Source organism: Curtobacterium sp. Csp1, assembly GCF_013347185.1.
This window is the reverse complement of the sequence record NZ_CP054594.1, coordinates 3,305,103-3,410,927: the sequence shown is the minus strand read 5'-3', so window position 1 is coordinate 3,410,927 and position 105,825 is coordinate 3,305,103. Positions and strand designations below refer to the sequence as shown.

The 105,825-nt window shown below is 72.8% G+C and carries 104 protein-coding genes, 3 tRNA genes and 1 other RNA gene (1 of these 108 cut by a window edge); 39 read left to right on the top strand and 69 right to left on the bottom strand.

Annotation, left to right across the window (positions count from 1 at the left end; all coding sequences use genetic code 11):
- Positions 1-331, bottom strand: a 331-nt coding sequence (locus tag HUN58_RS20625) for a helix-turn-helix domain-containing protein (protein ID WP_254631526.1), incomplete at its 3' end; no start/stop codon positions are given.
- A 143-nt stretch (positions 332-474) separates the two neighbouring features.
- The gene (locus HUN58_RS16385) at positions 475-945 is read right to left on the bottom strand and encodes an RDD family protein (RefSeq protein ID WP_058741322.1); all 471 of its coding nucleotides are present in this window, start codon (positions 943-945) and stop codon (positions 475-477) included.
- A 144-nt stretch (positions 946-1,089) separates the two neighbouring features.
- On the opposite strand from HUN58_RS16385, the gene glnA reads away from it, so the two are divergent.
- The gene (glnA, locus tag HUN58_RS16380) at positions 1,090-2,514 is read left to right on the top strand and encodes a type I glutamate--ammonia ligase (protein ID WP_180225208.1); all 1,425 of its coding nucleotides are present in this window, start codon (positions 1,090-1,092) and stop codon (positions 2,512-2,514) included.
- Positions 2,515-2,895: 381 nt separating this feature from the next.
- On the opposite strand, the gene HUN58_RS16375 is transcribed toward glnA, so the two are convergent.
- The 6 genes from HUN58_RS16375 to HUN58_RS16350 form a co-directional block, all read right to left on the bottom strand.
- Positions 2,896-4,326 carry a UDP-glucose/GDP-mannose dehydrogenase family protein gene (locus HUN58_RS16375; RefSeq protein WP_058741324.1) on the bottom strand — a complete coding sequence of 477 codons (1,431 nt, stop codon included), beginning with the start codon at positions 4,324-4,326 and terminating at the stop codon, positions 2,896-2,898.
- A complete protein-coding gene (locus HUN58_RS16370; RefSeq protein ID WP_180225207.1) occupies positions 4,323-5,834 on the bottom strand; it encodes a glycoside hydrolase family 26 protein in 1,512 nt (503 codons plus the stop codon). The genes HUN58_RS16375 and HUN58_RS16370 overlap by 4 nt, the downstream gene beginning before the upstream one ends.
- Positions 5,827-7,446 carry a glycosyltransferase family 2 protein gene (locus HUN58_RS16365; protein WP_180225206.1) on the bottom strand — a complete coding sequence of 540 codons (1,620 nt, stop codon included), beginning with the start codon at positions 7,444-7,446 and terminating at the stop codon, positions 5,827-5,829. Before HUN58_RS16365 ends, HUN58_RS16370 begins: the two co-directional genes overlap by 8 nt.
- 515 nt (positions 7,447-7,961) lie before the next feature.
- Positions 7,962-10,934: a bifunctional [glutamine synthetase] adenylyltransferase/[glutamine synthetase]-adenylyl-L-tyrosine phosphorylase gene (locus HUN58_RS16360; protein WP_180225205.1), complete on the bottom strand. Its 2,973-nt coding sequence runs from the start codon at positions 10,932-10,934 to the stop codon at positions 7,962-7,964.
- A gap of 21 nt (positions 10,935-10,955) precedes the next feature.
- Positions 10,956-12,293 (bottom strand): glutamine synthetase family protein, encoded by a 1,338-nt coding sequence (locus tag HUN58_RS16355; protein WP_058741328.1) that lies wholly within the window; start codon positions 12,291-12,293, stop codon positions 10,956-10,958.
- Between the two features lie 36 nt (positions 12,294-12,329).
- Positions 12,330-12,509 (bottom strand): SPOR domain-containing protein, encoded by a 180-nt coding sequence (locus HUN58_RS16350; RefSeq protein WP_114850897.1) that lies wholly within the window; start codon positions 12,507-12,509, stop codon positions 12,330-12,332.
- 458 nt (positions 12,510-12,967) lie between these two features.
- On the opposite strand from HUN58_RS16350, the gene map reads away from it, so the two are divergent.
- The 3 genes from map (at position 12,968) to rnpB (ending at position 15,125) form a co-directional block, all read left to right on the top strand.
- Positions 12,968-13,831, top strand: a complete 864-nt coding sequence (gene map / locus HUN58_RS16345) for a type I methionyl aminopeptidase (RefSeq protein WP_180225204.1) — start codon at positions 12,968-12,970, stop codon at positions 13,829-13,831.
- 14 nt (positions 13,832-13,845) lie between these two features.
- Positions 13,846-14,601 (top strand): polyphosphate--glucose phosphotransferase, encoded by a 756-nt coding sequence (gene ppgK, locus HUN58_RS16340; protein WP_114850898.1) that lies wholly within the window; start codon positions 13,846-13,848, stop codon positions 14,599-14,601.
- A 167-nt stretch (positions 14,602-14,768) separates the two neighbouring features.
- An RNA gene (gene rnpB / locus HUN58_RS16335) (RNase P RNA component class A) lies at positions 14,769-15,125 on the top strand.
- Positions 15,126-15,225: 100 nt separating this feature from the next.
- Here rnpB and HUN58_RS16330 read toward each other — a convergent pair.
- The 10 genes from HUN58_RS16330 to HUN58_RS16285 all read right to left on the bottom strand — a co-directional run bounded on the left by HUN58_RS16330 (position 15,226) and on the right by HUN58_RS16285 (position 25,351).
- Positions 15,226-15,960: a zinc ribbon domain-containing protein gene (locus HUN58_RS16330; RefSeq protein ID WP_180225203.1), complete on the bottom strand. Its 735-nt coding sequence runs from the start codon at positions 15,958-15,960 to the stop codon at positions 15,226-15,228.
- Positions 15,957-16,820: a Nif3-like dinuclear metal center hexameric protein gene (locus HUN58_RS16325; RefSeq protein WP_180225202.1), complete on the bottom strand. Its 864-nt coding sequence runs from the start codon at positions 16,818-16,820 to the stop codon at positions 15,957-15,959. The genes HUN58_RS16330 and HUN58_RS16325 overlap by 4 nt, the downstream gene beginning before the upstream one ends.
- Before the next feature lie 65 nt (positions 16,821-16,885).
- Entirely contained in the window at positions 16,886-17,920 is a 1,035-nt protein-coding gene (locus HUN58_RS16320) for a hypothetical protein (protein WP_180225201.1), read from the bottom strand.
- Between the two features lie 115 nt (positions 17,921-18,035).
- Positions 18,036-18,617, bottom strand: coding sequence for an alpha/beta hydrolase (locus tag HUN58_RS16315; protein ID WP_217488545.1), 582 nt, complete (start codon positions 18,615-18,617; stop codon positions 18,036-18,038).
- A 27-nt stretch (positions 18,618-18,644) separates the two neighbouring features.
- Entirely contained in the window at positions 18,645-19,610 is a 966-nt protein-coding gene (locus tag HUN58_RS16310; RefSeq protein ID WP_141861326.1) for an AraC family transcriptional regulator, read from the bottom strand.
- Between the two features lie 157 nt (positions 19,611-19,767).
- Complete coding sequence (locus HUN58_RS16305; RefSeq protein ID WP_229666715.1) at positions 19,768-20,181, bottom strand: ATP-binding protein; 414 nt, start codon at positions 20,179-20,181, stop codon at positions 19,768-19,770.
- The gene (locus HUN58_RS16300; protein ID WP_114850903.1) at positions 20,178-20,516 is read right to left on the bottom strand and encodes an STAS domain-containing protein; all 339 of its coding nucleotides are present in this window, start codon (positions 20,514-20,516) and stop codon (positions 20,178-20,180) included. The genes HUN58_RS16305 and HUN58_RS16300 overlap by 4 nt, the downstream gene beginning before the upstream one ends.
- 57 nt (positions 20,517-20,573) lie before the next feature.
- Complete coding sequence (locus HUN58_RS16295) at positions 20,574-21,785, bottom strand: multidrug effflux MFS transporter (RefSeq protein WP_254631525.1); 1,212 nt, start codon at positions 21,783-21,785, stop codon at positions 20,574-20,576.
- 142 nt (positions 21,786-21,927) lie between these two features.
- A complete protein-coding gene (locus HUN58_RS16290; protein WP_114850904.1) occupies positions 21,928-24,585 on the bottom strand; it encodes a phosphoenolpyruvate carboxylase in 2,658 nt (885 codons plus the stop codon).
- Positions 24,586-24,688: 103 nt separating this feature from the next.
- On the bottom strand, positions 24,689-25,351 hold the full coding sequence (locus HUN58_RS16285) for a heme oxygenase (biliverdin-producing) (RefSeq protein ID WP_180225200.1): 663 nt from the start codon (positions 25,349-25,351) through the stop codon (positions 24,689-24,691).
- Between the two features lie 60 nt (positions 25,352-25,411).
- Here HUN58_RS16285 and HUN58_RS16280 point away from each other — a divergent pair, with 60 nt between their 5' ends.
- Both HUN58_RS16280 and HUN58_RS16275 read left to right on the top strand, forming a co-directional pair.
- Complete coding sequence (locus HUN58_RS16280) at positions 25,412-26,254, top strand: siderophore-interacting protein (RefSeq protein WP_180225199.1); 843 nt, start codon at positions 25,412-25,414, stop codon at positions 26,252-26,254.
- A gap of 165 nt (positions 26,255-26,419) precedes the next feature.
- Positions 26,420-26,926 (top strand): GIY-YIG nuclease family protein, encoded by a 507-nt coding sequence (locus tag HUN58_RS16275; protein WP_254631700.1) that lies wholly within the window; start codon positions 26,420-26,422, stop codon positions 26,924-26,926.
- A 36-nt stretch (positions 26,927-26,962) separates the two neighbouring features.
- Here the strand turns inward: HUN58_RS16275 and HUN58_RS16270 are convergent, their stop codons facing one another.
- The 5 genes from HUN58_RS16270 to HUN58_RS16250 all read right to left on the bottom strand — a co-directional run bounded on the left by HUN58_RS16270 (position 26,963) and on the right by HUN58_RS16250 (position 31,107).
- On the bottom strand, positions 26,963-28,552 hold the full coding sequence (locus tag HUN58_RS16270) for a GMC family oxidoreductase (RefSeq protein ID WP_180225198.1): 1,590 nt from the start codon (positions 28,550-28,552) through the stop codon (positions 26,963-26,965).
- Entirely contained in the window at positions 28,549-29,889 is a 1,341-nt protein-coding gene (locus HUN58_RS16265; RefSeq protein ID WP_141861319.1) for an alpha/beta fold hydrolase, read from the bottom strand. The genes HUN58_RS16270 and HUN58_RS16265 overlap by 4 nt, the downstream gene beginning before the upstream one ends.
- A gap of 148 nt (positions 29,890-30,037) precedes the next feature.
- Entirely contained in the window at positions 30,038-30,640 is a 603-nt protein-coding gene (locus tag HUN58_RS16260; RefSeq protein ID WP_058743146.1) for a TetR/AcrR family transcriptional regulator, read from the bottom strand.
- Positions 30,641-30,703: 63 nt separating this feature from the next.
- Positions 30,704-30,907, bottom strand: a complete 204-nt coding sequence (locus HUN58_RS16255) for a hypothetical protein (RefSeq protein WP_114850909.1) — start codon at positions 30,905-30,907, stop codon at positions 30,704-30,706.
- Positions 30,904-31,107 (bottom strand): hypothetical protein, encoded by a 204-nt coding sequence (locus HUN58_RS16250; RefSeq protein WP_114850910.1) that lies wholly within the window; start codon positions 31,105-31,107, stop codon positions 30,904-30,906. The genes HUN58_RS16255 and HUN58_RS16250 overlap by 4 nt, the downstream gene beginning before the upstream one ends.
- A gap of 237 nt (positions 31,108-31,344) precedes the next feature.
- Here HUN58_RS16250 and HUN58_RS16245 point away from each other — a divergent pair, with 237 nt between their 5' ends.
- Complete coding sequence (locus tag HUN58_RS16245; protein ID WP_114850911.1) at positions 31,345-32,301, top strand: helix-turn-helix transcriptional regulator; 957 nt, start codon at positions 31,345-31,347, stop codon at positions 32,299-32,301.
- A 29-nt stretch (positions 32,302-32,330) separates the two neighbouring features.
- Here the strand turns inward: HUN58_RS16245 and HUN58_RS16240 are convergent, their stop codons facing one another.
- From HUN58_RS16240 to HUN58_RS16225, 4 genes are all read right to left on the bottom strand, one after another.
- Positions 32,331-33,374 (bottom strand): hypothetical protein, encoded by a 1,044-nt coding sequence (locus HUN58_RS16240; protein WP_114850912.1) that lies wholly within the window; start codon positions 33,372-33,374, stop codon positions 32,331-32,333.
- A 100-nt stretch (positions 33,375-33,474) separates the two neighbouring features.
- Positions 33,475-34,143, bottom strand: coding sequence for an RES family NAD+ phosphorylase (locus HUN58_RS16235; RefSeq protein ID WP_058743151.1), 669 nt, complete (start codon positions 34,141-34,143; stop codon positions 33,475-33,477).
- Entirely contained in the window at positions 34,140-34,694 is a 555-nt protein-coding gene (locus HUN58_RS16230; RefSeq protein ID WP_114850913.1) for a hypothetical protein, read from the bottom strand. The genes HUN58_RS16235 and HUN58_RS16230 overlap by 4 nt, the downstream gene beginning before the upstream one ends.
- 88 nt (positions 34,695-34,782) lie before the next feature.
- Positions 34,783-35,034, bottom strand: coding sequence for a DUF4287 domain-containing protein (locus HUN58_RS16225; protein WP_114850914.1), 252 nt, complete (start codon positions 35,032-35,034; stop codon positions 34,783-34,785).
- A 176-nt stretch (positions 35,035-35,210) separates the two neighbouring features.
- Here HUN58_RS16225 and HUN58_RS16220 point away from each other — a divergent pair, with 176 nt between their 5' ends.
- The 3 genes from HUN58_RS16220 to HUN58_RS16210 all read left to right on the top strand — a co-directional run bounded on the left by HUN58_RS16220 (position 35,211) and on the right by HUN58_RS16210 (position 38,208).
- Entirely contained in the window at positions 35,211-36,344 is a 1,134-nt protein-coding gene (locus tag HUN58_RS16220) for an amino acid ABC transporter permease (protein WP_114850915.1), read from the top strand.
- Positions 36,341-37,114 (top strand): amino acid ABC transporter ATP-binding protein, encoded by a 774-nt coding sequence (locus HUN58_RS16215; RefSeq protein ID WP_114850916.1) that lies wholly within the window; start codon positions 36,341-36,343, stop codon positions 37,112-37,114. The genes HUN58_RS16220 and HUN58_RS16215 overlap by 4 nt, the downstream gene beginning before the upstream one ends.
- A 62-nt stretch (positions 37,115-37,176) precedes the next feature.
- Positions 37,177-38,208: an ABC transporter substrate-binding protein gene (locus tag HUN58_RS16210; RefSeq protein ID WP_114850917.1), complete on the top strand. Its 1,032-nt coding sequence runs from the start codon at positions 37,177-37,179 to the stop codon at positions 38,206-38,208.
- A gap of 396 nt (positions 38,209-38,604) precedes the next feature.
- On the opposite strand, the gene HUN58_RS16205 is transcribed toward HUN58_RS16210, so the two are convergent.
- Genes HUN58_RS16205 through HUN58_RS16195 form a run of 3 tightly spaced genes read right to left on the bottom strand, consistent with a single transcriptional unit; the run spans position 38,605 to position 42,301 of the window.
- On the bottom strand, positions 38,605-39,732 hold the full coding sequence (locus tag HUN58_RS16205; RefSeq protein ID WP_180225197.1) for an LLM class flavin-dependent oxidoreductase: 1,128 nt from the start codon (positions 39,730-39,732) through the stop codon (positions 38,605-38,607).
- Positions 39,729-41,093: an NtaA/DmoA family FMN-dependent monooxygenase gene (locus HUN58_RS16200; RefSeq protein WP_141861304.1), complete on the bottom strand. Its 1,365-nt coding sequence runs from the start codon at positions 41,091-41,093 to the stop codon at positions 39,729-39,731. The genes HUN58_RS16205 and HUN58_RS16200 overlap by 4 nt, the downstream gene beginning before the upstream one ends.
- Positions 41,090-42,301 (bottom strand): LLM class flavin-dependent oxidoreductase, encoded by a 1,212-nt coding sequence (locus tag HUN58_RS16195; RefSeq protein ID WP_180225196.1) that lies wholly within the window; start codon positions 42,299-42,301, stop codon positions 41,090-41,092. The genes HUN58_RS16200 and HUN58_RS16195 overlap by 4 nt, the downstream gene beginning before the upstream one ends.
- 94 nt (positions 42,302-42,395) lie before the next feature.
- Here HUN58_RS16195 and HUN58_RS16190 point away from each other — a divergent pair, with 94 nt between their 5' ends.
- Complete coding sequence (locus HUN58_RS16190; protein WP_141861300.1) at positions 42,396-42,956, top strand: histidine phosphatase family protein; 561 nt, start codon at positions 42,396-42,398, stop codon at positions 42,954-42,956.
- Between the two features lie 199 nt (positions 42,957-43,155).
- Here the strand turns inward: HUN58_RS16190 and HUN58_RS16185 are convergent, their stop codons facing one another.
- Positions 43,156-43,971, bottom strand: a complete 816-nt coding sequence (locus HUN58_RS16185) for a DUF1684 domain-containing protein (RefSeq protein ID WP_180225195.1) — start codon at positions 43,969-43,971, stop codon at positions 43,156-43,158.
- A 423-nt stretch (positions 43,972-44,394) separates the two neighbouring features.
- Complete coding sequence (locus HUN58_RS16180; protein WP_141861296.1) at positions 44,395-45,351, bottom strand: SDR family NAD(P)-dependent oxidoreductase; 957 nt, start codon at positions 45,349-45,351, stop codon at positions 44,395-44,397.
- A gap of 125 nt (positions 45,352-45,476) precedes the next feature.
- On the opposite strand from HUN58_RS16180, the gene HUN58_RS16175 reads away from it, so the two are divergent.
- From HUN58_RS16175 to HUN58_RS16165, 3 genes are all read left to right on the top strand, one after another.
- Positions 45,477-45,740 (top strand): hypothetical protein, encoded by a 264-nt coding sequence (locus HUN58_RS16175; RefSeq protein WP_141861294.1) that lies wholly within the window; start codon positions 45,477-45,479, stop codon positions 45,738-45,740.
- A gap of 127 nt (positions 45,741-45,867) precedes the next feature.
- A complete protein-coding gene (locus tag HUN58_RS16170) occupies positions 45,868-47,175 on the top strand; it encodes a PP2C family protein-serine/threonine phosphatase (RefSeq protein ID WP_141861292.1) in 1,308 nt (435 codons plus the stop codon).
- A gap of 169 nt (positions 47,176-47,344) precedes the next feature.
- Complete coding sequence (locus HUN58_RS16165) at positions 47,345-48,238, top strand: family 16 glycosylhydrolase (protein ID WP_180225194.1); 894 nt, start codon at positions 47,345-47,347, stop codon at positions 48,236-48,238.
- A 61-nt stretch (positions 48,239-48,299) separates the two neighbouring features.
- Here HUN58_RS16165 and HUN58_RS16160 read toward each other — a convergent pair whose 3' ends face one another.
- Positions 48,300-48,509 (bottom strand): hypothetical protein, encoded by a 210-nt coding sequence (locus tag HUN58_RS16160; protein ID WP_114850926.1) that lies wholly within the window; start codon positions 48,507-48,509, stop codon positions 48,300-48,302.
- A gap of 23 nt (positions 48,510-48,532) precedes the next feature.
- Positions 48,533-48,874: a DUF3140 domain-containing protein gene (locus tag HUN58_RS16155; protein WP_058743218.1), complete on the bottom strand. Its 342-nt coding sequence runs from the start codon at positions 48,872-48,874 to the stop codon at positions 48,533-48,535.
- Positions 48,875-49,025: 151 nt separating this feature from the next.
- Here HUN58_RS16155 and HUN58_RS16150 point away from each other — a divergent pair, with 151 nt between their 5' ends.
- From HUN58_RS16150 to HUN58_RS16140, 3 genes are all read left to right on the top strand, one after another.
- Entirely contained in the window at positions 49,026-50,249 is a 1,224-nt protein-coding gene (locus tag HUN58_RS16150) for a zinc-dependent alcohol dehydrogenase (RefSeq protein WP_058743217.1), read from the top strand.
- Positions 50,246-51,151 carry an SDR family oxidoreductase gene (locus tag HUN58_RS16145; RefSeq protein ID WP_254631524.1) on the top strand — a complete coding sequence of 302 codons (906 nt, stop codon included), beginning with the start codon at positions 50,246-50,248 and terminating at the stop codon, positions 51,149-51,151. The genes HUN58_RS16150 and HUN58_RS16145 overlap by 4 nt, the downstream gene beginning before the upstream one ends.
- A gap of 61 nt (positions 51,152-51,212) precedes the next feature.
- Complete coding sequence (locus HUN58_RS16140) at positions 51,213-51,353, top strand: hypothetical protein (RefSeq protein WP_167510052.1); 141 nt, start codon at positions 51,213-51,215, stop codon at positions 51,351-51,353.
- A 130-nt stretch (positions 51,354-51,483) separates the two neighbouring features.
- Here HUN58_RS16140 and HUN58_RS16135 read toward each other — a convergent pair whose 3' ends face one another.
- The 7 genes from HUN58_RS16135 to HUN58_RS16105 all read right to left on the bottom strand — a co-directional run bounded on the left by HUN58_RS16135 (position 51,484) and on the right by HUN58_RS16105 (position 57,797).
- Positions 51,484-51,897 carry a VOC family protein gene (locus HUN58_RS16135; protein WP_208745586.1) on the bottom strand — a complete coding sequence of 138 codons (414 nt, stop codon included), beginning with the start codon at positions 51,895-51,897 and terminating at the stop codon, positions 51,484-51,486.
- Positions 51,898-51,995: 98 nt separating this feature from the next.
- Positions 51,996-52,769, bottom strand: coding sequence for an FAD:protein FMN transferase (locus tag HUN58_RS16130; protein ID WP_254631523.1), 774 nt, complete (start codon positions 52,767-52,769; stop codon positions 51,996-51,998).
- Complete coding sequence (locus HUN58_RS16125) at positions 52,766-53,326, bottom strand: FMN-binding protein (protein ID WP_368075749.1); 561 nt, start codon at positions 53,324-53,326, stop codon at positions 52,766-52,768. Before HUN58_RS16125 ends, HUN58_RS16130 begins: the two co-directional genes overlap by 4 nt.
- The gene (locus tag HUN58_RS16120) at positions 53,323-54,762 is read right to left on the bottom strand and encodes a ferric reductase-like transmembrane domain-containing protein (RefSeq protein ID WP_208745585.1); all 1,440 of its coding nucleotides are present in this window, start codon (positions 54,760-54,762) and stop codon (positions 53,323-53,325) included. Before HUN58_RS16120 ends, HUN58_RS16125 begins: the two co-directional genes overlap by 4 nt.
- A 136-nt stretch (positions 54,763-54,898) precedes the next feature.
- Entirely contained in the window at positions 54,899-56,341 is a 1,443-nt protein-coding gene (locus tag HUN58_RS16115) for an ATP-binding protein (RefSeq protein WP_208745584.1), read from the bottom strand.
- On the bottom strand, positions 56,338-57,018 hold the full coding sequence (locus HUN58_RS16110) for a response regulator transcription factor (protein WP_208745583.1): 681 nt from the start codon (positions 57,016-57,018) through the stop codon (positions 56,338-56,340). Before HUN58_RS16110 ends, HUN58_RS16115 begins: the two co-directional genes overlap by 4 nt.
- A gap of 29 nt (positions 57,019-57,047) precedes the next feature.
- Positions 57,048-57,797 (bottom strand): VIT1/CCC1 transporter family protein, encoded by a 750-nt coding sequence (locus tag HUN58_RS16105; RefSeq protein WP_208745582.1) that lies wholly within the window; start codon positions 57,795-57,797, stop codon positions 57,048-57,050.
- Positions 57,798-57,957: 160 nt separating this feature from the next.
- Here HUN58_RS16105 and HUN58_RS16100 point away from each other — a divergent pair, with 160 nt between their 5' ends.
- The 3 genes from HUN58_RS16100 to HUN58_RS16090 all read left to right on the top strand — a co-directional run bounded on the left by HUN58_RS16100 (position 57,958) and on the right by HUN58_RS16090 (position 62,079).
- Complete coding sequence (locus HUN58_RS16100) at positions 57,958-58,422, top strand: DUF2231 domain-containing protein (RefSeq protein WP_058741366.1); 465 nt, start codon at positions 57,958-57,960, stop codon at positions 58,420-58,422.
- Positions 58,423-58,560: 138 nt separating this feature from the next.
- A complete protein-coding gene (katG, locus tag HUN58_RS16095; RefSeq protein WP_254631522.1) occupies positions 58,561-60,939 on the top strand; it encodes a catalase/peroxidase HPI in 2,379 nt (792 codons plus the stop codon).
- A 174-nt stretch (positions 60,940-61,113) separates the two neighbouring features.
- The gene (locus HUN58_RS16090; protein ID WP_180225193.1) at positions 61,114-62,079 is read left to right on the top strand and encodes a helix-turn-helix domain-containing protein; all 966 of its coding nucleotides are present in this window, start codon (positions 61,114-61,116) and stop codon (positions 62,077-62,079) included.
- Here HUN58_RS16090 and HUN58_RS16085 read toward each other — a convergent pair.
- From HUN58_RS16085 to HUN58_RS16065, 5 genes are all read right to left on the bottom strand, one after another.
- Entirely contained in the window at positions 62,064-62,201 is a 138-nt protein-coding gene (locus HUN58_RS16085) for a hypothetical protein (protein ID WP_167510051.1), read from the bottom strand. The genes HUN58_RS16090 and HUN58_RS16085 overlap by 16 nt on opposite strands.
- Positions 62,202-62,303: 102 nt before the next feature.
- The gene (locus HUN58_RS16080) at positions 62,304-62,465 is read right to left on the bottom strand and encodes a hypothetical protein (protein WP_167510050.1); all 162 of its coding nucleotides are present in this window, start codon (positions 62,463-62,465) and stop codon (positions 62,304-62,306) included.
- Positions 62,462-62,608 carry a hypothetical protein gene (locus tag HUN58_RS16075; protein ID WP_167510049.1) on the bottom strand — a complete coding sequence of 49 codons (147 nt, stop codon included), beginning with the start codon at positions 62,606-62,608 and terminating at the stop codon, positions 62,462-62,464. Before HUN58_RS16075 ends, HUN58_RS16080 begins: the two co-directional genes overlap by 4 nt.
- A 257-nt stretch (positions 62,609-62,865) precedes the next feature.
- Positions 62,866-62,938, bottom strand: a tRNA-Val gene (locus tag HUN58_RS16070).
- A 42-nt stretch (positions 62,939-62,980) separates the two neighbouring features.
- Positions 62,981-64,576 (bottom strand): long-chain fatty acid--CoA ligase, encoded by a 1,596-nt coding sequence (locus tag HUN58_RS16065; protein ID WP_141861267.1) that lies wholly within the window; start codon positions 64,574-64,576, stop codon positions 62,981-62,983.
- Between the two features lie 196 nt (positions 64,577-64,772).
- Here HUN58_RS16065 and HUN58_RS16060 point away from each other — a divergent pair, with 196 nt between their 5' ends.
- From HUN58_RS16060 to HUN58_RS16050, 3 genes are all read left to right on the top strand, one after another.
- On the top strand, positions 64,773-65,315 hold the full coding sequence (locus HUN58_RS16060; RefSeq protein WP_141861265.1) for a MarR family winged helix-turn-helix transcriptional regulator: 543 nt from the start codon (positions 64,773-64,775) through the stop codon (positions 65,313-65,315).
- A gap of 79 nt (positions 65,316-65,394) precedes the next feature.
- The gene (locus HUN58_RS16055) at positions 65,395-65,544 is read left to right on the top strand and encodes a hypothetical protein (RefSeq protein ID WP_167510048.1); all 150 of its coding nucleotides are present in this window, start codon (positions 65,395-65,397) and stop codon (positions 65,542-65,544) included.
- A gap of 5 nt (positions 65,545-65,549) precedes the next feature.
- Positions 65,550-65,711: a hypothetical protein gene (locus HUN58_RS16050; RefSeq protein ID WP_167510047.1), complete on the top strand. Its 162-nt coding sequence runs from the start codon at positions 65,550-65,552 to the stop codon at positions 65,709-65,711.
- Positions 65,712-65,783: 72 nt separating this feature from the next.
- Here HUN58_RS16050 and HUN58_RS16045 read toward each other — a convergent pair whose 3' ends face one another.
- On the bottom strand, positions 65,784-67,541 hold the full coding sequence (locus HUN58_RS16045; protein WP_180225192.1) for an AMP-binding protein: 1,758 nt from the start codon (positions 67,539-67,541) through the stop codon (positions 65,784-65,786).
- Positions 67,542-67,611: 70 nt separating this feature from the next.
- Between HUN58_RS16045 and HUN58_RS16040 the strand changes: the two genes are divergently transcribed.
- The 8 genes from HUN58_RS16040 (at position 67,612) to HUN58_RS16005 (ending at position 74,480) form a co-directional block, all read left to right on the top strand.
- Positions 67,612-68,139 (top strand): hypothetical protein, encoded by a 528-nt coding sequence (locus HUN58_RS16040; protein ID WP_180225191.1) that lies wholly within the window; start codon positions 67,612-67,614, stop codon positions 68,137-68,139.
- 111 nt (positions 68,140-68,250) lie between these two features.
- Positions 68,251-69,231, top strand: a complete 981-nt coding sequence (locus HUN58_RS16035; protein WP_180225190.1) for an aldo/keto reductase — start codon at positions 68,251-68,253, stop codon at positions 69,229-69,231.
- Positions 69,228-69,842: a hypothetical protein gene (locus HUN58_RS16030; RefSeq protein ID WP_180225189.1), complete on the top strand. Its 615-nt coding sequence runs from the start codon at positions 69,228-69,230 to the stop codon at positions 69,840-69,842. The genes HUN58_RS16035 and HUN58_RS16030 overlap by 4 nt, the downstream gene beginning before the upstream one ends.
- A 50-nt stretch (positions 69,843-69,892) precedes the next feature.
- Positions 69,893-70,267, top strand: a complete 375-nt coding sequence (locus HUN58_RS16025) for a holo-ACP synthase (RefSeq protein WP_180225188.1) — start codon at positions 69,893-69,895, stop codon at positions 70,265-70,267.
- Between the two features lie 103 nt (positions 70,268-70,370).
- Positions 70,371-70,691, top strand: a complete 321-nt coding sequence (locus tag HUN58_RS16020; protein WP_180225187.1) for an acyl carrier protein — start codon at positions 70,371-70,373, stop codon at positions 70,689-70,691.
- Positions 70,688-71,944, top strand: coding sequence for an acyl-CoA dehydrogenase family protein (locus HUN58_RS16015; protein ID WP_217488544.1), 1,257 nt, complete (start codon positions 70,688-70,690; stop codon positions 71,942-71,944). Before HUN58_RS16020 ends, HUN58_RS16015 begins: the two co-directional genes overlap by 4 nt.
- Positions 71,941-72,903, top strand: coding sequence for an amino acid--[acyl-carrier-protein] ligase (locus tag HUN58_RS16010; protein ID WP_217488543.1), 963 nt, complete (start codon positions 71,941-71,943; stop codon positions 72,901-72,903). The genes HUN58_RS16015 and HUN58_RS16010 overlap by 4 nt, the downstream gene beginning before the upstream one ends.
- Complete coding sequence (locus tag HUN58_RS16005; protein WP_180225186.1) at positions 72,900-74,480, top strand: alpha/beta fold hydrolase; 1,581 nt, start codon at positions 72,900-72,902, stop codon at positions 74,478-74,480. Before HUN58_RS16010 ends, HUN58_RS16005 begins: the two co-directional genes overlap by 4 nt.
- Positions 74,481-74,497: 17 nt before the next feature.
- On the opposite strand, the gene HUN58_RS16000 is transcribed toward HUN58_RS16005, so the two are convergent.
- Positions 74,498-75,367 (bottom strand): alpha/beta fold hydrolase, encoded by an 870-nt coding sequence (locus HUN58_RS16000; RefSeq protein ID WP_180225185.1) that lies wholly within the window; start codon positions 75,365-75,367, stop codon positions 74,498-74,500.
- A 43-nt stretch (positions 75,368-75,410) separates the two neighbouring features.
- Positions 75,411-75,899, bottom strand: coding sequence for a peroxiredoxin (locus tag HUN58_RS15995; protein WP_058741353.1), 489 nt, complete (start codon positions 75,897-75,899; stop codon positions 75,411-75,413).
- A 245-nt stretch (positions 75,900-76,144) separates the two neighbouring features.
- On the opposite strand from HUN58_RS15995, the gene aceE reads away from it, so the two are divergent.
- From aceE to HUN58_RS15965, 6 genes are all read left to right on the top strand, one after another.
- Entirely contained in the window at positions 76,145-78,889 is a 2,745-nt protein-coding gene (gene aceE / locus HUN58_RS15990; RefSeq protein ID WP_180225184.1) for a pyruvate dehydrogenase (acetyl-transferring), homodimeric type, read from the top strand.
- 7 nt (positions 78,890-78,896) lie between these two features.
- On the top strand, positions 78,897-80,126 hold the full coding sequence (locus HUN58_RS15985; RefSeq protein WP_141861245.1) for a CdaR family transcriptional regulator: 1,230 nt from the start codon (positions 78,897-78,899) through the stop codon (positions 80,124-80,126).
- Positions 80,127-80,204: 78 nt separating this feature from the next.
- Positions 80,205-81,161 carry an ACP S-malonyltransferase gene (locus tag HUN58_RS15980; RefSeq protein ID WP_180225183.1) on the top strand — a complete coding sequence of 319 codons (957 nt, stop codon included), beginning with the start codon at positions 80,205-80,207 and terminating at the stop codon, positions 81,159-81,161.
- Complete coding sequence (locus HUN58_RS15975) at positions 81,158-82,213, top strand: beta-ketoacyl-ACP synthase III (RefSeq protein ID WP_254631521.1); 1,056 nt, start codon at positions 81,158-81,160, stop codon at positions 82,211-82,213. The genes HUN58_RS15980 and HUN58_RS15975 overlap by 4 nt, the downstream gene beginning before the upstream one ends.
- A gap of 83 nt (positions 82,214-82,296) precedes the next feature.
- Positions 82,297-82,545: an acyl carrier protein gene (locus HUN58_RS15970; RefSeq protein ID WP_058741348.1), complete on the top strand. Its 249-nt coding sequence runs from the start codon at positions 82,297-82,299 to the stop codon at positions 82,543-82,545.
- Positions 82,546-82,662: 117 nt separating this feature from the next.
- Positions 82,663-83,907, top strand: a complete 1,245-nt coding sequence (locus HUN58_RS15965) for a beta-ketoacyl synthase (protein ID WP_114850950.1) — start codon at positions 82,663-82,665, stop codon at positions 83,905-83,907.
- 172 nt (positions 83,908-84,079) lie between these two features.
- On the opposite strand, the gene HUN58_RS15960 is transcribed toward HUN58_RS15965, so the two are convergent.
- The 6 genes from HUN58_RS15960 to HUN58_RS15935 form a co-directional block, all read right to left on the bottom strand.
- Entirely contained in the window at positions 84,080-84,583 is a 504-nt protein-coding gene (locus tag HUN58_RS15960) for a DUF3145 domain-containing protein (protein WP_231050759.1), read from the bottom strand.
- A 156-nt stretch (positions 84,584-84,739) separates the two neighbouring features.
- The gene (locus HUN58_RS15955) at positions 84,740-85,573 is read right to left on the bottom strand and encodes a DUF1684 domain-containing protein (protein WP_180225182.1); all 834 of its coding nucleotides are present in this window, start codon (positions 85,571-85,573) and stop codon (positions 84,740-84,742) included.
- Positions 85,570-86,697, bottom strand: coding sequence for an AI-2E family transporter (locus HUN58_RS15950; RefSeq protein ID WP_180225181.1), 1,128 nt, complete (start codon positions 86,695-86,697; stop codon positions 85,570-85,572). Before HUN58_RS15950 ends, HUN58_RS15955 begins: the two co-directional genes overlap by 4 nt.
- Before the next feature lie 34 nt (positions 86,698-86,731).
- Positions 86,732-86,806 (bottom strand) — tRNA-Ile (locus HUN58_RS15945).
- Between the two features lie 11 nt (positions 86,807-86,817).
- Positions 86,818-88,029 (bottom strand): glycosyltransferase, encoded by a 1,212-nt coding sequence (locus HUN58_RS15940; RefSeq protein WP_141861234.1) that lies wholly within the window; start codon positions 88,027-88,029, stop codon positions 86,818-86,820.
- Positions 88,030-88,238: 209 nt separating this feature from the next.
- Positions 88,239-89,150 (bottom strand): multidrug DMT transporter permease, encoded by a 912-nt coding sequence (locus HUN58_RS15935; RefSeq protein WP_180225180.1) that lies wholly within the window; start codon positions 89,148-89,150, stop codon positions 88,239-88,241.
- Between the two features lie 39 nt (positions 89,151-89,189).
- Here HUN58_RS15935 and def point away from each other — a divergent pair, with 39 nt between their 5' ends.
- Positions 89,190-89,765 (top strand): peptide deformylase, encoded by a 576-nt coding sequence (gene def, locus HUN58_RS15930; protein ID WP_180225179.1) that lies wholly within the window; start codon positions 89,190-89,192, stop codon positions 89,763-89,765.
- A gap of 66 nt (positions 89,766-89,831) precedes the next feature.
- On the opposite strand, the gene HUN58_RS15925 is transcribed toward def, so the two are convergent.
- The 11 genes from HUN58_RS15925 to dusB all read right to left on the bottom strand — a co-directional run bounded on the left by HUN58_RS15925 (position 89,832) and on the right by dusB (position 103,524).
- A complete protein-coding gene (locus tag HUN58_RS15925; RefSeq protein ID WP_180225178.1) occupies positions 89,832-90,320 on the bottom strand; it encodes a hypothetical protein in 489 nt (162 codons plus the stop codon).
- Between the two features lie 257 nt (positions 90,321-90,577).
- Positions 90,578-90,650: transfer RNA gene (locus tag HUN58_RS15920), tRNA-Asn, on the bottom strand.
- Between the two features lie 128 nt (positions 90,651-90,778).
- Positions 90,779-91,792, bottom strand: coding sequence for a D-isomer specific 2-hydroxyacid dehydrogenase family protein (locus HUN58_RS15915; protein ID WP_180225177.1), 1,014 nt, complete (start codon positions 91,790-91,792; stop codon positions 90,779-90,781).
- A complete protein-coding gene (locus HUN58_RS15910; RefSeq protein WP_141861226.1) occupies positions 91,789-92,721 on the bottom strand; it encodes an ATP-binding cassette domain-containing protein in 933 nt (310 codons plus the stop codon). The genes HUN58_RS15915 and HUN58_RS15910 overlap by 4 nt, the downstream gene beginning before the upstream one ends.
- 146 nt (positions 92,722-92,867) lie before the next feature.
- Positions 92,868-94,553 carry an ABC transporter ATP-binding protein gene (locus HUN58_RS15905; protein ID WP_180225176.1) on the bottom strand — a complete coding sequence of 562 codons (1,686 nt, stop codon included), beginning with the start codon at positions 94,551-94,553 and terminating at the stop codon, positions 92,868-92,870.
- Positions 94,550-95,545 (bottom strand): ABC transporter permease, encoded by a 996-nt coding sequence (locus HUN58_RS15900; protein ID WP_058742427.1) that lies wholly within the window; start codon positions 95,543-95,545, stop codon positions 94,550-94,552. The genes HUN58_RS15905 and HUN58_RS15900 overlap by 4 nt, the downstream gene beginning before the upstream one ends.
- Positions 95,546-95,547: 2 nt before the next feature.
- Entirely contained in the window at positions 95,548-96,621 is a 1,074-nt protein-coding gene (locus tag HUN58_RS15895) for an ABC transporter permease (RefSeq protein WP_141863297.1), read from the bottom strand.
- 117 nt (positions 96,622-96,738) lie between these two features.
- Positions 96,739-98,355: an ABC transporter substrate-binding protein gene (locus HUN58_RS15890; RefSeq protein ID WP_058742429.1), complete on the bottom strand. Its 1,617-nt coding sequence runs from the start codon at positions 98,353-98,355 to the stop codon at positions 96,739-96,741.
- 435 nt (positions 98,356-98,790) lie between these two features.
- Positions 98,791-100,710, bottom strand: coding sequence for a DNA primase (dnaG, locus tag HUN58_RS15885; protein ID WP_180225175.1), 1,920 nt, complete (start codon positions 100,708-100,710; stop codon positions 98,791-98,793).
- A 355-nt stretch (positions 100,711-101,065) separates the two neighbouring features.
- Positions 101,066-102,355: a deoxyguanosinetriphosphate triphosphohydrolase gene (locus HUN58_RS15880; protein ID WP_141861219.1), complete on the bottom strand. Its 1,290-nt coding sequence runs from the start codon at positions 102,353-102,355 to the stop codon at positions 101,066-101,068.
- Entirely contained in the window at positions 102,352-103,524 is a 1,173-nt protein-coding gene (gene dusB, locus HUN58_RS15875) for a tRNA dihydrouridine synthase DusB (protein WP_114850962.1), read from the bottom strand. The genes HUN58_RS15880 and dusB overlap by 4 nt, the downstream gene beginning before the upstream one ends.
- Positions 103,525-103,572: 48 nt before the next feature.
- On the opposite strand from dusB, the gene HUN58_RS15870 reads away from it, so the two are divergent.
- Positions 103,573-104,058, top strand: a complete 486-nt coding sequence (locus HUN58_RS15870; RefSeq protein WP_058742433.1) for an aminoacyl-tRNA deacylase — start codon at positions 103,573-103,575, stop codon at positions 104,056-104,058.
- A 16-nt stretch (positions 104,059-104,074) separates the two neighbouring features.
- On the opposite strand, the gene HUN58_RS15865 is transcribed toward HUN58_RS15870, so the two are convergent.
- From HUN58_RS15865 to HUN58_RS15855, 3 genes are all read right to left on the bottom strand, one after another.
- On the bottom strand, positions 104,075-104,239 hold the full coding sequence (locus tag HUN58_RS15865; protein ID WP_180225174.1) for a hypothetical protein: 165 nt from the start codon (positions 104,237-104,239) through the stop codon (positions 104,075-104,077).
- A gap of 5 nt (positions 104,240-104,244) precedes the next feature.
- Entirely contained in the window at positions 104,245-104,979 is a 735-nt protein-coding gene (locus HUN58_RS15860; protein ID WP_058742434.1) for a DsbA family protein, read from the bottom strand.
- Between the two features lie 79 nt (positions 104,980-105,058).
- Positions 105,059-105,825: the 3' portion of a glycine--tRNA ligase gene (locus tag HUN58_RS15855; protein ID WP_180225173.1), read on the bottom strand. It continues 619 nt past the right edge of the window; 767 of the gene's 1,386 nt are visible here — the last part of the coding sequence; its start codon lies beyond the right edge, outside the window; it ends in the stop codon at positions 105,059-105,061.

The following is a 105,825-nucleotide window of genomic DNA, read 5'->3' as shown; positions in this document are numbered from 1 at the left end:
GTTGCGCGATACGAGCGTCGTAGGGACGGCCACCGGAACGGCCCCGCTGGATCTCACGCGAGATCGTCGACGGAGCCCGCCCCAGCATCTTCGCGATTGCACGAATCGACGTTCCCTGCCGCAATGCGGCAGTGATCATCATCCGTTCCCACGGCGACAAGAACCGTGAGGAAACATCCCGCAGCAAATACGCCGGCACCATGCCCCCACGCTGCCGCATCCACGTCCGCCCCTGCGACTGACCGGCCCCGATCAACTCTGCAGCGATCACCGTCGACGCACCCGACCGGATCGCCGACCAGAACACCTGCTGCTGCTCGCGAAGAAACACCCCACGCCACCACCTCGAACTCAAGGTGTTGCAACCACCCCCTGACGCCAAGCCGGGGAATGCGACGTCTTCTGCTCCATCGTCGCTTCGGAACCGTGCCCGTCCCGGAGCCGCGCCCGTGCCGGAACCGCGCCTGCCGCGTGTCAGCGCCGGACGAGCACCGTCCCCGCGATGCGGTCGTGCGCACCCCGGCTGTCCCGGTCGATGATGAGCGCCGGCACCACGATGCACAGCAGCAGCGTCCGGACCACCGGGCGCCACACACCCACGTACCCGCCGCGGATCGGCACGACCCGCAGCCCGACGCACAGGTGCCCGAACGACCCCGAGAACGTGCAGATGAACAGCACCTGCAGGACCGCGAAGATGGCGAGCTGGATCCAGGTGTGCGTGATGTCCCCGGACCCTGCGACCGGCGACCAGACACCGGTCACGAACGCCACGAGGTCCGCGAGCACACCGTCGATGAGCAGCGCGACGATGCGTCGGCCGATGCGACCGACGCTCCGCGGGCCCTCCTCCGGGAGACCGAGGTCCTTCCCGGGCCACCCGTCCGGGTGCGCGCCACCGGGGTTCGCGGCGGCGGCGGAGGGCGGAGTGGTGCTGGGAGCCATGCCTCCAGCGTAGGCGACCCCCGGGACGTAACACGCGCGAAACAATGCAGTCATGTCCGGGAAACTCGGTGTCAATAGCCTCGTCGGAGGGTGCACCCGGTGGCACTCGAAGACATCCCCCATACCCCCAGGAGATCGACACACATGTTCAGCGATTCCTCCGAGGTGCTCGCCTTCATCAAGGACACGGACGTCAAGTTCCTCGACATCCGGTTCACGGACCTGCCCGGTGTCCAGCAGCACTTCAACATCCCGGCGTCGACGGTCGACGAGGACTTCTTCTCCGTCGGCCAGCTCTTCGATGGTTCGTCGATCCGCGGCTTCGCGTCGATCCACGAGTCGGACATGCAGCTCATCCCGGACGTGACGACGGCGTACATCGACCAGTTCCGCGCCGAGCGCACGCTGATCATGATCTTCGACATCTACAACCCGCGGAACGGCGAGATCTACGGCCGTGACCCGCGCCAGGTCGCCAAGAAGGCCGAGAAGTACCTCGCCTCGACCGGCATCGCGGACACCGCGTTCTTCGCCCCCGAGGCCGAGTTCTACATCTTCGACGACGTCCGCTACTCGGTCACCCAGAACAAGTCGTTCTACTCGGTGGACTCCGAGGAAGGCGCCTGGAACACCGGCCGCGAGGAAGAGGGCGGCAACCTCGCCAACAAGACCCCGTACAAGGGCGGCTACTTCCCGGTCTCCCCGGTCGACAAGACCGCTGACCTGCGCGACGACATCACGCTCAAGCTGATCGAGGCGGGCTTCGAGCTCGAGCGCTCGCACCACGAGGTGGGCACCGGCGGTCAGCAGGAGATCAACTACAAGTTCGACACGATGGTCCACGCCGCGGACGACATCCTGAAGTTCAAGTACATCGTCAAGAACACGGCCGACCAGTGGGGCAAGGTCGCCACGTTCATGCCGAAGCCGCTCTTCGGCGACAACGGTTCGGGCATGCACACCCACCAGTCGCTCTGGAACGACGGCAAGCCGCTGTTCTACGACGAGAACGGCTACGGCGGCCTCTCCGACCTCGCGCGCTGGTACATCGGTGGCATCCTCAAGCACGCCCCGGCGCTGCTCGCGTTCACCAACCCCTCGATCAACTCGTACCACCGCCTGGTGAAGGGCTTCGAGGCCCCGGTCAACCTGGTCTTCTCGGCCGGCAACCGCTCCGCCGCGATCCGCATCCCGATCACGGGCACGAACCCGAAGGCCAAGCGCATCGAGTTCCGCGCGCCGGACGCCTCGGGCAACCCGTACCTCGCCTTCGCCGCGCAGCTGATGGCGGGCCTCGACGGCATCCAGAACCGCATCGAGCCGCACGAGCCGGTCGACAAGGACCTCTACGAGCTCCCCCCGGAGGAGGCCAAGGGCATCCCGCAGGTGCCGGGCTCCCTCGACGAGGCGCTCGAGGCGCTCGAGGCGGACCACGAGTTCCTCACGAAGGGCAACGTCTTCACCGAGGACCTCATCCAGACGTGGATCGACTACAAGCGCGAGAACGAGATCCTCCCGCTCGCGCAGCGTCCGCACCCGTTCGAGTACGAGCTGTACTTCGGCGTCTGATCCGCAGGTCCAAGGGCCCCGCACCGAGACTCGGTGCGGGGCCCTTCTGTGTGCCGGCGCTTACCGTCCGGCAGGTGGTACACGGAGGCGACCCAGCCTGGAGGCGCGGGGCGGCCTGGCGGACGCACGCCGCGCCTCCAGGCCGGTCGCCATGTGCGTTCCTGCCCATAGCACCCGTTATGGGATGCCGAATCGCGCATTGCAGGCCGGGAGGAACGACCCACCTTGCGCGGATCGGCCTCCCACGCGCGGAACGGCACCCGACGCGCGGGACGGCACCGCGCGCACCCCGCTCACCCCGCGCACCCCACGCAGACCAGCGCGCACGAAGACGGGGCCCGCGCCGGCCCGGCACGGGCCCCGTCTCGGGGCGGTGGACGCCTAGCGCGCCGTCGCCAGCACGTCGGCGGCACCCGCCGCGGGGCTCACGGGTGCACCCGTGACCGGCGTGGGACGTCCCAGGGAACGGACGGACCACCCCGCCTGGACCCAGTCGGCGACCGGGAGGCAGTTGCGGGCGTCGATGACCGCGCGACGGCCGACGAGCGCGCCGAGGGCGACCGGGTCGGCGCCGGTGATGTCGTCCCACTCCGTCAGGACGAGGACGACGTCGGCACCCTCGACCGCGGCCTCCTTCGACCCGGCGTACGTCAGGGTCGGGAAGGAGCGGCGGGCAGTCTCGTTCGCCTCCGGGTCCCAGAGCGTGACCTGGGCGCCCCGCAGGTGCAGGGCGGCCGCCACGTTGAGTGCCGGCGAGTCGCGGACGTCGTCGGTGAGGGGCTTGAACGCCGCGCCGATGACCGCCACGCGACGGTTGAGGACGGACCCGCCGAGGGAGTCGATCGTCATGTCGATGACCCGCTCGCGCTGGCCCATGTTGATCTCGTCGACCTGCTGCATGAGGCCGACGACCCGGCCGGCACCGAGCTCGTTCGCGCGGTGCATGAGCGCGCGGATGTCCTTCGGCAGGCAGCCGCCACCGAAGCCGAGCCCGGCGTTCAGGAACTTCCGGCCGATGCGGGCGTCGTGGCCGAGGGCGTCCGCGAGCGTCGTCACGTCGGCGCCGGTGATGGCGCACATCTCGGAGATCGCGTTGATGAACGAGATCTTCGTCGCGAGGAACGCGTTGGCGCTGACCTTGACGAGCTCGGCGGTCGCGAGGTCGGTCGTGATGACCGGGGTGCCCTCGGCGATCGGTGCGGCGTAGACCTCGCGGATCACGGCGTCGGCCGCGGCGGAGGCACCACCCCAGACCAGGCGGTCCGGGTGCAGGGTGTCGTCGACGGCCTTGCCCTCGCGGAGGAACTCGGGGTTCCAGATGAGCTCGGCGTCGATCCCGCTGGGTGTGAACTCGCGGACGATGCCGCGCAGACGTTCGGCGGTGCCGACCGGGACGGTCGACTTTCCGACGATGAGCCCCGGGTGGGTGAGGTGCTCGGCGACGCCGCGGGTGGCGCTCTCGACGTAGGACAGGTTGGCGGCGTGCGAGCCGGCCTTCTGCGGGGTGCCGACGCAGACGAAGTGGACGTCGGCGGCGGCTACGGCCTCGGCGATCGAGGCGGTGAAGCGGAGCTTGCCGGTGGCGACGTGCTTCGTGATGAGCTCGGGCAGGCCGGGCTCGTAGAACGGGACCTCGCCGGCGGACAGGGCCGCGAGCTTCGCGGGGTCGACGTCCACGCCGATGGTCTCGAAGCCCATCTCGGCCATGGCGGCCGCGTGGGTCGCGCCGAGGTACCCGGTGCCGATGACGCTGATCACCGGTGCGGGACGGGTGTCGGCGGACGGGGTGCTCGCCTTCTTCGGAGCGGTCACTTGGAGACCTCCTGCAGGTCGTAGTCGATGTCGTTGCGTGCGATGCCCTTGACGAACGTCGCGAGGCTGTCGGCGCGGGAGTCGAGGCGCCAGTCGTTGGTGGTCCTGGTGCCGTCGACGATGGTCGTGGCGACCTGGCTGAAGTACGCGAAGCCGATGATGTCCCGGTTCGCGGGGTCCGCCAGTGCGTCGAACAGCGAGGTGATCCACTGGGACTTCTGGCTGTCGGTCACGGTGCCGCCGGTCTCGGTCGCGCCGATCTCGTTGAGGACGATGCCCTTGCCGGGGGCGATCTTCCGGATCTGCGCGAGCGTGGCACCGAAGGTCGTCTGGAACGTCGGCTGTTCGGTGGCGGTGCGGTAGTAGCCGGACATCCCGACCCAGTCGACGTACTGCGCGCCCGGGTAGTACTGCCGCATGTAGTCGAGCGTCTGGTACTTCGGGTTGCCGAGCTTGTCGATGCGCGAGGGTGACCAGTCCCAGATGACGTAGTCGTTCGCCCCGTTCGCCTGGAAGACGTTCCAGACGTGCTGCCACATCGCGACGTAGGAGCCGGCGGCGTTCTGCTGCTTCGTCCCCTCGGACCAGTTGTACCAGGAGCCGTTCATCTCGTGGTCGAGCCGGATGACGAGCGGCATCCCGTTCGCCTTGAGGTCCTGCGCGTACTTCGTCAGGTAGGCGTCGAACTTGCCGGAGACGATGTCCTGGTTCGTGTAGCCCGGCACGAAGGCCTGGTCGTTGCCGGTCTTCGCGGGGACGGTCTCCCACGTCATCATGGGCAGGCGGCCGTTCGCCCACGAGCGCTGGACCGCGGTCTGGTTGAAGTCCTGGTCGAAGCCCTGGAAGAACCCGACCATGTTCGTGGCCTTGCCGACCTCCTGCGAGACGCGGTCGTACTCGGACCAGTTGAACGGCGCCTGCGTCGTGTACAGCCCGTACCACCGGGACTGCTGCGCGAGCACCTGCGCCTTGGACGGGGTGCTGATCGGCTCGGTCGTCACCGGGTCCTTCGAGGGACCGGTGTTCGGTGCGGCGGCGTTCCCGCCGTGTGCGCCGTCAGAGCCGGAGCCGGAGCCACCGGACCCGGAGCCGGACCCGCCCTTCTCGGCCGCAGCGGCAGCTGCAGCGGACCCGGCAGCGGCGCTCTTCGCAGCACCGAGCTCGGACTGCAGCGAGGCGATCTGCTGCTTGAGCTTCGCGATCTCCTCGGCGCGGGAGCCGGCCTGGGCGCTGGACGAGTCGAGCTTGCCCTGGAGCGCCCAGACCTGCTTCTGCGCTGCCGTGAGCTTCGTCTGCAGCTCGGTCGCGGAGACCTTCTTCGCGGCGGGCGGCGTGACACCGAGCGCCTCGCTGACGGCGGTGGAGACCGGACCGGAGGGCGACACCCACACGGTCCAGGTGATGAGACCGAGGACGAGGACGATCGCGGTCGTCCCGATCGCGGTGCGACGGGCGTGCTTGCTGGACTGGGCCCACCACGTGCTGGTGGATCGGATGAGGTCAGACAATGAGGAACGCCTCCAGGGCGAAGATCGCGAACCCGATGCAGTACGGGATCGCCGCGTAGGGGTTGTAGCGACGGGTCTTCGTCGGGGTGGGTCGGGCGGCGGACGACGCAGCACCGGCCGGGGCAGCGGCGGCGGCAGCCAAGCGCCGGGTCGTCAGGACGGTCGCGGTCGACCCGGTGGCGGTGCCCGGGAGTGTTCCGGACCCCGTGGCACCGGACGCCGTCTCCGTGCCGAAGATCTCGTCGAAGGCTCGGTCGGCCGCGGCCTGGTCGGGGTCGACGGCCGCCGGCAGGGCCGCGTCCACGGGGCTCACCGGAGCAGAGCCGAGCGCGCCCTGGGGCTGCGCCGGGTCCTCCTCCATCGGCCCGCCGGCGTAGGCACCGGCCCGGGTCCCCCAGCCGGACGCGTGCGCCAGGCGGAAGAAGCCGATGAGCCGGATCGGCATGAGGAAGAACGTCGACACGATGATGAACATCGGCAGGCGGAAGAAGTCACTCGGCTTCTCGGCGAGGTGGCGCATCTGCCGGATCGCCATGCTCAACACGCTCGACACGACCATCAGGCCGGCGACGTAGAGGAAGCCCGTCGAGAAGCCGTACTGCTGCAGGATGCCCTGGTACAGGTTCTCGCCCTGCCCGGTCAGCCCGCGGTAGATCCAGCCGGCGATGACGCCGAACAGCATGAACGGCAGGATGATGTCGGTCAGGAAGAAGACCGCAAGGATCGGCGCGTGGCCGAGCATCCACGGCAGCATCCGCAGCGTGTTGTACTGCGAGCCGCGGGCCCAGCGGAGCTGCTGCTTGAAGAGCTTCTTCACCTGCAGCGGGGCGTCCGTGTACACGAGCGACGTGTACTGGTAGACGGTCCGGAAGCCCTCCTTGAGCGTCAGGTTCGTCAGCGTCCGGTCGTCGGACACCTCGAGGAACACGCCCATGAACTTCTCGTGCATGAACCGGTCCATGACCCGGACGAGGATGCTCCGGCGGAACGCGATGGTCCGTCCGGGCAGGCAGCCGATCTGGCCGAGGACGCTCTGCGCGGGCATCGAGTACAGCGCGCGGGAGTTCTCGAGCCAGTCCGCCCAGCGGGTGATCCACGAGCGCGTCGGTTCGAGGATGCGCTGGCGGGTGGTCACGCCACCGACCGAGTCGTCGGCGAAGGGCTTGAGGAGCTCCTCGAGCGTGCCGTCGGTCCAGACGGTGTCGGAGTCGACGAGCACGGTGATGTCGCCGGTGGACATCTCGGTGCCGACCTTGACCGCGTTGCGCTTGCCCGGGATGGGCGTGTGGGTCCAGCGGACGAGTGGGGCGAACTCGTCGCAGACCGCCTCGAGCGCGGCGTTCCGGGCGCCGTTGATCACGACGATGATCTCGCCGGGGCGCTGCTCGACCATGCGGCCGATCACGTCACGGAACAGGTCGATCGGCTCGTCCACCACGGGGACGACCACGCTGGTCGTGCCGGTGAAGGTGCCGGTGTAGGGGCGGTAGCGGGCGGACAGGACGACCTTGAGCAACCAGAGCAACCAGATCACCGCGGAGTACACGGCGAACAGGTAGAACTCGGGATGCCCTTCGACCATCTGCCGGATCTGCAGAATGAAGGTGAACATCGATCCCTGCTTCAACGTTCGAGGTGGGGATTCCGCTCCATCGAGGAACCTTGGGCCGGTTCGGGTGACCTCATTGAGACAGAACCTGGACGTCCTCGCAACGCGTCCCCCGTCCGGGGGCATTTCCGGCAGGTTACGGGGTACATGAATGTCCTCCTCTTGAGGTCGCACCCGTGTCCGCACTGCTGCTGACAGCAACAGGGTGGACCGGTCCACGCGGGCGGCACGTCACGACGTGGTCGCCAGACGACCGGGAGGCACGGTGCACCTCGACGAAGAACCCCCGGTCAGCAGGTGGTCACCCCTGTTCGGGGGTATCCGCGGGAACGTTCCCCGACACGGTCCGGACGACCCTGGTCACGGTGCGGTCACGATCCCCCCTGCGGGAGCTGACGGGGTACACCGCGGGCAACGACGGGGGACGTCGCGCGACATCGCGAATTCACTTTCGACGACACGTCACCTTGCGCCGAAACGTGTCGGCCCGGGCGTGTCGCGGTCGGTGCGACGCCGTGTCAGGCGCCGTAGAACTCGCGCTCGAAGACCTGGCGGGCCCGCCGGGTGACCCCGAGGTAGTCGTCCTCGAGCTGCGACGCCGAACCCGGCGGGTACTCCATGAGCCGCGCGACGCCCTCGAGCTGCACCCGGTCGACGGGCAGCACGTCGGTCGTCTTCCCCGACCAGAGCACCAGCGCGCTGCGGGTCCGCGACGCGAAGCGCCAGGCGGCCCCGAGGCGCTCGGCGTCCTCCGGCCCGATGAACCCGGCGTCCGTCGCGGCGGCCAGGGCCTCGAGCGTCGAGGTCGTCCGGAGCCCCGGGACGTCGGTCGCGTGCTGCAGCTGGAGGAGCTGCACGAACCACTCGACGTCACTGAGCGACCCGCGTCCGAGCTTGAGGTGGCGGGCCGGGTCCGCGCCCCGGGGCAGCCGCTCCGACTCCACGCGGGCCTTGATGCGGCGGACCTCGCGGACCTCGCGCTCGTCGATGCGCTGCGGGTAGCGAGTGCGGTCCGCGAGGTGCTCGAAGTCGCGGAGGAGCGCCGTGTCCCCCACGGATCCCCGGGCGCGGAGGAGCGCCTGGGCCTCCCACGTGAGCGACCAGCGGGCGTAGTAGGCGCCGTACGAGTCGAGCGTCCGGACGACCGGCCCGTTCTTGCCCTCCGGGCGCAGGTCGATGTCCAGGTCGAACGGGTGGATCGCGTCGTCGGTGAGTCGTGCGACCTCGCGCACGATCGCCTGCGCCGCGCGCGATGCCTGCTCGCTCGGCAGCGACTCGGGTGCCCGGTGGACGTAGAGCACGTCGGCGTCCGAGCCGAAGCCGAGCTCCCGGCCGCCGAAGCGACCCATCGCGATGATCCCGAACTCGAGCCCGTCGGGGGCGTCCCGGCGCGCCAGGGTCAGGGCGCCGGCGAGCGTGGCCTCGGTGACGTCGGTCAGCGCGGGTCCGAGGGCGTCGACGTCGAGGTGCCCGAGCACGGCGGCCATGCCGAGGCGCAGGGTCTCACGGCGGCGGGCGGAGCGGACGAGCGCCGCGGCACCGTCCACGTCGTCCCCGTGCCGGGCGGTCGTCGCGGTGACCTCGGCGAGCAGCGACTCGAGCGGCCGCGGGCGCAGGAGCGCCTCGGGTTCGTCGAGCCAGGCCACGGCCTCCGGGAAGCGTTCGAGCAGCCCGGCCAGGAACGCCGACTCGGACAGCACGGTCGTCAGGGAGTGTGCGGCGCCGGACGAGTCCCGGAGCATCCGGAGGAACCAGCTCGACTCCCCCAGGGTGTCGCTGAGCCGGCGGAAGGCCAGCAGCGCCCGGTCCGGTGCCGGACCCTCGGCCATCCAACGGAGGAGCACCGGGAGCAGGTTGCGCTGGATCGTGGCGCGCCGGCTCGTGCCCTGGGTGAGCGCGCGGATGTGCCCGAGCGCGCCGGCGGGGTCCGCGAACCCGATCGCCCCGAGCCGGTCGGCCGCCTGGTCGCTCGTCAGCACGATCTCGCCGTCGGTCGCGGCCACGGCGGACAGCAGCGGTCGGTAGAACAACCGCTCGTGCAGCCCGCGCACCTCGAGCTTGACGCCGCGCCAGCGCTGCTCGAGCGCGGCGGCCGAGGTCGCGAGGCCCGTCGACCGGGCGAGGACACGCAACTCCTCCTCGTCGCTCGGCATGAGGTGCGTGCGCTGGAGCCGCCGGAGCTGGATGCGGTGCTCGAGGAGCCGCAGCAGGGCGTAGTCGGGACCGAAGCGCGCGGCCTCGGGACGACCGACGTACCCGGAGGCCGTCAGGGCGTCCATCGCCTCGAGCGTCGAGCGCACCCGCACGCTCTCGTCGTCCCGCCCGTGCACGAGCTGCAGCAGCTGCACGGTGAACTCGACGTCGCGCAGGCCGCCGGGCCCGAGCTTCAGCTGCCGGTCGACCTCGGCGTCCGGGATGTGCTCGGTGACCCGCTCACGCATCCGCTGCACGGACTCGACGAACCCCGGTCGGCCGGCCGAGCTCCAGACGAACGGGGCGACGGCGGCGGCGTACCGCGCACCGAGGTCCCGGCTGCCCGCGATCGGCCGGGCCTTGAGGAGCGCCTGGAACTCCCACCCCTTCGCCCAGCGCTCGTAGTACGCCACGTGCGAGTCGAGCGTCCGGACGAGCGCGCCGTCCTTGCCCTCCGGGCGCAGGTTGGCGTCGACCTCCCACAGGGCCGGCTCGGCCGCGAGGTCGGTGATCGCGTGCGTCGCCGCGATCGCCAGCCGAGTCGCGATGAGCACCGCGCGGTCTGTCCCGACGCCGGTGTCCGCGTCGTCGTCGCGCGTGGGTTCGGTGACGAAGATGACGTCGACGTCGCTGACGTAGTTGAGCTCGCGCGCACCGGCCTTGCCCATCGCGATGACGGCGAGCGGGGTCGCGGCGACGTCGGCCGCGGGGAACGGGACCTCGCGCCGGGCGACGTCGACCGCCGTATGCAGTGCGGCACCGGCCAGGTCCGCGAGTCCCGCCGCGACCGCCGGGAACGCCTCGGTCGGTGCAGGGTGCAGCACGTCGAAGAGCGCGATCTGGGCCAGGTGTCGGCGGTACCGGACGCGCAGCCGGAGTCGGGCGTCCTCCCCGATCGTGCCGTCGACGGCCTCGGCGAGGGACGCCTCGTACGCCTCCTGCGTCCACGGCGCCGTCACCGGGTCGAGCAGCAGCGCGGTCTCGGCCGGACGACGGAGCAGGAACTCCCCCAAGCCGACCGAGGCACCGAGGAGCCGGACCAGGCGCTCGGTCGCGGCCTCGTCGGCCAGGACCGGCCGGACCTGGTCCGGGGCACGCTCGAGCAGCCGCTCGAGCGCGCGCAGCGCGCCGTCCGGGTCGGCCGTCGACTCCCACAGGGCCGGGGCGTCGCTGACCGGCACCCGCACGTCAGGGCCGAACCGTGCCTCCAGGCCGGCGATCCGTTCCAGGCTCTCCGACAGCTCCGCGAAGCCCAACCGGGCCATCTCGGAACGGGACGTCCTCGTCCGACCGGTCATGTGGTGCTCCGGGTCGGGCTGCTAGAGCGCGCCGAGGTTGGTGTCGAGCTCGAAGGGCGTGACCTGGTCGCGGTACGCCTTCCACTCCTGGCGCTTGTTGAGCAGGACGTAGTTGAAGACCTGCTCGCCGAGCGTCTCCGCCACGAGCTCGGAGTCCTCCATGAGGCCGAGGGCGTGGTCGAGGCTCGCCGGGAGCTGCTTGTAGCCCAGGGCGCGGCGCTCGGCGTCGGACAGGCTCCAGACGTTGTCCTCGGCCTCCGGCGGGAGTTCGTAGCCCTCGTCGATGCCCTTGAGCCCGGCCGCGAGGAGCAGCGAGTACGCCAGGTACGGGTTCGCGGCGGAGTCGATGCCGCGGTACTCGACCCGGGCGGACTGGCCCTTGTTCGGCTTGTAGAGCGGCACGCGGAGCAGCGCCGACCGGTTGTTGTGGCCCCAGGTGACGAACGAGGGGGCCTCGTCGCCGCCCCAGAGGCGCTTGTACGAGTTCACGAACTGGTTCGTGACCGCGGTGATCTCCGGCGCGTGGCGGAGGACGCCCGCGATGAAGTGCTTCGCGGTCTGCGAGAGCTGGTACTCGCCGCCCGCTTCGTAGAACGCGTTCTGGTCGCCCTCGAACAGCGACACGTGCGTGTGCATGCCGGAGCCGGGCTGCCCGGAGATCGGCTTCGGCATGAACGTCGCGTAGACGCCCTGCTCGATCGCCACCTCCTTCACGACGGTGCGGAACGTCATGATGTTGTCCGCCATCGTCAGGGCGTCGGCGTACCGGAGGTCGATCTCGTTCTGACCGGGGCCGGCCTCGTGGTGGCTGAACTCGACCGAGATGCCGAGGTCCTCGAGCATCCGGACGGACCGGCGGCGGAAGTCGTGCGCGCTGCCGCCGGGGACGTTGTCGAAGTAGCCGGCGCGGTCGACGGGCTGCGGGCCGCCGTCCTTCCAGTCACGGCTCTTCAGCAGGTAGAACTCGATCTCGGGGTGCGTGTAGAACGTGAAGCCGCGGTCGCTCGCCTTCGCCAGCGTGCGCTTGAGCACGTTGCGGGGGTCGGCGACGGCGGGCTGCCCGTCGGGCGTCGTGATGTCGCAGAACATCCGCGCGGTCGGGTCGATCTCTCCTCGCCACGGCAGGATCTGGAACGTCGAGGGGTCCGGGTGCGCGAGCACGTCGGCCTCGTACGAGCGGGTCAGGCCCTCGATCGCGGAGCCGTCGAACCCGATGCCCTCGGCGAAGGCGCCCTCGACCTCGGCCGGGGCGATCGCCACCGACTTCAGCGTCCCGATGACGTCCGTGAACCAGAGTCGGATGAACTTGATGCCGCGCTCCTCGATGGTGCGGAGCACGAAGTCCGTCTGCTTGTCCATTGACGCCCTTTCCGTGGAGCAGTTGGGATGCTCAGCCTATTGGTCTTCGTCGTCCCAACGCTCGTTGTTCGCCTCGATGCGGTCGAGGGCGTGTTGCGCCTCCTCGCGCGTCTCGAACGGGCCGATGCGGTCGCGCTGCGGGGACTGCGGGCCCTGCTCGACCGCGTGCGTCTTCTCGTTGAACCACCACTGGGACTCGATGCGTTCGTCGCTCATGGCGCCACCGTACCCACGCGCGGCCCGGGTGGGCCGGGCGCGGCGGCGCGCGGCTGCGCGGCCGCGCGGCGCGGCTGCGCATGGCCTGGGGGGTTTCGGGCTGAGCGACACCTCACGCCGTCTGCGCGACGTGAGGTGTCGCTGCGCCCGTGAGGTCGGTGCCGCTCCGGCAGATCGGAGCGGCACCGCCGCGCCCCGCACCCATGGCGACCACCTGGAGGCCCGGTGCCGGCCGGCCGGACCGGCACCGGGCCTCCAGGCGGTCGCTTCCCGACCACGCCGGTCGGGACGGCCCCGCGCGCTCGGGTGCGCGTCCCGAGACGCGCGCTGGCGGACGGGACTCGCCTCCTGGAGCGCGAGTCCCGTCCCCCAGCGCGAGTCTCACCCGGTCGCGCGGCAGGCGCGACGGGCGCGACGGGCGCGACGGGGGCGCGCCACGCGCGGATAGAGTGGTCGGCATGCCCCGGGACGCACACGGACACCTGACCCCCGGCCGGATCTCCCCGCAGCGGGCGGTGCCCCGGGAGATCGAGCGCCCCGAGTACGTCGGACGGGCCGAGCCGCACGAGCACGGCCTCGGCGACACGTACACCCCGGACGAGGTCGAGCGCATCCGGGTCGCCGGGCGGATCGCCTCGCAGGCGATCGACGCCGTCGGTGCAGCGATCCGCCCCGGCATCACCACCGACGAACTCGACCGGATCGGCCACGAGTACGTCGTCTCGCACGGTGCGTACCCGTCGACGCTCGGGTACCGCGGGTACCCGAAGTCGCTCTGCTCGAGCCTCAACGAGGTCATCTGCCACGGCATCCCGGACGACACCATGCTGCAGGAGGGCGACCTCGTCAACATCGACGTCACCGCCTACAAGGACGGCATGCACGGCGACACGAACCGCACGTTCATCGTCGGCGAGGGCTCGCAGGAGGTCCGTGACCTCGTCGACCGCACGCGGACCGCGCTCGAACGCGGCATCAAGGCCGTCGCCCCCGGCCGCCGGGTGAACGTGATCGGGCGGGCCATCGAGGCCTACGCGAAGCGCTTCGGCTACGGGGTCGTCCGCGACTACACGGGCCACGGGGTCGGACGCGCGTTCCACTCCGGCCTGATCATCCCGCACTACGACGCGCCCCACTACGACACGGTCATCGAGCCGGGCATGGTCTTCACGATCGAACCGATGCTCACGCTCGGCGGGATCGAGGCGGACATCTGGTCGGACGACTGGACCGTCTCGACGCGCGACAAGTCCTGGACCGCACAGTTCGAACACACCCTCGTCGTCACCGAGCGCGGCGCGGAACTCCTCACCGTCTCCTGAAAGGCACCATCCCCATGACCTCTCTCGCAGTCGGCGTCGACATCGGCGGTACGGGCATCAAGGGCGCGATCGTCGACGTGACGACCGGTGATCTCCAGACCGACCGGATCAAGAAGGCGACCCCTGAGGGCGGCAAGCCCCACGACATCGTCGCCGTGGCCAAGTCCATCCTCGACGAGCTCGCCCCCGGTGCGGACGTGCCGGTGGGGGTCTGCTTCCCGGCGATCGTCCGCGACGGCAAGACCATGTCGGCCGCCAACGTGTCGAAGAAGTGGATCGGGTTCGAGGCCGAGGCCCTCTTCGAGAAGGAGCTCGGCCGCTCCATCCACTTCGTCAACGACGCCGACGCCGCCGGGTTCGCCGAGCAGCAGTTCGGTGCCGCGAAGGGCAAGGAGGGCCTGGTGGTCGTCACGACGCTCGGCACCGGGATCGGCACGGCGCTCATCAACGACGGGGTGCTCATCGTCAACTCCGAGCTCGGGCACCTGGAGATCGACGGGCACGACGCCGAGTCGCGGGCCTCGTTCGCCGCGAAGGAGCGGGACGAGCTGAGCTGGAAGCACTGGGCGAAGCGGCTGCAGAAGTACTACTCGACGCTCGAGGCGCTGCTCTCCCCCGAGCTCTTCGTCGTCGGGGGCGGGGTGTCGAAGCACCACGAGGAGTTCCTCCCCCTGCTCGACCTGCAGGCCGGGATCATCCCCGCGACCCTGCGCAACAACGCGGGCATCATCGGCGCCGCGACCCTGGCCGCACGGTCGCAGCAGCGCTGAGCGCGGGCGCGGACGCGGGTCGCGCGCCGAACGCGCAGGACACGCCGCGCGCGGTGCGCCGAACGGGCGGTACCGGTCGGGGACGGGCGTCGAGCGCGACAGAAGTGGCACGCTCGGCGACCCGGTGCAGGCACCGGCGCGCACGGCCGGTAGACTCGGAGGGCGAACGGGTCGGTGAGACGGTCGCGTCACTCCCCCGGGAGTGCCGAGGAACGTCCGGGCTCCACAGAGCAGGGCGGTGGGTAACACCCACCCGGAGCAATCCGCGAGACAGTGCCACAGAAAGCAGACCGCCGGCGGCGACGTCGGTAAGGGTGAAACGGTGGTGTAAGAGACCACCAGGGGTCCGGGTGACCGGATCCGCTCGGTAAACCTCGCCCGGAGCAAGGTCAGACAGAGGACGACGAGGCTGCTCGCTGAGTCCTCGGGTGGACCGCTGGAGGCCGACGGCAACGTCGGTCCGAGAGAGATGGCCGTCACCTCCGCGAGGAGGGACAGAACCCGGCGTACGGCCGGCCCGTTCGCACACAGACCACACAGGACGTGCGCATGCGCGCACATGACGGACGGGAGGCACGGTGCCAGCTGGCACCGTGCCTCCCGTCCGTCGCGTGGTCGCGCTGGCTACAGGCCGGACTCGGCGGTCCGCACCAGGATCGCGTCGCTGTCCGGGCAGAGCACGACGTCGTCGGGCGCGGCCTGACGGATGGTCTGCAGGTCCGAGTTGGTGAGCGTCACGCCGGACGCCGTGGACACGCCGCCCTGCAGCAGGGAGGCGCCGAAGCCGTAGCGTGCCCGCTGCCGGTCGTACAGGGCGAGCAGGTCGGCGGGGACCTTCGCAGCGACCGCGGCACGGCTCTGCACCGCGGCGTCGCGGTCGGCCTCGACGCGGGCGATCTCGGTGTCGCGCTCGGCGACAAGGGTGGCGCGCGAGGCCTCGACGTCGGCGAGCTGTGCCTCGATGTCGCCGACCCGGGCGCGGTGCACGTCGAGCTGCTCCATCACCTCGAGCTCGGCCGTCTCGAGGTCGCCGATGCGGCGCTGCAGCGACTCCATCTCGCTCTGCAGACCGGCGGCGTCCTTCGCGTTCGAGACGTTCTGCAGCATGGTGGTGTCGCGCGTGATCCGGGCCTGCGCGGTCGCGGTGTCCGACTCGAGCCGGGCGAGGTCGCGCTCGGCGTCCTCGACCCGGCCGGTCGCGGCGGCGAGCTCGGCGCGGAGTCCGGCGGCGGTGGTGCCGAGCTCGGTCAGCCGGTCACCCTTCTGCAGGGCGGTGATGCGGTGCGTCAGGCGCGTGACGTCGTTGTCCAGGCGCTGGAGGTCGAGGAGGACGACCTGGTCCTCGGGTGCTGCCTTCACGGTCGGTCTCCTTCGGGGGCGGGGGTGGTGGGGGCGACCGGGTCGGCCGCGGGCAGGACGGCGAAGTCCCACGGGTCGGTGCGGAGCTCGCTGACGGTGACGCGGACCCCGGCGGCGCGCCGGAGCTGCTCGGCGGCGACGTCGAGCCAGAGCCACTCGGTGGCCCAGTGCGAGGTGTCGACCAGGGCCGGACCGTCGCCGAGCAGTGCCTGTTCGCGGAACTCGGACGCGGGGTGGTGCCGGAGGTCGCTCGTGACGTAGACGTCGGCGGTCCGGACTGCCGGGTTGCCGAGCAGTGAGTCCCCCGCGCCGGCGCAGAGCGCGACGGTGCGCACCGGCCGGTCGAAGTCGCCGGAGACCCGGACACCGGTGGCGGTCGGCGGCAGCAGGTCGACGAGGGCGCGGGCGAGCGCACCGAGGGTCGTCGGCACGGGCAGGGTCCCGACGCGGCCGAGGCCCGTCGCGGGGTCGGCACCGGGTTCGAGCGGACGCTGGTCGACCAGTCCGAGTCGGTCGGCGAGCACCGCCGAGGTGCCGGTCGTCACGACGTCGGCGTTGGTGTGTGCCGCGAGCAGGGCCGTGCCGCCGCGGACGACGGTCGCGAGGACGTTCCCCTTGACGGTCGACTCGTCGATGGTCGTCACGCCGCGCAGGAGCAGGGGGTGGTGCGTGAGGAGCAGGTCGGCGCCGGCCTCGACCGCCTCATGCGCGGTCGCGGGCACGGCGTCGACGGCGAGGTGCACGTGCTCGATCGTCTGGTCGGCGCGGCCGGAGACGAGTCCGACGCTGTCCCAGGACTCCGCTCCCGCGGCGGGCCACAGGTCCTCGATCACGGCCTGGAGTTCGCGGAGCGTCGGCATCCCGTCAGTCTACCGAGCGCGCTGGCGGCCGAGCGCCGGGACCCGGGCAGGCACGGGCGCCTGGGTCATCGGCGGCCGAACAGCCCGAGGAGCCGGGCGACGAACCGGGACCACCAGCCCGGGCGGGCGTCGGACGCCTGCTCGTCGACCGTGGCGTCGGACGCTTCCGGTGCGGCCGGCAGCGCGACCGCCTCGGGCAGGACGACGGGTGTGCTCGCCGTCATGCCGGCGTGGGCCGTGAGCGCGGCAGCGAAGGCGGCGCGGTCGATCACGGTGGGACCGGTCGCGGGCTGGACGAGCGGGGTCGGGCGGGTGTTCGCGGACACCGGGCTGACCACGGGCAGCGACAGCACCGGGCGCACGGGCTCGGCTGCCGCGGCGACCGACCGGCCGGTCGAGACGTGCGCGGACACGGTCGGCGCGACGACGGCTCGCGCGTCCGGACGGGCCGGGGCGTCGCGGAGGGGCGTCGGGACGGGCGCGGTCGCGGCGCGACGGGCGGCGGCGCGGTCACGGCGGTCTGCCTCGGCAGCGGCGTCGGCGAGCAGGTCGGCGAAGACGGTGTGCGCGAAGGCGCGGGCGGCCTCGACCTCGGCGTCGTCCAGGTGGGCGACGGTGGCCTCCCAGGCGGCGAGGCGGGCGAGGTCCTCGTCACGACGGCGGACCTCGTCCTCGAGCAGCACGATGCGCTCGACCGTGGTGCGTCCGGTGGCTGCGGAGAGCTCGACGGCCAGGTCCTCGATGCGCAGGGCGAGACGCTCCGGCGGCTCGGGGAACGACGGCGCGCAGGCGGCGACGTGGCGGGCACGGTCGCGGCGGCGGAAGGAGGTGGCTTCGGGTGCGACGGCAGCCTCGGCGGCGACGGTGGCCGGCGCCTCGTGGACCGGCTCCTCGTCGATCGGGTCGGGCTGGGTCGCCTCCGCGTCCGCCGGAGCCGTGTCGACCTCGATGTCCGGACGCTGCACGGGCCCGGTGACCGGCGGCACCACGAGGTCCGCGAGGTAGGGCGTGCGCGTCGCCGGCGCGTCCCGGAGCCACTCCTCGACCTCGCGACCGAAGGGGTCCACGAGGGGGGTGCGTGCGCCGGGCTGCGTCTCCATGTGACGAAGGATAGATATCACGCGGCCGTGAACGGCGGACATCCGCGGTGTGTCGCGGTTCACGGGCCTGCGGACGTGGTGTGCCAGCCCGGACGTGAGCGGCGTGTCGGAGCGCTCAGCAGCGCTCCTCGAACGCTGCCAGCAGCCGCCGGCCCTCGTCCCACCGATCGACGCCGCTCACGACGTTCACGTGCTGCCGGGCGCCCACCCGCAGCACCTCGGCACCGATGGCCGCCCCGAAGCCCGTCGCACGGTGCAGCGAGCAGTACGGGTCGTCGTCGCTCACGACGAGCGCGGTCGGCGTCGACACCCGGGCGGTCGGCGCACGGAAGCCCGCGGCGGCCGCGGGGAAGGACGGTGCGTCGGGGTCCGGCGGCGCCACGAGGAAGGCCCCGGCCACGCGGTCGCCGTGCGTCACGAGCCAGTCGGCGACCGCGAGCACGCCGAGGCTGTGGGCGACGAGGACCGGCGGCCGACTCGTGGACGCCACGGCGCGCGACAGTGCCTGCGACCAGTCGGCCGGGTCCGGGTCCGACCACGACGTCGGCGCCGTGCGGACCGCCTCGACCCCGGGCTCGGCCTGCCATCGCGACTGCCAGTGTTCGGGGCCCGAGTCCCAGATGCCCGGGACGATCACCCACGGGTGCCGCTGCGGGCTGCCCTCGCTCCGGGCCGACGGCCGTGGTGCTGCGTTCACCCGGGCAGCGTAGCGAGACCCTGGGTCTCAGCGCTGGAGTGTGTCGCGCGGGTACTCACCGAAGCGCTGGTGGTACGCGGCGGAGAACCGACCGAGGTGCGCGAAGCCCCAGCGCACGGCGACCTCGGCGACCGTCAGCTGCCCCGGGGCCCCGCGCAGCAGTTCCTCGCGGACGCGGTCCATCCGGACGCCGCGGAGCATCGCGTTCGGCGCCGTGCCGACCTGCCGCTGGAAGGCCTGCTGCAGGCCGCGGACGCTCAGCCCGACGTGCTCGGCGACGTCCGTGGTCGAGATCGGGGTGTGGGCGAACGCGTGCATGTACTCGATCGCCGTCCGGACACGGCTCGTCGCCCCCTGCGGCACGGGGACCTGCGGGGCCAGCTGCCGGTGCGGGAACGTGTGCAGCATGGCGAGTGCGGTCGCGCGGGCGGTCTCGGCCATCGCGATCGGCGACACCGGGCCGCTGCCGAGGATCGTCGATGCGGCGCGCTGCACCTGCGCGTTCCAGGTCTGCAGGTCCTCCCGCCGCGGACGCGCTGCCTGGTCGAAGACGAGCGGTCCGGCAGAACCGCCGTGGACCTCGGAGGCGACGCCCTCGAGGAACCGCTTGTCGAAGTGCACCAGGCTCTGCCGGACGTCCTGCAGGTCGAAGGCGAAGGGGCCGTCCGTCGGGAACACCACGGGCGTCCCGGGGCCGTAGCGGACCTCGTCCTGGCCGGAGCCGATGACGCCCCCACCCTCCGACGTCCAGACGACCACGTACTCGTCCCCGGACGATGCCTGCCCCGCCGCACGGGCGTCGAACACCGTCGAGCGGAAGGACATGACGTCGTCGCCCACGACCCGGAAGCGGTACGAGAACGGCCGGTCGGTGTGCCCGCCGACGAAACCGGCCCCCTCGTACGCCTGCCCGAACATGTCGAGTGCGGCACCGAGATCGGTGCCGGCGGTCTCGAACCGGGTGCGCGGGTCGATCGGGGTGTCGATGCTCATCGCATCCACCGTCCCACCGGCACCGTCCGACGGCCCGCGTGGCGGCGACGGGTGCGCATGGCGGCTCCGCCGGTGCGCAAACCGGATGACCGGGTGCCGTCCGGACAGTCGGTCGAGGGTCGGGGCCGTCCGGGATCCGACAGTCAGGACCCCGTCGTCAGTGCCGGTCGCGCCGCGCGGTCCACCGGTTCTCGTCGCCGACCCGCTCGTAGCGCAGGTCCTCGACGACCATCTGGACGAGCGCGAGCCCGCGGCCGCTCTCGGCGAGCCCCTCGGGCAGGTGCGCCTTCGCCGGGTCGACCGGCACGGGGACCCCGTCGTCGGTCAGGTGGACACGGACCTCGGAGGGTTCCACGTCGAGCCGCAGGGAGCAGGTCACGGAGCGGCCCGCGGCACCGTGCTCGACGACGTTCGAGGCGAGCTCCACGAGCGCGAGCTCGAGCGCCATGCGGTCCTCCGCCGACACGTCGGGTTCGCTCGCCCAGACGTCGGCGAGGAAGGTGTGCACCGCCGTGACGTCGTCCGGCGGACACGCGAGGTCGAGGACGTGCCCGCGCATGGCCAGGGTCATGCCCAGTTCGTCACCGCGGCGTCCCCGTCCGGGTACGTCCGCAGGATCTTGTCGATGTTCGAGAGCTTCAGCACCATCTGGACCTGTTCCGACGGAGCCGCCAGCCGCAGGTCACCCCCGGCCTGCCGCGCGGTCTTCAGGCAGCCGACCAGGGCGCCGAGGCCGGACGAGTCCATGAACTCGACGCCGGACAGCTCGACGACCAGACGCGAACGCCCGCCCTCGACCACCTTGGCCACCGTCTCACGGAACGCACCGGCGCTCACCATGTTGAGCCGGCCGCTGCATTCGAGCACGGCGGTGTCCGCCGTTGCCTCGTGTACGACGATGTCCATGCAGGTGTCCCTCCTGATCACTGCGGGTGCAGCTTGCAACCTACCGGGTACCGTCCGTCAGGTGTTCCGGCCTCGCCGGGTGGCGACGACCTGGACGACGAGCGCGGCGGCGATGAGGACCGCCATCACCCCGCCCATCGCGAGCGCGGTCCCGCCGAGCACGCCGGCCAGCGGGGTCCCGAGCCCGCCGAGACCGAACGTCAGGCCGCCCTGCAGCGCCGCGGCCGTCCCGGGGTGCGCCGCACCGACGTGCTGCGTCCGCGTCATCGCCGCGGGCAGGACGAAGCCCCAGGCGCCGGTCACGACCGCGAGCCCGCACCACACCGGCACCGGCCCGGCACCGGTGAGCGCCGCGACGAGCACGACCGTGCTGCCGACGGTGCCGACGAGCAGCCCGACGGTCAGCAGGGTGTCCTCGGAGACACGGCCGACGACCCGGCGGAACACGAGCGTCGTGACGACCATCATCGTGGCGTTGGTCGCGAACACGAGGGTGTACAGCTGCTCGGAGAAGCCGTACTGCCGCTGGAAGACGAACGAGCTCGTCGCGATGTAGGCGAAGAACCCGATCGTCGAGAGCACCCCGGTCAGGACGTACGCGCGGAACCGCCCGATCGCGAGCAGGTCCCGGATCCGCCGGCCGTTGTCGCGGAAGCCGGTGCCCCCGCGGGACGCCGGGGGCAGCGTCTCGCCGAAGCGCAGCACGACGGCCGCCGCGAACCCCACCCCGAGCACCGCGAGCACGACGAACATGAGCCGCCACGACCCGACGGTGAGCACGGCTCCCCCGGCCAGCGGCGCGACGACCGGTCCGAGGGCGTTGATCGCCGCGAGGGTCCCGAACACCTTCGCCGTGCGGGCCCCGGTGGTGGTGTCCGACACCATCGCGCGTCCGGCCACCGCCGCCGCGGCCCCGGCGAGGCCCTGCAGGACCCGGGCAGCGACGAGCGTGCCGACGTCCGGCGCGACCGCGCAGCCGACCGACGCCAGGGCGAACGCCGTCGTCCCGACGAGCAGGAGCGGTCGCCGTCCGATCCCGTCACTGACCGGTCCGGCCAGGAGCTGCCCCACCGCGAACGCGACGAGGAACGCGGTGAGCGAGAGCTGCACGACACCGGGCGTCGTCCCGAGCTCGCGGGCGATCGCGGGGAGCGCCGGGATGTACATGTCCGTCGCGAACGGTGAGACGCCGACGATCAGCGCGAGCGGCACGATCGGCGGCAGCACCGCTCCGGTGGTCGGTCGGGTCCCCCTGCGCTCCGTCGTCACCCGCGCAACGCTACGCGCCCCGGATCGATTCGACAGTGCGACCGCGGCGGGTGGGTGGTGACCCCACGACGGACGGGAGGCACGTGGCGGGTCCGCCACGTGCCTCCCGTCCGTCAGGGGGTCGCGATCGCGACCCGCGGGGTCACCCGGTGTTCTGCAGGCCGGCGGCCACGCCGTTCACGGTGAGCAGGAGCAGCCGGTGGTCGGCGTCCGTCGGGTCGGTGCTGCCGGAGGTGCGGATCGCCCGCAGCGCGCGGAGCTGCAGGTGCGACAGGGCGTCGACGTACGGGCTGCGCAGGCGGACGGCGCGGGCGAGCACGGGCCGGTCCTCGAGGACGTCGCTCCCGCCCGAGACCCGGAGCACCCAGTCGCGGGTGCGGAGCATCTCGTCGAGGACCTTCGCGGCGAGGTCGTCACGGTCGGCGAGCTCGAGGTACCGTCGGGCGATCTGCTCGTCGGTCTTCGCGAGCGACATCTCGACGTTCTTGATCATCGCGCCGAACAGCGGCCACTCGGCGTACGCCGTCCGGAGCAGCTCGACGTCGCCGACCGCTTCGAGCGCGGAGCCGAGGCCGTACCAACCGGCGAGGTTGATCCGGGCCTGCGTCCACGAGAACACCCACGGGATGGCGCGGAGGTCCTCGAGCGACTCGACGCTCAGGCCACGGCGGGCCGGGCGGGAGCCGAGGGGCAGGAGGCCGATCTCCTCCATCGGGGTGACCCGGGCGAACCAGGGCGCGAAGCCGTCGGCCTTGACGAGGTCGTGGAACGCGGTCCGCGACACGTCGTCGAGCTGCTGCGCGAGGTCGGCGAACCGGGTCGCCGCGGCGGCGGTGCGGTCCTCGTTCGAGGGCGACGACGCGAACAGCGTGGCCGAGGCCATCTGCTCGAGGTGCCGCGCGGCGATGTCCTGGTCGCCGTACTGGGCGAAGATGACCTCGCCCTGCTCGGTGAGCTTGAGTCGACCGTCGATCGACCCCGGCGGCTGGGCGAGGACGGCTTCGTTCGCCGGTCCGCCGCCACGGCCGAGCGAGCCACCGCGGCCGTGGAACAGCGTCAGCTCGACGTCGTGGTCGCGTGCCCAGTCGGCGATGCGGGCCTGCGCGTCGTACAGCGCGAGGTTCGCCGAGACCGGGCCGACGTCCTTCGACGAGTCGGAGTAGCCGAGCATGACCTCGAGCTTCCTGCCCGTCGCGGCGAGCCGGCGCTCGAACGCCTCGGTGTGCACGGCCTCGTCGAGGATGTCGACGCTCGCGTGCAGGTCGGCGAACGTCTCGAAGAGCGGGATGACGTCGAGCACGGGTGCTGCCTCGACCGATCCGAGGGCCGCGACCGCGAGCTCGTGGACGTTCGCCAGGTCCTGGGCGGACTGCGTGAACGAGACGATGTAGCGGTGCGCCGAGCGGACGCCGTAGCGGCGCTGCAGGTCGGCGATCGTGCGGAAGACCGCGAGGACCTCTTCCGTGGTCTCGCTCAGCTCGCCGCCGGCGCGGATCTCGGCGAGGGCCGTGCGGTGCACCTGCGAGTGCTGGCGGACCTCGAGCTCGGCGAGGTGGAACCCGAAGGTCTCGACCTGCCAGACGAGGTTCTGCAGTTCGCCGTTCGCGGTGCGGGCGGCACCGGCGGCGACGAGCGAGGCCTGGATGACGCGCAGGTCCGCGAGCAGTTCCTCGGGTCCGGCGTAGGCCATGCCGTCCTGCCCACGGCGCGTGGCGCGGATGCGGGCGGCGACGAAGAGCAGCGCTCGACGGTGGGTCTCGTTCGGGGCGCGCACCCCGATGCGCTCGGCGACGGCGGGGTCGAGCGACTCCTGCGCGGCGACGAGGGCCTGGAGCCCGGCGTCCGCCGGGGTCTCGGCGGCGTCGAGCGTCAGGGCGGCACCGATGCGGGTGGCGGCGCGGGCGAGCCCGAGCAGGATGTGCTCGGCGGCGATGTCCGCGGCCTGCCTGGTGACCTCGGCGGTGACGTGCGGGTTGCCGTCGCGGTCGCCGCCGATCCAGGTGCCGAACCGCACGAACGCCGGTGCCGTGACGGGCACGCTGCCGGCGTCCTCGCCGAGCAGCCGGTCGTCGAGCAGTCGGTAGACCTGCGGCACGATCTCGAACAGCGTCTGGTCGAACACGCTCATCGCCGTGCGGACCTCGTCGAGCGGGGTCGGCCGGGTCGTGCGGAGCGGCGAGGTGCGGAGGAGCGTCGTGATCTCCTCGAGCAGCCGGCGCTCGTTCTCGGCGCGGGCGGTGGCGTTGCGGGCCGCGTCGCGCTCGTCGATCAGGTCGGTGATGCGCCGGACGGCCGTGGTGACGGCACGGCGGCGGGCCTCGGTGGGGTGGGCGGTGAGCACCGGGTGGAACCGGAGGTCACGGAGCCGCGCGGCTGCCTCGTCCGCGCCGACCTGCTCGACGAGGGACGCGTAGGTGGCGGGGAACGAGTCACCAGCGACACCGCCGTCGTCGCCCCGGGCACGCAGCACGCGCACGCGGTGGTGCTCCTCGGCGAGGTTCGTCAGGTGGAAGTACGTCGTGAAGGCCTGGGCCACGGCCTCGGCACGCTCCGCCGACATCCCCGCGACGATCCGTTCGGCCCGGGCGGCACCGTCGGTGTCGGACCCCTCGTACGCGCCGATCACGGCGGCACGCAGGTCCTCCACGTCGTGCAGGAGTCCGTCTCCACCGGTCTCCCGCAGCACCCGCCCGAGCAGGTTGCCGAGGTACCGGACGTCCGCGCGCAGGTCGCTGTCGACCGCTCCGCTGACGTCGTCCCGTGCGCGCCCGTGGCGCGTCGATCCGTCGATCGCCGTCATGGGTTCCTCTCACGTCCGCCGGGAACGCGGCCCGGGTCCCCAGCAGCGTACCGGCGCGGACACGACCGTGACGACGACCGTCCGGACGGTCCCCGCGTCGGGCTCAGGCGGTCGCCGCGGGCAGGCCGTGGCCGATCGACCGCAGCACGGCGCGGTCGAGTGCGGCGGCCATCTCGACCTCGGCCAGGACGGCGTCGCGCTCGGCGACCGTCCACGGTGCGGCGTCGAGCTCGGCGCGGTAGGTCTCCTGGAACGCGGCCGGGTCGGCGACCTGGTCGAAGATCGTGAACAGGACGCCGTTCGTGTCGAAGCCGAACCGCTCCTCGAGCAGCGCGGCGAGGGTCGGACCCCCGCTGAGGTCGCCGAGGTAGCGCGTGTAGTGGTGCGCCACGAACCCGCCCGGCGAGGTCGCGGCGACCTCGTTGAGCCGCCGGACGTACGCGGTCGTCGCGGCGGTCGGGCAGCACAGCTCCGACCAGTCCGGACCGACGAGGTACTCCAGGTCCGCGGTGATCGCGGGCAGCCGGGTGAGCTGGTTCGTGACGAAGGGCGCCGCGACGGGGTGGTCGACCATTCGCTCGGCGGCCCGTTCGAGGGCGGCGTAGACGTGGGCGTACTGGCCGAGCAGGTCGGCGTAGTCCGCGACGTCGCACTCCCCCGCGAACAGGCCCTGTGCGCCGGACGCAGCCGCCCCGGATGCGGCCGCGTCCGAGCGACCCGCCCGCCGCCGCAGCAGCTCGGAGAACGTCGTCACGGTCGCACCCATGAGGTAAGGCTAACCTCAGTGCTCGGAACGTCAAGCAGTCGACTGACAGGAAGTCCCCCGATGAGCTCCAAGCCCCAGCGCCCGCAGCACGTCTTCGTGGTCGAGCGCACCGAGCGGCTCACGCCGCACATGGTCCGTGTGCACCTCGGCGGTCCGGCGTTCGCGGACTTCGTCGCCGCCGCCGACCCGGAGCGGCTCGCGTCGACGGACCGCTATGTGAAGCTGCTGCTCCCCGCACCCGGCTCCGACCTGCGGCCGCCGTACGACCTCGACGCACTCCGGGCGACGCTGCCGAAGCACGAGCTGCCCGCGCGCCGCACCTACACCGTGCGGGCGGTCGACCACGACGCCGGCACCATCGCGGTCGACTTCGTGGTGCACGGCGACGAGGGGCGCGCCGGCCCCTGGGCCGCCACGGCGCGGCCGGGCGACCTACTCGCGCTCTCCGGCCCCGGCGGCGGCTACGCGCCGTCCACGGACCCCGCCGTCACGCACGTGCTGCTCGGCGACGACAGCGCGCTCCCGGCGATCGGCTCCGCCCTGGAGGCGCTGCCCGCCGCCGCCACGGGCGTCGCCCTGGTCGAGGTGGCCGGGCCCGCTGACGAGCAGCCGCTCGCCCACCCGGCCGGGCTCGACCTGCGGTGGCTGCACCGCGACGCCACCGGCGCCGAGCCGGGCACGCTCCTGCTCGCGGCGACCCGGGAGCTGCCCCGTGCCTCCCGGCCGGTCCAGGTGTTCGCGCACGGTGAGCGGACCGCGGTCAAGGCGATCCGTCGACTGCTGCAGGACGAGTGGGGACTCGAGAAGGCGGACCTGTCGCTGTCGGCGTACTGGGCGCTCGGGCGGGCGGAGGACCGGTTCCAGGAGGAGAAGCGCGAGCCGGTCGGGGTGATCTTCGACTGACCGCAGGCGCGGGCGACCCGGTGGCCGCCGGCGGGGTCGGTGGCTGCCGGTAGCGTCCGGCGGGTGAGCACCTCGTCTGCGGCCCGCTGCTGCGTCACCGGGTGCGGTCGCCCCACGGCACCCGGCACGCAGGGCGTGCTGCCGCTCTGTCCGGAGCACCTCGGGCTGGCGGCCGAAGCCGTCGAGGCCGGCGCTGCGTCCGGAGCCGCGTCCGGTCTGGTGTCCGGTGTGGAGGACGTGCTGCCGGGGCCGTGCCCGGCGTGCGGGTCGCGGCTCGGCGTGCGGTACGCGTCGGGGATGCTGTGCGCCGTGTGCGAGTGGCGCTGGGGCGAGGTGCCCGACGGCGACCTCGCACCGCCGCGCGTGGACGTCGTCTACTACCTGCGGCAGCGCGACGACTTCGGCGACCGGATCAAGATCGGCACGACGGCGAACCCGCGGCAGCGGCTCGCGGCGGTGCCGCACCAGGAGCTGCTCGCGTTCGAGCGCGGCGACCGGACGCTCGAGCGGCGGCGGCACGCGGCGTTCGCGGCGGACCGCTTCGCCGGGACCGAGTGGTTCCGGACCACGCCGGCGCTCCTCGACCACGTCGACGTCGTCGCGGCGGGCGTGCCGGACCCGTGGGTCCTGCACGCCCGCTGGCGGAGCGAGGCGCTGGCGCTGCGGGGCTGAGGCCGCCGGTCCTCCGTCTCGGACGGGTGGGCGGGGTCAGGCCGCGGTGGCGGCGCTCCGGGCGCGGTCGGCGGCCGGGTCGTCGCGCAGGAAGCGGTCGGCCGTGCGGAGCGAGAGCGCCATGATGGTCAGCGCCGGGTTCGCGATGACCGCGCTCGGGAACACCGAGTTGTCGCAGACCCACAGGTTCGGCACGTCCCACGAACGCCCGGCCGGGTCGACGACCGAGCTCCCGGCGTCGAGGCCCATCCGCGCGGTGCCGATCGTGTGCGCGGTGCGCTCGAGCACCCGGACGTCGGTGCCGCCGGCCGCCTCGACGATCGCGGTCATCGTCCGGACGGCGTGCGCCCGGATGGCGTCCTCGTTCGCACCGGGCGAGAAGGTCACGCGCGCCCGCGGGACCCCGTGCTCGTCGAGCTCGTCGGACAGCACGAGCCGGTTGTCGTCGTACGGCAGGCACTCCGCGTTGATGCCGACGCCGGCCGTCCTCGGGTAGTCCCGCATCGCCCGGACGAGCTCGGCGCCGCGCAGCCCGCCGCCACGCACGAGCGTGGTGGCGAACGTGAGCGGCTGCACGCCGAGGGACTGGATGAGGTAGCCGCCGGCGAAGTCCGCGTCGGCGGGTCGGACGAAGTCCTCGGTGATGATCGACGACGGGTAGCCGCGGTACGAGCGCATCGACTCGTCGAAGGTCGCCCAGACCTGCGTCGCGCCGTGCGCGGTGAAGTTCCGCCCGACCTGGCCACTGCTGTTCGCGAGCCCGGTGTGGAGCAGGAGCCGCGGGGTCTCCACGCCGCCCGCAGCGAGCACCAGGGAACGGCACCGCTGCCGGCACTCCTGCCCGTCGCGGGTGTACAGCACCGCGCAGACCCGCCCCTCGGCGTCGAGCTCGATGCCGTGCACGAACGACTCGGGGCGGATCTCGGCCCCGAACGCCACGGCCGCGGGCAGGTACGTCGTGTCCATCGACACCTTCGACCCGTTCCGGCAGCCCTGGTGACACGAGCCGCACGACACGCAGGCCTGGCGGAGGCCGTGGTGCTCCTGGACGCGGTCCTCGGTCGTGAGTGCGACGGGGGCGTCGGTCGCGGTGATGCCGAGCGCCTCGGCGCCGCGGACCATCATGTCCGACGAGGCGTTCCGCGGCGGCGGACCCATCAGGTAGCGGCGCTCCGGGTCCCACGGGTAGTGCGCGGGACCCGCGACGCCGACCTCGTGCTCGACGCGCTCGATGTAGGCGGTGAGCTCGGCGTGGTCGACCGGCCAGTCCTCGCCCTGCCCGCTCTCGGTGCGCAGGCGCAGGTCGTGGACGCTCGGCCGGGGCGTGAAGGCACCCCAGTGCAGGGTCGACCCGCCGACGCCGGTGCCGCTGTTGTTCGGACCGAACGCGGTCGGTGCGGACCCGCCGCTGATCCGCTCGTCCATCCAGTTGATGTCCGCCGGGGCCTCGACCTCGTCGGGCAGGTGGTCCTCGGGCTCGGTGTTGCGGCCGGCCTCGAAGGCGACCGCGGTCAGGCCCTCGCGGGCGAGTCGGGCCAGGAGCGGGGCGCCACCGGCCCCCGTGCCGACCACGACCACGTCCACGACCTCGTCGTCCGGGTACCGGCGCTGTGCGTCGAGTCTCATCGTGCTGTTCCCTCCGGTTCCCATGCTTCCCGTTGCCCGGCTCCGAGCAACTGGAAGCCCTGCTTGCGGACGCCGTCGCCACCGTTGGCGAAGCCGTCGTAGTCGATGTCGGACATGGTCGCGGGGTGGGCGAGCCACTGCTTGACCAGGTCCACCCCGGCGTCCTCGAACCACGTCCGGAGCTGCCCGGCGTCGAGCGGACCGTCGGAGCGCAGTCGTCCGGCCGCGGCGTCCTCGAGCGCCGCGGGCAGGTCACCGGAGTCGGCGATCGGCGCGAGCACGTCGAGGGCGGCCCGGTAGGCGTCGGCGTCCGTCAGCATGCCGTCGGCGCGCCACCCGTCCCCCTGACCCGCGGCGAGCTGGGCGTCCAGGCGCAACGCGAGGTCGACCTGCTGCGGACCCGGCTGCGGGACGACGACGCGGGCGACCGCGCGGAGCGTGTCGAGCTGCCGGGCGGTCAGGGCGCGGGGTTCCGTCGCGGGGTCGTCCGGCAGTGCGCGGACGGCCAGGACCCCGCGTGTTCGGGCGCTCACCCGCGGCGACGCGAGCACCCGGGCGGTGTCGGCGGGGACGACCGGGGACGGCGCGACCCGGCGCGACCAGAACTCGCGGACGACGGCGGCCACCTCGACCGGGCGCTCCCACGGCAGCAGGTGGGCGGCGCCGTCGACGACGTGCAGCTCGGCGGCGGGCCAGTGCGGCATCGTCAGGCGTCGCTGGGCGTCGGCGTCCAGGTCGCCGTCCTCGGCACCGGCCAGGACGAGCGCCGGCGCGGGGTTGGGCTCGGCGTCGGCCGACCAGTCCTCACGGCTGCCGCGGAGCAGCCAGTCGCGCCAGGCCCGCGGGTCGGTGCGCTCGGCGTCGTGCACGGCCATCTCGTGCCGGTCCGGCGGCAGCGTGGACGCGGTGTTCGCGTCGACGAACTCGGCGGCGTGGTCGGGTCGGATGCGTCCGTGCTCGGCCCAAGCGAGCATCGACTCCCGACGTTCCTCGGCCATCGGCTCGGGAGCGAGGGGCGAGGCCGCGAGGAGCACGACGGCGCGCAGCCCGAACAGGCCGTTCGCGCCGGAGAGCGTGCGGTCCGCGACCACCGTCGCGACCTTCCCGCCCATCGAGTGCCCCACCAGCGCCCACTCGGTGGCGCCGCTCGCGCCGATGGCCCGCTCGACCGCAACGGCCATCTCCTCGACGGTGGTCCCTGCGCTCGCGGGGCTGCGGCCGAAGCCGGGGAGGTCGATGCCGACCAGGTCGAGGTCGCCCGCGAGCTCGGAGCGGAGCAGCGCGAACTCCTCCGAACTCGACCCGAGGGCGTGGAGGCAGAACGCGGTCGCTGTCATCCTTCGTTCCTACCGGGGCGGAACGGCCGGACCCAGACTGGCGTACCCCGATCCTGTACCCCGTGCTGATCCTGTACCCCGCACTGGGTCCGGTCCCCGCGCTGGGTCCGGTCCCCGCGCTGGGTCCGGTCCCCGCGCCGGGCTGCGGTCAGTCGGTCGGGTCGCCCTCGTAGACCGACAGCAGCATCGCGGCGCCGAGGCGTGCCGCCCGTGCGGGCTGGGCGGAGCGCTGCACCGCCGACTCGACGCGGGCGCCCTCGACGAGGAGCGACAGGGCCTGAGCCACGTGGGCGGGCACCCCGGCGCGAGAGCAGAGCATCGTGAGGTGCGCCTCGACGTCGGCGAAGTGCTCCTGGGCGAGCGCGGCGATCGCCGGGTCCTGCCGCCCGAGCTCGGCGTGGCCGTTGATGAACGCGCAGCCGCGCCAGCCCTCGTCGGCGAAGCACTGCTCCAGGTAGCCGAACACCCCGAGGACCTCGTCCCGCGGGTCGTCGGAGGCCGCCGCGATCCCGTCGAGAGCGCGGCGCCAGGCTCCGTGCCACCGCTGCAGCACCGCGACGACGAGCGCACGCTTCGTCGGGTAGGCCGCGGTGAGCTCCGCACGGGTCAGCCCCGCCCGCTCCGCGACGTCGTCGAGGGTGACCGGGGTTACGCCGCGTTCGGTGAACAGGGCGTCGGCGGCACCGGAGGCCCGTCGCTGGACGGACGTCTCGCGGTCGGTCCGGACGAGGGTCGGGGTGACGGTGCTCATGCGCTCTCTGCTGGTCGACGGGGTTGGTTCGGGCGTTCGTGCGGGCTCGCCCGTGCGGTGAGCCTACTGACCGGGCACGCCCGACGTGTCGAGCGCCTCGGCGAGCAGGGCGCGCATGTCGATCGGCTGCGTCGCGGTGTCCGACGCCGCCGATCGACGCACCGGCAGCAGCGTGTCGGCGAGGGACCGGTCTGCCCCAGGGATCGCCCTGGTGCCCCGTGCGACCCGGGACCCGCGGATGCCGAGCTCGTTGCGGGGGATGCTCATGCGGAGACCCCGAGCAGGATCGCGGCCGACGCGGCCACCGTCACGGACACCAGCCCGGTCGTCACCGCGGCGACCTGCAGCCCGTGCTGCAGGCGGGCCTGACGGACCTCGGAGAAGGTGGTCCCCCGGCGGCTCGTCGACGAGACCGCGTGGCGGGCGCTCGTGGGTGCGGTGTCCAGGTCGGCGGCGATGGTCGTCACGGTGGCTTCCTCGTCTCGGGAGGTCCGGCTGGTCCGGACCCGTCGAGGACGACGCTAGGACGCCGTCCGCCGGGACGCGGTGCGGACGCCCGTGGTCGACGATTCCCGGACGTCCGAGCGCGACACCCGACGATCCGTGGACATCGACCGCGACCGCGGACCGGGCGGTCCACCCCCGGACCGGGGGCACGGCGATCCGGACAGGGCCGCGCGGAGCGGTCATCATGCACGAGACCCATGAACCCGACACCTCCGACCCGGATCGACGTGGACGAGCAGAGCTCGGACCTCGACGCCGCCCGCGACCTGCTCGCCACCACGTACGCGGGGAACGAGTGGCGCGCCGACGCGACCGCGATGCCGTTCGCGTTCCGGTTCGCGGCCGTCGGCGACACCGCGATGTCCCTCCGGACGATCCGCTTCGACGGGCACCTGCAGGGCGTGATGACCCCGTCCGAGGACTTCGTCGTGCAGTGGACGACCCGGGGGACCGCCACGATCGGCTCCGGGGACGTCCAGCTCCTGATGGAGCCCGGTCGGCCGCAGCTCTGGCCGCAGCAGGGCGCGGCGTTCTCGTACCGGGACTACGAGCAGAAGATCGTGCAGGTGAACCGGGCAGCGCTCGAGGAGGTCGCCGGCGAACGCGGGACGGCACCGGGGCAGCTCGTCCTGGACCACACCGTCCGCCCCGACGAGCGCGCCCTGCGGGTGTGGCGGAGCAGTGTGCAGCTCATCTCGCACACCGTGCTCGACCGGAAGGCGTCGCCGCTGCTGCAGGCCGAGATGGGACGGCTCGGCGCCCTCGCCCTGCTCGAGCTCTACCCGGTGGTCAGCGCGTCGCTCCCCGACGAGCTGCTGCTCCCCCGCAACGCCCACGTCCGACGGGCCGTCGAGTACGTGCACGAGCACGCGCACCTGCCGATCACGAGCACCGACCTGGCCCGGGTGGCCTCGCTGAGCCTCCGTGCGCTGCAGATCGCGTTCCAGCGGGCGTTCGAGCTCTCCCCCAACGCCTACATCCGGCAGGTCCGGCTCGACCGGGTGCGGGACGCGCTGCTGCAGGGCGACCCGGCGACGACGAGCATCGCCGAGGTCGCGAAGCAGTGGGGCTTCGCGCACGCCGGACGGTTCTCCGCGACGTACCAGCAGCGCCACGGCGAGTACCCGCGGGACACCCTGCGCCGACGAGCGTAGCGCCCGGCCGACGGGTCGGAACCCGGGCGTCAGCGCCCGTAGGCGTCGACGAACAGCGGGCCGCGGACCGTGCGGAGGGTGTCGACGAGCTGGTCGACCGTCCGCCGCGAGATGCCGGAGACCTCGAGGTCGTACGGCCCGAGTGCGGGGAGCCGACCCGTGCGGATCCGCACGACCTCCCACCCGACGGCCCGGACCGCGCGGTCCTTCCGGCGGTCCGTCTCCTGCCGCGGCCCGACGTGCTCGAGCCCGTGTCGCCCCGTGCTGTCGTACTCGATCGCGACGCGGAGCTCCGGCAGCACGATGTCCGGCCACGCCTCGACGTGGTCGAAGAACGGCCGGTCGAGGCGGATCGCGGTGTGGTCGAACGTCAGCGCGAACCGCTCCTGCAGGGCCGCCCGGAGTTCGGCCTCGACCGCTGAGGCCGTCGCGGGGGCGCACACGCTCGGGAAGGACTCCCCCGACGGCAGCCGGGGGGTCTTCGGGCAGATCGTCCGCGGGACGGGCGGTCGTGCGGCCGTCCGCCGTCCACCGCCGCCGGTCGCACCGGACCGCCCGGGTCGCGCACGGCTCGACGCCACGGCACCCGTCGGGACCGCCGTTGCTCCAGTCGGGCCCGCCACACGCGGCGACGGTCCCGCGCCACGCGACGGTGCCGCGCCGCGCGCCGGTGCCGCGGGCAGGGTCTGGCGACCGGTCACGCGCTCGGCCCGCTGCGGCGCGGGCACGGTCGCCGGCCAGTCCGCGGGCAGCACGGGCCAGCGGCGGGGCTGCGCCTGGAGCTGGCACTCCGGGCACCACACCGACCGACGACGCTCCCGGCCCGGCCGCGACCGCTGCTCGGCCGGCGTCGCGACGAAGACGTGGCCGACGTCGCACTCCCACGTGAGCAGGACCTCGGCCGTCGGGGGCACCTGGGTCAGGACGACGCCGTGGTTCCACTCCGGGTGGTACTGCCGGATCAGCACGGGGTAGGACGCCCACGCCGACCGGAACTCGCCGACGGCGTACGGAACCGCGACGCCGCGGGACCACTGCCGGCGGCGCCACCACGCATCGACGGGTTCGACCACCCCGCCACGGTAGGGACGGCCACCGACACCGCGGCCCGTCGACCGTCCGACCGTCCGCCCGTCCGGCCGCGCGACCGCCCGGTCGCGCGCGGCCCTGTCGTCAGTCCTGCGGGGGCGTCGCGAACGTGAAGCGCTCCGGCCCGGACTCCGACCCGTCGTCGAGCACCCGGATCCCGGCTTCGCGGCACGCCGTGACCCCGTCGCGGTGCACGCGCTCCGGACGCGGCCGCCGCGGGATGCCGGCCGCGCCGAACACCGCCCACGCGTTCGCCGCCGACGCGCTCGTGAACCGCGTGCTGTACCGCACCCCGGCGAAGCCCGCCGCGTCGAGGGCCCGTGCCCAGGCCTGCGGCACGCGGTAGTCCCCCATCGTCTGCAGCTCCGCGCCGACGCCCCACCGCACCGCCGCCGGGTGTGTGACGTCCGCGAAGCGACGGCCCCGCGAGGCCCGGGCCGCGACGACGACCATCTCGCGGGCGCGCGACGCGAACACCGTGTTCGTCGTCAGGACGTGGTGCGCGAGGCGCTCACGCACCGCGACCTCGACCGCGTCCGCCCAGTAGCAGGTGCCCCGCGGCACGGCGAGGTCGAACCGACCACCGTCGACCCCGTCGGCGTCCGGCTCCGTGCTCGCGAACCACCACGCGCCGCGGTCGTGCCGCTTCGCCCGGTAGAACGTGGTGCCGCGACTCTCCTCGGCGGGGAAGTCGGTCAGGTCGAGGTCGTCTCGCGGACGCTGCTGGGCGACGTCGGTGCGCCTGGGCGTCACGCGTCGGCCGCCCAGGCCGTGGCGGCACGACGGGCGGCGGCGAGGACCTGCTCGTGCCGGCCTTCGCGAAGCGCCTGCGCCGCGGTGGTGCCGCCGAACTCGTCCGCCACGGTGTGCAACCAGAGCGCGCTGCCCCACGGGTCGATCCGGTCGGGGTCGACGAGCGCGAGCACCTGCCGCAGGTGCGGCAGCGGCGTCCCGGACGCGCCGAACTGGAAGGACGGGAAGACGAGGCTGCCGTCGCCGATCTTCAGGCCGATCAGGTCGCGCTTCGCCACCGCCTTGCTGAGCGCCTGCCGGGTGACCCCACGCCAGGCCGCGAGCGTCGGGGTGTCGTAGAACGGCCCGATGAGCGCGTCGGCCTCGTGCTTGACGGAGGGCAGTGCGGCGAGCATCCGGTCGGCCAGGAGCTCCACGTCGACGCCGGACTCGAGCGCTCCGGCCGCGCGGCCGTCCGCGATCCGCCGGCGCAGTGCGTCGAGCAGGGCCGTCTCGTCCGCCGAGGGGCCGTCCGTCCCCCTGGGCTGCCGTGCGTGGGTCGTCGCTGCCATGGCACCTCCTGTCAACTGCGTCAACCGGATCCTACGCCGGCGCGACAACCGCGTCAACCACCGGCGCGCTGGCTCGGCGGCGCCGCGCTCAGCCGTCCAGGGCGCGCCGGGCGTACCCCACGAGCGCGTTGGCGTGACCGTGGCCGAGCCCGTGCTCCTCCTTGAGCCACGACACGACCTCCATGTGACGGTGGTCGTCGAGGCGGTCGGCGACCAGGTCGAGCCACTCCTGCACCGGCCGGCCGTAGGTCCGTTCGATGCTCGGGAAGTACGAGGCCGGGCCGGAGACCTTCGTGCCGTCGGCGGGCGGCTGCGGCGCGGGGACGCGGTGCGTGGTCACGGTGGTCAGGGTAGCTGCGCGAGGGTGGCACCGACAGGGGTCCCGTGCACGCCGCACCGTCACGCGGGGTCACCGGAGGTCACGCGCGCGACGCTCCGTGACGTCCCGTTCCGTCCCGTGGCGAAGTGTTGCGAGGACCCGTTGTCCGGGTCCGCCGGCCCTCCTACGGTCGCCCCATGACCGACACCACGGACCGCTCGACGCGCAGGTCCGCACCCCACGCGACCGCCCCGGCGACCGCAGCCGGCGCGCGCGACGGGAGCAGTGCCTCCCGTCCGCTCGCCCCGACCGTCGACGCGGCCGCACGCGCCGCGCTCGACCGTCCCGTCCTGCCGCTGCGCCACCCCGTGCGGTGGATCGCCGCCGCGGTCGTCCTGGTGCTCCTGCTGAACGGGGTCGAGACGCTCTTCACCAACCCGGCATGGGGCTGGCCCGCGGTCGGGAAGTGGCTGTTCAGCCCCGCGATCCTGACCGGACTGCAGTTGACGCTCGTCGCGACCGGGCTGAGCGCGGTGATCAGCTTCGCGGGCGGTGTCCTCGTGGCGCTGGCACGGCTGTCCCGCAACCCGGTGCTGTCCGGGCTGGCGTGGGGCTACGTCTGGCTGTTCCGATCGGTGCCGCTCATCCTGGTGCTCGTCTTCCTGTACAACCTCGGGTCGCTGTACCCGACGATCGGGATCGGGATCCCCTTCGGGCCGCAGCTCGAGGTACGGACGGCGAACGTGCTGGGCGACCTGGCGATCGGCGTCCTGGCGCTGAGCCTGAGCGAGATCGCCTACGCGTCGGAGATCGTCCGGGCGGGCGTCCTCGCGGTGGACCACGGTCAGCTCGAGGCGGCGCAGGCCCTCGGGCTCCCCCGCCGTCGGCAGTTCGTGCGGGTCGTACTGCCGCAGGCGCTCCGCTCGATCGTGCCGGCGTTCGTCAACCAGGTGGTCGGGTTGCTCAAGGCCTCGTCACTGCTGTTCTACGTCTCCCTGCTCGACCTGTTCGGCGTCGTCCAGAACCTGTCGAGCACCTACCCGACGGACATCATCCCGCTGCTCGTGGTCGCGACGATCTGGTACCTCGCGTTGACGAGTGCGGTCTCGGTCGTGCAGTACTACATCGAGCGGTGGACGTCGCGGGGGTCCGCGCGGGCGCTGCCGCCGACGCCCCTGCAACGGGTGCGGGCGGCGGTCCGGCGGGTGGGGGCTGTCCGGCCTGGAGGCACGGGTCGTGTCGCGCAGGTCGCCGGTGCCCAGCGGGTGGTCGCGTCGGGCACCAGGTCCGGTGCCGGCGCCGGCGCCGGAACCGTCGAGGTCGTCTCGTGAGCGCGGCCGTCGCGGTCGTCGGCGCGGTGAAGTCCTTCGGCGACCGGCGGGTCATCGACGGGGTCGACCTGGAGCTCGCCGCCGGGAGCGTCACCGTGGTCCTCGGGCCGTCCGGGTCCGGCAAGTCCACGCTGCTGCGCGCGATCAACCACCTCGAACCGCTCGACCGCGGCGTCGTGACGGTCGGCGGCGAGCCCGTCGGCGTGCGGTTGCGGACCGGGCGGGACGGTACGACCCGCTGGAAGGAGCTGCCAGAACGGGTGATCCTGCGGCAGCGGTCCCGGATCGGCTTCGTGTTCCAGCGATTCGAGCTGTTCCCGCACCTGACCGCGCTCGAGAACGTCGCCGAGGGGCCGATCGCCGCCGGAGTGGCTCGCCCGGTCGCGCTCCGTCGTGCCCAGGAGCTGCTCGAGCGCGTCGGGCTCGGCGACCGAGGGGCGTCCCGTCCACGGCAGTTGTCCGGCGGGCAGCAGCAGCGAGTGGCGATCGCCCGGGCGCTGGCGCTGGAGCCCGCGGTCGTGCTGCTCGACGAGCCGACCTCCGCGCTCGACCCCGAGCTCGTCGGCGAGGTCCTCGGCGTCATCCGGTCCCTGGCCGAGTCCGGCACGACCCTCGTCATCGTCACGCACGAGGTCGCGTTCGCCCGCGAGGTCGCCGACCACGTCGTCTTCCTCGACCACGGGCGCGTCGTCGAGCAGGGGCCGCCGCGCCAGGTCATCGATGCCCCGCAGCACCCCCGCACGCGCGACTTCCTGTCCCGCGTCCGCTGAGCCCTTCCTCCCGTTCCCCACCGTTCCCACCAGTCCCACCGTTCTCATCCGAGGAGTCCGCCTTGCCCACCACCGCTCTCTCCCGCTGGCGTCACCGCGCCGGAGCCCTCGTCCTCGCGGCCGGCGTCGTCGTCGCCCTGGCCGGGTGCGCCGCGAACGCCTCCGCCGCCGACGGCGCTGCCGGGTCCGCCGGGTCCGCTGACGGCACCGTGACGATCGGCGCCGCGTCCAACGGCGCCGCGACCGAGACGAAGGTCCGGGTCTCCGAGGACACGAAGCTGCACGACGCGCTCCCCGCCGACGTGAAGTCGTCCGGGAAGCTCACGATCGGCATCGGCGCGCTGCCTGCCGGATTCCCGCCGCTGGCCTTCACCGGGGACGACCAGAAGACGCTGACCGGTTCCGAGCCCGACCTCGGCCGGCTCGTCGCCGCGAAGCTCGGACTCCGGGCGGACGTGCAGAACGCCACCTGGGACAACCTGTTCGTCGGCATCGACGGCGGGAAGTACGACGCCGGGTTCTCGAACGTCACCGTGACCGAGCAGCGCAAGGAGAAGTACGACTTCGCGTCGTACCGGCAGGACAACCTCGCGCTCCAGGTGCTGAAGACCTCGAAGCTGACCTTCGACGGCGACCCGTCCGTGCTCGCCGGCAAGACGATCGCCGTGAGCTCCGGCACGAACCAGGAGAAGATCCTGCTCGAGTGGAAGGCCGACCTCGAGAAGGACGGCAAGACCATCGGCGTCAAGTACTACCCGGACGGCAACGCCGTGAAGCTCGCGCTCGACTCCGGCAAGATCGACGGCTACTTCGGCCCGAACCCGACCATCGCGTACGCGAACAAGCAGAGCGTGGAGAGCGCGCACCCGACGAGGACCGCGGGGACGTACTCCGGTGCCGGCTCGACCCTGCAGGGACTCATCGCGGCGACCACGAAGAAGGACAGCGGTCTCGCGAAGCCGATCGCCGACGCGATCAACGAGCTCATCGCGGACGGGACGTACGCGAAGTGGCTCAAGGCGTACAACCTGTCGAACGAGGCCGTGCAGACCTCGCAGGTGAACCCGGAGGGGCTGCCGCTCGACAACAGCTGAGCACGTCCCCTGTCCGTCGACACCCCTGTGACCGTCGTGGTCGCGGGGGTGTCCGGCGTGCGCGGTGCGGCTCGGTCGGCCGCGGACGCCCAGAGCGCAGGACACGCCGCGCGTCGCTCGCGGCGAGGGCACGACACTCCGTCCGGCAGCGCCGAGGGTGCCAGATGTCGGCAACTCGGCGGGGCAACGCCGGCGCGCCCGACGCAGCGGGTCGCGTCGGCGCCTCCCCGCCCGACACGCCCGACCGCGGACGCCGAGAGCGCAGGACATGCCGCGCATCGCTCGCCCCGGGTGCACGACACGTCGTCCGGCAGCGCCGAGGGTGCCAGATGTCGGCATCTCGGCGAGGCGGCGCAGGCGGGGGCGGGCGCAGCGCGGCAGTGCGGCACGCCCGGGTCAGGCGGCCGGCGCCAGCGCCCGGCGCGCCCACTCGGCGGCGAGCAGCTCGTAGGAGCGGACGCGGGCGGCGTGGTCGTGCGTGATGGTCGTGACGAGCAGCTCGTCCGCCCCGGTCACACGGCGGAGCACCTCGAGCCGGTCGGCCACGTGCGCCGCGTCGCCGACGAACCGCGACACGAGCCGGTCCCGCACGGCGGCGGCCGCCTCGTCGGGGAGCGGTGTCGCACGGGCCGCGTCGGGCGTCGGGTACGGGATCGCCCCGACACCGGAGCGGATCGAGTGCACCCACTGGCCGTACCCGAGGGCGAGCTCCTCGGCCTCGGCAGCGGACCGCCCGACGACGACGTCGGCCGAGACCACCACCCGCGGCGCATCGAGCACCCCCGGGCGGAACGACGCACGGTACGCCTCGACCGACGCCAGCACGGTGCCCGGCGACGAGTGGTAGTTCGCGCCGTACGGCAGCCCGAGGGACCCGCCGACGCGGGCGCTCTCGCCGCCGGTCGACCCGTGGATCCACAGTTCGACTTCGGCGCCGGTCGCGGGCGGCGCCTCGACGACCTTCCCGCCGCGGGTCCAGGTGCCGGCGAAGAGGGCCCGGACGAGCGCGAGGTCGTCGTCGAAGCGCTCGACGTCGCCCGGCACGCGACCGAGCAGCTCGCCCTGCAGCGCGAACGTCGACCCCGGAGCGACCCGGAAGTCGAACGGTGCGGGGAGGAGCAGGCCGTCGACGACCTGGTCGGCACGAGGCGCGAGCGACGGCGGCTTCGGTGTCCCCGGCGCCGGGGCCCCGGACCGGCCGAGCCCGAGGTCGAACCGCGGTCCGTACAGCCCGGTGAGCGTCCCGAAGGTCTCCGCGATCTGCAAGCCGCGGACGTTCCCGACGAGCGTCGCGGCACTGCCGACCCGGATGCTGGACGTGACCGCGGCCACGGCACCGATCACCACGGTCGGCGCGCTGCCCGCGACGCCCGGGTTCAGGTGGTGCTCGGCGAGCCAGTAGCGGGCGTACCCGGCACGCTCGGCGGCGCGGGCCAGGTCGAGGGTGCGGTGCAGTGCGGTCGCCGACGACGACCCGGAGACGACCGGGACCAGGTCGAGGACCGAGAGCGGGACGGCGGTCACGCGGACACCGCCTGCCGGTCGCGGACGGCCCCGGAGAGGCCGAGGGTGTCGCGGAGCGTGGCGCCCTCGTCGTAGGACTCGCGGTACACCCCGCGCTCCTGCAGCAGCGGGACGACGCGGTCGACGAACTCGTCGAGGCCGTACGGGTTGGTGTGCGGGACGACGACGAACCCGTCCGACGCCCGCTCCTGCACGTACCGGTCGATCTCGGCGGCGATCGACGACGGCGTGCCGACGAACCCGCCGCGCGTCGAGACCTGGATGACGAGCTCGCGGATGGACAGGTGCTCGGCCGCGGCACGGTCGCGCCAGTCCTGCACCAGAGCGCGGGGGTCACGGACGTGGCGCACCCGTCCCCTGGTGATCGTCTCGGCGTCGACGTCCGGCTCGACGTCGGGCAGCGGACCGTCGACGTCGTACGACGACAGGTCCCGGTTCCAGACCTGCTCGAGGAACGCGATCGCCGTCGCCGGGCTGACCTGGGCGCGGCGGATCGCCCGCGAGTGCTCCTCGGCCTCGGCCTGGGTGTCCCCGAGCGTGAAGGTCGCCCCGGGCATCACGAGCAGTTCGGCCTCGGACCGTCCGACGCGCTCGAGCCGGGCGGTGACGTCGTCGTAGAAGGTGCGCGCGTCCTCGAACTCGGTGTGGAGCGAGAACACCACCTCGGCGTGCCGGGCGGCCAGGTCGCGGCCCTCGTCGGAGTCCCCGGCCTGGACGACCACCGGGTGTCGCTGCGGGCTCCGCGGGACGGGGAAGGTCCCGGTGACGTCGAACTGCGGTCCGTGGTGGTCGACGTCCCGGATGCGCGAGCGGTCGGCGAACCGTCCGGACGCCGGGTCCGCGACGACCGCGTCGGCTTCCCAGGAGTCCCAGAGCTCCCTCGCCGTCTCGACGAACTCCGCCGCCCGCGTGTACCGGTCGGCGTGGTCGAGGAACCCACCTCGGCGGAAGTTCGCCCCGTGGAACGCGTCCGAGCTCGTCACGACGTTCCAGCCCGCGCGGCCGTCGGTCAGGTGGTCGAGCGTGGCGAGCTGCTTCGCGAGCTCCACGGGCTCGTTGAAGGTGGTCTGCAGGGTGCCGACGAGACCGATGTGCGACGTGACCCCCGCCAGGGCAGCGAGGATCGCGAGGGTGTTCGGCCGCCCGACGACGTCGAGGTCGTGGATCCGCCCCTTCTGCTCGCGGAGCCGCAGTCCCTCGGCGAGGAACAGGTAGTCGAAGCACCCGCGCTCGGCGTTCCGGGCGAAGTGCTCGAAGGACGAGAACGCGATCTGGCTCTCGGCCCGCTCGTCGCTCCAGATCGTCGTGTTGTTGACGCCCGGGAAGTGGGCGGCGAGGTGGACCTGACGCTTCGTGCTCATGACGGGACCCCCTGGGTCGGGACGGCGTACCGGCTGACCGCCGGCGCGATGCCGAGCCGCGTGCGAAGGTCGACGGTGGGACGGGACGGCGGGTCGGCGCGCAGGCCGGCGGTGACGAGGGCGGGGACGAGCTGCCGGGCGACGGCCGTGCTGTCGGCGGACGTCCGCAGCGGGCGGAGCCGGACCCCGGCGTAGCCGATCGCACGGAGGTCCGCGATCCGGTCGACGAGGCCCGTCGCGGTGGTGACGAGCACGGCGGCGTCCGACGCAGCCGAGTACGGCGACCCGGACGCGGCGTCGAGAGCGGCGAGCTCGTCCTCGGCCTCGGCGACCGAGGACCCGAGGAGCACCGCGAGGTCCGCGAGGACCGGACGGACCGTGGCTGACCCGGCCGCCTGCTCGACGTGACGGACGCGTGCCAGCGCGCCCCGCGCCTCCAGGCCGACACCGCCGACTCCAGCCGACGGACCCGACGCGCCCGGTGTGACGAGCACCACGTCGGCCGTGTCGACCGCCAGGCGAGCCGCGTCGTCGTCGTGCGCGAGCGCGAACACGGGCGGCCGCCCCTGCGGCGACCGCGGGACGATCGACGCGCCGTGCACCGAGACGTGCTCGCCCACGAAACGGGCGTCGTGGATCCGGTCGCGGTCGATGAAGCGGCCCGTCGCGACGTCGCGGATGATCGCGTCGTCGTCCCAGCTGTCCCAGAGACGGGAGACGACCTCGGCGACCTCGCGGGCCTCCGCGGCGAGCGTCGCCGGGTCGTCACGGCCGGACCGACGGCCGAAGAGCGCGGCCTCGCGGGTCGTCGGGCTCACCTGGATCCGCCACCCGGCTCGCCCCGCGGAGACGTGGTCCAGGGTCTGGAGGCCCGTGGCCACGTGGAACGGCTCGGTGTGCGTGACCGAGACGGTCGGCACCAACCCCACCGAGCGGGTCGCGGGTGCGACCGCGCTCGCGACCAGGAGGGCGTCGAGCCGCCCCACGACGGTCCGGGTGTCGAGGTCGCCGTCGGCGTCGAGAGGACCCGCGGTGAAGGCGTCCTCGAGCGTGACGGCGTCGACGCCGGCGCGGTCCTGCTCGACGACGACGCGGCGCCAGTGCGCGAGACGCGTGGTGTCGCGGGCGGCTGCGGGGTCGGCGCGCCAGGCGGCCGGGTGCCAGCCGGCGCCGTGGAGGGCCGTGACGAGGATGGTTCGGTCGGGCATGGAGCCGACGCTACGGCCGCGACGGTCAGGCGACGACGGGTGTTGCGGAGGATGACCGGGCGTTGCGTCGTGTGACGTCTGCCAGGCTCGTCGGATGGTGTCCTGCTTCCTGACCCACGCCGAGGTGGTCGTCGACCCGGAGGTCCCGATCGAGTCGTGGGGGCTGTCCGCCGCCGGTCGACGCCGAGCCGCCGTGGCCCACCGCGTCGCGTGGTCGCCCGAGGTCCGACGGATCGTCTCGAGCGCGGAGCGGAAGGCCGAGGAGACCGCAGCGGTGCTCGCCCGGGCCGTCGGAAGCGGACCGGACGTCGAGGTCGAGCCCGCGCTCGGCGAGATCGACCGCAGCGCGACGGGCTACCTGCCACCGGCCGAGTTCGAGGCCGTCGTCGACGCGTTCTTCGCCCGTCCGGACGAGTCCGTCCGGGGGTGGGAGCGTGCGGTGGACGCGCAGGCCCGGATCGTCGCGGCCGTCCGGGCGCTGACCAGGACCGGGGACGTGACGATCGTGTCGCACGGTGCGGTCGGCGCGCTGCTCCTCGCCGACCTCCGCGGCGTGCCGATCAGTCGGGCGCTCGACCAGCCGGGGATGGGCAGCGTGTTCACGTTCGACCCGCGGCGGTGGCGCGCGTGCTCCGGGTGGGCGCGGGTCGGCTGACCCGGGCATGCGGCGCACCCCGGCAGCGCGGGCGGCTCCGGCGGCGGTGACCTCGCGCCCGCCGTGGTGCGCACTGCCCCCGCACAACCGGAAGCTTGCCGCACCACGCGTTTCCGCGGTACGACGTGCTTCCCGTTGTGCAGAGCGCACCGCATCGCTCCGCTCCGCTCCGCAGCAGGGCGGACGGGCGCGCGGGCCGTCAGGCCGGCAGGCGCTCCCTCGCCTCGATCGCGACGTCGAGCCGGTTCTCCCGCGGGGGCAGCGGGCAGGTCGCGTGCGCGGTGTAGGCGCACGGCAGGTTCGTCGCCCGGGTGAAGTCGAGCCGCACGCGGCCGTCCGCACCGGGTGCTGGCACGTCGAGGCTCCGCGTGGCAGCGGTCGTCGTGCCGCTCGTCCGGTCGGTGAACAGCACGTGCAGCCCGTCGCCGTGCCCGTTGAACGCCAGGAGCGTCCGCGGTCCGTCGAGGTCGAACGACAGCGTGCCACGCGCGGCGAACACGTGCTGCAGGCCGTCGACGACGGACCCGACCGTCACCTCGCGCTGCACGTCGAAGGGCTCGAAGCGGGCCCCGACGACGAAGCGCTCGTCCGGCGCGAAGGTCGGCGTCCCGCGGTACGCCGTGCGCGTCGGGGTGGCCGGGTCGCGCGGACGGAGGAGGTCGCTGCCGCCGCGCCGGGCGATCTCGACGACGACGTCGCGGCCCTCCACGTGCCAGACGACGCGGGGCTCGGGACGGTCCTGCAGCCTGCCGAAGCGGTGGGTCCCGGTGACGGTCGCGCCGTCGACCTCGAGGGACTCGTCGGACGCGAGGGTGACGACGGGACCGGCCTCGTCCGTCGACCACGCCCCGGGGAGGTCGTCGAACCGCTCGGGCGTGGGCGTGAGCCAGCGCAGGCTCGTGATCGCGAGGAACCCGTGCTCGCTCGCCCGAGCGGCTTCGTGGGCGGCGTGCCACTCGGCCCACTCGGCCCAATCGGCGGCGGTGCTGGCGGCTGTCCCGGTCGTCGTGCTCATGCTCCGACCGTACGGTCTCGACGCAGGAGGCTGGACGCGGCCGGACGCGCGCGGTAACACGAGCGGGCGGAACACGTCGTGCGGACGCGACAGGAGTGACCGAGACGGCCCGTTCGCGGCGCGGGCGGCCGGGACGGCCCGCTCGCGACGGTGGCGACGGGTACCAGGGTGGCCACGGTCCGGACGGGAGCCGCGGAGCGGGCTGGTGCCGTGCCTCCCGTCCGGCTCTGCCGCCGACGCGACGTTCCTGCCCATCGCACGCGCGATGAGAGGCGGGACCGCGCATGGCAGGCCCGGAGGAACGACACACCACGAGCGGAACGGCTTCGCATGCGCGGATCGGCAAAGTACGCGCGGATGGGCAGGCGGACGGAACGGGTGAGCGGGCGGACTGCGCGAGCGAGCGGACGGGGCGGGGCCGGCTCAGCGGCGGCGGAGCAGCACCGTGCCGACGACCGCGACGACGCCTACCCAGAGCAGCGGGCGCGTGACCCGGCGGCGCTTCGCGACCCACCCGCCGTCGGTGGCGTTCGCGTGGTCCGCCGGGGCGTAGAGGTTGCCGTCGGTGGGGTCCTGGCGGCCGCGGAGGGCGAAGACCTCGACTGCGGGCCGGGTGATGCGGTGGAACAGGCCCGGCACGACGAACTCGGCGGGCACGAGCGCGGCCTGCAGACGCCCGACGTACCGGTTCCGCTTCGGGTGCAGGGCCTGGGCGACGACGGCCTTCGCAGCGCGCTGCACGGAGACGGTCGGCGGCAGCGGGTGCGAGGCCTTGCCGGTGTAGTTCGCGCCGTTCTGGTAGATCGGGGTGTCGATCGTCGAGGGCAGCACGGCGCCGAAACGGATCCGCGTGCCCTGGTGCTCGTCGGCGAGCACGTCCATCAGGCCGAGGGCCGCGTGCTTGCTCGTGACGTACGCCGACTGGTACGGCGCGGACAGGAGCGACTGGATCGACCCGACGAGGACGTAGGTGCCCTCGCCCCGCTGCTGCCAGTGCGGGAGCAGGGCCTTCACGGCGTGGACGTGCCCGTGCAGGTTCGTGTCGACGACGCGCTTGAAGGCCTCGGTGGGCGTCTGCTCGAACAGGCCGTAGACGAACAGCGCCGCGTTGCCGACGAAGACGTCGATCCGGCCGTACCGTGCGGTCGTGGTCGCGACGAGGTCGGCGACCTGGTGCTCCTCGGCGACGTCGGTGGGGATGGCGACGGCCTCGGCGCCGAGGTCCCGGCACTCCTGCGCCGCGTCCTCCAGGCTCTGCCGGCCCCGGGCGGCGAGCACGAGGGTCGCGCCCTGCCGGGCGAACTCGTGGGCGGCGGCCCTCCCGATGCCGCTCGATGCACCCGTGACGACGACGATCTTCCCGCGGAACCTGTGTGCCATGACCCTGGTCGTACCCGGTCACCGCTCCACCGTCCCCCAGGCGTCGCGGTCTGCGAGCACACGGACACCGGTCGGACGGCGGCACCACGCTTCCGCACGTCGGAGGGAGGTGCCACGATGGGCGCATGCCCCGTGACGACCTGACCGTCGAGGAAGCGACCGCGATCGCCGAGCACGCCCGCTCCGGGTCGCTGCCGCTCGACGACCCCGAGGTCCGCAAGGTCGTCGACCAGGCCAACCGGACCCTCGTGCGCGCGCAGATGTGGGGCGAGGACCGCAGCCCGAAGCTCCGACGCCGTCGTCGGTTCGTCGCGTTCGCGGCCCTGGCGATGGTCCTGGTCTGGGTCGTCGGGTTGCTCGGGCCGCTGCTGCTCCGTCTCGGCGTCTGACGGCGCACCATGCCCCGGACGACGTGGGCGGCGCAGCGGACGGGACGGTCGCCCTACCAGTCCGACCTGCACGACACCCCGGCACCAGGAGTTGCCGAGTGATGCTCGAACCGGTTGACTCGGGCGGGTGACGAGCACCACCGACCGGAACGGCGTGACGTCGTGGACGACATCCGTCCGTGACGACACCGGACCGATCGTGCTGACCGGCGTGCGGGCCTCGTGGGAACCCCTCGTCAAGCAGACCGTCGTCGCGGTCCTCGTCGTGGGGGCCGCGGTCGCGAGCGTCCTGACGCCCTGGCTCGAGGTCACCGACGCACCGCTGATGTGGGCCGCCGTCGGGCTGGTCCTCGTCGGGCTGCTCGGCGGTGGGCTGATGGCCCGCTGGCCGGCCGTGACCCGGGTGGAGCTCGTGCTCCCGGCCCTCGACTTCCTGGCCGTCGGCCTGCTCCGCTACGGCACCGGCGAGGCGCGGTCGGTGTTCCTGGCGATCGTCGTCCTGCCGGTGATCTGGATGGCGACGAACCCCGGACGCCGACACGTGGTCTACCCACTGCTCGGCACCGCCGCGACGCTGCTCCTGCCCTACGTCCTGGACCCCGAGGCCCCGCAGCCGAGCGAGCTGGTCCGGCTGGTGGTCGCGCTCCTCGTCTACGCCGCGGCCGCCGCGGTGACGAACGAGCTCGCCCGCCGTGCCGACCTGCAACTGAGCGCCGTGCAGCGGAAGCGCCGGGTGGCCGAGGGCGAGATCGACCGAGCAGCACTCGTCCAGCGTTCCCTGCTGCCGACGACCACCGCCGGGCTGCCGGACGAGCTGCGCGCGGTCGGGGTCTGCCTGCCGTCCCGCACGGTCGGCGGTGACTTCTACGACTGGTTCCCCACGGGAGAGGGCGCCGCGTTCACCCTCGGCGACGTGATGGGCAAGGGCGTCGGTGCCGGGATGATCGCCGCCGCCGTGCGGTCCCTGATCCGGAGCACCGTCGACGAGACGGACCCCGCGGTCGCCGTCCGCCGAGCGGCCTCCGGGCTCGCGACCGGCGGCTCGGACCTGACGAGCGGCCAGTTCACGACCTGCTTCCACATCCGGGTCGACCGGGACGGGCACGCGCGCTGGGTCGACGCCGGTCACGGACTGACCGTCCTGCGTCGGGCGGGCGGCTCCGTGCACCCGCTGCGCGCCGGGCACCTGCCGATCGGCGTGGGCACGATGTGGACCGCCGACACGACGTCCCTCGACCCCGGCGACGTGGTGGTGGCGGTGAGCGACGGCGTGCTCGACCTGTTCGGCGGCGACCTCGACGCGCTCGACCGGTTCGAGACCTGGGTGGCCTCGCGCTCGCACGCACAGGAGATCGTCGACGGGATCGCGGAACTCGCCGCGTCGGGCGACCACCCGGACGACGTCACCGTCCTCTGCGTCGCGTACCGCCCCTGACCGCGAGCACGGCAGCGCAGGACACAGCACCGCCGGCCGCCACGCGCCCACACGCGCACGCGGCGGGCCGTCCCCCGCAGGAGGGTCCGTCGAAGTGCGGACTGGTGTACCGTCCGCGTCCGGGCGATGATCCAGCGACCCGATCCGCCCGAACCCCAGGGACCCCGCGATGCCCCAGCACCAGACCCCCGCTGCTGCGCGCGCGCTCGACCGGCGCCGCTTCCTCACCCTCGGCCTGACCGGGACCGCCGCCACCGCAGCCGCGGCGACCGCAGCCTTCGCCGCACCGGACGCTGCCGACGCAGCCACCCGCACCGCGGCCACCACGAGCACGACCACCCCGACCGAGCTGCTCGCCGCCGACGAGTTCGACGGCCCCGCCGGCAGCGCCCCGAACCCTGCCATCTGGCGCTTCGACACCGGCGCCGGCGGGTGGGGCAACCAGGAGCTCGAGACCTACACCGATTCCCGCCGGAACAGCGCCCTGAACGGCTCCGGGCAGCTCGCGATCACCGCGATCCGCGAGCCCGACGGCACCTTCACCTCGGCCCGGCTGAAGACCGAGGGCACCTTCACCGCGCAGTACGGCCGCGTCGAGGCGCGCATCAAGATCCCCCGCGGGCAGGGCATCTGGCCCGCGTTCTGGATGCTCGGGGCCGACATCGGCCAGGTCGGCTGGCCCGCGTGCGGCGAGATCGACGTCATGGAGAACGTCGGGTACGAGCCGACGATCGTGCACGCCACGGTGCACGGCCCGGGGTACTCGGGCGCGAACGGCCTGTCCGCCGCGTGCACGAACCCGACCGGCGCCGCCTTCGCCGACGACTTCCACGTCTTCGGCGTCGACTGGCGCCCCGACTCGATCACCTGGCTGGTGGACGGCGTCGAACGCGGCACCGTCACCCGGGCCGCCGTGGGCACGAACCCGTGGGTCTTCGACAAGCCGTTCTTCGTCGTGCTCAACGTCGCCGTCGGTGGCACCTGGCCCGGGTCGCCGGACGCGACCACGCGGTTCCCGCAGCAGATGCTGGTCGACTGGGTGCGCGTCTGGCAGCTGGGCTGACGCCGGACAGCAGGCCCGTGGCGGGCGCCGCCACCTTCCTGGTGTCCGGTGGGTGGTCGCGTCAGCGACGCTGGCGCGCCAGCAACCAGAGATAGGTGCTGTGGCCCGCGAGGGCCAGGCCGAAGAACACGGCGGCGACTGCGTAGACGCGGTCGAGCTTGCCCTGGCCGATCACGAGCATGACGACGCAGAAGACGACCGCGGCGGCGAGCACGCCCACCTGGATGGTCGACCAGATGCGGCGGAAACGGGGCATGCCGGAGTCGCTCACGCCTCCATCCTGCCCCAGTCCGGTCACTTCTCGGGGTCGTGGCCCCAGTTCATGAGCGAGTACCGCCACTTCGAGTCGTGCGTGTCGCCCTTCGGCTCCTGCTTGCCGTGTCGGGCGACGTACCCGACGACCTTCCGCATGTGGGCGTAGTCGTCGTCGGTGTAGTCGGCCTGCTTCTTCTCGAGGATCCGGACGATGTGCCGGCCGCTCTCGTGCCCAGTCGACTCGCCGCCGCTCGCGGGCTTCTGGCCGACCTCCTTCGACTCGTCGGAGTCGAGCCACCGCTTCAGCTCCGACGCGGTCATGTTGACGGCGTCGGCGAAGTCGTCCCTTGTCTGCTGCTCGTCGTGCTGGTCATCGCTCATGGCCGTCACGCAACCCGCGCCGCCTGGGCGACGACGCAGGAGCGGTTGTCCCCCGATCCGGTGCGCACATCGGACGCCGCTGCAGGTGCTTCCAGGGCCGAACGGGTTGTGTGTCCCCCGAACCCACCACCGAGAAGGAAGCGAGAGCAGCATGCGCGCAGTGGTCTGGCACGGGATCGGCGACATCCGACTCGACGACGTCCCCGAGCCCACCATCCAGCACCCGGAGGACGCGATCGTCCGGATCACCCGGAGTGCGATCTGCGGCACGGACCTGCACTTCGTCCGCGGGACCATGGCCCCGATGGAGGAGGGCACGATCCTCGGCCACGAGGCCGTCGGCGTCGTCACCGAGGTCGGCGACGCGGTGCGCGGCTTCAGCCCCGGTGACCGCGTCGTGATCAACTCGACGATCTCCTGCGGCGCCTGCCGGTACTGCCGGATGGGCAAGACCGCCCAGTGCGACGTCGCGAACCCGAACGGTCCGCAGGCCGGCACGAGCTTCTTCGGCGGCCCGCAGTCGACCGGCCCGGTGAACGGTCTGCAGGCCGAGTACGTCCGGGTCCCGTACGCGCGGAACACCATGCACCCGCTGCCCGAGAACGTCAGCGACGAGCAGGCCATCCTGCTGTCGGACATCTTCCCGACCGGCTGGTTCGGCGCCGAGCTCGCCGGGGTCACCCGCGGGGACGTCGTCGTGGTCTTCGGCGCCGGCATCGTCGGGCAGTTCGCCGCGGCGTCGGCGTACAAGCTCGGCGCCGGTCGCGTGATCGTCGTCGACGGGGACGAGACCCGACTCGCGGCGGCCCTGGCGCAGCACTGCGAAGTGGTCGACTACAACCGCGAGGACCCCGTGCAGGCGATCATGGACCTGACCAACGGCATCGGCGCGGACGCCGTGATCGACGCCGTCGGGGTCGACGCCGAGCGCCCGAAGCGCGGCCCGGCGGCGGTGTCCGACGAGCAGGCCGCGCAGTTCGACGCCGAGGTCCAGCAGGTCGCGCCGGACGCGTCCCCGGACGGCTTCGGCGACCTCGAGCAGTGGAAGCCCGGCGACGGTCCGTCGCAGGTCGCGCAGTGGGCCGTGGCCTCGGTCGCGAAGTACGGCCGGATCGGCATCATCGGCGTGTACGGCCCGACGGCGGAGCGCTACCCGATCGGGCAGGCGATGAACAAGAACCTGACGATCCGGATGGGCAACTGCGACCACCACTCGGTGACGCCGCCGCTCATCGACCTCGTGGCGTCGGGGCAGTTCGACCCGACGGCGCTCATCACCGAGCACGAGCCGGTCGGTTCGGCGATCGAGGCGTACGAGGCCTTCGACCGTCGCGAGCCGGGCTGGGTCAAGGTCGAGCTGGAGGTCGCGGAGTGACCGGGCCGATCGACCAGTACGCGTTCGGGGACCCGCGGACGCGCTACCCGGACGTCTCGCCGGAGCCGCAGACCCAGGACGAGCCGGGCCTGCAGTCCGCGATGACGCCCGTGCCGGACCTCGGTGAGGACTCCTACCGGGGCACCGGACGCCTGGAGGGTCGCCGTGCGGTGATCACCGGCGGCGACTCCGGCATCGGCGCGGCCGTCGCGATCGCCTTCGCCCGCGAGGGCGCCGACGTCGTCCTGGCCTACCTGCCCGAGGAGCAGTCGGACGCCGACCACGTGGTCGAGCAGGTCGAGGCGGCCGGTCGTCGTGCCGTGACGGTGCCCGGTGACCTCCGGGACAAGGCGTACGCCGCGCAGCTCGTCGAGCGGGCGGTCGCGGAGCTCGGCGGCATCGACACCGTCGTCAGCGTCGCGGGCAAGCAGCGCTGGCAGCCGGACCTGCTCGACATCACCGACGAGCAGTTCGAGGCGACGTTCGACGTCAACGTGTTCGGGTTGTTCCGGCTCGTCAAGGCCGCACTGCCGCACCTCGAGCCCGGGTCGACGATCACGACGACCGCGTCGATGGAGGCGTACAAGCCCGCGCCGGACCGGCTCGACTACGCCGCGTCGAAGGGCGCGATCAACAACTTCTCGAAGGGGCTCTCGCAGCTCCTCGTGGAGCGCGGGATCCGCGTGAACGTCGTCGCTCCGGGGCCCACCTGGACCGTCCTGCAGCCGAGCGGTGGTGTCGACCCCGAGTCGCTGCCCGAGTTCGGCAGCAGCGAGTCACCGATGGGCCGCGCCGCGCAGCCTGCCGAGCTCGCCCCCGCCTACGTGTTCCTCGCCTCGCAGGAGTCGAGCTACGTCGTCGGCGAGACCCTCAACGTCAACGGCGGCATGGTCACCCCCTGACCGGGAATGCCGGAGCCCCCTCCGGCGTCGAACCACCCACCGACATGCGAAGGAGCACATCATGACCCTCGACCTCCACAAGGGGAACGGCGTCGACACCGAGCGCCGCTGGAACCCGACCACCACCACGCTGCGCGTGCTGCACGACGAGCCGCAGACGACCTTCGGTCGCTGGCTCGGCCAGATCAACGGACAGCACTGATCAACAGGCAGCACTGATCAAGGGCCAGCACTGACCGGCGGTCGGTACTGGACGACGGACGGGAGGCGCGGTGCCAGCTGGCACCGCGCCTCCCGTCCGTCTGCCGGTACCGCCTGCGGACCGGCGCGCGTCAGGCGGGGACGCCGCTGATGTTGACGAGCCAGGTGACCCCGAAGCGGTCGGTGAGCATCCCGAAGGTGTCGCCCCACGGGGCCTTCGTCAGCGGCTCGATGACGGTCGCGCCGTCCGACAGGCCCTCCCAGTAGCCGGTGAGCCGGGCCTCGTCGTCGCCGCTCAGCGAGACCGAGATGTTGCTCTCGGTCGGGGCGGGCATGCTCGACGGCGAGTCCGACGCCATGAGCGTCAGGTCGTCCGCCTCGATCTGGCCGTGCATGACCTTGTCGGCGTCCGCCGGGTCCTGGACCATGCCGCCCTCGGCGAAGGTCATCGTCTTGAGCTCGCCGCCGAAGACCGCGTGGTAGAAGCCGAGGGCGTCGCGGGCCTGGTCGCGGAAGCCGATGTACGGGTTGAGCGTGACGGACACGGGTGGTTCCCTCCGGGTCGGGCGGACGTCGTCGTCCGGTGGGCACCATGCTGGCAGGTCAGGGCCCGCGACGGAAGCCTCTCGGGCAGCGCCGTCGGTCAGGCTTCGGCGCCGGTGACGTACGCGGAGGCGCCGGGGGTCGCCCACACACAGCCGTCCACCCCGAAGGCCAGGACGTCGACCGAGCCGTCGGCGGTCACCGCGGCGAGGTCCTGCTCGTCGCCCGCGAGGACCGCGGTGGCCAGGACGTCCGCGGTGACGACGTCCGGCGCGACGACGGTGACCTGCCGGAACACCGGGTCGGCCCGGCGCCAGACGTGCTCGCCGCGCTCGGCCGTGCCGGAGGTCGCGACCGCCCGACGGTCGTCACCGAGCGGGACCACGCCGACGACCCGCTCGCGGTCGAGCGGGTCGACGATGCCGACCTGCCAGGGATCGTCCCCACAGGTCCCCCGCGCGAGCACGTCGCCGCCGGCCGCGAGCATCCAAGCGGCGGACCCCGCCCGGCACGCGCGGTCGAGGACGGCACCGGCGTCGCGGATCGCGAGGGCCTTCACGACCCCGGACAGGTCGAGCACGCGGTCCGGCCGGTGCGGGGTGAAGGCACCGTGCGTGCGCTCGCGCCATTCGAGGGCGAGCGCGTAGGTGTCGCGCACCTCCTGCGGCGCGTCCGCGAGCCGGAGCGTCCCGGCGGCGATGCGGCTGAGGTCGGAGTCCGGGTCGTACAGGCTGTACCGCCGGTCGTACGCGACGAAGACGTCCCGGACGGCCAAGGCGGTCGGGGCGTCGGCGCCGCGGAGGCTGACGACCGTGCCCATCGTCTCGAAGGTCCGCACGGCGGTCTCGGCCGCGGGACCGTCGACGCGGCTCACAGGCCCGCCTGGTCGAGGGCGGACTGCAGCGAGGTCGTGTAGCCCTCGCTCGTGTAGGTCGCACCGCTGACCGCCTGGATCGTCGCGGACTGCGCCTGCAGGGCCTCCTGCCGGAGGATCGGCGCGGCCTGCTGGCTGATCGCGACCGACCGGCCGTCCCGGTTCGTCAGCTGCAGGGCCTGGACGTCGGTCAGCTTCCCTCCGCTGACGGTCACCTGGACCTGTACGGGGCCGTAGCGGGTCGCGGCGGCGGTGCCGGTGAACGTGCCGGACGCGCTGCTGCCACCGGACGTGCTGCCGCCGGCGGACGGGGCGGTGGTGGCCGGGCTGGTCGCAGTCGTGCCGCCGGTCCCGGTGCTCCCGCCGGCCGTGGCGCTCCCGCCGGTCCCGGCGGTTCCCGTGCCGCTCGTGCCGCTCGCGGTGCCGGAGTTCGTCCCGGCCGTGGTGCCCGAGGCGGCGACCTGGGCGGGCTGGCCGCCGAGCTGCCACCCGATGGCGAGCACCGCGACGGAGGACAGTGCGCCGATGACGACCCCGCGGGTCCGCACGGCGGTCACGAGGCGAACCGTTCCTGGTGGATGCGGTGCTCGGGGACGCCGGCCGCGCGGGCCTCGGCCACGACGAGGTCCGTCCAGACCTGCGGGCCGCAGACGTACAGGTCGGAGTCGAGCAGGTCGGGGAACACGCTGCGCAAGTGCACCCCGCGACGCAGGTCGTCCTCGGTCATCCAGCTCTCGGCCGACCGGGCACGCGGCCCGACCATGCCGTACACACGACTGCCGGTGCGACGGGCGAGCTCGGCGGTCTCGTCCCACAGGTACTGCTGGTCGCTGTCGGAGCCGCGGAGGAGCACCGTCGCCTCGCCCGGACGCAGGTCGGCGTCCTCGAGCAGGGCGCGGATCGGGGTGATGCCGATGCCCGAGGCCACGAGCGCGAGCTTCGGCGCGGACCGGGCCTGCTTCGTGAAGAGTCCGTACGGCCCCTCGAGCGAGACGGCCGTGCCCGGACGGATCCGACCGAGCCGCGCGGACCCCGCGCCGAGGTCGCGCACCGTGATGCGGGCGCCGTTCCGTCTCGGGACCGCGGAGAACGACACCGGGTGGGCGTGCCACCAGGTCTGCCGGCTCCAGAAGCGCCAGACGCCGTACTGACCACCGTGGGCACCGAGCACGTCGAGGTCGCGGCCGGCCATGTGGATGGAGACGACCCCCGGGGCGATCGGTTCGACGCCGACCACCCGGATGCGGTGCCGGAGGGTCACGACGACGGGCAGCACGAACCGGTACAGGGCGACGAGTCCGAACGCGGCGACGTACAGCGCGATCCAGTAGGCCCGCTGCCAGCTGCCCGCACCGAGGACGCTGCCGGTGGTCATGTGCGGGAACGCGACGAGCACCGCCGCGTAGCTGAGCAGGTGGATCACGTGCCAGGCCTCGTACGGCAGCCGACGGCGGACCGCGACGATCGAGGTGCCGACCACGACGACGAACAGGCCGATCGACAGGTAGGCCAGCGGCATGTCCTGCGAGCCGAACAGCGCGACGGTCTCGGCGATCGGGCCCGTGCCGTCGCCGATGCCGTAGCCGAGCGTCAGCAGTGCACCGTGCGCGAGCAGCAGGTACAGGACCGGCTTGCCGAGCGCCCGGTGGTGCGCGATCGCCACGTCCTGCCCGATCAGGCGGTCGATGGCCGGCACCCGTGCGGCCAGGACCAGCATGACGAGCACGAGGTCGGTCCCGATCAGTCCCGCGACGATCCCGCCGGCCTCGAGCCAGCCACCGATGCCGGCGACGGTGTGCGACCCCGGGGTCGCGAGCCAGAGCGTGACCGCCACGGCTGCGGACAGCCAGGTCAGCACGGTCAGCAGGTCGACCCCGCGCAGGCGTCGACGGGTGGCGGCACGGCGGCGCTCGGCCGCGACGGGCAGCGGTTCGGGGGCCGGCGGCCGGTCGAGCGGGGTGCGGCGGGTGGTCGGCCGCGCGGTGTCGATCATCGGGTCGCTCCTGTCCAGCGGGGGTTCGGGTCCCTCACAGCATCGGAGCGCGACCTCGCAGGGACCTCGGAACGGGACCCGGACTTCGTTCGAGATCTCGAGTGCTCTGAGAACGGCTGCGGGTCGGAGCTCCTGGTCAGCGCCGCGGCAGCCGCACCTCGGCCTCGGCACCGCCGGTCTCCCGGTTGCGCAGCGTCGCCGAACCGCCGGCGCGCTCGGCGGTGCCCCGGACGAGCGCGAGCCCGAGACCGCTGCCGCCCAGGGCGCTGTTCCGCGACGCGTCCGCCCGGGCGAACCGCTCGAAGGCGTGCGGCAGGAACGCGTCCGGCACACCGGGTCCGTCGTCGAGCACCCGGAGCACGAGCTCGTCGTCGCGCTGCGCGAGGTCGACCTGCACCGAGCCGCCCGTCGCCGCGGCGAGGGCGTTCGCGGTCAGGTTGTCGACCACCCGGGCGAACGCCGACCGACCGATGGCGTACCGGGCGTCGCCGTCCGGCACCGCGGTGACGAAGTCGACCTCGGTGGTGACCGCCTCGGGCAGGGCGCGGGCGCGGTCGACGGACGCCATCAGCTCGGAGACCAGCTCGTCCGCCGTCGAGGTCACGTGCTCATCGGCCCCGTCGTCGAGCCGGCTGAGCTCGAGGAGCGACGCGGCGAGCGCCGACAGTCGGGCGGCGTCGCGTTCGGCGGCGGTCAGGTCGCCCTCGAGGGCGGGCGCGTCCCCGCTGTGCCGGTGGGCGAGCTCGAGTCGCGCGGTGAGGGCGGCGAGCGGTGTGCGGAGCTCGTGGGCGGCATCGGAGACCATGCGGCGTTCCCGGGCGGCGTTCTCGTGCTGCCGGTCGACGAAGCGGTTGAGGGTCCGGGCGAGGGCGGCGAGTTCGTCCTCGGCGGGTCCGACGGGCAGGTGTCCGTCCGCTCCCCCGTCGCCGAGGTCCTCGGCGCGGCGGCGCATCCGGGCGACCGGACGGAGGGCGAGCCCGGTGAGGACCCAGGCGGTGCCGGCGAACGCGGCGACGGCGAGCAGGGTGCCGACGACGAGTGAGCGGTCGACGCGGCGGATGGTCTCCTGCCCGGGGCGGGTGTCCCGTGCCGCCCAGACGACCGTGTCACCGACCTGCTGCCCGGCGACGACGTACGTGCGGCCGTCGGCGCGGACCTCGCGGGTCGCCACGCGGTCCCCGTCCTCGTCTCCACTGCCGTCCCGTCCGCCGTCCCGGTCCCGGTCGCCGTCCCCGTCGCCCTGGGGCCGGCCGTCCGTGGGACCAGACGTGCCCGCGGTGGTGGGCAGTGCCTCCCGGACGCCACGCGGGAGCGTGTCGACCACCCAGCGGCCGTCGGCTCGGATGCCGACCAGCACGCCGCGTGTGGGTTCGTCGGGGAGTTCGTCCGGGTTCTGCCGGAGGTCCTGGACGAACGGTGCGAGGTCGCTCGCGGCGAGCGAGCGGTCGGTGTCCTCGGTGGCGGTCCGGACCTGGTGGTGCAGCGCGACGGAGGCGGCGGACAGGACGACGAGGCCGACCGCGACGCTGCCCAGGGTGATGCGCGTCCGGATGCTGCGGCGGAGGAGCCAGCGCCTCACGGGTGGTGCACGTCCAGGGCGTAGCCGACACCGCGCACCGTGCGGATGGCGACGTCCGCATCGGCGGCGGCGAGCTTCTTGCGGACGTAGCTGACGTACTGGTCGACGATCGTCGGGTCGAAGTGCTCGGCGCTCCCCCAGACCTCCTCGAGCACGGCCGTACGGCTCCGGGGTTCCGGGCTGCCCTGGATGAGGAACCGGAGCAGGGAGAACTCCTTGACGCTGAGGGGCAGGTCGCGGCCGCGGACCGTCGCGCGCACGGCGACGGTGTCGAGCCGGACGGTGCCGGCCTGCGCCACGGTGGGGGTGCCGGCGGCGCGGCGGCGCAGGTGGGCTCGGAGGCGGGCGTTGAGCTCGGCGATGGCGAACGGCTTCGTGAGGTAGTCGTCCGCGCCGGAGTCGAGCCCGAAGACGCGGTCGTCGACGGCGTCGCGGGCGGTGACGAGCACGACGGGCAGGTCCTTGCCGAGCTCGCGCAGTCGTCGGCAGACCTCGAAGCCGCTCATCTCGGGGAGCATGACGTCGATCGCGGCGGCGTCGAAGTCCTCGCCGAGCGCCTGGCCGAGGGCGGCGTTGCCGTCGCGGACCAGGGTGACGTCGTGGCCCTCGTCGGTGAGGCCGCGTTCGACGAGGGAGCCCATCTCGGGGTCGTCCTCGACCACCAGGATCTTCGCCATCGTGTGTCCTCTCCTGGGCGGTCCTGGGGTCAGACGACGCCGCTCGTGCCCAGGAGCGATCCGATCAGGAACGTGGCCGCCAGGGCGAGCGCCCCGCCGACGACGACGCGGATGGTCGCCCGTGGCACGGACCCCCCGCCGATCTTCGCACCGAGTGCCCCGGTGAGCGCGAGGGCGAGGAGCACGACGACGAAGGTGACCGGGACGCGGACGGCGTCGGGCGGCAGCAGGATCGCCAGGAGCGGCAGCAGGGCGCCGATCGAGAAGGCCGCGGCCGAGGCGCCGGCGGCGTGCCATGGGCTCACGACCTCGTCCTCGTCGATGCCGAGCTCCGTCGTCAGGTGCGCACGCAGGGCGTCCCGGTCGGTCAGCTCCGCGGCGACGCGCTCGGCGGTGTCCCGCTGGAGCCCGCGGTCCTGCCACAGGCGCGTGAGCTCCTCGAGCTCGGCGTCCGGGTCCTCGGCGAGCTCCCGGCGCTCCTTCTCGATCAGCGCGCGCTGGCTGTCGGACTGGCTGCTCACCGAGACGTACTCGCCGAGGGCCATCGACACCGCACCGCCGACCAGGGCCGCGATGCCCGCGGTGGCGATCGCCGGCACGGACGTCGACGCACCGGCGACGCCCACGACGATCGACGCGGTGGACACGATGCCGTCGTTCGCGCCGAGGACACCGGCGCGGAGCCAGTTCAGCCGCGAGGACAGGTCACCGGTGTGGGCCTCGCCGGGGTGCGGCTCGGCGGCCGACGGCTCTGCAGCGCGGGGCTCGGGTTCGCTCATGGGTCCGAGTGAACCAGGTCCGGCGGCCCGCGTTCGTGTGTGGTTTCGAGTGATCGCGGAGTGCGCTGATCGGCCCGTCGGGCGGGCGGTGGGCGGACCCAGCCGGTTGCCTGAGAGCGAGGCGTCGGACGGCCCGGCGCGCGAACCGGAAGGCCCCCTCGTGAACTGGCAGTTCGACGGCGTCCCGCTGCACCCCCTCCTCGTCCACCTGACCACCGTCTCGGTCCCGGTCGCCGCCCTGAGCGCCATCGTGGTCGCCGCGTGGCCCGCCGCCCGACGGTGGCTCGCGGTCGGTGCGCCGATCATCGCGCTCGTCGCCCTGGTGTCGGTGCCCCTGGCGACGTCGTCCGGCGAGTGGCTCGAGCACCGCGAGAAGGAGACCGCCCTGCTCGAACGGCACACCGAGCTCGCGGACGGACTGCTGCCGTGGTCGATCGCGGTGTTCGTGCTCGTGACGCTGTGGTGGGGGTGGCACCGGTTCGCCGCACCGCGCGTGACGAACACCGGGCTCGTGCGGGCCGTCGGCGTCGTCGGTCCGGTGCTGCTCGTCGCCGCCGGGATCGGCTCGATCATCGAGGTCGTCGTGATCGGCCACGCCGGCGCCGTGTCGGTCTGGAAGGGCTGACAGCCACACGGCACGACCGGGGCGGTCTGGACGGGCTGACAGCCTCCGACCGCACCCCTCCCGTGCTCCTCCCAGGCGGGGAGCGAAGCGTGACCACCGGCCCCCGCGTTCCGCGGACAGCATCGAACAGGAGCAGCGTTGAGCGAGAACAGCACGACCAGCAGCAACGGCGACCCGGACCACCGCGACGCCGGGCACGGCGGCGCGGACCACCGCGACGCCGACGGCACCGACACCTGCAGCTTCCACATGGCCGGCTCCCTGCCGGCCGGCGGCGACCACCTGGGCGGCTCCTTCGGGCAGTCGCCGACCCTGGAGGCCTGGTACCCCCAGCGCCTCCGCGTCGAGCTCCTGCACCGCAACGGTGTCGACGCCGACCCGCTCGGTCCCGACTTCGACTACGCCGCGGCCTTCGCGACGATCGACCTCGAGGAACTCAAGCGCGACATCAAGACCCTCCTCACGACCTCGGTGGACTGGTGGCCCGCCGACTACGGCAACTACGGCCCGCAGATGATCCGGATGGCGTGGCACGCCGCCGGCACCTACCGCATCGCGGACGGCCGCGGCGGTGCGGGCACCGCGATGCAGCGGTTCGCCCCGATCGGCAGCTGGTGGGACAACGGCAACACCGACAAGTCCCGCCGCCTGCTCCAGCCGATCAAGCACAAGTACGGCAACGCCCTGTCCTGGGCGGACCTCATGGTCCTGACCGGCAACTGCTCCCTCGAGCTGATGGGTCTGCCGACGTACGGCTTCGGCGGCGGACGCCTCGACGCGTGGGAGCCGGACGACGGCACCTGGTGGGGCCCCGAGGTCTGGGACCCGCACGCCGTGACGAGCATGGACGAGATGGTCAGCCGTGACGAGCGCTGGCACGGGCAGAACGGCGACGCAGACTACGACCTGCAGAGCCCGCTGGCCGCGTCGCACCAGGCGCTCATCTACGTGAACCCCGAGGGCCCGTACGCGAACGGCGACCCGCTCGGCTCCGCCCGGGACATCCGGATCACGTTCACCCGGATGGCGATGAACGACGAGGAGACCGTCGCCCTGATCGCCGGTGGCCACGCCTTCGGCAAGAGTCACGGCATGGTGCCCGCTGCGAAGATCGGGCCGTCGCCGGAACTCGCACCCATCGAGTCGATGGGGCTCGGCTGGCACAACCCGCAGGGCGCCGGCAACGGCAACGACACCTCGACGAACGGCATCGAGGGCAGCTGGACGCAGGACCCCACCCGCTGGGACAACAGCTACCTCGAGAACCTGTTCGGCCACGAGTGGGAGCAGACCCGCAGCCCCGCCGGTGCCCTCCAGTGGACGCCCGTCGACGCGGACGCCCCGCGCACGCCGGACGCCCACGTGCCCGGCGAGACCCACGCGCTCATGATGATGACGTCGGACCTCGCGCTGAAGGTCGACCCGGCCTACCGCGAGGTCTGCGAGCGGTTCCTCGCCGACTTCGACCTGTTCACGACCGCGTTCTCGAAGGCCTGGTACAAGCTGACGCACCGCGACATGGGGCCGAAGCACCGCTACCTCGGCCCGGAGACGACGATCTCCGACGAGCTGCTCTGGCAGGACCCGCTCCCCGACGCGACGGGCGCGCCCCTCGGCGAGGCCGACCTCGACACGCTCCGCCAGGCGGTCCGCGACACCGGGATCTCCGCCTCGGACCTCGTCGTCACCGCGTACTCCGCCGCGTCGACCTACCGCGACAGCGACAAGCGCGGCGGTGCGAACGGCGGCCGGATCGCCCTCGCGCCGCAGAAGGACTGGCCGGTGAACCGCCGGACCGTCCCCGTCGTCGAGGCGCTCCGCGGCGTCCAGGCCGACTTCGCCCGCGGCGGTGGCCACGTGTCCCTCGCCGACCTCGTCGTCCTCGCCGGCTGCGTCGGTGTCGAGGACGCCGCACGCGCCGCCGGCGTCGAGGTCACCGTGCCCTTCACCCCGGGCCGGGTGGACGCGACGCAGGAGCAGACCGACGTCGAGATGTTCGAGTGGCTCCGCCCGGTCGCCGACGGGTTCCGCAACCACGTCTCGGAACGCTTCGCGGACTTCGCCCCCGGGGTCGCACCGGAGGCCGTCTTCCTCGACCGCGCGAACCTCATGACGCTCACCGCACCCGAGTGGACGGTCCTGACGGGCGGGCTCCGCGTCCTCGGGGCGAACTGGGACGGCTCGTCGACCGGTGTCCTGACCGACCGGGTCGGGGCGCTCACGACGGACTTCTTCGTGAACCTGACGGACACCGACCTGGTGTGGACGAAGACCGACGACACCGAGACGACGTTCACCGGCACGGTGCAGGGCACCGGTGAGGAGCGCTGGACGGCGTCCCGCGCCGACCTGCTCTTCGGCTCGAACGCGCAGCTGCGCTCGATCGTCGACGCCTACGCGGGCAGCGACGGGCACGAGCGGTTCGTCCGCGACTTCGTCGCGGCGTGGGACAAGGTCATGATGCTCGACCGGTACGACGTCAAGGGGCACCGCCGGTACGGACCGATGGCGGCGTGAGCCGTCGACGCAGCGGCGCGAGCCGGGCACGTGGCGCGACCGCGTGACGGACGGGAGGCGCGGTGCCAGCCGGCACCGCGCCTCCCGTCCGTCAGCCGGTCACCATCCACCGTCCGCACTCGCCCCCGGTGTGGGGCATCGACCGTCGGTGGAGACCGGCAGAATGTGGAGGGCATGCCCACCGATGCCGCGCTCCCGCACGACGTCGACCGCCGCAGTACCTCCATCGACGAGGCGGTCGCGTTCTACGAGCGCGTCTACGACAGCCCGGACATCAACGTGGGGCGCGCGGTGCCCGACGGGTTCTCCTGGCGCTACCGAGCCGTCGGCGACGACGAGGTCACGGTCGGCACCTCGTCCGTGGGCGCGAACCGCTGGGGCACGGTCGGGCAGGGCACTGGGTACGTGCTCGCCTGGGCGACGGCTCCCGGGCTGACGCTCGACTCGGCGTCCCGCGATCCCCTGCAGATGCAGCCCGGCGTCCCGGTGATGTACCCGGTCGGACGCGACTTCGCGTTCGAGGCGCTCCCCACCACGCAGCACCTCATCCGGTTCGACAGCGGCTTCCTCGAGTCCGTCGCCGCGGCCCGTCGCGCCACCGTGCCCGGCCCCCTGACGTTCACCAGCACGACGGACGCCGCGCACCTCGAACACCTCCGTGGCCTCATCCGTGCCGCCGCGCCGGAGCTCCTCGACCCCGGCACCGACCGGGACCGCCGTGCGGCCCTCAACATGCTCGTCGCCGAGTCGGTCGTCGACGCGTACGACGCCGCCCCGACGGTCGACGTCGCCCTGTTCGAGGGCCCGGCGACGATGCGGTTCGCACAGGAGTGGATGATCGCGAACGCACACCGTCCGATCACCGGGACCGACGTGGCCCGCGCTGCCGGGGTCAAGGCCCGCGCCCTGCAGGCGACCTTCCAACGGCACGCCGACACCACACCGATGGCGTTCCTCCGCCAGGTCCGGCTGCACCGGGTGCGGGCGCAGCTGGTGGCCGGCGACCCGACGTCCACGACGGTCGCGGCCACGGCGGGCGCGTGGGGGTTCGCGCACCTGGGCCGGTTCGCCGCGTTCTACGCGGAGTCGTTCGGGGAGCGACCGTCCGAGACGCTCCGACGGGTTCAGCGCTTCGGCTGACCGGGCTCCGCGTCCACCGGTCGGTCGTCCTCGAGGGCCTCGACCGGGGCGAGCGAGTTGACGAACTCGTCCACGAACCGCTGGTGGTCGTGGTCGTTCGGTCCGGGCTGCTGTGAGGGCACCGTGCCACCCTAGGCGAATTCGCTAGAGCGCCTAGCGATCGATCCGGTCCGCGCGGCGCGCGTGCTGCGCGTCGGGCGCGCCGTGCGTCGGGCGCGCTGCGTTCAGGGCGCGACGAAGAAGTCGCCGTAGGTCGGCTCCCGCGGGACGTCCTCACCGACCCGGCGGAGCACCATCGCCGCGATCTCGTCCGGGTGGCTCATCCCGCGGCGGTGCCACTCGACGGCCTGCGTCCGGGGGTCCTCGGCGTGCTCGTGTCCGGTCACGCCGGCACCAGGACGACGACGAGGACCGAGGCGGCAGCGGTGGCCAGGGCGAGCCCGAGCGCTGTGGCACCCGCGGCGACCAGACGCAGCCGTGGCAGGTCGCGGGGTGCGACGTGGATCGCGGGGATCGTCGTCGGTTCCATGTCGGGCCGCCTCACTGGTGCGCCGGGGAGCGCTCGTCACCAGCATGACGCCTCGAGGTTAGTTTGCCTAACTACGTTCGGGAACCGGATGGCGCCCGAGGCGGAGCGCAGGACGCGGACGGATCGGTGTCCCGCATCGCCGCCCACCGATCGGCCGGTTCCCGCACCGAGTCTCAGCCCCGGCGACGAGTTCCGCGTGCCCGGGTACGAGACTCGTCGCACCGCCCGAGACTCGGCCGGCGCCGGTCGCGCACCAGTGGGCCCTGCCGGGATCGAACCGACGACATCCACGGTGTAAACGTGGCGCTCTACCAGCTGAGCTAAAGGCCCCTGCCGTCGATCCTACCGGCACCGGTCGGCGCTGCCGATCCGTCAGGCGTCCCCGAACCGGTCGACGAGCTCCCGCTTGAGCACCTTCCCGCTCGGCCCGAGCGGCAGCGCTTCGAGGACGTGTACGACCCGCGGGTACTTGTAGACGGCGATCTCGTCAGCGACGAAGTGGATGAGCTCCTCCGGCGTGACGGTCGCCCCGTCGCGCAGGACCACGGCCGCGGCGACCTCCTGCCCGTGCACCTCGTGCGGGATCCCGAACACGGCGGCCATGGTCACGTCGGGGTGCGACGCGAGGACCTCCTCGACCTGCCGCGGGTACACGTTGTAGCCGTTCCGGATGATCATGTCCTTGGTGCGGTCGACGATCGTCAGGTACCCGTCGTCGCCCTTCGTGCCGAGGTCTCCGGTGCGGAACCATCCGTCCACCATCACGGCGGCGGTGTCCTCGGGGCGGTTCAGGTACCCGTTCATCAGGTTGTGCCCGCGGATCACGAGCTCGCCGATCTCGCCGTTCGGCAGGAACCGGACGGCGTCGGTGACCTCGGGGTCGGCGATCTCGATGTCGACGCCCCAGATCGGCGTCCCGATCGTCCCGGGGTGCGGCGCGGTGCCGACGTGGTTGAAGGACGCGACGGGCGAGGTCTCGGTCAGGCCGTAGCCCTCGTGGATCGGCGCGTCGTACACCTGCTGGAACTTCTCGAGCACGGCGAGCGGGAGCGACGCGCCCCCGGAGATCGCGTAGCGCAGGGCCGGGCGACCCTCGCTGCGGGTCGCCGCGTCGAGGAGCGCCATGTACATCGTGGGGACGCCCATGAAGATCTCGCAGCCGTGCTCGACCATGGCGGCGAGTGCGGCGTCACCGTCGAACTTCGGCAGCATCACGATCGTCGCGCCGGTGCGGAAGCCGGTGTTCATGGTGCAGGTCTGCCCGAAGGTGTGGAACAGCGGGAGCGCACCGAGCAGGACGTCGCCGCGGTGCATGTCGAACGTGCTCATCAGGTTCGTGTTGACCTGCTCGAGGAGCGCGAAGTGCGATCCCTCGGCGCCCTTGGGGCGCCCGGTCGTGCCGCTCGTGTACAGGATCGTGGCCGTGTCGAACGGGTCCCGGGGCACGTACGTGGTGAGGGGCTCGCTCGACCCGGCCAGTGCCTCCAGTCGGTCGTGGCCGTCCGCGGAGTCCGCCGGTGCGAGCACGGTGACCACGTCGACACCGGCGAGGTCGGCGCCGGCGGCGCCCTCGCCGAGGAGCGGGGCGGCGCAGACCAGCAGTCGCGCGCCGCTGTCGCGGAGCACGTACTCGATCTCCTTCCGCTTGAGCAGTGCGTGCACGGGGACGACGACCGCGCCGAGCGCGAGCGTGGCGTAGTAGACGCGGGCGAAGTCGGCGACGTTCGGGACGAGCATGGCGACGCGGTCGCCCTCGGCGACCCCGCGGGCACGGAGCGCACCGGCGTAGCCGAGCGTCTCAGCCCACAGCTCGGCGTAGGTGGTGCGGCGGTCGCCCACGATGACGGCGACGTCGTCGGGGTAGCGGCTCGCGGACTCGGCCAGGATCGCGGCGACGGACGCGGTCGCCTGCGTGGTGCGCGCTCCGGCGACGGTGCTGGACGCGGGGTGCTCGGTGGTGCTGGTCATGCCGACCTTCCGTCTCGTGTGACGACTGCTCACGACGGAGCCTACGTCCCGGCCGCGGGCGGCGTCCGTGCGCCCCGCCGCGAGGGCACGCCCGGCTCGGTCGGTGCCTGCCGGCTCCGACGGGGCCGTGCGCCTGTACCCCGGTGCAGGCGTGTCCCCCGGTATTGTTCGGCGCACCGCAACAGGAGGTTTGCTCGTGGCCGAAGGCGACACGTACGACGCGACGGGGTACTGGTACCCCGATCGGCCGTCCCGGTCCGGCGTCGAGGTCCTGACCCTGATGCGGCGATACCGCGCCGCCGAGGTCGCGATGCGCGAGCGGACGCGGCGGTCGATGAAGATGAACGCGACGGACATGGAGGCGGTCCGCTTCCTCCTGCGCGCCGGCGAGCGTGACGAGCAGGTCCGCCCAGGCGACCTCGCGACCCACCTCGGCATCACGTCCGCGTCGACCACCGCGGTGGTGAAGCGCCTCGTCGCCTCCGGGCACGCCGAGCGCCGCCCGGACCCCACGGACGGCCGGGGCGCGCTGCTCGTCGCGACGGGGCACACCGACGAGGAGGTCCGGACCGAGCTCACCGACGTGCACGCCCGGATGATCGCCGCCGCCGAGCGGCTGTCGCCGCAGACCGTCGACGAGATGGCCGGGTTCTTCACGGAGCTGATCGCCGCGATGGAGGACGACGGATCAGAGGCGCGTGACCCGCTGTCCCATATGCGTACGCATTCAGATCAGTAGTTAGACAAACTAGAGAAACCAGCGCATGCTGGACCCAGCCACCGAGACGGTGGTCTCCGACGACACGGAAGGGCCGGCCATGAGCACCATCGACGCGACGCACTCGCAGTTCTCCGAGGTCCGCGAGGCAGCAAGGGGCCGCCTGCTCGCCGCCGTCGCGACGAGCCTCGGCATCGTCGCCGTGACGGTCGCCACCGCCGCCGTGACCGTCGTCACCCTGGGGGCCTGAGCACGATGGGCCACCTCCGCGAACTCAGCGAACTCCAGCGCCACCCGCACGAGTGGCACCGCCGCGGCATGCGCCACCCGGACGAGATCGACGCCCTCGTGCACCACCGCACCATCGGCGACGTGCCGCAGGAACCGTCGTACGGGGACTTCTTCCGCGCGGTCTGAGGCCGCGACTGACCGACGCCGCGCGGTTCGGCACCGCGCAGCGGTCTGCTCGGCTCAGCGCCTCGCGTCGGCTCAGCTCCGCCGGTCGTCCGCCCGACGGCCCACCGAACGCAGCTCCGGGAACTGCTCGTCCCGCCACTCCCCCGCCACCGGCACCCCGTCTGCCACCGCGCGCTCCTCGCGCTCCCGCAGCTCGACCCGCCGGATCTTCCCCGAGATCGTCTTCGGCAGCTCTGCGAACTCGACCCGACGCACCCGGGCGTAGGCCGGCAGCGACGTCCGGGCGTGCCCGAGCACCGCGCGGGCGGTCTCGGCGGACGGCTCCCATCCCGCGGCGAGCGCCACGTAGGCCTTCACCACGTTGAGGCGGGCGTCGTCAGGAGCCGGCACGACCGCGCTCTCGGCCACGGCGGGGTGCTGCAGCAGGGCGCTCTCGACCTCGAACGGTGACACCTTGTAGTCCGAGGACTTGAACACGTCGTCGGTCCGCCCGATGAACGTCAACTGCCCGTCGGCGTCCCGGCTCGCGATGTCGCCGGTGTGGAAGGAACCGTCGCGCATCGCGTCGTCCGTGCGGGCCGGGTCGCCGAGGTACCCCGACATCAGGTTCGTCGGACGCTCGGTCAGGTCGAGGCAGACCTCGCCCTCGTCACCCGGCTCCCCGGTGAGCGGGTCGAGCAGCACGACGGAGACGCCGGGCAGCGGCTGCCCCATCGCCCCCGGGGTGACCGGGGAGCCGGGGACGTTGCCGATGATCGCGGTCGTCTCGGTCTGCCCGTAGCCGTCGCGGATGGTGAGCCCCCACGCCGCCTGGACCCGCGCGATGACCTCGGGGTTGAGCGGCTCGCCCGCCGAGACGACCTCGCGCAGCACCCGCGGCTTCGGTCCGAGGTCCGACTGCAGCAGCATCCGCCACGCGGTCGGCGGCGCGCAGAAGGTGTCGACGCCGTCCTGGTCGAGCCGGGCGAGGAGCCCCGCCGGGTCGAACCGCGGGGTGTCGTACACGTAGACGGTGGCCTCGGCGATCCACGGCGAGAAGAAGCAGCTCCACGCGTGCTTGCCCCATCCGGGCGAGCTGATCGCCAGGTGCACGTCACCGGGGCGGAGCCCCAGCCAGTGCATGGTGCTGAGGTGTCCGACCGGGTACGAGGTCTGCGAGTGCACGACCATCTTCGGCTTGGACGTCGTGCCCGAGGTGAAGTACACCAGGCACGGGTCGGTGGTCAGGGTCGTGACGACCGGTCGCTGCTCGTCGGCCGGTGCGGGCTCGCCGAGGTCCGTCGGGTACGAGCGCCACCCCTCCACGTCGCCGCCGATCACGATGCGGGACTCCGCCCCGGTCACGCCGTCGAACTTCGGCGTCTCGCCGCGGTTCGTCACGACGTGCGCGACGGCGCCGCGGTCGACGCGGTCCTGCAGGTCCGCGGTGTCGAGCATGGTGGAGGTCGGCAGGATCACGGCGCCGAGCTTGATGACGGCGAGCATGGTCTCCCACAGCTCGAGCTGGTTGCCGAGCATGACGAGCACGTGGTCGCCCTTCCGGACGCCCCACCGGTCCAGGTGCACCGCGAGCCGATCCGACCGCGCGGCCATCTCGGCGTAGGTCGTGCGGGATCCGCCGTCCCCGTCCACGATCCACAGCGCCACCCGGTCGTTGTCCCGCGCGACCACGTCGAACCAGTCGGTCGCCCAGTTGAAGGTCGGGCCGAGGTCCGGCCACCGGAACGTACGGCGAGCGGCGTCGGCGCGGACGGGGTCCTGCTCGTCGAGGACGGCGAGGAGCTCGTCCCGGGCGGCACGGTAGGCGGTGGTCGGGTTCGTGGAGGGCACCGGTCGATCATGCCCGATGCGGGCGGGGATGCGCAGCGCTCCCGCACCGGACGGGGGTACGGTCGCACGCGTGGACGGTGTCGGTGTGGTCGACGAGGCCGGGCGGCTGCGGCTGCTCGGCGCCGCCGTGGCGGGTGCCGCGTTCGGCGGGGTGCTCGCCGTGCTCCTCGCGTCGTCGTGGACGGCCGCGACCACCGGTCTGCTCGTCGGGGTCGGCGTCCCCGCCGGCGCGGTCGGCGCCGGGATCGGCGTGTGGTCGCAGCTCCGGAACTGGCGCACCGCCGGCGGCTACGAGCAGAGCGTCCGTGCCCAGCGGTGGGTCGCCGACGGCGCCGTGCCGCCCGGCGTCCCCGCCGAGACCTGGGTGCCGCTCCTGCAGGCGCAGGCGGACCGCGAGGGGGCCGGCTGGAGCAAGATCGTGCTCTGCGTCCTGTGGGGCCTCATGACGTGGTCGGCCGAGCCGCAGCACGGACCGGTCCTGACGGTCCTGCTCGTCGGCCTGTGGGTCGGGATCGGCGCCTGGTCGGCGCTCTGGGTGATCCCCCGGGCCCGCGCTGCGCGCGTGGTCCTCCGACGCGGGGTCACCACCGTCCCCTGACCAGGACGGCCTGGAGGCACGCCCCACTCCGCCCCGCTCGTCGCGGACACCGCGGGGCGGGGGACGGACAGACCGCGGCGACCCCACGGTGGCGTGACTACGCTCGGCCGCATGCAGAGTCGCACCCTCGGCCGTACCGGCCGCTCCGTGTCCGTCGTCGGTCTCGGCACCTGGCAGTTCGGCGGTGACTGGGGTCCCGTCAGCGAGCAGGACGCGAACGCCGTGATGGACGCCTCCGTCGAGGCCGGCGTGACCCTGTTCGACACCGCCGACGTGTACGGCGACGGGCGGAGCGAGCAGCTCATCGGCGCCTGGCGCCAGGACCACCCCGACGTCCCGCTGACCGTCACGACGAAGATGGGCCGCCGTGCCGAGCAGGTCCCGTCGAACTACGTCGCCGCGCACTTCCGCGAGTGGGTCGACCGCTCCCGGGAGAACCTGCGGCAGGACACCCTCGACCTGGTCCAGCTGCACTGCCCGCCGACGCCTGTCTACGAGGACGACGCCGTGTACGACGCCCTCGACGCCCTCGTCGCCGACGGGTCCGTCGCCGCCTACGGTGTCTCGGTCGAGACCGCCGACCAGGCGCTCACGGCGATCGCCCGACCGAACGTGGCGACCGTGCAGGTCATCCTCAACGCCTTCCGCCTGAAGCCGCTGGACCGGGTGCTCCCCGCGGCGCGCGGAGCGGGTGTCGGCATCCTCGCCCGCGTCCCGCTCGCGTCGGGACTGCTCTCCGGCAAGTACACGACGGACACGACCTTCCCGGAGCAGGACCACCGCAACTACAACCGGCACGGCGAGGCCTTCGACCAGGGCGAGACCTTCAGCGGCGTCGACTTCGCCGACGGGGTGCAGGCCGCGCAGGCCTTCGCCGCGGCGCTCCCGGAGGGCATGTCGGTCCCGCAGGCCGCGCTCGCGTGGATCATCGCGCAGGAGGGTGTCACGGCAGCGATCCCCGGGGCGCGCAACCCGGAGCAGGCCCGCTCGAACGCCGGCGCGGCGGACCTCGGCGAGGTGCCGGGGCTCGACGCCACGGTGCACGAGCTCTACGACCGGTGGTTCCGCGCCGCCGTGCACGACCGGTGGTGACGACCACACGACCCGGCCGGGCCGGGGACCGCGCCCGAGGCGCCCGGCCGACGGCGCCCCGCGCCGTCGTCGTGACGCTCGTCGCGGCGGTCGCCGTCCTGCTGCTGGCCGTCTGCACGGCGCCGGCGGCGGGGACGACCCGCACCGTGCCTCCCTGGCCGGCGCCCACCGACCTGCAGACGCGAGCCGACGCGGCGGGCCTGCACGACGTGTGGGGCGAGCCGCTGGCGGAGCACGTGCACACCCACCTCACCATCCTGGACGGCGACGTGCCGGTGACGGTGCCGGCGAACGTCGGCCACTCCGACCGCGAACGGTTCGCCGCGGAGCTGCACACCCACGACACGTCGGGCATCCTGCACGTCGAGTCCCCCGAGCGACGGACGTTCACGCTCGGCCAGTTCTTCGACGAGTGGGACGTGTCGCTCGGCGCCGGGCACGTCGGCGGGCTGCGGGGTGAACTCACCGTCTGGGTCGACGGCCACCGGTACCTCGGCAACCCGCGCTCGATCGCGCTGACCGACCGCCGGCAGATCGTTCTCGCCGTGACCGGGATCGGGCAGGTCCCGCACCTGCCGCAACCGTTCGACTGGCCGCCGCAGTACCGCTGAGCCGTGCGGACGACCAGGGGCGCGCCCCCACGCCGTACGCTCGCACCGTGATGGCCATCCGCACCGGCACCGACCTCGCCGCCGTCGACGACGTCGTCGCGGCCGTCGCCGCACACGGCGAGCGCTACCTGTCCCGCGTCTTCACCGACCGGGAACGTGCCGACGCCGGGGACGACCCGGAACGCCTGACCGCCCGGTTCGCCGGGAAGGAGGCGGTGCTCAAGCTGCTCCGCCCCGCTCGCGACGAGGCGGTCCCGCTCCGCGACGTCGCGATCGTGCTCGACGCGGACGGCGCCCCCACGGTGGAGCTGTCCGGCCGGGCCGCAGCGCTCGCGGACGCCATCGACTGCGGTGCGATCGCGGTGTCGCTGTCCCACGAACGGGGACTCGCGGTCGCGACCGCGGTCGCGCTGACCCAGCGCTGACGACGGCCGGTCCCGCGTCGGGGCTGGTCGGGCCCGGAGGCGTGCGGTTTCCCGCACCCGCACGGCGGCTTCCCGAGGCCCGGTCGTCCCTATGGTGGCGGGCATGGACCAGGACCCGAACCCCGTCGCCACCGCTGTCGCACCCGACGCCAGCGAGGTCGAGCAGGTCGTGCGCGGCGCCCTGGCGGACCACGGCCGGCTCGCCGTGGACGCCCGGGACGTCGCCTCGATCGCGGACCTCTACACGCTCGGTCTGACCTCGCACGCATCGGTGACCGTGATGCTCGCGATCGAGGACGACCTCGACACCGAGTTCCCGGACGCGCTGCTGCACCGCTCCACCTTCGCCACGGTCGAGGCCCTCGTCGCCGCGGCCACCACGGCACTCGTCGGCGCCGGCACCCCGACGGGGGCGGCAGCGTGAGCGCCCCCGTGCTCGACCGCCCCGCCGGGTCCGGCCCGGGTGTTCCGGCCGTCGCGAGCGCACCGGCCGTCGCGGCTGCACCCGCCGCCGCGGCCGAAGGGGCTCCCGCGGACCGCTTCGCCGAACGTGCTGCCCGGGTCGCCGAGGTCGCCGCCCGCCACGCGGACGAGGTCGACCGGGACGCCCGACCCCCGCGCGAGGCCATCGCCGCGATGCGCGAGCACGGCCTGCTCGCCGCCGCGGTGCCCGTCCGGCTCGGTGGCGAGGGCGCGACCCTCGCCGAGCTCTCCCGCGTCGCGACCACCCTCGGCCGCTCGTGCGCCGCCACCGGCATGGTGTTCGCGATGCACCACGGCCAGGCGATGGCCCTCTGGCGGCACGGCGGCCCCTCGGCCGGGATCGCCCGCACGGTCGACGCCGTCCGCGACGGGGCGCTCGTCGCGTCCGCGACCACCGAGCGCGGCGTCGGCGGCGACACCCGCCGCAGCACCTGCGCCGTCGAGACCACCGCTGACGGCCGCGTGCACCTGCACAAGGACGCGCCGGTGATCTCCTACGCCACCGAGGCCGACGCGGTCCTCGTCACCGCGCGCCGCTCCCCCGACGCGGCACCGTCCGACCAGCGTCTCGTCGTCTGCCTGCCGTCGGACACCACGCTGACGCAGACGTCGACGTGGGACACCCTCGGCCTCCGCGGGACCTGCAGCCACGGCTGGGTGCTCGACGCCGACACGGACGCCGACCTCGTGCTCCCCGAGGACTACGCCACGATCTCCGCGACGACGGTCCTGCCGGTGTCGCACGTCCTCTGGGCCTCGGTCTGGCTCGGCATCGCCGCCGACGCCGCCGACCGTGCCCGCGCCGCCGTCCGGAAGCAGGCCCGCGCCTCGCTCGGCACGACCCCGCCGTCCGCCCTCCGCCTCGCCGAGCTGCTCGTCGACCTGCAGGCGCTCGGCGACACCGTCCGCCGGTCGGCCGACCGCTTCGACGAGGCCGCCGACGACCCGGAGACCCTCGGGTCGCCCGCCCACGCCCTCGCCGCGAACGCCCTCAAGGTGGGCGCCTCCGAGCGCGCCACCGACCTCGTCACCCGGGCGCTCCGCATCGTCGGGATCGCCGGGTACGCCGCGAGCGGCCAGACCAGCCTCGGCCGCCACCTCCGCGACGCGCACGGCGCCGCGGTGATGGTGGCCAACGACCGACTCCTCGCCGCCGACGCCGACCTCGCCCTCATGACGGGAGCACTGCTGTGACCATCACCCAGCCCGGGACCCAGCCCGACACCGACCAGGACCTCTCCGCGCTCGACGCGGCCCGCGCCGACCTCCGCGGGCGGCTGCTCGCCGACGGGGTCCTGCTCGACCTCGGCTCCCCCGGTCTCTACGGCCGCACGGGCGTCTTCGAGCGCGTGTACGCCGCCGTCGACGCAGCGGCGGTCCGGAGCCAGGCCGACCTCGACGCCGATGTCCTGCGCTTCCCGCCCGTCGAGCCCCTCGCCGCCTTCGAGCGCACCGACTACATCGCGTCCTTCCCCGACCTCGCCGCCGCCGTGTCCGGCTTCACGGGCGACGACCGCGCCCACCGCGCACTCCTGGCGGCCCGCGACCGCGGCGAGCGCTGGGAGTCGTTCCTCGAGCCCGCCGACCTCATGCTGACCCCGGCGGTCTGCCACCCCGTCTACGGGCTGATCGGCGACGTCGTGCCCGCCGGCGGCCGGAACCTCGACGTCCTCGGTGACTCGTTCCGCCGCGAACCGTCCCTCGACCCGATGCGGCTGCAGGCCTTCCACATGCACGAGTTCGTGCACGTCGGCACGCCCGCGTCCGCCCGGGCGCACCGTGACGACCGCATCCCGGGCATGCGCGCGCTGCTCGAGTCCTTCGGTCTCGGCATCGACGTCGTCCCCGCGAACGACCCGTTCTTCGGACGGGTGGGGCAGGTCCTCGCCCGCAACCAGGTCGAGCAGTCGCTCAAGTTCGAGTTCGTCACGCACGTGTACGGCCCGGACCTGCCCGAGACGGCGATCAGCTCGGCGAACCTGCACGAGGACCACTTCGGCACGTCGTTCGGCCTCCGCACCGAGGACGGCGCGGTCGCGCACAGCGCCTGCCTGGCCTTCGGCCTCGAGCGCATCACGATCGCCCTGTTCGCGCTGCACGGCACCGCCCCGGACCGTTGGGACGGCGACGTCCGCGCGGCCCTCGGCCTGTGAGCACGCACCACGGCTGGTCCGGTCGCCCCGCGATGCGGGTCGCCGTCCAGCTCCCCGACGCCGCGCGCGCTGGCGTCGTCCTCTGCCCGCCGCTCGGCCAGGAGGGCGTGATCGCGTACCGCACGCTCCGCCTGCTGGCGGACGGCCTGGAGGATCGTGGCGTGGCCTCGGTGCGCTACGACCCGTCCGGACGTGGCGACTCCGCCGACGACGCGGCTCCGGACGCGCAGGTGCGTTCCGCCCGGTGCGCGGCGGCGCTGCTCCGCCGCGCGGGCGTCGAGCGCATCGCCTTCGTGGGACTGGCGTCGGCCGCGCTCGTCGCGGCGGCCGCCGCGACGGACGACGACGCGCTCGTCGTCTGGGACGCCCCGGCATCCGGCCGAGCATGGCTCCGGGGCCAGCGTGCCCTCGCGGCCGTGTCGGTCAGCGGCGCACTCACGGTGGACGGGGTCGAGTCGCTCGTCGGCATCGACCTCCCGCCGGCCGAGGTCGCGGTCGTCGAGGCACTGACCTACTCGGCGCGCAGCGGTCCGACGATCGCGGTCGTCCGGCCGGGCTCCCGCGCACCCCGGGCCCTCGGGTCGGCCGAGGTGCTCGAGGTTCCGGGCACCGCGGAGCTGCTCGACGGCACGAGCATCGACGCGCGGATCCCCGGGGCAGCGGTCGCCAGGATCGTCGACCGGCTGGACGCCTGGGCACCCGCGGTCGCGACGTCGACCACGGCGCCGGCGCTCGACGAGGTCCTCGACGTCGACGACCGCGTCGCCGAGCGCATCCTCCGGATCGGCCCGCACGGGCTGTTCGCCGTCGAGACGGTGTCGTCGGCGCAGGACGAGGACGCCCCCGTCGTCGTCCTGCACAACGGCGGTGCCGAACACCGCACGGGCGCCACCGACTACCAGGTCGACCTCGCCCGGGCCCTGGCCCGCGACGGCGTCCGGGTGGTCCGGGTCGACCGCCGTGGCACGGGCGAGAGCTCACCGGTGCACGCGGACGAGCAGGCGTTCCTGTTCGCCCAGGAGTGGCTGGACGACCAGCGAGCCGTCGTGGCCGCGTTGCGCGTGCCCGCCGAGCGACTGGCGATCGTCGGGATGTGCGCCGGCGCCTGGCTCGCCGGCCGGGCGGTCGAGGAGCACCCGCGGCTCGTCGTCGAGATCAGCCCGAACGACTACCGCCGCACCCCGGCCGCGCCGGGGTCGTACGCCGAGACCGCACAGGGGGTCGCGGACGCCTCCCCGCTTCGCCGTTGGCTGCGTGGTCCGTACAACCGCTGGGTCCCGGCCGGTCTCCGTGACCGCATCGCCCGTCGGGGTGCCCTGGGCAGCGTGGTCGGTCACCTCGGACCCGTCCTCGACCGCGGCACCGACGTCGTGGTCGTGGCCACCCCCGAGGACGTCGCACTGTTCGACCGGTTCGGCGGGCGCCGTGCGGTCCGACGGTGGGGCGCCCGGCTGACCGTCGTCGAGGTCCCGGACGGCGACCACGCGCTCTTCTCCCCCGGGATGCGCCGGACCGTCGTCGCCGAGGTGCGGTCGCGGGTCGCCGAGACGTTCCCCGCACGGGCGCTGTCCCGCTGAACGCGTCAGGACGTCCGTCAGGGAGTCGGCAGCAGCCCGGTGAACCGCGCGACGGCCGCGGGGTGCTCGACGTGCGCGAAGTGCCCGCAGTCCTCGAGCACCGCCGTGCGCACGGCGGGCAGGAGTGCGCGCAGGTCGTCGAGGTCGGACGGTCGGGCGAACACGTCCCCGCGCCCGACGACCGCCGCGACCGGCACGGTGACCGTCCGCCAGCCGTCGACGTCGTACCCCGCGGCGGCTCGGGCGGTCAGGGCGAACAGCTCCGGGCGGAACTCCTGCACGAACGCGTCGAGCACGCTCCGGTCGAGCCGCCGCACGTGGGCGAACACCGGGGCGGCCAGCAGCGGCAGCAGCCCGACCCGGGCGAGCCCGCGGAGCATGCCGCGTGCTGCTCCACCCGTGACGAGCACCCCCGCGCGGAGCAGCGTGAACGCCGGCAGGGTCCGGAGCGCGCGGAACGGGTGGGCGGCGGCCCGGACCGTCGCCGTCGTGGTCCCGGAGACCAGCCCGAGCGAGCGCACGCGGTCCGGGGCCGTCCGGGCCAGGTGGAGCCCGACGAACGCGCCCATCGAGTGCCCGACGACGTCCGCGGCGGCCACCCCGAGCGCGTCGAGCACGTCCACGACCACCCGGGCTCCCGCGTCGACGTCCACCGGGCGCTCCGGCGGCGGCGACGCACCCCAGCCCGGCAGGTCGAGGAGCACGAGCCCCCGGCCGTCGACGCCGTCAGCGGCCCGGAGCACCGGCGTCCAGGTCGTCCACGACCCCGCGACGCCGTGCAGCAGCACGACGGGACGCGGACCCGGTCGGTGGTGCACCACGACCGGTCCGACGCCGGTCCGGACGACCGTACGACGCAGCGACCACGTGGTCGGGTCGGCCGTCACCGGGTACGGCGCGTAGTCCTCGTCCAGTCGACCGGGGACGGGGTCAGCCGACCGGGACGGGCGCGGTACAGGCGGCGAGCCGGTCGAGCGCCGCGCGGTACTCGGCGACGTCGCGCTGCAGACCGGGCTCGGTGATGATCGACGCCTTGATGCGGCCCTGCACGTCGATGACGAAGGTCGCGCGGGTGGCGAAGCCCTTCTTCTCGAGGAAGACGCCGTACTCCTTCGACACGGCGCCGTGCGGCCAGAAGTCGGCGAGCAGCTCGAAGTCGTAGCCGTGCTGCTCCGCGAACGACCGCAGCGTGGCCTTCGAGTCGACGGAGACCCCGATGAGCTCGACCCGCTGGTCCTCGAACATCGCGATGTTGTCCTGCAGGGTGCACAGCTCGTTGGTGCAGCCCGACGAGAACGCGAGGGGGAAGAAGACGAGGGCGACCGGGCGGACGCCGCGGAAGTCGCTGAGGCGGACGTGCTCACCGAACTGGTTCGGGAGTTCGAAGTCCGGCGCGATCGAGCCGATCTCCAGGGCCATCGGTGCGTGCTTCTTCCTCGGGCGTGGGGTGTGCCCGTGTCGCGTGTGCAGGCGCGGGTCGCGCGTGCACGATCGGCAATGGTACGCCGACGGCACCCGAATGCAAGCGCGTGTCCACCTGCGCGTCACCATCAGGCTGCCGGTCGGTGGTGGGGCCTAGAGTGGTGTGGGTTTCCCCGCCGGTCGTGACCCGATCCGAACGGGAACCACCATGTCCACCACCACGAGAACGAACGAGGTCAAGGGTGACGGTGAACGACCAGGACCCGCGCAGCACCGCAGGGACCGACCAGGACCCGGAGGAGACCGCAGAGTGGCGTGAATCGCTCGACGGTCTCGTCGCGACGCACGGCCACCAGCGGGCCCGCGAGATCATGCAGAGCCTGCTGAAGCGCTCGAACGAGCTGCACCTCGGCGTGCCGATGGTCCCGACGACCGACTACGTCAACACGATCGCGCCGGAGGACGAGCCGGAGTTCCCCGGCGACGAAGAACTCGAGCGCCGCTACCGCCGGTGGATCCGCTGGAACGCCGCGATCACCGTGCACCGCGCGCAGCGCCCCGGCATCGCCGTCGGCGGCCACATCTCGACGTACGCGTCGAGCGCCGCGATGTACGAGGTCGGCTACAACCACTTCTTCCGCGCGCAGGACCACGCGTCCGGCGGCGACCAGGTGTTCTTCCAGGGCCACGCCTCCCCCGGCATGTACGCCCGCGCCTACATGGAAGGCCGCCTCAGCGAGGACCAGCTCGACGGCTTCCGCCAGGAGAAGTCGCACGCCGGTGGCGGCCTGTCGTCGTACCCGCACCCGCGCCTCATGCCGCACTTCTGGCAGTTCCCGACCGTGTCGATGGGCATCGGCCCGATCAACGCGATCTACCAGGCCCAGCAGGCCAAGTACCTCACCAACCGCGGCATCAAGGACGCCGGCGACCAGCAGGTCTGGGCGTTCCTCGGCGACGGCGAGATGGACGAGGTCGAGTCGCGCGGTCAGCTGCAGGTCGCGGCGAACGACGGGCTCGACAACCTGAACTTCGTCATCAACTGCAACCTCCAGCGCCTCGACGGCCCGGTGCGCGGCAACGGCAAGATCATCCAGGAGCTCGAGGCGTTCTTCCGCGGTGCCGGCTGGAACGTCATCAAGGTCGTGTGGGGCCGCGAGTGGGACGACCTGCTCGCGCGTGACACCGACGGCGCGCTGCTCAACCTGATGAACGCCACGCCGGACGGCGACTACCAGACGTACAAGGCCGAGAACGGCGCCTACGTCCGCGAGAACTTCTTCGGGCGCGACCCGAAGGCGCTCGAGCTGGTCAAGGACTACTCGGACGACCAGATCTGGAACCTCAAGCGCGGTGGCCACGACTACCGCAAGGTCTACGCCGCGTTCAAGGCCGCGACCGAGCACAAGGGCCAGCCGACCGTCATCCTCGCGAAGACCGTCAAGGGCTACGGCCTCGGCCCGAGCTTCGAGGGCCGCAACGCGACCCACCAGATGAAGAAGCTCACGCTCGACAACCTCAAGCAGTTCCGCGACGAGATGCGCATCCCGATCTCCGACGCGCAGCTCGAGGAGAACCCCTACACGCCGCCGTACTACCACCCGGGCAACGACGACGAGGCGATCCAGTACATGCACGAGCGTCGCCGCGAGCTCGGCGGCTACGTGCCGGAGCGCCGGACGAAGTACACGCAGTTCACCCTCCCCGAGGACGCGAAGTACCAGGTCGTGAAGAAGGGCTCCGGCAAGCAGGAGGTCGCCACGACCATGGCGTTCGCGCGCCTGCTCAAGGACCTGCTCCGTTCCCCGGACTTCGGCGACCGCGTGGTCCCGATCATCCCGGACGAAGCACGCACGTTCGGCATGGACGCGTACTTCCCGACCGCCAAGATCTACAACCCGAACGGCCAGCACTACACCTCGGTCGACCGCGAGCTCCTCCTGGCCTACAAGGAGAGCCCGCAGGGCCAGATCGTCCACGTCGGCATCAACGAGGCGGGCGCACTCGCGGCGTTCACCGCGATCGGCACCTCGTACTCGACGCAGGGCGAACCGCTCATCCCGGTCTACGTCTTCTACTCGCAGTTCGGGTTCCAGCGCACCGGCGACGCCATTTGGGCGGCGGGCGACCAGATGGCCCGCGGCTTCATGATCGGCGCCACGGCCGGTCGCACCACGCTGACCGGCGAGGGCCTGCAGCACGCCGACGGCCACTCGCTGCTCCTCGCGGCGACGAACCCGGCGGTCGTGTCCTACGACCCGGCGTACGGCTACGAGATCGGGCACATCGTCCGCTCCGGTCTCGAGCGCATGTACGGCACGAACGAGGACGGCTCGCCGAAGCACGCCGACCCGAACGTCATGTACTACCTGACGGTCTACAACGAGCCGCTCGTGCAGCCGGCCGAGCCCGAGGGCGTCGACGTCGAGGGCATCGTCAAGGGCATGTACCTGCTCAAGCCGAGCGAGCACGACGGCCCCAAGGCCCAGCTGCTCGCGTCCGGTGTCGCGGTGCCGTGGATCCTCGAGGCGCAGCAGCTCCTCGCCGAGGACTGGGGCGTGTCCGCCGACGTCTGGAGCGTCACGAGCTGGGGTGAGCTGTACCGCGACGGTCTCGACGCGGAGCAGCACGCGTTCCTCAACCCGAACGAGCAGCCGCGCACCCCGTACGTGACCGAGCGCCTGCTCGGCACCGAGGGTCCGGTCGTCGCCGTGAGCGACTTCATGCACCAGGTGCAGGAGCAGATCCGCCCGTTCGTGCCGACCGACTACGCGACCCTCGGCGCCGACGGCTTCGGCTTTTCGGACACGCGTCCGGCCGCCCGCCGCTTCTTCCACATCGACGGCCCCTCGGTCGTCGTGCGGACGCTGCAGCAGCTCGCCCGCCAGGGCAAGGTCGACCAGGCCGTCGTCCAGCAGGCGATCGACCGCTACCGCCTGCACGACGTCACCGCCGGCACGACCGGCAGCGCTGGCGGCGAGAGCTGATCAGCAGGTGAGCACCCCCCGCACCGACACCGCCGTGGGCCGGGAGAGCGATCGTGACCGCGCGCTCTCCTGGCTCCGGCAGGTGTCGGGCGAACTCTCGACCGCGACGATCAAGCGGCTCGAGGACACCCTCCCGTGGTACAGCGAGATGCCCCCTGGGCGCCGCTCGGCCGTCGGGCTCGTGGCCCAGGCCGGCATCACGTCGTTCATCTCCTGGCTCGAGGGCAGCGCGTCGACGCCGTGGATCGCGGCCGCCGACGTCTTCGGCTCCGCGCCGCGCGAGCTCCTGCGCTCGGTGAGCCTGCAGCAGACCCTGCAGCTCATCCGCGTGGTGGTCACCGTCGTCGAGGAACGTGCCAAGGACGACGAGATGCTGCAGGAGGCGATCCTGAAGTACTCGCGGGACATCGCCTTCGCGGCAGCCGACGTCTACGCCCGCGCGGCCGAGGCCCGTGGGCTCTGGGACGCCCGGCTCGAGGCCCTCGTCGTCGACTCCATCCTGTCCGGCGAGTACGACGACGAACTCCCCTCCCGCATCGCGGCGCTCGGCTGGCACGGCCACGGCGAGGTCGCGGTCCTGGTCGGCAACGCCCCGAAGCAGCTCGAGGTCGACCAGATCCGGCGGACCGCACGGCACATGGACGCCGACGTGCTCATCGGCGTCCAGGGATCGCGGCTCGTGGTCGTCATCGGCCGCGCCACCCCGCGGGACGACGTCCCCGAGGGCGAGGAGCCCGTCTCCTTCACCGCCATCGCGCAGGCCCTCGAACCGTCCTTCGGCGAGGGCCACCTGGTCCTCGGCAACGAGGTCCCCGGGGTCGTCGACGCCTCGACCAGCGCGAAGGGCGCCCTCGCCGGGTTCGCCGTCGCGCGGGCCTGGCGCGGCGCCCCACGCCCGGCGCTGGCGGACGACCTGCTGCCCGAACGGGCCCTCGCCGGCGACCCGCTGGCCCGGTCCGCCCTCGTCCAGCGCATCTACGTGCCGCTCAAGGACCAGTCCACCGAGCTCCTCCAGACGCTCTGGTGCTACCTGGACACCGGCCGGTCGCTCGAGGCCACGGCCCGCGAGCTCTTCGTGCACCCGAACACCGTGCGCTACCGGCTCCGCCGCGTCGCCGACGTCATCGGGTGGGACGCCACGCACGCCCGCGACGCCCTCATCGTGCAGTCGGCGCTCATCCTCGGCGCCATGTCCGAGTCGAACACCGGCCGCCGGCGGCCTGCCGCGCGACGATAGGGATCGCACAAGGTCTCCGGCGGATCGCTGTCGGAAGTCCACACGCTCCTCGGCCGCCGCGGCAGGAAGGATCGATGGGTGATCGTCGTCGTCGCGCCCGGACAGGGCTCCCAGACCCCCGGCTTCCTCGCTCCCTGGCTCGAGGACGCCGCCGTCCGTGACCGCGTGGGCGCGTGGTCCGACGCGATCGGCGTCGACCTCGTGCACCACGGCACCGAGTCCGACGCCGACACCATCAAGGACACCGCGCTCGCGCAGCCGCTCATCGTGGCCGCGGGCCTGGTCACCGCCGACGCCCTGCTCGCCGACGGCCGTCGTGCCCTCGTCGGCGGGGTCGCCGGCCACTCCGTCGGCGAGTTCACCGCCGCAGCCGTGGCCGGGATCCTCGAGCCGACCGACGCCGTGTCGCTCGTCGCCGAGCGCGGCCGGGCCATGGCCGACGCAGCCGCCCTCGAACCGACCTCGATGGCCGCCGTCCTGGGGGGCGACCCGGACGCGGTCGCCGCGGCGCTCGAGCAGCACGGCCTCGTCCCCGCGAACCACAACGGCGGCGGCCAGACCGTCGTCGCCGGTCCGGCCGACGGCATCGCCGCCCTCGCCTCGGAGCCGCCCGCCAAGGCCCGCGTGGTCCCGCTCGCGGTCGCCGGCGCCTTCCACACGCGGTACATGGCCCCCGCCGTCGCCCGTGTCGCCCCGGTCGCGGCCGCCGCCACCGCGCACGACCCGAGCCTGCCGATCTGGACGAACGCCGACGGCTCCCGCGTCGACGACGGCCGCCGTTTCGTCGACCTCATGGTCCAGCAGATCGAGAACCCCGTGCACTGGGACGCCGTGATGGAGTCCTTCGCCGCCGCCGGCGTCACCGGCATCATCGAACTGGCCCCGGCCGGTGCCCTGGTCGGCCTCGCGAAGCGCGGCCTCCGCGGCACCCCGACCGTGGCGATCAAGACCCCCGACGACCTGCCCGCCGCCGTCGAGCTCCTGGAGCGCGACCGCGACCAGTCCGCAGGCCAGGAAGCAGACGCAACCGCATGACCGACGCGACCACGCCGTCCCCCGCCACCGACGGGACGGCCGCTCCCCGTGCCTCCCGTCCGCTGCTGCAGCAGCGTCGCGGCCACGAGTTCACCCGCATCCTCGCGTTCGGCGCCGCCCGCGGCGAGAACGTCGTCCCGAACGACGACCTCGTCGGCCCGATCGACTCCTCCGACGAGTGGATCCGGCAGCGCACCGGCATCGTGACCCGCAAGCGCGCGGGCGCCGACGTCGAAGCGGTCGACCTCGCCGAGGCCGCCGCGCGCGAGGCGATCGCGAAGGCCGGCATCGAGCCGTCGCAGATCGGCGTCGTGCTGGTGAGCACCGTCACGCACACCGTGGCGACCCCGTCGATGGCGTCCCTGCTCGCCGAGCGCATCGGCGCCACCCCGGCCGCGGCGTACGACGTCAGCGCCGCGTGCGCCGGCTACGCGTACGGCATCGCCCAGGCCGACTCGTTCATCAAGTCCGGTCTCGCCGACCACGTGCTCGTCGTCGGCGCCGAGAAGCTCAGCGACGTCGTCGACCCGACCGACCGTTCCATCTCGTTCCTCCTCGGTGACGGGGCGGGCGCGGCCGTGGTCGGCCCGAGCGACTTCCCCGGCATCGCCCCGACGATCTGGGGCTCGGACGGCTCGAAGTGGGACGCGATCGGCATGACCGCGACCTACAACGAGTGGGCCGCCGGCGCACCCCGACCGACCATGCGCCAGGCCGGACAGACGGTGTTCCGCTGGGCCGTGTGGGAGATGGTCAAGGTCGCCCGCCAGGCACTCGAGACCGCCGGGGTCCGCCCCGAGGACCTCGCCGCCTTCGTGCCGCACCAGGCGAACATCCGCATCATCGACGAGTTCGCCAAGCAGCTCGGCCTGCCGGACACCGTGACGATCGCCCGCGACATCACCACGACCGGCAACACCTCCGCCGCGAGCATCCCCCTCGCCACGCACCGCCTGCTCGAGGAGCACCCGGACCTGTCGGGCGGCCTCGCCCTGCAGATCGGCTTCGGCGCCGGACTCGTGTTCGGTGCGCAGGTGGTCGTCCTCCCCTAGTCCCCCGCGCCTCCGCGCACGGATCGAGCCCGTGCCCTAGGCTGTCCCACGGTCAAACGACACCCCCCTCAAGGAGAACCCTCATGGCCCTGTCCAACGAAGAAGTCCTCGCCGGCCTGGCCGAGCTGATCAACGACGAGACCGGCATCGCGACCGACACCGTCGCCGCCGACAAGTCGTTCACCGACGACCTCGACATCGACTCGATCTCGATGATGACCATCGTCGTGAACGCCGAGGAGAAGTTCGACGTGAAGATCCCGGACGAAGAGGTCAAGAACCTCAAGACCGTGGGCGACGCCGTCGACTTCATCGTCAAGGCGCAGGCCTGACGCGAGCTTCCTGAGCGCCGCGGCCCCGGCGGAACTGCCGCGGGCCGCGGCGCTCGTCTCGTCCACCCCCGGCTCCCCACGCGAGCCAGCTCGTCCAACGAAAGAACACGTCGTTCCATGACCAACAAGACCGTCGTCGTCACCGGGATCGGTGCCATCACGCCCCTCGCCGCGACCGCCCCGGAGACGTGGGAGGCGCTGCTCGCCGGCAAGTCCGGCATCACCCGCATCGAGGACCCGCGCTACGCCGAGCTCGAACTCCCCGTCGAGTTCGCCGGCCAGGGCCGCCGGTTCCTCACCGACCAGCTCACCCGCCCGGAGACGAAGCGCCTCGACCCGTCGTCGCAGCTGTCGCTCGTCGCCGCGCGCGAAGCCTGGGCCGACGCCGGCATCGACCCGGAGACCGTCGTCCCCGAGCGCCTCATCGTCGACTGGGCGACCGGCATCGGCGGCGTCAACACGCTGCTCGACGCCTGGGACACCCTGCGCGAGAAGGGCCCGCGCCGCGTCATGCCGATGACGGTGCCGATGCTCATGGCGAACGGCCCCGCCGCCGCCATCGAGATGGAGTTCGGCGCCCGCGGCGGAGCCCGCACGTACCTCTCGGCCTGCGCGTCCTCGACCGAGTCCCTCGCCGAGGCCTACCGCCACGTCGCATCGGGCGAGGCCGACATCGTCATCACCGGCGGCGCCGAGGCCGCGCTGCACCCGCTGCCCCTCGCCGCGTTCGCCGCGATGCAGGCCCTGTCGCGCCGCAACGACTCCCCGGAGACCGCCTCGCGGCCGTACGACGTGACGCGTGACGGCTTCGTCCTCGGTGACGGCGCTGCGGCGCTGATCCTCGAGACCAAGGAGCACGCCGAGGCCCGCGGCGCGAAGATCTACGCCGAGGTCGCCGGTGCCGGCATCACCTCGGACGCGTTCCACATCACCGCCCCGGACCCCGAGGGCAGCGCCGCCGCCCGCGCGGTCATCACGGCGCTCGAGCACGCCGGCGCCGCCCGCGAGGACGTCGTCCACGTCAACGCGCACGCGACCTCCACCCCGGTGGGCGACGTGGCCGAGTACCACGCCATGCGTCGCGTCTTCGGCGACCACCTGGACAACGTGGTCGTCTCGGCGACCAAGGCGTCCACGGGGCACCTGCTCGGCGGTGCCGGCGCGATCGAGGCCGCGTTCACCGTCCTCGCCCTGCACGAGCGCGTCGCCCCGCCGACGATCAACCTCACGCAGCAGGACCCGGAGATCGTCATGGACGTCGCCACCGCGCCGCGCGAGCTGCCGGCGGGCGACCTGCTGGCGGTCAGCAACTCGTTCGGCTTCGGCGGGCACAACGCCGTGGTCGCGTTCCGCTCGGTCTGACCCCCGGTCACGGCCTGGAGGCCCGTCCTGCGTCCGCAGGGCGGGCCTCCGTCGCGTCGTGGCCGGCCCCGGCACGCCCGGCGACCACCGGGAACGACGGACGCCGCCCGCTCCGGAGGGAGCGGACGGCGTCCGGGGTGCGGGAGGAACCGGGCGGGCGGAACCGTGCGGGTCAGCCGACGCGGTGCAGCCAGACGACGGGGTTGCCCTCGGCGGCGTGGCGGAAGGGCTCGAGTTCGTCGTCCCAGGCCTGCCCGAGGGCGAGCCGGAGCTCCCGGTGCAGCTCGAGGGCGTTGCTCCCGGCGAGCTCCATGGCGTAGCGGACCCGGTCCTCGGGGACGACCATGTTGCCGGACACGTCAGTCTGCGCGAAGAAGACGCCGAGGTCCGGCGTGTGCATCCAGCGGCCGCCGTCGGACTCCGCCGTCGGTTCCTCGGTGACCTCGAAGCGCAGGTGCTCCCAGCCGCGCAGGGCAGAGGCGATCGCCGCGCCGGTGCCGACCTGCCCGGTCCAGGTGAACTCCGTCCGACGGGAGCCGTCGAGCGCGGGCTGGTCGAGCCACGAGAAGTTCACGGCGCGGCTCATCGCGCGACCTGCCGCCCATTCGACGTGCGGGCAGAGCGCGCGTGGTGAGGAGTGCACGTAGAGCACTCCTGTCGTCGTTCCGTTCACGATTCCTCCGCTTCGTCAGGTGCGACTTCCCCATCGACCTGTGGTGCGGAGTCCCGGAACGGGACATCGGTATCCGATTGTGATGTCCTTGCGGACACGCCCATTATGCATGTCACCGGCTGCGAACGCCACACCCGGGCCGCACGGATCGCGGCGACGTCAGTGCATGACGGCTCCGGTTGCGTCGACCGGGTGGCGCTCCCCCGCGCGGAGCGGGACCGGGATCCGGTTCTGCTCGGGTGGGATCGGGCAGGCGAACTGGAACGAGAACGCGCACGGCGGCAGGACGAGGCGGTCCCAGTCGAGCAGCACCTCGGCACCGGAGTCGTCGGCGGCGAGGGCATCGGCGCCGGGGTCGTCGAGGTACAGGAAGCGGCCCATCGAGTACGAGCTGCCGGGGTCGTCCTCGGGCAGGGCGCTCGTGGCGTCCTGCACGATGAGCTGCAGGCGGGCGACACCGTGGTGGACCGCGGAACGCACCGCCAGGAGCTCCAGGGGGGCGCCGTCGACCTCGGTCGAGACGGTGCCGGCGACCACGAGCGGATCGCCGGCGGCGTCGACGACGCTGCCACGATCCTCCTGGCCGGTGGTCGCCCGGAACCTGCCGGAGGTGACGTGCGACGGCGACGCGTCGAAGCGCGCGATCGTCGCGAAACGGGTGACCGCGTCGCTCGCCGGGTCCCACACCCGCAGCGTGTGCCCGTGCACCGTCGCTGCCGTGCCGTCCGCGAAGGCGACCGTCGAGGGGACGACCGCCTGGTCGCCGGCGACGAGCACCGCCCCGTCGACCGGGACCCCGTCGACGACGATGCCGTCCGCAGCCTCGGCCGTGACCGTCAGTCCACCGGGTGCCGGCGCCCACCGCCCCGGCACGGGCCAGACCGGCTGGGGCTGCTCGACGAGCTGCGTCGTCACCAGCGCGAGCGGTCCCCGCGCGCTGCGGGCCCAGCGGTCGCGCTCGGCGACGTGGTCCGCCAGGGACCGCTCGGTCACGACTGCTCCTGGCGGGGGTAGATGACCTTCTGGACGATGATGATCACCGAGGCGGCGAACGGCACGGCCACGAGCGCGCCGAGGACTCCGCCGATCGTGCCGCCGGCCACCGCCGCGATCACCACGAGGGCGCCGGGGACCTGCACCGCACGGGACATGATGCGCGGCGAGATGAGGTAGGCCTCGACCTGCATGTAGACGAGGTAGTAGATCGCCGCGGCCAGTGCGGTCGCGGGCGAGGCGAACAGGCACAGCAGCGAGATGATGATCGCCGCGGCCAGCGTGCCGACGAGCGGGATGAGCGACCCGAGGAACGCGAAGGTCGCCAGGAGCACCGGCAGCGGCGCCCCGATGATGAGCAGGAACACGAGGCTGAGGATGCCGTTGATGAGCGCTTGGCTGATCTGCCCGACGACGTAGCGACCGACCGCCTGGGTGATCTGCTCGCTGACGTCGATGAAGTTCTCGCGCCGGGTGGCCGGGACGAACCGGTACGCCATCGACTTGAGGCCGCGCATCGACGCCAGGAAGTACAGCATCAGGATGATGACGATCACGGCACCGGTCAGGCCGGAGAGGATCCCGCCGCCGACCGCCAGGATGCCGCCGCCCAGGCTGAGCAGGTTGCCCGGGTCCTCGACGAAGGACTGCAACGACTGCAGCGCGTGGTTGATGTCGAACGAGCCCGCGAACTGCTGCGACAGGTCCTGCACCCACTCCTGCCGCGAGATGTCCTGCACGATCTCGGGGAAGTTCTGGATGAGGTTCGTCGCCTGCTGGATGAGGATCGGGACGACCGCGAACACGACCCCGGCGAAGGCCGCGAGGACCCCGACGACCACGATCGTGATCGCCGACCACCGCGGGATGTACCGCTCGAGGAACGACACCAGCGGGTCGATGCCGAGCGACAGGAACAGGGCGACGCCGATGTAGACGAGGACCGTGCTCAGCTCGCTGACGATCGTGCCCACGAGCAGGGCGATCAGGACGCCGAGCGCCCCCGTGAAGCCGATCCGGAAGGCATTGACCCGGACCCCGGTGCCGGCCTGGGTCCTCTCGAACGTCACGTTCGGGGTCGGGCCGTGCTCCTCCGACTCGTCGTGCTTGCGCTTGAACTGCATGGGAGACGGGTCAGCCTTCCTCGGGCGTTTCGCGTAGGGCGGGCGGGACTTGAACCCGCGGATCGTTCGGTTATGAGCCGACTGCCTTGACCAGCTTGGCTACCGCCCCTCGGAGGCCGTTCAGGCCACCGCTTCCCCACGATACAGCGACTCGAACGTCGACAGCGTGCGGTTGATGTCGTGTGCCTCGATCATCGCCAGGCTGCGCTCGCGCATCGTCGTGTAGTCCTCGTCCGACGCGGTCAGCACCGTCGTGAGCTTCGCCGCGAGGTCGGCGGCGTCGCCCGGGGTGAAGAGGTACCCGTTGCCGTCGATCAGGTGCGGCAGCGCCATCGAGTCGGCCGCCACGACGGGCAGCCCGGAGGCCATCGCCTCGAGCGAGGAGATGCTCTGCAGCTCGGCCGTCGACGGCATCGCGAACACGGTGCCGTTCGTCAGGGCCTGCCGCTTCGCCTCGTCCGTGACGAAGCCCGCGAACCGCACCCGGTCGTCGAGGCCGAGCTCGTGCACGAGCGCCGTCAGCTTCGGGATCATCTCGCCGCCGCCGACGATGGTCAGGTGGGCCTGCAGCTCGGCGGGGATGAGCGGGAGCGCCCGTACCAGGACGTCGAGGTTCTTCTCGGGGGCGACGCGGCCGACGAAGACGATCTCGTTCGTGGCCGGTCGTCCCGGTCGCGCGGTGTAGCGGGAGGCGTCGATGCCGCACGAGATCGCGAGGACCTGCTGCCCGGCGATCGCCTTGCGCAGGTAGTCGGCGGCGAGCACCGTCGGCGTCGTGATCGCGTCGGCCAGCCGGTAGGTCTTGGCGGCGTCGTTCCAGGCGATCTTGAGCGCGATCGGCAGCGTGAACCGACCGAACGGCGTGTACTCGAGCAGGTTCTCGGGCATGAAGTGGTTGGTGCCGACGACGCGGATGCCGCGCTCGTGGGCCTCCTGCACGATCCCGCGCCCGATGACGATGTGGGACTGGATGTGCACGACGTCCGGCTGCACGGCGTCGAGGATCGGGCCGGTCCACTTGCGGACGCTCCAGGGCCAGACGAAGCGGAGCCACGCGTGCCACGGCCACTTGTACGACTTCAGCCGGTGTACCGTGAGGGTGACGCCGCGGTGCTCCTCGTCGAAGGTGCCGTGGTGGGCGCTCGACGCCGGGGCGACGACGTGGACCTCGTGCCCGCGTTCCGCGAGGCCGACGGCGAGCTGCTCGGCGAACGTGGCGGCGCCGTTGACGTCCGGCGGGAAGGTGTCCGCGGCGATCAGGACACGGAGCGGTCGGGAGCCGCCCGTCGCACCCGTCGGTTCGGCGGTGGCGGTGGTGGCGTCCTCTGACACGGCTGGCGTCGTCCTCTCGTGGGCGGGTGCTGGTCGGTCCTCGACGGTACCGCACGCTCCCGGAGGGACGCGTCCGCCTCGCGGCGGACCCGGGCTGCGGTCAGGCGGGCAGGCGGCAGCGCGCAGCACAGCGCCGCTGGTCAGCTCCGCACAGCGCCGCTGGTCAGCTCCGCACAGCGCCGCTGGTCAGCTCCGCACAGCGCCGCCGGTCAGCTCCGCGACTCCGGGTGGTGCTTGGCGAGCAGGAAGACCCCGGTGATCGCGACGACCGCGGCGACGAGGAACCCGAGCACGGCGAACCAGGGCGCCCCCTCGGCCTCGCCGAGCACCAGGACACCGATGCCGACCGCCACGATCGGGTCGATCACCGTGAGCCCGGCGATGACCAGGTCGGCCGACCCGCTCGAGTACGCGTTCTGCACGAAGTACCCGCCGAGCGCCGCCGCGACGACGACCCCGACGATCGCGAGCACCGTGAGCCAGTCGAACGTGCCGGCGACGAACCGGTTGAGCACGACCTTCGCGAGCGTCGCGACGAAGCCGTAGAGGACGCCCGCCGCGACGATGTAGTACAGCGCGACCTGGTGCTTCGCGGCGAACCGGAACGAGACGAGCACGACCGCCAGCACCACGACCAGGATGAGCAGGATCGTCGTCAGCTGGGCGGCGTCGATCGCGCTCTCCCGACCGACGAAGGCTGCGATCGCGACGAAGATCCCGACGCCGACGATGCACGTCCAGACGGCGCGACGGGCTTGCTGCCCGAGCGGCCGGCCGCTCGACCGCGACGAGAACCACGTGGTGATGACGAGGGCCACCGCCCCGAGCGGCTGCACGACGATGAGCGGCGCGTTCGTGATGCTGAAGAGCTGCAGGACGACCGCGAGCCCGAGCATGAGCGTGCCGAGCACCCAGTACCCGCTGCCGAGCAGCGCGAGCACGTGCCGGACCGAGAGCCCCTCGGACTGCCGGCCGAGCTTGGCCTCGACCCGCTGGACTCCGCGGCTCTGGAACTGCGCGCCGAGCGACAGGAAGACCGCACCGACGAGGGCGACGGGGATCATCAGGGCCTGGAAGGGTGTCAGGTTCACCGCATCCGGGATCGGGAGGTCCGTCGTCACGCGATGAGGCTACCGGTCACCGCCGGATAACCTGGGTGAATGGCCGTTCTCCCCATCCGCATCACCGGCGAACCCGTCCTGCACGAGCGCGCAGCCGAGGTCACCGTCTTCGACGACGACCTGCGCACCCTGGTCGACGACATGTTCGAGACCATGGACCTGGCCCCGGGGGTGGGCCTGGCCGGCCCGCAGGTCGGCGTCGGGAAGCGGCTCTTCGTGTACGCATGGACCGATGATGACGAGGTCCTGCACCGCGGCGTCGCGGTGAACCCCGTGCTGTGGACGAGCCCCCTCGTGCCCGAGGCCGTGGAGGAACTCGACGAGGACGACGAGTCCGAGGGCTGCCTCTCGATCCCGGGCGAACGCTTCCCGCTGCGCCGCGCCGAGGGGGTCCTGCTCCGCGCCGTCGACGCCGAGGGCACCCCGTTCGAGGTCGAGGCCCACGGCTGGCTCGCCCGGATCTTCCAGCACGAGTACGACCACCTCGACGGCTACCTGTACGCCGACCGCCTCGGGCACCCCTACGCCAAGCAGGCGGCGAAGGCCGTCCGCAAGAGCAGCTGGGGCGTCCCGGGCAAGTCCTGGCTCCCCGGCCGCGACCACCCCGAGGGCTGACGCAGCGCGGCCCGGTGCGGTCCGCCGCGGTCCGGCGCGCTCACCGGACCGGCCTGGAGGCGCGGGTCACCCCCGGTGGGCGAGCAGCGCCTCCTGCAGGCGGTCCCGGTCCGGGTGGCCGGGGCAGTACTCGAGGAGCCCGGCAGCGACGCGCGCCTGGTCGTCCGTCTCGACGGCAGCCGTCCACGGTGCGACCCCGCGCTCCGCGCAGGTCGCCGCGAGGTCGCGCAGGTCGACGGTGTCGTCCGCTGCGCGGACCGCGGCCTGCTGCTGCGCGGACATCTCGGTCCCGGTGATCGGCTTCGCCGTGCAGTCCGTCCGGTCCGCCTCCCACGCGGCGGCGTAGGTCGTGTAGGTCTCCGTCGCGTCGCCCTGCCCCGTGCGGCACACGAACGCGAAGACGATCGGCGCGCTGCCGGAGGCGGCGACCTCGGCCCCGGAGGTGGCGTCGACCGAGCCGTCCAGCTCGGGCTCGACACCGGCCGTGCACCCCGCGAGGCCGAGCGCCGCGGCGACGATGACCGTCGTGGCGAGGGCGCGGCGCAGGGTGGTCACCTGTGAACGCTAACAGCTTCCGTCCGGACGCGACCTGCGAACCCGGCGCAGCCAGCCCAGCCCGCCCCAGCCGGCCGCCCCGAGACTCGGCTCGGCGGACAAGACTCGCGGCCCGCAACGCGCGTCTCGTCCGCCAGCGCGAGACTCGGCGCACCCGACCACCGCGCCCGCGCAACCATCCCGCGCACGGGCCCCGCACGCGGGACTCGCCCCGGAACGCGAGAAGGCCCCCACCGCGAACGGTGAGGGCCTGCCTGCTCCCCGAGTTGGACTCGAACCAACAACCTGCCGGTTAACAGCCGGCTGCTCTGCCAATTGAGCTATCGAGGATCACTGCCCGCTGAGGTGAACCCCCTGCGAACAACGGGTACCAGCATAGCAGGACGCAGCGGCCGCTCCGCGCATCCGCCGCGCATCCCGGGCGCGCCGCACGCGGACCCCGCGACGACCGCGCGCGGTCAGTACCCGGCGGCGGGGTCGACCACCCCGACGAACCCCTCGCCCGCTCCGCCCAGGAACGCGGTCGTGTTCGTGCGCACGCGCTCGGCGAGGAGCGCCGCCACCATCTCCGGCGTGTCCGCCTGGTGCGGCGTGATGACGACCCCTGGTGTGGTCCACAGCGGGTGTCCGTCCGGCAGCGGCTCGGGATCCGTGACGTCCAGCCCGGCGCCGGCGACCTCGCCGTCGTGCAGCGCGGCCACCAGGGCGTCCGTGTCGACCAGACCGCCGCGGGCGATGTTCACGATCCGGGCGCTCGGCTTCATGCGGGCGAACTGCGGTGCCCCGAGGAGCTTCGCGGTGCCGCTCGTCATCGCCGCGGCGACCATCACGACATCGGCGTCCGGCAGCACGGCGTCGAGCTCGTCGGTCGTGACGGTGCGGTCGGCGCCCGGGACGGGGTCGCTCGAGCGCCGCACCACGGTCACCGACACCTCGAACGGTGCGAGCAGTCGGATGTACTCGAGCGCGATGCCCCCGGCGCCGATGACCACGACGTTCCGGCCGTACAGCGAGACGCCCTCGGGCTCGGTCGCCCACGAGGCCGCCCGCGCACGCTTCGGCAGGACCCGCAGCGTCGCGAGCGTCAGGGCCAGGGCGTGCTCGGCGACCGGTTCGGCGTACGCGCCCTTGGCCGAGGTGAAGAGCACCCGGTCCCCGTGCTCCTCGATGAGGTGGGCGAACGCGTCCACCCCCGCGAACGGCAGCTGCACCCACCCGACGCCCGGCGCCCGGTCGAGCGCCGCGGCGAGCCCGTCGGGGTCGCGCGCGTCGAGCCAGACGACCGCGCGGGTGTCCTCGTCGAGCGGCGCGACCGTCCCGCCGGCGTCGGTGACCGCTGCGACGTGCAGGTCGGCCGGCGACGGCAGGATCGCGACCGGTCCGGCGGTGGGCGGCGCCACCGGGAGGGGTGCGCCGGCGTCGGTCACGACGGCACGGTGGCCGCGGGTGGGGGTCCCGGTGGTGGTCGTCATGCGTGCTCCTGTCGTTCGGCGCGAGGGCCGGTGCCGGCCGCGGCGACGGGCCGACGGGGTACGGCGGACCGTGCCCCGGAAGCGGTGGCGGGTCGGCGCTTGACCGGCCGGGACGCCGTCGCCGCCAGGGTCTTGACGTACGGGTCGACGGGGTTGTCGAGGACCTCGTCGAAGGTGCCGAGCCCGACCACACGGCCGTCGGCCATGACGGCGACGCGGTCGGCCAGGGCACGGGCCTCGCGGAGGTCGCTCGACACGACCACGGCGGAGAACTGCCGACCCCGCTGCAGGTTCGTGAGCGCCTCGAGCACGGACTGCCGCACGAGCACGTCGACACCGCGGGCCGGCTCGTCGGCGACGAGGAGCTGCGGTTCGAGGACCAGCGCGCGGGCGAGGGCGACGCGCTGCCGCTGGCCGCTCGAGAGCTCCCAGGTGTTCAGTCGCATGACGCCGAGCGGCAGGTGCACGGCGTCGACCAGGCGGGCCACGATGAGCCCGGCCTCCTTCCGGTCGAAGCGACGGTCGCGCACGTAGATCGGTTCGGCGATCGCCTCGCCGACGGTCAGGTCCGGGCTCAGCCGGTCGGCGCCGTCCTGCGGCAGGTACCCGATCCGACCGGTCAGCCGGGCGGCCTTGCGCGACGTCGGTCGGAGCCCGCGCACCTTCTGCCCGAGCACGGTGAGCTCGCCACCGGTGATGTGCCGTCGGTGCGCCCCCTCGCCCTCGCCGGTCGCGCCGAGCTGGCCGGCGATCGCCGCGGCGAACGTGGACTTGCCCGAGCCGGACTCGCCGAGCACGGCGAGGATCTCCCCCTGTCGGACGGTCAGGCTCACCCCGTCGACGGCCCGGATCGCGGCTGCGCCGCGAGCCCCCCGGTACTCGATCGAGACGTCGTCTGCGACGACCGCCGGGCCGTTCACCGCGATCATGGATCCCCTTCCGCGGCGCCCCTGACTGCGACCGCGCCTGTCGGTCGCGACGGTGCGGTCACGACGTGGTGCGGTGGAGGTGACCGCCTGGAGGCGCGACCCGCGTCGCGGACGCGGGTCGCGCCTCCAGGCTGGTCGCCACCGGATCAGGACCCGGCGTGCTCCAGTTCGACCAGCGTACGCCGTCGCTCGGCCTGCTCGGCCGGGTCCGGGACCGGCAGCGACGCGAGGAGCCGCTGCGTGTACGGGTGCTGCGGCGCGCCGAGCACCTCGGCGGTCGTGCCGGTCTCCACGAGGTCGCCACGGTAGAGGACCGCGATGCGGTCAGACAGCGCCCCCACGACCGCCAGGTCGTGGCTGATGAACAGCGAGGCGAAGCCGAGGTCCTGCTGGAGCTCGAGGAACAGCTCGAGCACGCGAGCCTGCACGGACACGTCGAGCGCGCTCGTCGGCTCGTCGGCGATGAGCAGCTTCGGCCGGAGCGCGAGCGACCGGGCGAGCGACGCGCGCTGCCGCTGGCCGCCGGAGAGCTCGTGCGGGTAGCGGTCGCCGTACGCGGCGGGCAGCTGCACCGCCTCGAGCAGCTCGTCGACGCGCTTCCGGGCGTCTCGGGGGTTCCGGACCTCGCCGTGCACGACGAGGGGTTCGGCGACGCACTCCGCGATCGTCAGCAGCGGGTTGAACGAGGTCGCCGGGTCCTGGAAGACGAACCCGATGTCCTTCCGGTGCCGCTTGAAGTCCCGTTCGCGGTACCCCAGCATCTCGGTCCCGAGGACGTTCAGCGACCCGCCCGTGATCCGGGTGAGTCCCGCGATGGCCCGGCCGATGGTGGTCTTGCCGGAGCCGGACTCCCCCACCAGGCCGAGGACCTCGCCGGGACGGATCGCCAGGTCGACGCCCTTCACCGCGCGGAACGCCGGCGAGCCGAGCCGGCCCGGGTACTCGATCTCCAGCCCGCGGGCCGACACGAGCGGCTCGACGTCCTCGGTGATCGCGGCACGACGGGCGGTCCCGGTCGAGGCCTCGAGCCGGGGCACGGCGGCGAGGAGCTTCTTCGTGTAGTCGGCCTGCGGCGCCGCGAAGAGCTCGGCGACCGGGGCCTCCTCGACCACCTCGCCCTGGTACATCACGGCGACGCGGTCGGCCAGGTCGGCGACGACGCCCATGTTGTGCGTGATGATGACGATCGCCGCGCCGAACTCGTCGCGGCAGCGGCGGAGCAGGTCGAGGATCTCCGCCTGCACCGTCACGTCGAGCGCGGTGGTCGGCTCGTCGGCGATGATGACGCTCGGCTCGAGGGCCAGGGCGGACGCGATGACGACGCGCTGCTTCTGCCCGCCGGAGAACTGGTGCGGGTAGTGGTCGACGCGCTGCTCCGGGTCGGGGATGCCCACCCGCCGCAGGTAGTCGACCGCCTTAGCCCGCGCCTCCTTCTTCGAGACGCCGCCGTGCGCCCGGAGGCCCTCGGAGATCTGCCACCCGACCGTGAAGACCGGGTTGAGCGCCGTGGACGGCTCCTGGAACACCATCGCACCGGCGGTCCCGCGGAGCTCCCGCAGCTTCGCCGGGCCGACGCTGACGACGTCGGTCCCGTCGAGGTACACCGCGCCGCCGAGCGTCGCCGTCTCCGGCATGAGGCGGAGCATGCTCCGGGCCGTGACGGACTTGCCCGATCCGGACTCGCCGACCAGGGCCAGGACCTCGCCGGGACGGACGTCCAGGCTGACACCCTTCACGGCGTCGACGGCGCCGCCGTCGGTCGCGAAGGTGACGGTCAGGTCGTCGACGACCGCGACGGGTGCGTGCTGCTGGTCGTTCGCTGCGCCGGTCATGCCGTCGCCCCTTCCGTGGTCGCGGCCTGCTTGCGCGACACCAGCTGCTTCAGCCGGCGACGGGCGCGGAGACGCGGGTCGGAGATGTCGTTGAGGCTCTCGCCGATGAAGGTCACGCCGAGCACGAGCACGACGATCGCGACGCCGGGGAACACGCCGGTCCACCAGACGCCGGAGGCGACGTCCGACAGCGCGCGGCTGAGGTCGTAGCCCCACTCGGCCCCGGCGGTCGGGCCGATGCCGAACCCGAGGAACCCGAGGCCGGCGAGCGTCAGGATCGCGTCGCTCGCGTTGAGCGTCAGGATGAGCGGGAGCGACCGCGTGGAGTTGCGGAGCACGTGGCGCGTCATGATCCGCCACGGGTTCGTGCCCACCACGCGGGCGGACTCGACGAATGCCTCGTTCTTCAGCCGGACGGCCTCGGCACGGACGACGCGGAAGTACTGCGGCACGTAGACGACCGTGATCGAGATGGCCGCGGCGACGATGCCGCCGGAGTAGCTCGAGTTGCCGCCGGAGATGACGATCGAGACGACGATCGCCAGGAGCAGCGACGGGAACGCGTAGATCGCGTCCGCCACCACGACGAGCACCCGGTCGAGCCAGCCGCCCAGGTAGCCGGACACCATGCCGAGGATGACGCCGATCGTGATCGAGACGACCACGGCGACGATGACCACGAGCACCGCGGTCCGCGCGCCGAACACCACGCGGCTGAACACGTCGAACCCGCCGACCGTGGTGCCCCAGATGTGCTCGGGGCTCGGAGCACCGGTGCGCGGGAAGCCCTGGCCGTCGGCGCCCTGCAGCTGGCCGAAGCCGTACGGGGCGATGAGCGGCGCCGCGATCGCGACGATCAGGTACAGGGCGCAGATGACCACGCCGGTGATGAGCATGGCGCGCTGCCAGCCGGTGCTCCGGCGGAGCTGGACCACCACGGGCAGCCGCTTCCAGAGCGGCTCGTGGCGGTCGACGAGCGAGACGTCGGCCATCGCTAGAACCTCACTCTCGGGTCGATGAGCGCCGCGACCACGTCGACGACGAAGTTCGTCACGGCGACGATGACGGCGAGCATCGCGACGATGCCCTGGACCGCGACGAAGTCGCGGGCCGACAGGTACTGGTTGAGCTCGAAGCCGAGTCCTCGCCAACCGAAGGTGGTCTCGGTGAGCACCGAGCCGCCGAGCAGCATGGCGATCTGCAGACCCATCACGGTGATGATCGGGACCAGCGCCGGACGGAACGCGTGCGTCCGGACGAGGCGAGCCTCCCGGACGCCGCGCGAGCGGGCTGCGTCGACGTACTCGGAGCCGAGCGTGCCGATCATGTTGGCGCGCACCAGGCGCAGGAAGATGCCGGCGGTCAGGAGCCCGAGCGTCAGCGCGGGCAGGACGGCGTGTGCCAGCACGTCGCCGATGATCTGCGCGTTGCCGGTGCGGAGCGCGTCGACGATGTAGATGCCGGTCGCGCCGGGGATGTTGTCGAGGACGAGCGACACCCGCGTCGACGCACGGTCGCCGAGCGGCAGCCATCCGAGCCAGACCGAGAAGACGAGCTTGAGCAGCAGACCGCCGAAGAACACCGGCGTCGCGTAGGTCAGGATCGCGAGCGCGCGGAACAGCACGTCCGGCCACTTGTCGCGGACGTACGCGGCGAGCATGCCGAGCGGGATGCCGAGGACGAGCGCCACGATGAGCGCCCAGAACACGAGCTCCGCGGTCGCACCGCCGTACGTGACGATGATCTCGGTGATCGGACGGTTGTCGGTCGACGTCGTGCCGAAGTCGCCGCGGACGATGTTGCCGAGGTACTCGAGGTACTGCACGATGACCGGCCGGTCGTACCCGGCGGCGTGCAGGCGCTCCTGGAGCTGCGCCGGCGTCAGGCGACCACCGACGGACGCGGTGATCGGGTTGCCGATGACGCGCATCAGGAAGAAGACGAGCGTGACCAGGATGAACACGGTCGGGAAGATGAGGAGGAAGCGGACCAGGATGTACCGGCCGAGCCCGCCGCCCTGCCCGCGGGCACGTCGCTGTGCCTGGGGCTTGGTGGGGTCGGTGGCCAGCTCCGAGGCCGCCTCCGGGGTGCTGAGGGTCACGAGGACGGGTGCCTTTCGGTGCCGTTCGGGACGCGGCCACGGGGGCGTTCCTCGTGGGAACGCCCCCGTGGGCCGACGCCGGTGTTACTTGGAGAGGGTGGCGTAGCGGAACTTGTACGAGGAGTCGAGGACCAGGCCCTTGACGTCCTTCGAGGCGACCGCGACCGACTTGCCCTGCAGCAGCGGCAGCGTCGAGATCTGGGTGGCCTCACGCTCCTGCGCCTGCTCGATCAGGTCGGCACGCTTGCTCTTGTCCGATTCCTGCTGCTCTTGCGAGATCAGGTCCTGGATCGTCGGGTCGTCGTAGTGGTTCTGCACGAAGTTCTCCTTCGTGAAGAACGGCGACAGGTAGTTGTCGGCGTCCGAGAAGTCCGGGAACCAACCGAGCTGGTACACCGGGTAGGCGTCCTTCGTGCGCTCCTGCGCGTACGTCGTGTAGACCGTCGACTGGATGTTCACGGTGAACAGGCCCGAGTTCTCGAGCTGCGTCTTGAGCTCGGCGTACTCGTCGTCCGAGGTCGAGCCGTAGTGGTCCGGCGCGTACTGGATGTCGAGCTGGACCTTGCCGGTGACGCCGGCCTTGGACAGCGTCTCCTTCGCCTTGTCGACGCTCGGACCACCGTTGCCGTCGCCGTAGAGCTGCTCGAACGGCTTCGCGGCACCGGTCAGGCCCTCGGGGACCATCGAGTACAGCGGCGAGTAGGTGTCGTTGTAGACGTCCTTGGCGAGCTTCTCGCGGTCGACGACGTCGGCGACGGCCTGACGGACCGCGAGGGCCTTCGTCTCGTCCTTGTCGGACTGGCTCGCACCGAACGGCTGCGTGTTGAAGTTGAAGACCAGGTAGCGGATCTCGCCGCCGGGGCCGTCGGTGACCTCGAGCTTGGAGTCCTTGCGGAGGTCCGCGATGTCGGTCGGCGTCAGGGAGCGGTACGCCACGTCGACGTCGCCCTTCTGCACGGCGAGCTTGAGGTCGGTCTCCTTGGTGTAGTAGCTGGCGGTGACCTCGTCGGTCTTCGCCTTGCCGAGGAGCCCGTCGTACTTCGGGTTCGCCTTGTACTGGATGGTGTCGTTCTCCTTGTACGAGGTGATCTCGTACTGCCCGGCGAACGCCTTGCCCTTGACGATGTCGGCCGCGGGCGTGAGCTTGTCGGCCGAGAACACCTGCTCGTCGACGATCGGGCCGGCGGGGCTCGAGAGCACCTGCGGCCAGGTCTGGTCGGCGTGGTCGAGGTTGAACACCACCGTCGTGTCGTCCGGGGTGTCGATGCTCTTGAGGTTGGCGAGCAGCGACTGCGGGCCGTTCTCGTTGTTGATCTTCAGCTCGCGCTCGAACGAGAACTTCACGTCGCTCGACGTGAGGTCGTGGCCGTTCGCGAACTGCAGGCCCTTCTTGAGCGTGACGGTGTACGTCGTCGGGTTCGTGAACTCGCCCTTGGTGGCGATGTCCGGCTTCACGTCCGGGCTGTTGACCGGGGTGTTCATCAGGAACGGGAACACCTGGTTCTGCACGGCGAAGGAGCCGTTGTCGTAGGAGCCCGCCGGGTCGAGGGACGTGATCTTGTCCGTCGTGCCGATGCTGATGCCGTTCAGGGCGGTGTCGGAGACGCTGCTGCTCGCGCAGCCCGTGAGCACCAGCGCCGTCGCTGCTGCCCCGGCGCCGAGCGCGAGACCGCGCTTGCCCCACTTGGTCACGGATGCCATGTCCGCTCTCTCTCTGGTGATGGTTGCAAGGGTCCTGGACAGGGCCGTGGTTCGACTGTGTGCCCGGCCAGGAACGCTCATTGGTACCACCCTGACACGGAATCTCCGGCGCCGGAGGGCATTTGTTTACACCCTTGTAATGCAGGACCGCGTCGCATGGCGCATGATGCGCGCGTGGCGCCCCGGCGTGTCACGCAGGATTGTTGCGTTCGGCAACGGGGCCGCGCGAGCGGGCCGAGCGTGCCACTTGTGGCCCGCTCGGCGGTCCGACCCGACACTTCTCGACCGCTCGACGTCGAGCACGCGGCGTGTCCTGCCCGTTCGGCGGAGGGCAGACAGCGGGCATGCCGGACCGCGGGCACGCCGGACAGCGGTCACGCCGGCCAGCGGGCACGCCGGCCAGCGGGCACGCCGGACGAGGCGGACGACGAGTCCCTACGCGGACGCCTCGCCGTCGGCCCGGAGCCGCATGCGCTGGGCGTCGAGCTCCACGAGCTCCCGCTGGATCTCGGCGCGGCGGTCGCCCTGCTCGTGCGGGTCGGCGCGCTGCAGCTGCCCGAGGAGCGCGGCCTTGCGGGCGAGCAGGTCACGCTCGACCAGGGCCTGCACGATGCTCCGGGCGTAGAGCGCGAGGTCCTCGTCGGTGCGGGCGGGGATCGGCGCGAGCGCGAGCTCCTGCACGAGGCCGCGGAACGGCGCCGGCACGTCCTGCAGCAGCCGGTCGAGCCAGTCCCCCGCGCCGATCGCGTCGACGTTGGCCACGACGGCGTCACGGACGACCGACAGCATCGGCGCCGAGAACGTCGCCGATGCAGCGAGCCAGATCAGCGGCGTCCCGACGTACCCGGGCTGCTGCACCATCGCCATCACGGCGTCGCGCTCCATCCGGGTGACCGGGTCGTTCGGCAGCAGTCGCAGCCCGGCCACGGGCTCCTCCGGAGGGGCGACCAGCTCGCCACCCGGACCCGCCTGCCCGACCGGCACCGAGCCTCCTGACTGGTCCTGACGGGCCGATCCCTGCCGCTGCCGCGCGTTCTCGACCGCGCGCCGGACCTCCGGGATGTCGATCCCGAGCCACTTGGCGGTCTCGCGGACGTAGGCGCTGGCCAGTGTGCGGTCGCGGATGCCGGCCACGACGGGTGCGGCGTCGCGGAGCCCGGCGACCCTGCCTTCGGCGGTCTCGATGTCGTGGGACGCCAAGCGGCGACGGATCATGAACTCGAACATCGGGCGCTTGGTCTCGACGAGCCGCTCGATCGCGGCGTCGCCTCGCGTCAGGCGGAGGTCGCACGGGTCGAGGCCACCCGGCGCGACCGCGACGTAGGTCTGCGAGGCGAACCGGCTCTCCTCGGAGAAGGCGCGTGCCGCGGCACGCTGCCCGGCCTCGTCCGGGTCGAACGTGAAGACGATGTCGCCGAGCTGCGACAGGTGCGCACCGGCCGAGTCGCCGAGCATCGGCCGCAGGACCTTGATGTGGTCGACCCCGAAGGACGTGCCGCACGTCGCGACCGCGGTGGTCACGCCCGCGAGGTGGCACGCCATCACGTCGGTGTAGCCCTCGACGATCACGACCTGCTTCTGCTTCGAGATGTCCCGCCGGGCGAGGTCGAGCCCGTAGAGCACCTGGCTCTTGTGGTAGATCGGCGTCTCGGGGGTGTTGAGGTACTTCGGCCCCTTGTCGTCGTCGAGCAGGCGACGCGCACCGAAGCCGATCGTCGCGCCGGTGACGTCGCGGATCGGCCACATCAGGCGTCCGCGGAAACGGTCGTACGGCGACCGGTCCCCCTGGCCCGCGAGCCCGGCGGCGAGGATCTCGTCCATCGAGAAGCCCCGGCCGCGCAGGTGCTCGCGCGTCGCGTCGTACGACTGCGGCGCGAAGCCGACCCCGAAGTGCTGCGCCGCGGCGGGGTCGAAGCCACGCTCCCCGAGGAACCGGCGGGCGGGTTCGGCGCCCGCAGTCGTGAGCTGCGCCTGGTAGAACGCCAGCGCGGCTTCGTTCACGGCGATCAGCCGCGCGCGCTGGTTGTAGTCGGTGCGCGGCCCGTCGCCTTCTTCGTAGTGGAGCGTGAAGCCGATCTTCGCCGCCATCCGCTCGACGGCTTCCTGGAAGGTCGTGTGGTCCTGCTTGATGATGAACTCGAAGACGTCGCCGTCCTCACCGCACCCGAAGCAGTGGTACCGACCGACCTGGGGCCGCACGTGGAAGGACGGGGAACGCTCGTCGTGGAAGGGGCAGAGGCCCTTGAGCGACCCGACTCCGGCGGACTTCAGCGTGACGTAGTCGCCGACGACGTCGGCGATGTTGACACGCGAGCGGACCTCGTCGATGTCGTTCCGCGCGATCCTGCCAGCCACCCCTCGATCCTAGTTCGTGCCGGTGACCCCGGCTGACGGTCGCGCCCGCCTGTGGACGAGCATCCGCCTGTGGACGGGTGACGGCCCCCGGACGGGTGACGGACTGTGGACGGGTGACGGCCTGGAGGCACCGGTGACGGCCTGGAGGCACGGCGCACCTCCGGCACGTCGGCTGCGGTCGCGGGGCGGTTCGGACCGGAGGCGTGCGCGGCCGCGTCCGCGTCCACGTCCGGTCGCGCCGAGACGGTCCGGTCGCGCCGAGACCGTCACCTCCCACCGAGACGGTCCCGGAACCGGCGGCGTCCCGCGCGCACGAGGGCGTCTCGCGGGTCCGGGACCGGCACCGGCACCCGGCTCAGACCGGGATGTGCGTCGTCTCCCGCTCACCGACAACGAGCCGCCTGTGCCACGCCAGTGCCCCCTGGTCGGTCAGGCTCGCCACCTGGTCGACCACGGCCCGCAGCCGCCCGGCGTCGTCGGACGCCGCTCGCCAGTCCGCCGCGAAGCCCGGCTCGAGGTCCGCGCTCCCCGTGGCCGCGAGGGCGTCGAGCAGCTCGGTGAGGACGCGACGCTGGTCCTCGTACACCGGCTGCCGGTCCCCCTGGGTCATCACGAACGCCGCGACGATGCCCTTGAGCACCGCGATCTCCCCGATGATCTCGGGCGGTGTGACGACGGACGCCGCGAACCGCACGAGCGACCCGGACGCGTAGGACTCCCGTGTCGCCGCCGTCGCCGTGCGCGCGAAGCGCCCGATGAGCTGCGACGTCAGGTTCTTCAGCCGCGCCATGTCCCGCCGCGACCCGTCGTACGAGGTCATCCACAGCGGCAGGGAACGCAGCCGGTCGAAGGCCTCGAGCAGCTCGTCGCGGCTGAGGTCGGACCCCACCCACGCGTGCATCGCCGTGACGATGTCGTTCTCGCCGACCCGGTCGCCGAGCGCCGCCACGTCGATGAAGCCCGCGACGACCGCGTCCTCGAAGTCGTGCACCGAGTACGCGATGTCGTCGGACAGGTCCATGACCTGCGCCTCGATGCACCGCTGCCGGCGGGGAGCCCCCGCACGGAGCCACTCGAAGGCGTCGTGGTCGTCGTCGTAGAAGCCGAACTTCGTGCGCCCGGACGACGCCTCGGCCACACCCTGCGCCGCCGGCCACGGGTACTTGCAGCTCGCGTCGAGGGAGGCCCGGGTGAGGTTGAGCCCGTACGGACGGTCGTCGTCCGGACCGACGCCGTAGACCTTCGGCTCGAGTCGCGTGAGCAGACGCAGGGTCTGCGCGTTGCCCTCGAACCCGCCGATCCCGGCAGCCCAGGCGTTCACGGCCGTCTCGCCGTTGTGGCCGAACGGCGGGTGGCCGATGTCGTGCGCCAGACAGGCCGTGTCGACGACGTCGGGGTCGAGCCCGAGCGAGTCGGCGAGCTCGCGGCCGACCTGCGCGACCTCGAGCGAATGCGTCAGGCGGTTCCGCGCGAAGTCGAGCCCCGTGGTCGGGCTGAGCACCTGGGTCTTCGCGGCGAGCCGCCGGAGCGCGCTCGAGTGCAGCAGTCGGGCACGGTCGCGGGCGAAGTCGGACCGACGGTTGCCGTGGGTCTCGGGCAGCCAGCGCTCGGCGTCGGCGGGCCCGTACGAGGCGGTGGCGCTCATCCGCCGCTGTGGTGCAGCTCGGCGGCGGCGAGGACCTTCCGGAACGCCTCGTCGACGTCGCGGGACTCGAGCCAGCGGTCCGGCAGGGCCGTGCGCTTCGGGTGCCCAGCGCGACCGCGCGGCCCCTCGACGTCGGCGCCCGGGTACGGGGCCGTCCAGTCGAGCTGCCCGAGCAGGTCGTCGATCTCCTGCAGGCTCGACGCCATCGACAGCGCCGACCGGACGTCGCCGCCGATCGGGTAGCCCTTGAAGTACCAGGAGACGTGCTTGCGGGCGTCACGGCAGCCGTGGTCCTCGGACCCGAAGAACTCGACGAGCAGCTCGGCGTGCCGGCGGAACGCGGTCGCGACGTCGCCGAGGGACGGCATCGCACGGACGTCCTCGCCGCGGAACGCCGCCGCGAGGTCGCCGAACAGCCACGGACGCCCCAGGCACCCGCGGCCGACGACCACGCCGTCGCAGCCGGTCTCGTCGACCATGCGCAGCGCGTCGGCGGCGGACCAGATGTCCCCGTTGCCGAGCACCGGGATGTCGGTGATCGCTTCCTTCAGCGTCGCGATCGCCGACCAGTCCGCGTGCCCGGAGTAGTGCTCGTTCGCGGTGCGGGCGTGCAGCGAGATCGCGGCCACACCCGCGTCCCGGGCGATGCGCGCCGCGTCGAGGTACGTGAGGTGGTCCGCGTCGATGCCCTTGCGCATCTTGACGGTCACCGGGACGTCACCGGCGGCCTTGACGGTCTTCTCGACCAGGTCCTTGAACAGGTCGAGCTTCCACGGCAGGGCCGCTCCCCCGCCCTTCCGCGTGACCTTGGGCACCGGGCACCCGAAGTTCAGGTCGATGTGGTCGGCCCGGTCCTCGCCCACCAGGATCGTCGCGGCCTCGGCCACGGTGTTCGGCTCGACGCCGTACAGCTGGATCGACCGGGGCGTCTCCGACTCGTGGTGCTGGATGAGCTGCATCGAGACCGGGGTCCGCTCGACCAGGGCGCGCGAGGTGATCATCTCGCAGACGTAGAGACCCGCGCCGTACTCGCGGCAGAGTCGGCGGTAGGCCATGTTCGTGATGCCCGCCATCGGAGCGAGCACCACGGGCGCGTCGACCTCGATGGGGCCGATGCGCAGGGGCTTCGCCGGTCGGGTCGCCGTCCGGGGCGCGTCAGTGATCGTCATACGTCGTCCATTCTCCCATGCCCGTTCCGCGCCGGTAGCGTTCTCCACATGTCCGACACCGCCATCGCCCGCTTCGACGCCGACGCAGCAGCCAGGGGGCTCGACGTCGAGGTCGTCGAACGCCCCGCGGCCGACTCGCTCGAGCAGGCCGCCGCACTGCTCGGGATCATCCCGGGCGACATCGTCAAGACCCTCGTCGTCAAGCGGCACGACGGCGGCTTCCTGCTCGCGCTCGTACCGGGAGGGCGGAGCATCGCGTGGAAGAAGCTCCGCACGGTCGTCGGGGTCAACAAGCTCTCGATGCCCGACGCGGCCACCGCGCTCGAGGCCTCGGGCTACGAGCGCGGCACGATCACCCCGATCGGTGCGACGGGTGACCTGCCGGTCGTCGCCGACGAGCGCGTGCTCGGCCGACGGATCGCGCTCGGCGCGGGACGGCACGGCGCGAGCGCGTTCGTCGACGCGGACGCCCTGGTCGCCGCCTACGACGCGACGGTCGCGGACATCACGGACGAGGAACCCGTCCGGGGCTGACCCGGGCGCGGGTCCGTCAGTCCGGGACCTCGGTCCAGCTCCCCTCGGCGCCGGGCACGAAGCAGCTGTCGCCCTCGCAGACCGGCGCGCCGCCGGTCACGGGGAACGTCAGCAGTACGGGTCCGGCGGACGGGTTCGACCCGGCCTGGAGGCCCGGTGCGGCCCCGCCGGTCGTCGTCACGTCGCTCACCGGGCCGCCGCCGCATCCGCTGCCGCGTCGTCCTCGGCTCGCTGCTGCTCGGCTGCGAGCTCCTCGGGTGTGGACGAGCGCAGCGCCACGACCTGGCGGAGCACCTGCTCGAAGGCCGCCGGGTCCTGGGCGCCGGAGACGCCGTACTTGCCGTCGATGACGAAGAACGGGACGCCGTTGATGCCGAACGCCTGTGCCTGGGCCTGGTCGGCACGGACGGCGGCGAGCTGCCCGTCGTCGCGCAGGGTCGTCAGGACCTCGTCGCGGTCCAGGCCGACCTCGGCAGCCAGGTCCGCGAGGGACTCGTCCTGCCCGACGTGCTCGCCCCGCTCGAAGTACGCGGTGAAGAGCCGCTCGACCATGTCGAGCTGCTTGCCGTGCTGCTTGGCGAGGTGGATGACCTGGTGCGCCTTCACCGTGTTGGTGTGGTGCATCGCGTCGAAGTCGTAGTCCAGGCCGACACCCTCTGCGATGCCGGCGACGTGCTCGAGCATCTGCTGCGCCTGCTCGACGGGCATGCCCTTGTGGCCGGACAGGAACTCGGCCTCGGTTCCCTCGAAGTCGACCGGGGTGTCCGGGCTGAGCTCGAACGAGTGGTACTCGACCTCGACGGGCGCGGCGTCGGGGCCGGCGCCGAACGCCGCGGCTCCCGCCTCGAACTTGCGCTTGCCGATGTAGCACCAGGGGCACGCGATGTCGGACCAGACATCGACCTTCACGGAGTCGTTCACGCGGACGACAACGCGGCCACAGCCCGGGTATTCCCGGGCCGTGGCCGCGTGTGTCTGTCCGTCGGTCGGGCGGTCGGTGCTACGCGCCGAGCAGCCGCTGCGCCAGGTAGCCCTGCAGCTGGTCGAGGGACACGCGCTCCTGCGCCATGGTGTCGCGCTCGCGGACCGTCACGGCCCGGTCGTCGAGGGTGTCGAAGTCGACCGTGATGCAGAACGGCGTGCCGATCTCATCGTGGCGACGGTAGCGGCGACCGATCGCGCCCGCGTCGTCGAAGTCGACGTTCCAGTGCTTGCGGAGGTCATCGGCCAGACCACGGGCGACCGGCGAGAGCTGCTCGTTGCGCGACAGCGGCAGGACCGCGGCCTTGACGGGGGAGAGTCGGGGGTCCAGGCGCAGGACGGTGCGCTTGTCGACGCCGCCCTTCGCGTTCGGGGCCTCGTCCTCGTGGTAGGCGTCGAGCAGGAACGCCATGAGCGCACGGGTGAGCCCGAACGACGGCTCGATGACGTACGGCACGTACTTCTCGTTGGCGGCCTGGTCGAAGAACCGGAGGTCCTTGCCCGAGGACTCGATGTGGTTGTTCAGGTCGAAGTCGGTGCGGTTCGCGACGCCCATGAGCTCGCCCCACTCGGACCCGGCGAAGCCGAAGCGGTACTCGATGTCGGCCGTGGCGTCGGAGTAGTGCGCGCGCTCCCCGTCCGGCACGTCGAACCGGCGGAGGTTCTCCGGGTCGATGCCGAGGTCGGTGAAGAACGCGACCGAGTCGGCGATCCACTGCTCGTAGTGCGTGTCGACGTCGGCCGGCGGCACGAAGTACTCGATCTCCATCTGCTCGAACTCGCGGG

Coding starts and splice junctions, on each gene's coding strand:
- HUN58_RS16385 (WP_058741322.1), bottom strand. CDS start 945: ATGGCTCCCAGCACCACTCCGCCCTCCGCCGCCGCCGCGAACCCCGGT.
- glnA (WP_180225208.1), top strand. CDS start 1,090: ATGTTCAGCGATTCCTCCGAGGTGCTCGCCTTCATCAAGGACACGGAC.
- HUN58_RS16365 (WP_180225206.1), bottom strand. CDS start 7,446: ATGTTCACCTTCATTCTGCAGATCCGGCAGATGGTCGAAGGGCATCCC.
- HUN58_RS16360 (WP_180225205.1), bottom strand. CDS start 10,934: ATGACCGGTCGGACGAGGACGTCCCGTTCCGAGATGGCCCGGTTGGGC.
- HUN58_RS16355 (WP_058741328.1), bottom strand. CDS start 12,293: ATGGACAAGCAGACGGACTTCGTGCTCCGCACCATCGAGGAGCGCGGC.
- HUN58_RS16350 (WP_114850897.1), bottom strand. CDS start 12,509: ATGAGCGACGAACGCATCGAGTCCCAGTGGTGGTTCAACGAGAAGACG.
- map (WP_180225204.1), top strand. CDS start 12,968: ATGCCCCGGGACGCACACGGACACCTGACCCCCGGCCGGATCTCCCCG.
- ppgK (WP_114850898.1), top strand. CDS start 13,846: ATGACCTCTCTCGCAGTCGGCGTCGACATCGGCGGTACGGGCATCAAG.
- HUN58_RS16325 (WP_180225202.1), bottom strand. CDS start 16,820: ATGCCGACGCTCCGCGAACTCCAGGCCGTGATCGAGGACCTGTGGCCC.
- HUN58_RS16320 (WP_180225201.1), bottom strand. CDS start 17,920: ATGGAGACGCAGCCCGGCGCACGCACCCCCCTCGTGGACCCCTTCGGT.
- HUN58_RS16310 (WP_141861326.1), bottom strand. CDS start 19,610: ATGAGCATCGACACCCCGATCGACCCGCGCACCCGGTTCGAGACCGCC.
- HUN58_RS16305 (WP_229666715.1), bottom strand. CDS start 20,181: ATGACCCTGGCCATGCGCGGGCACGTCCTCGACCTCGCGTGTCCGCCG.
- HUN58_RS16300 (WP_114850903.1), bottom strand. CDS start 20,516: ATGGACATCGTCGTACACGAGGCAACGGCGGACACCGCCGTGCTCGAA.
- HUN58_RS16290 (WP_114850904.1), bottom strand. CDS start 24,585: ATGACGGCGATCGACGGATCGACGCGCCACGGGCGCGCACGGGACGAC.
- HUN58_RS16285 (WP_180225200.1), bottom strand. CDS start 25,351: ATGGGTGCGACCGTGACGACGTTCTCCGAGCTGCTGCGGCGGCGGGCG.
- HUN58_RS16280 (WP_180225199.1), top strand. CDS start 25,412: ATGAGCTCCAAGCCCCAGCGCCCGCAGCACGTCTTCGTGGTCGAGCGC.
- HUN58_RS16270 (WP_180225198.1), bottom strand. CDS start 28,552: ATGAGACTCGACGCACAGCGCCGGTACCCGGACGACGAGGTCGTGGAC.
- HUN58_RS16265 (WP_141861319.1), bottom strand. CDS start 29,889: ATGACAGCGACCGCGTTCTGCCTCCACGCCCTCGGGTCGAGTTCGGAG.
- HUN58_RS16260 (WP_058743146.1), bottom strand. CDS start 30,640: ATGAGCACCGTCACCCCGACCCTCGTCCGGACCGACCGCGAGACGTCC.
- HUN58_RS16255 (WP_114850909.1), bottom strand. CDS start 30,907: ATGAGCATCCCCCGCAACGAGCTCGGCATCCGCGGGTCCCGGGTCGCA.
- HUN58_RS16245 (WP_114850911.1), top strand. CDS start 31,345: ATGAACCCGACACCTCCGACCCGGATCGACGTGGACGAGCAGAGCTCG.
- HUN58_RS16230 (WP_114850913.1), bottom strand. CDS start 34,694: ATGGCAGCGACGACCCACGCACGGCAGCCCAGGGGGACGGACGGCCCC.
- HUN58_RS16220 (WP_114850915.1), top strand. CDS start 35,211: ATGACCGACACCACGGACCGCTCGACGCGCAGGTCCGCACCCCACGCG.
- HUN58_RS16200 (WP_141861304.1), bottom strand. CDS start 41,093: ATGAGCACGAAGCGTCAGGTCCACCTCGCCGCCCACTTCCCGGGCGTC.
- HUN58_RS16195 (WP_180225196.1), bottom strand. CDS start 42,301: ATGCCCGACCGAACCATCCTCGTCACGGCCCTCCACGGCGCCGGCTGG.
- HUN58_RS16190 (WP_141861300.1), top strand. CDS start 42,396: ATGGTGTCCTGCTTCCTGACCCACGCCGAGGTGGTCGTCGACCCGGAG.
- HUN58_RS16185 (WP_180225195.1), bottom strand. CDS start 43,971: ATGAGCACGACGACCGGGACAGCCGCCAGCACCGCCGCCGATTGGGCC.
- HUN58_RS16180 (WP_141861296.1), bottom strand. CDS start 45,351: ATGGCACACAGGTTCCGCGGGAAGATCGTCGTCGTCACGGGTGCATCG.
- HUN58_RS16175 (WP_141861294.1), top strand. CDS start 45,477: ATGCCCCGTGACGACCTGACCGTCGAGGAAGCGACCGCGATCGCCGAG.
- HUN58_RS16165 (WP_180225194.1), top strand. CDS start 47,345: ATGCCCCAGCACCAGACCCCCGCTGCTGCGCGCGCGCTCGACCGGCGC.
- HUN58_RS16155 (WP_058743218.1), bottom strand. CDS start 48,874: ATGAGCGATGACCAGCACGACGAGCAGCAGACAAGGGACGACTTCGCC.
- HUN58_RS16150 (WP_058743217.1), top strand. CDS start 49,026: ATGCGCGCAGTGGTCTGGCACGGGATCGGCGACATCCGACTCGACGAC.
- HUN58_RS16140 (WP_167510052.1), top strand. CDS start 51,213: ATGACCCTCGACCTCCACAAGGGGAACGGCGTCGACACCGAGCGCCGC.
- HUN58_RS16120 (WP_208745585.1), bottom strand. CDS start 54,762: ATGATCGACACCGCGCGGCCGACCACCCGCCGCACCCCGCTCGACCGG.
- HUN58_RS16110 (WP_208745583.1), bottom strand. CDS start 57,018: ATGGCGAAGATCCTGGTGGTCGAGGACGACCCCGAGATGGGCTCCCTC.
- HUN58_RS16105 (WP_208745582.1), bottom strand. CDS start 57,797: ATGAGCGAACCCGAGCCCCGCGCTGCAGAGCCGTCGGCCGCCGAGCCG.
- HUN58_RS16090 (WP_180225193.1), top strand. CDS start 61,114: ATGCCCACCGATGCCGCGCTCCCGCACGACGTCGACCGCCGCAGTACC.
- HUN58_RS16075 (WP_167510049.1), bottom strand. CDS start 62,608: ATGGAACCGACGACGATCCCCGCGATCCACGTCGCACCCCGCGACCTG.
- HUN58_RS16065 (WP_141861267.1), bottom strand. CDS start 64,576: ATGACCAGCACCACCGAGCACCCCGCGTCCAGCACCGTCGCCGGAGCG.
- HUN58_RS16055 (WP_167510048.1), top strand. CDS start 65,395: ATGAGCACCATCGACGCGACGCACTCGCAGTTCTCCGAGGTCCGCGAG.
- HUN58_RS16050 (WP_167510047.1), top strand. CDS start 65,550: ATGGGCCACCTCCGCGAACTCAGCGAACTCCAGCGCCACCCGCACGAG.
- HUN58_RS16035 (WP_180225190.1), top strand. CDS start 68,251: ATGCAGAGTCGCACCCTCGGCCGTACCGGCCGCTCCGTGTCCGTCGTC.
- HUN58_RS16025 (WP_180225188.1), top strand. CDS start 69,893: ATGGCCATCCGCACCGGCACCGACCTCGCCGCCGTCGACGACGTCGTC.
- HUN58_RS16020 (WP_180225187.1), top strand. CDS start 70,371: ATGGACCAGGACCCGAACCCCGTCGCCACCGCTGTCGCACCCGACGCC.
- HUN58_RS15995 (WP_058741353.1), bottom strand. CDS start 75,899: ATGGCCCTGGAGATCGGCTCGATCGCGCCGGACTTCGAACTCCCGAAC.
- HUN58_RS15975 (WP_254631521.1), top strand. CDS start 81,158: ATGACCGACGCGACCACGCCGTCCCCCGCCACCGACGGGACGGCCGCT.
- HUN58_RS15970 (WP_058741348.1), top strand. CDS start 82,297: ATGGCCCTGTCCAACGAAGAAGTCCTCGCCGGCCTGGCCGAGCTGATC.
- HUN58_RS15965 (WP_114850950.1), top strand. CDS start 82,663: ATGACCAACAAGACCGTCGTCGTCACCGGGATCGGTGCCATCACGCCC.
- HUN58_RS15950 (WP_180225181.1), bottom strand. CDS start 86,697: ATGCAGTTCAAGCGCAAGCACGACGAGTCGGAGGAGCACGGCCCGACC.
- def (WP_180225179.1), top strand. CDS start 89,190: ATGGCCGTTCTCCCCATCCGCATCACCGGCGAACCCGTCCTGCACGAG.
- HUN58_RS15915 (WP_180225177.1), bottom strand. CDS start 91,792: ATGACGACCACCACCGGGACCCCCACCCGCGGCCACCGTGCCGTCGTG.
- HUN58_RS15910 (WP_141861226.1), bottom strand. CDS start 92,721: ATGATCGCGGTGAACGGCCCGGCGGTCGTCGCAGACGACGTCTCGATC.
- HUN58_RS15905 (WP_180225176.1), bottom strand. CDS start 94,553: ATGACCGGCGCAGCGAACGACCAGCAGCACGCACCCGTCGCGGTCGTC.
- HUN58_RS15900 (WP_058742427.1), bottom strand. CDS start 95,545: ATGGCCGACGTCTCGCTCGTCGACCGCCACGAGCCGCTCTGGAAGCGG.
- HUN58_RS15890 (WP_058742429.1), bottom strand. CDS start 98,355: ATGGCATCCGTGACCAAGTGGGGCAAGCGCGGTCTCGCGCTCGGCGCC.
- HUN58_RS15880 (WP_141861219.1), bottom strand. CDS start 102,355: ATGAGCGCCACCGCCTCGTACGGGCCCGCCGACGCCGAGCGCTGGCTG.
- dusB (WP_114850962.1), bottom strand. CDS start 103,524: ATGACGATCACTGACGCGCCCCGGACGGCGACCCGACCGGCGAAGCCC.
- HUN58_RS15870 (WP_058742433.1), top strand. CDS start 103,573: ATGTCCGACACCGCCATCGCCCGCTTCGACGCCGACGCAGCAGCCAGG.